We start from the raw sequence: 112,040 nt of genomic DNA on the forward strand, positions 1-112,040 counted from the left end.
ACCGACGGTGAAGGCGTGGGCGCCCTCATGGGAGCCGACGACGGCGCCGGTCCGGTCGACGATCTCACCGGTCGCGGTGCCGACCTTCTCTGCGAGCCACCCGCGCGTGTCACCGTCGGGGATGAAGCAGATGTCGTGGCTGTCAGGCTTCTGCGCGACGCTCAGTCCTCTGGCTTCGGCCTCCGCCCGCACCGCCGCCTTCGACGGCGTGGTTCCCAGCGGGAAGTACGTGTGCGCGAGCTGCTCCGCCGTCAGGACGCCCAGCACGTAGGACTGGTCCTTCGCGTTGTCCGCCGCTCTGTGCAGCTCAAGCCCCGACTCCGTCGGCACGAGCGTGGCGTAGTGCCCGGTGCAGACCGCGTCGAAGCCGAGTTCGATCGCACGCTCCAGCAGCGCGGCGAATTTGATCTTCTCGTTGCAGCGCATGCACGGATTCGGTGTGCGTCCGGCCTGATACTCCGACACGAAGTCGGCGATCACGTCGTCGCGGAAGCGCTCGGAGAAGTCCCACACGTAGAAGGGGATGCCCAGCAGGTCGGCGGCCCGGCGCGCGTCGAGCGCGTCCTCGATCGTGCAGCAGCCCCGACTGCCGGTGCGCAGAGTGCCGCCCGCGCGCGAGAGCGCCAGGTGCACACCGACGACGTCGTGGCCCGCCTCCACGGCTCGGGCTGCCGCCACGGCGGAGTCGACGCCACCGCTCATGGCCGCGAGAATCCTCATGCACCCAGTCTACGAGCGCGCGGCTGAGCCGGACCCGGATGCCCTGGTGTAGGCGTCGGCGATCGACATCAGCACAGCGTCGACATCGGCATCCGTCGACGTGCGTCCCAGCGAGAAGCGCAGCACGCTCCTGGCGTCCTGTTCGCTGCGCCCCATCGCCGTCACGACGTGCGAGGGCTCGGCGACGCCCGCCTGGCACGCGGATCCGGTGGATGCGGCGACGCCGGCCATATCGAGCAGGAACAGCAGACTCTCGCCCACCGCGCCGGGGAACAGGAGGTGCGCGTTCCCCGGAAGGCGCTGGATCGGATCCCCGAGCAGTTCGGCCGTCGGCACGCGCGCGAGCACGCCGAAGACGAGCCGGTCGCGCAGAGCAGCGAGCCGCGCCGACTCGCCTTCTCGCTCCGTTTCCGCGAGTTCGAGCGCCGTCGCGAAGGCCGCGGCTCCCGCGACGTCCTGCGTCCCGGCACGCAGGTTCCGCTGCTGAGCCCCGCCGTGCATCAGCGCACTGAGACGAGCCGTCCGCGAGGTCACCAGCGCGCCGACGCCGACGGGGGCGCCGATCTTGTGACCTGCGACACTCATCGCCACGAGGCCGACCGCCTCCGGCGCATCCCCCCGCAGCTGTCGGAACGACAGCGGAACATGGCCGAGCGCCGAGACGGCGTCGAGGTGCAGCGGCACGTTCGCTGCCGCCGACGCGCGGGCGAGTGCATCGCCGTCGTTGAGGGTTCCGACCTCGTTGTTCGCGATCAGAGCGGTCGCGAGGGCGGCTCCCGGCAGCTCCCCGCGGAAGCCGTCGACGTCGATCGCCGCCAGTGCCGACACGGCGACCGGGCGGAGCACGGCGCCGTCCGCGACGAGCGCCGCCGCCGTATCCATCGTGGCGTGGTGCTCGGCATCCGGAAGGACGATCGCATCCGTGCCCGTCCGACGGGCGGCCCAGAGACCCTTCAGCGCGAGATTGATCGACTCGGTGCCGCCCGAGGTGAAGACCACCTCGATGGGGTCGCAGTCGAGCACGGCCGCCGCACGCTCGCGGGACTCCTCGAGCAGCCGCCTCGCGTCCTGCCCGGCGCCGTGGGTCGACGAGGCGTTGCCGACCACGTCGCTCGCCCGCAACCACGCCTCGCGCGCCTCGGAGCGCAGAGGGCTCGTGGCCGCGTGGTCGAGGTAATGCCGCATCTCTCCATCGTCGCGCATTTCGCACGCGTCGGCTCGCGCGGGGTCTCCGGGCACCGCAAGCGCACGAGGGATGGGACCGCATGCGCAAGATTCTGGCACTCAGGTCCAGACCTCTAGGGTGTACTCATGCCCGAGATTCGAGACAGCACCGTGCCCGGGGGATCCACCCTCGACCACCTCGGCGTCCGTCTTCACGACGGCGTCGGAACGCTTCGCATCTGGTCACAGAACGCATCCTCGGTCGAGCTGGTGATCTTCGACGCCGAGGACCTCGATTGGGCCACCGATCAGGTGGCCCTCGAGCGCCTCCCCGGCGGCGTCTGGGAGGTCACCACTCCCCTGCTGCAGCCCGGAACCCGCTATGCGATCCGCGTCGGCGGACCGCACGGCCCCGGCAACACCTTCAACTCCGAGACCCTGCTCCTCGACCCCTACGCCCGCGGGCTCGCCCAGGGCGGGGGCTACGAGGAGTGGCGGTCGGTCGTCATCGCCGACGGCTTCGATTGGGGCGATTCCGTCAAGCCGCGCATCCCGCTCGATCGCACCGTGATCTACGAAGGTCATCTGAAGGGGCTCACCAAGCGGCAGCCGGACATGCCGCCCGCGCTGCACGGCACCTACGCGGGCCTCGCGCACCCTGCGATGATCGAGTACTTCCACTCGCTGGGCATCACCTCGATCGAGCTGCTTCCGGTGCACGCGTTCGTACCCGAGCCCCGGCTTCTGGAACGTGGGCTCACGAACTACTGGGGCTACAACACCCTCAACTTCTTCACCCCGCACACCGCCTATGCGACGGAGGATGCCCGCAAGGGCGGGCCCGAAGCCGTCCTCGCCGAGTTCAAGGGCATGGTTCGCCTTCTCCACGAGGCGGGCCTCGAAGTCATCCTCGACGTGGTCTACAACCACACCTCCGAGGAGGGCATCGGCGGCCCGAGGTCGAGTCTTCGAGGCATCGACAACGCGAGCTACTACCGCCAGGACGCATCAGGGGTCTACATCGATACCACCGGCTGCGGCAACACGCTCAACACGGCGACGGATGCCGGCGCGCGCCTGGTTCTCGACTCGCTGCGCTACTGGGCGCAGGAGATGCAGATCGACGGCTTCCGCTTCGACCTCGCCACGGCGATCGCCCGGGATGGGAACCACGCGTACACGCCCGAGCACCCGCTGCTCACCGCGATCGCCGCCGACCCTGTGCTCCGCGACACCAAACTGATCGCGGAGCCCTGGGACGTGGGCCTCGGGGGGTGGCAGACCGGAAACTTCCCGTCGGGATGGCACGAGTGGAACGACCGCTATCGCGATCGGGTCCGCAACTTCTGGCTGAGCGACATCGACTACGCCCGACGGGCATCCGCCCCCGTCGGGATCGGCGGCTTCGCGACGCGCCTCGCCGGTTCGTCGAACACGTTCTCCGAGGAGCGCGGACCGCTCGCCAGCGTGAACTTCGTCACGGCCCACGACGGCTTCACCCTGCACGATCTCGTCTCGTATGACGTGAAGCACAACGAGGCCAACGGCGAGCAGAACCGGGACGGCGCCGACACCAACCGCGCCTTCAACCACGGGATCGAGGGGCCGACCGACGACTCGGCCATCCTCTCCGCACGCCGCAAGGCGATGCGCAACCTTCTCGGCACCCTCCTCCTGTCGGCCGGCATCCCCATGCTCACCGCGGGGGACGAGGTCGGTCGGTCGCAGCGCGGCAACAACAACGCCTACGCGCAGGACTCGCCCCTCACCTGGTTGAGCTGGGACCCGGAACCGTGGCAGGAGGACCTCCGCGCGCACGTCGCCCGTCTGATCGCGCTGCGCGAAGAGAACCCGGCGCTGCGCCCCAGCCGATACGCGCGGCTGGGCGAGCACATCCCGAACGCCTCGGTCATGGACTGGTTCGATCAGAACGGCGACACGATGGAGAGCGAGCAGTGGAGCGATCCGGGCAACCGGACCCTGCAGTACGTCGCCGCCTCGACACCCGACCGTGAAGCGGCGAACCGCATCCTTCTGATCGTGCACGGCACCGAGTCGCCGATCGACGTCCGGCTGCCCGATGTGCTCGACGACGCGACGCGATTCGTGTCGCTCTGGTCGAGCGCAGACGACCGCCCGGACGATCACGGCGAGGTGTACGCCCCGGGCGACGTGCTCCCCATCCCCGGCACGTCCATGCACCTGTTCCGCGTGGAATGATCCACGGCGCGCCGGTCGCTCGGCGCGCTACCCGCTGCCTGGCCGTCGCGGTACTGTCGGGGAGTGGCCGCACGCACGAGTACCCGCCCGAAGGCTTTCCGGAGTCCCGCTGAGATCCCCCTGCGCCCACTCGGCGCGGTGCAGGATCCGACCGACCTGCGCGCCGGCCGCATACCGCTGACGGCGGCGACACCGGCCGTGCCCGGAGGGTTCACGCCCAAGGCGTTCGCCGGCGAGGTGGTGCCGTTCGGAGTCGTCGCGTTCCGCGAGGGTCACGACCTGATCGGCGTCCAGCTGCGCCTGACCTCGCCCGTCGGCGAGGAGAGCCTGCACCGGCTTCAGCCCCTGGTGGACGGCACCGACCGGTGGGCAGCCGAGATCGCGCTCGACGTGCAGGGGACCTGGTCGTTCCGTTTCGAGGCGTTCTCGGATGACTTCGCGACGTGGGCCCATGCGGCCGAGGTGAAGGTCGCAGCGGGTGTCGATGTGCCGGTGATGGCCGCCCTGGGTGCCGACCTCCTCACTCGGGCTGCAGCTGAGAAGGACCGACCCGCAGCCCAGCGACGACTCCTCGCCGCCCTCGCTGCAGAGCTGCGCGCCGGCGACGCCGACCGCACGCTGGAGCTGTCGACCGATGCTGACCTCGCGCGCGTCTTCTCCGATAGACCGCTGACGACACTCCGCTCCGCATCCGACACCCGTCCCCTGCTCGTCGAGCGCACCGCCGCCGGCGTCGGCGCCTGGTACGAGTTCTTCCCGCGATCCGAGGGAGCGAAGCGCCTGAAGGACGGATCCATCAAGAGCGGCACCTTCCGCACCGCCGCGAAGCGCCTGCCCGCCGTCGCGGACATGGGCTTCGACATCATCTACCTCGTCCCCATCCACCCGATCGGCATCACGAATCGCAAGGGCCGCAACAACACGCTCACCGCGGAGGCCGGGGACCCCGGGTCGCCGTACGCCATCGGCGCGGCCGAGGGCGGGCACGACGCGATCCATCCCGAGCTCGGAACCCTGGCGGACTTCCGCGCCTTCGTGCGCGCAGCCAAAAAGGAGGGTCTGGAGGTAGCACTGGACCTCGCGCTGCAGGCCTCCCCCGACCACCCCTGGGTCGCCGAGCACCCTGAGTGGTTCACGACGCTCCCCGACGGCACGATCGCGTTCGCCGAGAACCCTCCGAAGAAGTATCAGGACATCTATCCGCTGAACTTCGACAATGACCCCGCGGGCATCTACGCCGAGATGCTCCGCATCGTGCAGCACTGGGTGCGTCAGGGAGTGAAGATCTTCCGTGTCGACAACCCGCACACCAAGCCGCTGCAGTTCTGGGAATGGCTGATCGCCACGGTCAACGCCGCCGACCCCGACGTCATCTTCCTCGCCGAGGCGTTCACGAGGCCCGCAGTGATGCGCGCACTCGCCGCGGTCGGGTTCCAGCAGAGCTACAGCTACTTCACCTGGCGCAACACCAAGGCCGAGCTCGAGGAGTTCCTCGGCAGCATCTCGCACGACACCAGCGACTACATGCGGCCGAACCTCTTCGTGAACACGCACGACATCCTCACCGAGTATCTCCAATTCGGCGGCAGGGCCGCGTACCGCATCCGCGCGTGCATCGGCGCCACCGCGGCTCCGGTCTACGGGGTGTACGCCGGCTACGAACTGTTCGAGAACGTCGCTCGCCCCGGCTCCGAGGAGAACATCGACAACGAGAAGTACGAGTTCAAGCTGCGGGACTGGGATGCCGCGGAGCAGTCGGGCGACTCTCTCGCCCCGCTGCTTCGCCGTCTCAACGGCATCCGTCGTGAGCATCCGGCGCTGCGTCAGCTTCGGAACCTCTCGGTGCACTGGAGTGACGACGACGCCATCCTCGTCTACAGCAAGCATCTCGACGCCGCCTTCACCGGCACGGGGGCGTCCGACACGATCATCGTCGTCGCCAACGTCGACCCGCATTCGGTGCGCGAAACGACCGTGCACCTCGACACCACGGTCTGGGGTGTCACGCCCGGCGAGCCGTTCGACGTCGAGGACCTGCTGACGGGCGCCGTCTGGACCTGGACGGATCACAACTACGTGCGCCTCGACGCCTTCGCCGAACCGGTGCACATCCTGAAGGTGAGGGGACGAGCATGAGCGACGTCGAAGACGCGACCGCATCGACGGAGTGGGGCTCCGTCGCCGCCGGCACACACCACGATCCGCATTCCGTCCTCGGCGCGCACCCCTTTGCCGACGGGGGCGACGGCACCGGCACCGTGATCCGCGTGCGACGCCCGCTCGCGTCGACCGTCGCCGCCGTGTTCCGTGACGGCACCCGCCTGGATCTGCACCACGTCGCGCACGGGATCTGGGAGGCGCAGCACGACGGCTCCCCCGTCGCATATCGCATCGCCACCTCGTACGGCGAGGACGAGGAGACGGTCGTCGGCGATCCGTACCGGCACCTGCCAACGCTCGGAGACCTCGATGTGCATCTCATCGCCGAAGGACGTCACGAACGCCTCTGGGAAGTGCTCGGATCACACGCGAGAGACGTCGACGGCGAGCCAGGAGTGTCATTCGCGGTGTGGGCGCCCAATGCCACGGCCGTGCGCGTCGTCGGCGACTTCAACGGGTGGAACGGCGAGGGCCACGCGATGCGCTCCATGGGCGTGAGCGGCCTCTGGGAGCTCTTCATCCCCGACGTCTCCGTCGGCTCGACGTACAAGTACGAGATCCGCACGCGCGACGGCTCCTGGATCTTCAAGGCCGACCCCATGGCGCAGGCCGCCCAGACACCGCCCGAGACGGCGTCGATCGTCACCGCCTCCTCGTACGACTGGTCGGATGGAGCATGGATGACGCGCAGAGCGGCCACGCATGCCGTGGCGCAGCCGCTGGCGGTGTACGAGGTGCACCTCGGATCGTGGCGGTCGGGACTCGGCTACCGCGAGATCGCCGATCCGCTGATCGAGCACGTGACCGAGGCGGGCTTCACGCACGTCGAGTTCATGCCCTTGGCCGAGCACCCGTTCGGCGGCTCGTGGGGCTACCAGGTCAGCGGCTACTACGCCGCGACGAGCCGGTTCGGCTCACCCGACGATCTGCGGTATCTCATCGACCGGCTCCACCAGGCCGGCATCGGCGTGATCATGGACTGGGTCCCCGGCCACTTCCCGAAGGACGCGTTCGCACTCGCTCGGTTCGACGGGCAGCCGCTCTACGAGCACCCCGACCCTCGTCGCGGCGAGCACCAGGACTGGGGCACGCTGATCTTCGACTACGGACGCCCCGAGGTGCGCGGGTTCCTCGTCGCGAATGCGCTGTTCTGGCTGCAGGAGTTCCACGTGGACGGCTTGCGGGTGGACGCTGTCGCATCGATGCTCTATCTCGACTACTCGCGGAACGCCGGCGAATGGGAGCCGAACATCCACGGCGGACGCGAGAACCTCGAGGCCATCCGGTTCCTGCAGGAGGTCAACGCGACCGCGTATCGCCTGCACCCCGGCATCCTCATGATCGCCGAGGAGTCGACCAGCTTCCCCGGCGTCACCGCGCCCACGGACCACGCCGGCCTGGGGTTCGGCTTCAAATGGAACATGGGGTGGATGAACGACTCGCTCCAATACATCGAGCGCGACCCGATGTACCGCGCGCATCATGAGGGCGAGATGACGTTCTCGTTCGTTTACGCGTTCGGGGAGAACTATCTTCTACCCATCAGCCACGACGAGGTCGTGCACGGCAAGGGCAGCCTGTTGTCGAAGATGCCGGGAGGTCACTGGCACAAGCTCGCGAACGCACGCGCCTATCTCGCCTACATGTGGGGGCATCCTGGCAAGAAGCTGCTGTTCATGGGGCAGGAGTTCGGCCAGCTCGCGGAGTGGTCGGAGTCGCGGGAACTCGACTGGTGGCTGCTCGACCAACCCTCCCATGCGCAGCTGCAGCAGTTCGTCAGCGAACTCAACCACGCCTACCGAGCACAGGCGCCCCTCTGGGAACGCGACAACGAGGCGTCGTCGTTCTCACGCCTCGGGGCCCCCACCTGGGACCCCACGGTCATCGCCTTCGAGCGGCGCGACGCACACGGCGGCCGAGTCGTCGTCATCAGCAACTTCGCCGGCGTGGAGCGCACGGGCTACCGACTCGAGTTCCCCCGCGCAGGCGTCTGGCAGGAGATCCTGAACTCGGATGCCGCCGTGTTCGGCGGTCGCGGATCGGGCAATCTCGGCATGGTCGTCGCGGAGAGCGTCGACGGCGAGCCGCCGGTCGCGTCACTGACACTGCCCGCGCTCTCGACGATCTGGCTGCGCTTTCAGAACGACCCGCACGTCCCGACCGTGAACAACGGCTGAAGCTGCCGGACAGTCGAAGAGGGCGGCGAGACCACGGTCTCGCCGCCCTCTTCGCGTACGTGGTGACGACGGCGTCAGAACAGCAGAGACGACAGGCGGTTGCGAGCCGAGACGACCCGCGGGTCCGCGGCGCCGACGAGCCCGAACAGCTCCACAAGACGCTCCCGGACCGGCGTGCGCTGATCCGACGGCAGCTGTGCGAAGAGCTCGAGCAGCCTCGCGAATGCGTCCTCGACGTGCCCACCGGCCAGATCGAGGTCGGCGACATCGAACTGCGCCTGTACGTCGAGGGGTGCGGCGGCGGCAGCGGCCCTGGCCTCCTGGAGGTCGAGCTTCTGGACGCGGTCGAGCAGACGCACCTGGCCGAGGCCCGCGATCGCATCCTCGTCACGCGGGTTCTCGGCGAGTGCCTTCTCGTACGCGGTGATCGCCGCGGCGTAGTCGCCCACTTCGATCGCCGCGAACGCCTCGGCATGCAGAGGCGGAAGGGGCGGCTCAGCATCGGCCTCCGCCCCTTCGGCCTCCGAACCGCCGATCGGAAGCGTGCCGGTCACACCGTTCTGAGCGGCGACCTGGAGCAGCTGCGCGAACACCTCGCGTACCTGCTGCTCCGGCACGGCGCCGGTGAACATCGGCACCGGCTGTCCTGCGATCAGCGCGACCACCATGGGGATCGACTGCGCGCGGAACCCCTGCGCGAGCTGCGGGTTCGCGTCGACGTCGACCTTCGCGAGCAGGACCCGTCCACCGAGTTCCCTGGTGACCTTCTCGATGATCGGGCTCAGCTGCTTGCATGGCCCGCACCACTCGGCCCACAGGTCGACGACGACGGGGACCGTGCGCGAGATCTCGAGGATCTGCCCGAACGACTCGTCGGTCGCGTCGACGACCACGTCGGGCAGCACGCCGGCGCCGGCTGGAGCGGTTCCCGAAGGAGGCGCGGCCGGGCGGTTGCGCAGGCTCGACAGGTCGACGGCGCCGCGCATCGCGGCAGGAGAGATATCGGTCACTTGATCACCTCGACGGAGAGTAGGTCCTGACGGACGGCGAGAAGCTTGATCTGCTCCGTCGATCCCTGCGCGGGGACGGAGAAGAACAACTGGAACTCATACTTCGTGGTCACGCCCTTGGCGGACTCGGTCACTCCCGTGAGCGCCTTCGCCTGCACGTTGTCGCCGAAGCGGATAACGGCGTCGGCCGACGTCGGAGTCACGCTCTCGGTGTCGATCAACGAGACGCTGACGATCGCGCCGCTTCCCAGGGTCGTCATCGATACCGGTGCGGAGTCGGCCGGAACGATGTCGAAGGAGGTCTGCGACGTCTCCGCAGCTCCGTTGTCGGCAAGGTTCTGCACCACCGCCTGGCGACTGTCCCTGATGGACTTCGCGAGGTTCAGAGCGTTGTCATCGAAGAGGCCGTACGACGGGCTCTGCTCGGCGGCATCCACGACATCCGAGAAGGCTGCCGCGAGTTCGCCGGGGGGCAGACCGAGGAAGGCCGAGTCCGCAGGCACGAGCGATGTTCCCAGCCACGACGCCGCGACGTCGGGGAACACGGCGTCCGCCGACATCTCCGCCATGTTGGTGACCTTGTAGTTCGACCACGGATCCTGCTGGGTCATGGTCAGGATCACTGGGGGAACGGTGTCGTCGCCCTGGCTCTTCGAGAGCATGAGCACCGTGCGCGGCCAGCGATCGGTCGCCTCGGGAAGAACGACCTCCACATCGTCGGTGGGGATCACCGCAGGGACGGGTGTCTCGGGGACTGCAGTCCGCAGGGCGTACTCGGTGGTGCGGGCCGCTAGTGCCGGTCCGTCGAGGCGAGTTCCCGCGAGATCGATGTCCATAGCAGTGTCTGCCTCGGCGAGCGTGGCGGAGGCCTCCTGGAGGATGCGCTTCGCCTGTGCCTCGGTGACCGCCGGCGGCTTCTGGTTCTCGGGAGCGATGACTGTCTCGCTCGGCGACGGCGTCGGCGAGGCCTGATCGAACTGCGGCCACGAGTCCGGCGAGCATCCCGTGGCGAGGACGGCGGTGAGCGCGACCACCGGTAGCGCCAGCATCCGGCGTCGACGCCAGGGCAGCTGCGCGCGGTTCTCCGAGCGCTTCTCGTCGGTCGGGTCGCCGCCCGAGGCGGCGGATTCGTCGGTGGCTCCGCTCTTCGCTTCGGTGGACGGCGTGTCGGCATCCGAGGCCGAGGACTCGATGGCGGCGCGGTCGGCCGGGGGCAGCTGCGCCAAATCGATCGGCTCGGTCGCAGGCAGCGGCCCGAGGCCCTTGCGGCGGGGACCGCGGCCGCGCCGCTGGTGTCGGATGGCGAGAATGTAGAGCACGAGTCCGACCGCGAGGACGATCGCCCCGGCGGTCAGGAGCGGACCGGCGAGCGGCGTGGAGTTGTCGAGCGGCCACGAGACCGCGATGTCGTCGGGCGCTTCCCGCGTGCCGTCGTAGGCGATGAGGACGCTCACGCCGTCGGGAATCTGCATATCGGCGATCAGCGAGTCGGTGTCGGTGAATGAGTCGAGCCACAGATCCGATCCGACGGGACTGCGGCCAGCTCCTTCGGCGGCCTCGCCATCTGCGGTCGTGTCGTCGGCGGCTGCTCCGTCAGCGGCGGGGGTCTCCGTCGGCGCCGGGGTGGGCGTTGCACCATCGGAGTCGTCCTCAGGCCCCCCTGCCGCGACGTGTTCGACGTCGAGGCCGCCCTCGTCTCCCACCGTGACGTGGTTGTAGTCGGCGTCCGCGAGCCACGCCTCCATGTCGGCGGTCCGGCCGTATGCCGCGAAGATGTCGCCGTCACCGCGGACGAGCAGCGTCTGCGCGCCCGGGTTCTCGCGAAGGACTTCGCCGTCCAGAAGCACGAACGGAGCCGGCTGATCCACGTCGACGCTGACCTTCTGACTCGACGGGCCCATGAACACGGTGCGCTGGGCGATGCCCGCGCCGATCAGTCCCGCGGCCAGGACGAAGGCCACGACGGCCCATACGAAACGCACGAATAGTCTCCTCACGCGCCCCGGACGCACGCCCGAGTCGCAACACTCGACATTTCAGACTAGCGAAATCACCTGTGTGTTGCCCACGAGGGCGAGGCGACGGCGGAAGCGGCACGTCGCGCCGCGGCTCCGTCGGCGCGATGGATAACCTTGAGCAACCGGATCCCCGAGGAGTACAGATGAAGATCCACAATCCCTTCCGCTCCGCCCTCGTGGCGACGCTCGGAGTGGGACTGGGGATCCTGCTCATCACCAGTGTGCAGAGCCTCTCCACGGTGCTCCTCTACGTCGGCACCGCGCTGTTCCTGAGCCTGGGGCTCGACCCCCTCGTGTCGTTCCTCGAGCGGCGGCGGCTCCCCCGCTGGTCCGCCGTGCTCGTCACCATCGTCGCCGTGCTCGGCATCTTCGCCGGGATCATCCTCATCGTCATTCCCGTGCTCGTCGATCAGATCTCACAGCTCGTGAGCCAGATCACCGTGATCGTCAGTCGCCCCAGCCTTCTGAGCGACATCGAGGAGTGGATCACCGGAGCGTTCCCGAACCTCGACGTCGAGCGCGTGCTGCAGGAGGCGCAGGCGTGGGTCATCGCGAACCTGGGCGACATCACCAACCGCGTCATCAACGCGAGCCTATCCGTCGTGACCGGTCTGTTCGGCGCGTTCATCGTGCTGATCCTGACGATCTACCTGACGGCATCGACGCCGTCGCTCAAGCGAGCCGTGTACCAGCTCGCGCCGGCGTCGAAGCGCGATCGCTTCATCGACCTCTCCGAGCAGATCACTGACTCGGTGGGCTACTACGTCATGGGCCAGGTCTCGCTCGGCGTGATCAACGGCGTGCTCAGCATGATCTTCCTGTCGATCATCCAGGCGCCTTTCCCCGCCGTGCTCGCCGTCGTCGCGTTCTTCTTCTCGCTGATCCCGCTCGTCGGTACGCTCACCGGGTCCACCCTCATCGTCCTCGTCTGCCTGATCCCCGGCCTCGGCTCCCCCGCGACCGCGATCGCCGCCGCGATCTACTACCTGATCTACATGCAGATCGAGGCCTACGTGGTCTCCCCCCGCATCATGAGCCGAGCGGTGTCGGTCCCCGGCGCGGTCGTCGTCGTCGCGGCGCTGGCCGGCGGCAGCCTGCTCGGACTCCTCGGGGCGCTCATCGCGATCCCCGTGGCCGCCAGCATCCTGATCATCTACCGTCAGGTGCTGATCCCGCGGATGAACGAGCTCTAGGCCGGTGGCCATTCCGTCGGCAGCGGCAGGGCCGCCGGGTTGACAGCCGCGACGATCTCGGTGAGCACACAACGGGTCTGGCTCTCCCCCACCCAGAGGTGCTTGCCGCCCTCGACCGCGATGAGCTCGGCGTGCGGGATCGCGGAGAAGCGCTCGCGCGCCTCGTCCGGGCGCAGGTAGTCGTCGAGCTCCGGCACGAGGACGACGACCTTGCGTCCGTCGCCCGCCCAGGCGGCCACCTCGTCGTCGGTGGCGCGGTGCAGCGGCGGTGACAGCAGGATCACTCCCTCGACATCGTGCTCGCGTCCGTACTTCAGCGCGAGTTCGGTGCCGAACGACCAGCCGAGCAGCCACGGGCGCGGAAGCGCTCGCTCGCGCACGAACTCCATCGCCGCCGCGACATCGAGCCTCTCCGATGCCCCGCCGTCGAAGGCGCCGTCGCTGGTGCCGCGGGGCGAACTCGTCCCTCGCGTGTTGAATCGCAGCACGGCGAGGCCGGCGAGGGCCGGAAGTCGCGCTGCGGCCTTCCGCAGGATGTGCGAGTCCATGAAGCCACCGGCCGTCGGCAGCGGATGCAGCGTCACGAGAGTGGCGAGCGGTTCAGCGGTCTCCGGGAGCGACAGCTCGCCCACCAGGGTGAGGTCATCCGCCGTGCGGAGTTCGATGTCCTCTCGACGGGCGGGCAGTTCCAACGGTCCACGGATTTCCATGCTCACCCGATCCTCCAACAGTGCGAATGCCAGTGTCTGCGCGCAGCCAGATCCGCCGCGTCCCCGAGCACGCCGTCGGCGCGCCACACGACGACGTGCGCCGTCCCCGGAGCGATGACGCGCCCACAGCCGGGACAGCTGTACTCCTTCTGCGCCTGGACCGATGAGACGGGCTGAACCGTCCAGTCGGCACCGCGACGCGTCTCGGTGCGCTTCCAAGAGGAGAGCAGGCGCTCGAGGGAGTCCTCGGCGTCAGGGCGCGCCGGACGCCGTTTGCGCGAACGGGGCATGGCCCGAGCTCACCACCAGTGGTTCTTGGTCCAGAACGCGTGAGCGCCGGCCCAGCTGCCGTAGCGACCCGTCGCGTATCCCGTGGCCCAGCGGAGGTTGTCGACGGGGTCATAGCCGTTACCGGGCACCTTGCTGCACGGAAGGGCCTGGACGAGGCCGCATGCGCCGGAAGACTTGTTCGTCGCGTTCGGGTTCCAGCCGCTCTCGCGCGACACGATGTAGTCGACGTATCCCCAGTCGGACTCCGCGATCCCGGCAGCCGCCATCCACTCGGCCGGTGCGCCACCACCCGTGTAGAACAGCGGTCCCCCGCCGCCTGAGCTCGACTTCTCAGTGGTGCTGGCGGCCACGGTCGGGGTCGGCGTGGGCTTCGGGGTCACGTACACCGAGAACGTGCCGCGCTGCACGGGCGCGATCTCCGCGCCCTCGACCGCCACCGTGATGTTCTGCGTGTCAGCCAGTGCCGCCGCGTACGCAGACTCGGGGCCGGCCTCCACGGGCTGTTCGGCGAGCGCCACTCCGGTCGGGGCGACCATGGCCGCGGCGAACCCGACGACCGCAAGAGCGCTGAAGAACCCTACGATCCCCCGGCGTCGCGTGCCGACGCGCGGCGAGAGGACTCGCGATGCGGGCACCGGCGAGCGATCGTTGCGATGGGTGAGCATGTCGTTTCGGGAGTTCACGATAGGGGGCAGTCTACCCAACCCGATAGGGATGGAGCACGGAAACGTTCAGCGAACGGCCAGAATCACGTCGATGGTCGCGTCGAGGAGGGCGTCGACCTGTTCTTCGCGGTAGCCGCCCCGCTGCATCCGGAACGCCGCGCCTCGCAGTTGCTCCGCGGTCAGCGGTTCGCCGTCGCGAAGGTAGCGGACGATGCGGGCGGCCACGTGGTCGACCTCGTCGACGCGATAGCCGAACGTCAGGACTCCGGTGCGCGCGAACCGTTGACGCTTGGGACGGGCCAGGTGGTCCAGAATGACCTGCGCCTCCGCCCTGGCCTCCTCGACCCAGGCCCCGGCGCCCTTCTCGCGCACCGACTGCTCGCGGGCGCGGCCGGCGAGAGCATCCTCCACCCTCCCCAGTGCCGCATCGACCTCCGCGATCACGTACCCGTTCTTCACCAGCGGGAAGGACGCCACCCGGACATCGGCTGCGGTGAGGTCTCCGCCGCCCTCGAACGCCGTGCGCGCGGCGGCGAGGAAGGTGTCGACGGCGGCGCGGTGATACCCGCGCGTACGTCCGGTCGTCAACGAGAAGGCCGGACGAGGATCGGCGATCGCCGTCGGGTCGGTTCGTTCTTCTGTAGCCATCACAGCACCGTCCAGGAGGAGAAGAGGAAGTAGAGGCAGAGAGCGGGGATCGTCGACGGAAGGATGCTGTCGAGCCGGTCGAGCAGACCCCCGTGCCCGGGCAGCCAGGAACTCATGTCCTTGATACCGAGGTCGCGCTTCAGCATGGACTCGCCGAGGTCGCCCAGGGTTGCGGACAGGAGGATCGCGGCTCCGAAGATCACTCCGATCCACCACGGGAGGTGGAGCAGGTAGATCGCGAGCAGCACACCGGCGGCGATCGAACCGACGACGGCCCCGCCGAAGCCCTCCCACGTCTTCTTCGGGCTGATGCGCGGCGCCATCGGATGCCGTCCGAACGCCAGACCGGCCGCATACGCACCGGTGTCCGCCACGACGGCGATCACGATGAAGCTCAGCACCCACCACTCGCCACCCTCCTGACCGAGGAGGATCAGCGCGACGGCGGCGAGGAACGGCACGTAGATCTGCACGAACCCGCCGATGACGGCGTCCGCCAGCACGTCCCCGTAGGTGCGTCCGTCCTTGGCGACCATCTGCGCCATGAGTCGCCACACCACGACGAAAGCGACCGCGAGGAACAGCGTCACCCAGACGAGCCAGACGTCGAGGAAGTACGCGGAGAGCACGAGGCATCCCGCAGCGATGAACTGCGGGACGAGGTCGACCCGGCGACCGGAACCGCGCAGCGCGAGCGAGAGTTCGTAGACCCCCAGCAGCGCGGCCGCCAGCGCGAACGGAACGAAGAGAACCTTGATGAACAGCAGCGAGGCGAGCAGTGCGGCGCCGAAGGCCAGGCCGATGAGGATCGCCAGGATCAGATCGCGCCCCGTCCGCTCCTTGATGCGCTCGTTGGCCAGGTCGATCTGGTCGCGTGCGTGAGAGACGTGGTTGCCGAACTCGTCGCGTGCGGCGCGCCACTGCTCGCGGATCGCGTTGTGGTCGGTGGTCGCGAGCGTCGGCGAAGGCACGATCTGCGGCTCCGCTCCCGCGGGTTCTACCGGCATCGGTGGGCGGGGCGGGATGCTGTCGGCGTCGAACCCGGGAAATGCGGCGTCACCCAGAGGGGCTCCGTCTGCAGCAGACGCCGAGCCGCGCACGTCGCGGCGCGTCTGCGGCGAATCGGGTCCTTCACCGGTGCGATCGTCGGACATCCCGCCTACACCTCGAGGAGTTCGGCCTCTTTGCGCTTGAGAGCGTCGTCGATGAGGTCGACGTGCTGGCGCGTGATGACGTCGAGCTCCTTCTCGCCGCGGGCGATCTCGTCCTCGCCGAGATCGCTCTTGAGTGCGTCCAGCTCGTCCTTCGACTTGCGGCGGATGCCGCGGACGTGGACCTTCGCGTCCTCCGCCTTCGACTTCACGAGCTTGACGTACTCCTTGCGGCGCTCGGCCGTGAGCTCGGGCATGGTGACCCGCACGAGGTTGCCGTCGTTCGTCGGGTTCGCACCCAGGTTCGGCATGTCGCGGATCGCCTGCTCGATCGCCTTGAGCGCCGACTTGTCGTACGGCGTGATGATGAGGGTTCGAGCCTCCTGGTTGGCCAGGGAGGCGAGCTGCGCGAGCGGGGTCGGCGTGCCGTAGTAGTCCACCAGGACCTTCTGGAACAACTGCGGGTTCGCCCGCCCGGTGCGCACCGTGGAGAAGTCCTCCTTGGCGGCTTCGACCGCCCGCGCCATGCGAGTGGTGGTTTCAGCGAGGACGTCCGCGATCACGGTGGCTCCTATCGTCGGGGTGTTGAAGAATTCTATCGGGCCGGGCGCGGAACGCCCGTCACGTCACGCGGTGACCAGTGTGCCGATCGGCTCGCCGAGCAGCGCCTTGGTCACGTTGCCGGCGGGCTCCATGCCGAACACGCGCATGTCCATGTTGTTGTCCATGCAGAGGCTGAAGGCGGTGGAGTCGACGACCTTGAGTCCGCGTTGCAGGGCGTCGCGGTAGGTGACGCGGTCGATGCGCTCGGCATCCGCGTGCTTGTTGGGATCCGCGGTGTAGATCGCGTCGACGCCGTTCTTGGCGACGAGCACCTCTTTCGCGCCGATCTCGAGCGCGCGCTGCGCGGCGACGGTGTCGGTGGAGAAGTACGGGAGTCCGGCGCCGGCACCGAAGATGACGACGCGGCCCTTCTCCATGTGGCGCTCCGCGCGGCGCGGGATGTACGGCTCGGCGACCTGGGTCATCGAGATGGCGGACTGCACGCGAGTCGGTGCGCCGGCCTGCTCGAGGAAGTCCTGAAGCGCGAGCGCGTTCATCACGGTGCCGAGCATTCCCATGTAGTCCGCGCGACCACGGTCCATGCCGCGCTGACTCAGCTCGGCTCCGCGGAAGAAGTTCCCGCCGCCCACGACGATGGCGATCTCGACGCGGTCGACCGCCGCGGCGATGTCGCGCGCGATCTGACTCACGACGTCGGGGTTGACGCCGAGCTGTCCGGCGCCGAACGCCTCGCCGGAGAGCTTGAGCAGGACGCGGCGGCGTCCGGTGCGTTCGGTCATGGGTGTTGTCCTCTCGTCCCGATTCAAGATAGTGCCTCGTGGGCATGAAGAAGGGGTTCGGACCACGTGGATCCGAACCCCTTCGACCGTGCTACGCGCCGACCTTGAAGCGCGCGAAGTCCGTCACGGTGATACCGGCGTCCTTCGCCACCTGGGCGACGGAGAGCTTGTTGTCCTTGGCGTAGTCCTGCTCGAGCAGTGCGACCTGCTTGATGAACGCGGAGACGCGGCCCTCGACGATCTTGGGCAGAGCCGCTTCCGGCTTGCCCTCGTTGCGGGAGATCTCGGTGACGATCTCGCGCTCCTTCTCGACAGCTTCCGCCGGCACGTCCTCGCGGGACAGGTAGGACGGGTTGGCGAACGAGATGTGCTGCGCGATGCTGCGCGCGGTCTCGGCGTCGTCACCCGAATACGCGACGACGACGCCGATCTGCGGCGGCAGGTCCTTGCTGGTGCGGTGCAGGTAGACCTCGACCTTGTCGCCGGTCACGGTGCGGACCTGACGCAGCTCGACCTTCTCGCCGATGATGGCGGCCTCTTCCGAGATGACCGTCTCGACGTTCTTGTCCCCGGCCGGAGCCGCGAGCGCGGCCTCGACGGAGTCCGCCTTGACGGCGGCGACGGCGTCGGCGACCTTGTCGGCCAGCGCGATGAAGCGCTCGTTCTTCGCGACGAAGTCGGTCTCGCAGGCGAGCTCGATCAGCGTCACTGCGCCGTCCTGCTCGCGAGCGACGACGAGGCCCTCGCTGGTGGAACGGTCGGCGCGCTTGGCGTTGCCCTTCGCACCCTTCAGGCGCAGGATCTCGGTGGCCTTCTCGACGTCGCCGTCGGCCTCCTCGAGCGCCTTCTTGGTGTCGACCATTCCCGTGCCGAGCTGCTCACGCAGCGCCTTGAGGTCGGCGATGGTGAAGTTGGCCATGTGTGGTGGCTCCTTGCTTCGTGATGTGTGTGGTGGTCGCGGAATTACTTGGCGTCTGCTGCCTCGGCGGCGGCGACCTCGGCGGTCTCCTCGCCGGAAGCGTCGGCGATCGCCTCGTCGTGAGCCTCGGCGCCTGCGGCGTCGGCGGGCGTCTCGGCGGTCTCAGCCTCGGTGACCTCCTCGGCGGGAGTCGCGAGGAGCTCCTTCTCCCACTCGGCCAGCGGCTCGGCGTCGCCCGACTCGGGGTTGTGCTTCTGCTGCAGACCCTCGGCCGCGGCGTCGGCGATGATGCGCGTCAGCAGGGACACGGAGCGGATCGCGTCGTCGTTGCCGGGGATCGGGTACTGGAAGTCGTCGGGGTCGGCGTTCGTGTCGAGGATGCCGATGACCGGGATGCCGAGCTTCTTGGCCTCGTCGATCGCGAGGTGCTCACGCTTGGCGTCGACGACCCAGAGGGCGGACGGCGTCTTGGTGAGGTTGCGGATACCGCCGAGCGACTTGTGCAGCTTGTCGAGCTCGCGCTTCTTGAGCAGCAGCTCCTTCTTGGTGAAGCCCGACGCGGCGGGGTTCTCGTAGTCGAGCTCCTCGAGCTCCTTCATGCGGGCGAGACGCTTCGCGATCGTGGAGAAGTTGGTGAGGAGGCCGCCGAGCCAGCGCTGGTTCACGAAGGGCTGGCCGACACGGGTCGCCTGCTCCGCGAGGATCTCCTGCGCCTGCTTCTTGGTGCCGACGAAGAGGATGGTGCCGCCGTGCGCGACCGTCTCCTTGACGAAGTCGTAGGCCTTGTCGATGTAGCCCAGCGACTGCTGCAGGTCGATGATGTGGATGCCGCTGCGCTCGGTGAGGATGAAGCGCTTCACCTTCGGGTTCCACCGACGGGTCTGGTGTCCGAAGTGCACGCCGCTGTCGAGCAGCTGGCGGATGGTGACCACAGCCATGGTCGTCTCCTTGTTCTGGCGCGAGCACACGCCGTTGAGGTTTGTCGAACCGATCGGACGATCGGATTCCCTGGTGCCCGGCGCACTCCCGCCCGTTCGAGAACGGGACCTGTGGGAATGGATGCCGCGACCGGAGTCGCTGTGGGCACGCGTAGTCACCCCGATATCGAGGTGCTCCTCCAGCATACAGGATCGCCCGGCCTGACTCCTCCTCCACCACCGGCGGTAGATGGGCGGTTCTCCCCGCATCCGTGGAGCGCGCGGGACGCGGCGCCGAAACCTCTGCGGCGGCCTTCAAGCTGTCGTCATGAGACACCGACTGGCACTCGCGGTACTGCTCGTGATGGCGCTGCTCCTGCTCTTCCAGCCGGGTCGAGCCGTCGGCGACGGGGCGACGCCGCCCGATCGCGGCGAGTACCCACGGTGGCAGTGGCCCGTCGAGGCGCCGCACGAGGTCGTCGAGCCCTACCGCGCGCCCGCCCATCGATACGGTGCGGGACATCGGGGCATCGATCTCCGTGCGGACGTCGGTTCTGAGGTGCGCGCTCCCGCCGACGGCCTCGTCGCCTTCCGCGGGGTCGTGGTGGACCGCCCCGTGCTGACGATCGAGCACGCCGGTGCGCTCGTGTCGTCGTACGAGCCGCTGGCATCGGACCTCGCCCCCGGGACGGCGGTCTCGGTCGGCGATGTCATCGGAACGGTGGCGGTCGGCGGTCATGCTGTCACCGGCACACTGCATGTGGGCGTCCGACTTCGAGGCGACTACGTGAATCCGATGCTGCTGTTCGGCGACGTGCCGCGAGCGGTGCTGCTCCCCTGCTGCGACGACGGATGATCCGGTCGGCCGGATCAGGCGCGCGGATGAGCCAGGCGGTAGGTCGCGGTGAGCCGCTCCGACGACACGTGCGTGTAGATCTGCGTCGTGCCGAGACTGGCGTGGCCGAGGATCTCTTGCACGGCACGGAGGTCGGCTCCACCGTCGAGCAGGTGAGTGGCCGCCGTGTGGCGCAGAGCGTGCGGTCCGACGGTCTCCGCTCCGACGAGAGGAGCGAGCACCTCGGCGACCAGTGTGTAGATCGCGCGTGGCCCGATCCGACCGCCGCGCGCGCCCAGGAACAGCGCCGGCGACGTCGCCGACGCTCGTGCCGCGAGCGTCGGACGCCCTCGAGTGAGATAGGCGCCGATGGCGTCGCGAGCGGGTGCACCGAAGGGAACGACCCGCTCCTTCTCGCCCTTGCCGAGTACGCGCGCGGTGCCGCGGTCGAGGTCCACGTCGTCGACGTCGAGGCCGCACAGCTCAGAGACCCGGATACCGGCGCCGTAAAGGAGTTCGAGCGTCGCATGATCACGGAGCGCGACCGGGTCGCCACTCGACGCGACTGCGCGCTGCGTATCGAGGAGCGCCGTCATGGAGTCCTTCGACGCGACGGTCGGCAGTGTGCGTCCGCGCTTGGGCGCTACCAAGCGGAGGCTCGGGTCGTGAGCGATGAGCTCCTGCTCCTGCGCCCAGGCGAAGAAGGACCTGACGGCTGCGGTCCGCCTGGCGAGCGTCGAGCGGGCATCGCCCCTCTGGGTCGCTGCCCACAGCCAGTCACGCAGGTCTTCCAACGTCACCTGATCGACGGACGCCTGGCCGACTGCCGCCGACAGATCGCGGAGGTCGGAGCGATACGCCCGAACAGTGGCGGGAGAGAGTCGACGCACCCGATCGAGGTGATCGACGAATGCCGACGCCGCCGCGCTGAGCTCCATATGGAGAGCTTGCCGCGGATCTTCCCGTTCCCGCGTCAGCCTCGCCGCGACCGGGATGAGCCCCCGGAGTCCGTATCACCCCTGCCGCTCGCCCGAGGTCCTTCGCTTCCACCCGTGCTCGGTTCGCTGCACCGAGCCCTCCAGCTCGAGAACGCCCAGGAGCGCTCGCACCGACGCCGGTGAGATACCGCTGCGGCGGGCGACTTCATCGGCGTCCCACGCCGTTCGCGCACTCATCGCGTCGAGGAGCCTGGTGTGCTCCGGCGAATCACGGGGCACCAGCGACGTGGCATTCGTCGACGGACGCCACAACTCGCGCACCTCCTCCGCAGTGGTCACGCAGCGAGCGTCGTACTCTCGCAGCAGTCGATGGCATCCGGCCGACGCGGGAGACGTCACCGGCCCCGGTACGGCGCCCAGCGGACGTCCGAGGGTAGCGGCATGCCCTGCCGTGTTCAGCGACCCACTGCGCCAGCCGGCCTCGACGACCACCGTCGCGTCGCCGAGCGCCGCTATCAGCCGATTGCGTGAGAGGAAGCGCCACTTCGTCGGCGCCGTCCCGCAGGGCACCTCGCTCACGACCGCCCCCGCCTCGGCGATCCGCTGCAGGAGATCACGGTGTCCCTGCGGGTAGGCCCGATCGACCCCGCCGGCGAGGACGGCGACGGTCGTGCCGCCGACGCCGAGGGCGGCACGATGAGCGGCGCCGTCGATGCCGTATGCCCCGCCGGAGATGACGGCGACCCCTGTCGCCGCGAGGTCGCCCGCGATCTCGCTCGCCACCTGCTCACCGTAGGAGGTGGCCGCTCGCGCTCCGACGATCCCCACTCGTTCGGTCGTGCGCAGAGCGGAGACCTCTCCCCTGACCCACAGGACGAAGGGTGTGTGGGCGCCCAGATCGCCGAGTGGCTCTGGCCAGGCGTCATCCCCGGGGAGCAGCAGTCGTGCTCCGAGACGCGCGGCGTCTCGCAGCGCGGATCCGACACCGGTGGCTGAGATTCGGGGACGCCAGCGCGCGACACCCTCGCGGAATGCCCGACCCCCTTGGCGAGGGGTGAGGAGCCCGCCCATGAGTCCTTGCACCAGCGTCTGCCAGGCAGCAGACGCGCCCATCTCCGCCACGAGCGCGCCAGCGACCCCGTCGCCGGGCTCGGTGACGACCGACCAGGCGACTCGCGCCAACACCTCTTCCGAACTCTCTCCCGCATTCGCGGACGGTCCTCTGAGAAGGGCGAGGTCCTCGCGGATCGATTCGTCCCTGAGGAGGTCGTCGATCATGCGGCGTACCCCCGCTTCAGGTAGAGGGCTCGTCCGACCTGCTCGAGCCCTGGCCGATCGAGTCCGGCGAGATCCGCCATCGTCCACGCGAGTCGCTGGACGCGTTACAGGCAGAGGTACGGTGTAACCATGCGAGCCGCCATCTACCTGCGCCAGTCCCTCGACAACGCCGAGGGCATCGACCGTCAGCGCGAGCGAACCCGGAGCCTCATCACCGCCCGCGGGTGGACTCTGTCCGAAGTGTTTACCGACAACGACGTCAGCGCGAGCAAGCAACGCGGTCCTGACACGGGCTGGGGCCGCATGCTTGCGTCCGACGCCGATGTGGTGGTGGCCGTCGACCTCGACCGGCTCCTCCGCGACGTGCGCGACCTGTCCGTGCTGATCGACTCGGGCAAGTTGGTCGTCACGGTGGACGGCGAGATCGATCTCTCGACGGCTGACGGAGAGTTCCGCGCCACGATGCTCGCCGGTATCGCCAGGTTCGAGGTGCGGCGGAAGTCGGAGCGTCAGCGTCGAGCGAATGACGCTCGTGCGCGTGCTGGCCGCTGGGTCGGCGGTCGACGCCCGTTCGGGTTCGAGGATAACGGCATGACTGTTCGCGAGGACGAGGCCAACGCGATCCGCGAGGGGTTCCGCGCGTACGTCGGCGGCGACACTCTCTCGGCCGTGGCACGCGCGTGGACGGCGGCAGGGTTCACAACCGGGCAGGGCGGCGTGTGGGAGCGCACGGCGGTGCGCGCTGTGCTGTCGAACCCCCGGTATGTGGGGAAGGTGCGACACCGCGGAGAGATCGTCGCCGACGCGGCCTGGCCCGCCCTCGTGGACGTCGACACATGGGAGGCCACTCAGTCACTCATCAACGGGAGCCGAGGACGACGAACCCGCGCGCAGAGCCTCCTCACTGGTGTCGGGCTGTGCGGCGTCTGCGACTCACCGCTCCACGCGGGTGGCAACGCGCGGCGCGGGGTGCGTGGGTACAGATGCAGCGCGTCCCTCGGGCACGTCGCGCGCATGGCGGAACCCGTGGAGGAGTATGTGGACGCTCTAGTGGCAGCGCGCCTCGATATGCCAGACGCGACGAGTCTCGCGCAGTCTGCCGAGGCGTCTCCCGAGGACCGAGCACGGTTGGATGCTCTCAGGGTCCGAAGGGAGGCGTTGGGAGTCGAGTTCGCTGACGGCAACCTCACGGCGGAGCAGGTGCGAGCAGCAACGGAACGCCTCAACGTTCAGATCACCGATCTCGAAGCGCGGTTGGCGGATTCTGGTCGCGCACGCGTGCTGGGCGACCTCGGGAGCGGGTCGGCGTACCTCGCTCTCTCCGACTCACGTCGCCGCCAGGTGATCGACACCCTCATGCGGGTGCGTGTTATGCCTCCGGGCCGGGGCACGCGCACATTCCGCCCGGAGAGTGTAGTCATCGAGTGGAAGTGATACACCGTCAATCCATAAAGCCCAGTTCAAAGGTTATTTCTCGCTTGCGCTCAACGGATCACCTGCGTTAGAGTCGACGTATACGCACACGGTCCCCTTGGACCAGGACCACCTCTCAGACAGAGCGGTGGAACTTCTCCAAGAGGGCCGTTTCCATGTCCACCGACATTCCGACGCCGAGAAGCGCGAGTGCGAGCCTTGCCGGGATCGCGTCCAAGCGCCGCGACGACCCTGCGGCCGTCGCCAGTGCTCGCGCCCAACTCGCCGCAGCGAACATCCAAGCCGCGATTCAGAAGAACCTCGCGGACGCTCCCCCGCTCACCGCTGACCAGACGGAACGTCTGACCGCTCTCCTCCGTGGCGGTGCCCGGTGACGTGGGTGCGCGAGGCCGTGACGTTCACTGTCCTCGCTCTCTCGCTGTTCGCCATCGTCAGCGGACTCACGGGGGTGTTCTCGTGAGCAAGCTCGCTGTGACCGTCACACGCCACCCGTCCGAGGGATACGGCCTCACGTTCGAGTACGCGCCGCGCATGGTGCAGGCGATCAAGACTCGTGTGCCGTCGAGTGAGCGTCGCTACGACCAGGCCACGCGCACATGGTGGCTGTACCGCCGTACCGACCTCGAAGCCCTCCGCTCGGCCACGAACGGTTGGGCCACGTTCACCGTCGCCCGAAAGTCCACGATGAGCGACTTCCGGGTGTCTCAGGCGACCATCCAGGCGCGCAACGCTGAGGCACGCACCGAGACGCGCAAGCTTGCCATCCTCTGCCGCCACTGCGAGCAGCCGATCACGATGAAGGGCCACCAGTGGGTGCACGCGTCCGACGGCTCCCCGTGGTGCGGCATCGAGACGCACGCCACCCCGAAGGGTTCGCGATGAGGCTCCCGCGAAACGCGATCCTCCGCTATGACCTCGCGGACATGCCGAGGGTTGGTGAGGCTGGGATGCGCCTCCTCCTCGTCCTCCTCGTGCTCGCCGCCGCGGACGGCACCGTGCGCGAGAGGCAGGGCGAGCTGGCGACGTACGCCGGGGTGTCACGCTCCACGTTGCGTGAGGCGTTGGCCCGCCTCCGGGACGCGGGAGTGATCGAGTTCGATGGCGCTCGCGGGCGCACCACCGAGTACCGAGTGATGTCGCGATGGCTCTCGGATATGGCCGGTGGACCTGCCATATCGCAGAAGGCTGAGGGTGCAGATATGGCCGGTGGACCTGCCATATCGACCCCGGATATGGCCGGTGGACCTGCCATATCGGCCCGCCCCTCTTACCGTGACCGCCCTCGCGCGCGCGTTCAAGACCAGAACCTACCCAAGACCGCAAGCAACAACCGGTCTAAGAAGGTCACCACTCCCCCTGTGCTGGGGGGTTCGGGGGTGGCAACCCCCGAGGACACACGCCGCGACAACCGTCAGCCGGACAACGTCACCTACCTGCGCCTCCCCGCCGCTCACGCGACGGACAACACCACAGCCCAGGTGATCCGATGACCGGACACCACAACGACCCCACCTACCGACGCAACGCCGCCATCATCCGACAGCGCACCCGCGCAGACCACGCAGCCGGACGACCCGTCTGGTGCATCGGATGCGGACGCGACATCGCACCCACCCAGACCTGGGACGTCGGCCACCGCATCGACGCAGCACGAGGCGGCACACACAACCTCGACAACCTCGGACCACAACACCGCGGCGAGAACCGACGCGCAGGCGGACGACTCGGAGCACAACGCACCAACAACACCAACGGCACCAGCCGTGCGAGCAGAGGGCTACCCACATGGTGAAGTGCGACCCGACCACGACTCCTTTGAGAGAGGACGCCAGAACCCCCGCTAAGGCTCTATCAGTGGCGGTTTTGTCCGACCGTGACGACTGGCTGAGCCTGCGCGCACGCGCGTTGCCGCCTCTGCATGTGTCCGAGTTGGTGACGACGGAGGATGACCGCCGCGAGTTCCTGCGTGGCGCTGAGATGTTGCGGTTCTACGGCGACGGCGCGATGCGGGGCCGCGTGCCCCAGCCTCAGCAGTTGTTGGTCGTCGATGCGCTCGCCGCTGGGGACTCTCGCAACGCCGTGCTGTTGCCTCGCCGCTCGTCGAAGTCCACGACGCTGATCGCGATTGCGCTGGGCCGCGCTGAGGCTCGCGAGGACTACCGCGTGGCGGTGCTCACGCTCACGACGGGTAAGGCGGGACGTAGCCGGTTCCAGAAGGACGTGGTGCCCGCGTTGGACAGGTCGACGGATCGCGAGCAGGTCAAGATCGTCCGCGCCGCGGGTCAGGAACGGGTCGAGTTCCGTGAGTCTGGCGGCATCGTCGCATGGCTGTCGACGATGGATGATCTCCGCGGTGAAGCGTTCGACCTCATCATCCTCGACGAAGCGGGCGAGCCAGACCCGCAGAAGGTGGAGGACACGCTGGCCGCGGCGATGCCGACGCTGGACACGCGTCCAGATGCACAGATCGTGGTCGCGGGCACGGCTGGGAAGTACCGAGCGGGGAACCTCCTCTGGGACTGGCTGGAGTTGGGTCGCAAGGGACGTGCCGGGATCGTCGAGTACGCGATGCCTGACACGGTTCAGGACGAGGACGTGGAGACGTGGGAGCAGGTCGAACCTCTCATCCTCGCCGCGCACCCCGGCATCGGCACGCTGACGACGCTGGAGCGCGTCCGGGGCAACTTCGAGACTCTGCCTCGCCTCGTGTTCATGGCCGAGTACGGCGGTCTGTTCGGCGACGAGGGCGGCACCACTACCCTGTTCGACCCCATGAAGTGGGCGCGTACGGGTGTCGATGGCGCGTTCCCCGAGCCGCCTGACCGGTTCTCGCTCGCGTTCGCGCCGCACCCGGACCAGACGTGCGTGTCCGTCGTGGCCGCATGGCGTGATGACGACGGGCGGGCAGTGGCACTCCTCCTCGACGATGTCGCGGGTATCGACAAGGCGGTGCCGGTACTCGCGCGATTGGCTCGCACGTACCGCGTCCCCGTCGTCTACGACGCCGGATCGCAGGTCGCACAGCTGATCGTCGAGAAACTGAACCGGCTCACCCCGCGTCCCAAGTTCGAGCCATACACGTACGCCGACGTGAAGCGCGCCGCCTCCCTCATCGTCGACGAGGTCGACCGCGAGAACGTGATCCACTACCGCGATCAGACCGTGTTGAACGAGGCGGTCCACCGCACGGTGAAGCGCAAGTCGGGTGACCGCGGATGGTTGTTCGGGCGCGCGCCGAAGAACCCGGAACACAACATCACGCCTGTCGAGGCGTGGGCGCTCGCTCAGCAGCACTACGACGGGTACAAGCCCAGGGTCCGCGCACGGGGACGGGTGGCGGCATGACCTACCGTCTGTCTCTCGACTGCACGTCGAACGGGTGCCTCATCCTCTGCGGAGACTGCCCGACGTGGTTCGCGTTCCGCTCCGACCGTGAAGCCGCGTGGAGGGCGGGCCGGGACCACGAACTGCGTGTGCACCCCGGCTCCACCCAGGCCACGGCGGCGCTCCACCTCATCAAGCGGAGGTGCAAGTGACGAAGCGACTTCCGCCCCGAGAGATGGCCTACCCGCGTCGCCGGATCAACGAGGCGTTGGCTCGGTTGATCGCGTGCCCAGTGTGCGTCACCTTCACCGTCAAGGTCGCGAGCACCGGCAAGCGCACTGTGCGCTTCCGGTGCGCGTGCAGCCTTGTGTTCACGGTCCCTCTCGTCGTCCTCAACACGCGTCTCGGGCTTGGCCGACCCCGTTCCACAGGCGGGTGACCCGCGGATGTCGCGACGCACCGTCTGGGTAGACCGAAGCTCGGACACGTACCTCGCCGTGTGTACCAAGTGCGACCGCACCTGGGGTCCGTGGCCGTTCCTGGCCCCCGCTCAGACGTTCGTACGAGAGCACTCCTACGAGCACCTGCAGGTCGAGAAGAACGACCGACGCCGCGGCGCGTGGGATGAGGAGCGCAAGGCTCGCCAGCGCGAGTACAACCGCGCCCACAACGACAAGGTGAGGCGAGCTGGACCACGCGATCCAGGCATCGATAACCCGCAGTGGGGAGCGCCGTTTGCGCCGGGGTGGAACCGCCGCCGACCGTAGCGCTTTGGGATGCAATAAGCGGGTTCGACGCTCTGCGCATGGCCCGCCTGTTCGACCTCCTCCGCCCCGTGCGGGTGACCGACCGCGTCCATGCATCCGCCTGGGCACCGATCGTCACGCCGAATCAGACGTCGACCCTTCCGATGGTCGTCTACTCGGAATTCTTCGCGGGTGAGATCGCCGAGGTGACCCGCTTCGGCGCGCTCCAGATTCCGGCGTTCAAGCGTGCGCGTGACCTCCTGACCGCGACCATCGCGGGAACTTCCCTGAAGCAGTACCGCGAGGGCGAGGACGTCACCCCGGACTGGCTCACGAACAGCGCATCCGGCGTATCGCCGTACCACCGCATGCTCGCCATCGTCGATGACCTCCTGTTCTACGACTGGTCCCTTCTCGCAGTGCAGCGCGACGGCTCTGGGCAGATCATCGACGCGCTTCGCGTCCCGTTCGAGCAGTGGGCGGTCGACGACCTCACCGGCAAGATCACCGTTCAAGACCGTCCGGCCAGTGCCGAGGAAGTCATCCTCATCCCCGGTAACGGCTCGGGCGGCGTCCTGCAGACCGGCGCGCAGACCATCAAGGGCTACCGAGCGATGGAGCGTGCCTGGGTCGGTCGCGTCCAGAACCCCATTCCGCTCGTCGAACTTCACCAGACCACCGACGACCCGCTCACGGACGGCACGGTCGACGACGAGGACGACGAGATCGCACGTCTCACCTCCGACTGGGCGGCGGCGCGCATGTCCCCCACCGGCGCTGTGGGCTACACGCCCCACAACGTTGAGCTCCGCGTCCACGGCGACGTGAAGCACGAGCTGTTCGTCGAGGGTCGAAACGCCTCCGTCCTCGACATCGCGCGCCTGTTCGGCATCCCCGGCTCCCTCCTCGACGGGTCGATGGCGACGGCGACTCTCACTTACTCGACGACTGAGGGTAAGCGCTCCGAGTTCGACATGTATACAACGCCGCTGTACCTCGACCCCATCGAGGCGCGGCTGTCTTTGGACGACGTCGCCCCCGCTGGCGAGGTCATTCGCTTCGACCGATCCGCACGGGCCTCGGTTGCGGCCCCCGCCCTCCGGGAGCCTCTCAATGACTGACGCCACGTTCTCTGTCGACATCGCCGCGCGCACGATCCGCGGACTACTCCTCCCCTACGGCGAACTCTCGAGTCCGTCCGTGTCAGGCACCGAGCCGATCATGTTCGGCAAGGGCACTGTCGCGCTCCCGGCTGACCCGTCCATCGTGACGCTCAACGAGGGCCACGACTCCCTTGAGGTTCGCGGGCGTGCCACCGCCCTAGAGGAGACGGACGCCGGCATCGTCGCGGAGTTCTCCGTCGCCCGTACCCCCGAGGGCGATGCCCTCCTCGCCAGTGCCAACGCGACGCCCCGCCCTCGCCTGAGCGCCGAAGTCCGCGGGCTGGTGCGCCGGGGCGTTGACGCGATTTCGGGCGCTCTCAGGGGCGCGGCGGTGGTTCCCCAGGGCGCATTCCAGTCCGCGGCCCTGTTCGCTGCACTCGACCCGATCACCGATGCGCCCGCAGATGAGCTGCGCGAGGTCATCACTGACGCCGTCACCGACGCGCTTGCCGCCACTCAGACCCCCGAGGCGGCGACCGTCGCCCCGGACACCACCGAGGCCACGGAGGCCGAGGAAGACCAGAAGGAGACGACTGTGGCTGACGCAGTTGTGCCCGCGACCCTCACGGCTCCGGGTGCCCCCAAGAAGGACGAGACGACCGCTCTGGGGCTGTTCGCCGCAGTGGCGGGAGTCAAGAGCGGCAACACCGAGGCCGTCAAGGCGTTCGCTGGCGGTGACGCGGCGTTTGCCATCGCCACGGTGCAGCACTCCGGCCCGTCGACCGTGACCATCGGTGCCGACGTCCAGGTGCCGAACTACGTCGGCGAGCTGTGGAAGCGTCGCCGCTACGAGCGCCGTTTCGTGCCTCTCATCGGCCACGCCGCGCTCACTAGCTACAAGGTGATCGGCTGGCAGTGGGACGACGGCAAGGAGCCGGTCGTGGGTGACTACGCGGGGAACACCGCCGAGATTCCGTCGAACGCGCTCGACACCAAGCAGATCAGCGTGGACGCGTCCCGCCTCGCGGGTGGTCACAAGATCGACCGCCGCTACCTGGACTTCAACGACCAGGGCGTCATCGCGTCCTACTTCGACCACATGACGGAGGACGTCGCCCGCAAGACCGACGAAAAGGCGCTGGCCGCGATCATCTCCGCCGCAACGACCACCGCTCCCGGCACCGTGCCCTCGGGCATCGCGAAGGGACTCGCCGCCATTGTGGACGGCGCGCTCGGTGTCATCGGCACGGAGAACGCCCCGTCGTTCGCTGTCGTCTCGCCCGAGCTGTGGCGTGACATCATCCTGTCGCCGAAGGACGACGTCCTCGCGTACCTCAACGCCGGGTTCGGTCTGGAGGAGGGTTCCGCCGCAGGGTTCAAGATTCTCCCCGGCAACGTCGGCACCGGCAAGGTCATGGTCGGCGCGAAGGAGGCTCTGACCTTCTACGAGCTGGGCGGGGAGGCTCCGATCCGTGTCGAGGGCATCGACCCCCACCACGGCGCCTTCGACCCCGCGGTGTTCGCCTACTACGCGGTGCTCGTCAACAACGCGGCAGCCATCCGCTCCGTCACGGTCGCGGCCTGATCGGAGGGCGGGAGCATGGCGACCTGGCACACCCCGGACACCGTGCGGGCCGAATGGCCCGACGCGGTGCAGATCGACGATGGCCTCCTCGGGGAACTCGTCATCGTCGCTCGGGACGCCGTGATCGCATACGCTCCCGCCCTCCCCCAGCCGTCCGACCCGTCGTTCGAGCCGGGGTTCGGGCACGGCCCTTTCGGCGGCATCAGCGACGAGAACATTCCGACTCGCTATCGGCTCGCTCAGTTGATCCAGGTCAAGAACGTGTGGAACGCGACCATCGCGAGCGGGTCGGGTGACCTCGGAGGCGAGACGTATACCATCCAGCCCCGCCCGCTCGACTGGCACGTGAAGGCGCTGCTTCGTCCCGCCGTAGGTCGCCCGAGGGTGGGTTGACCGATGAGCGTCCGAAAGTACCTCGCAGACCACATTCGGCCTCTCCTCCCGACCGGCTGGGTGTTTTACGACCACGACAGGTCGCTGTCGACGGTCGGGAAAACCACCGCGCTGCTCATGCACACGCGGATCGAACCCGGACCTCAGCAGGGCGTGCTCACCCACACCGTCGCGTTGACCGTGGTGGAACCCACCCAGGTGGAGGGCCACATGGACGACCGCCTCGATGACGTTCTCGAAGACCTCATCCCGCTTCTGCGACTGATCCCCAACGTCCAGTTCGTAAGCGCTGAGCGCGCCGCGTACCCGGCGAACGACCCCGCCTATCCGGCGTGGTCGATCCAACTCACCGTCCAGACCACCGCCTAGGAGGCAAATCATGGCAACGATCACTGTCGCCCCGTTCGTGCTGAAGGACGTCCTTCTCACGGTCGGCACCGACAACTACGAGGCTCACGTCTCGCAGGTGGAACTCACCCCGAGCGCGTCTACCCAGACGTGGCAGGGTCTCACCCCCACCAGCGTGCACACCGACATGTCCACCGCGACGTGGACGTGCACGCTCGCGTACGCCCAGGACTGGGAGACGGCCAACAGCCTCAGCGTCTACCTCTTCAACAACGAAGGTCAGACGAAGTCGGTCGTATTCCGTCCGCGCTCTGGGTCCGGGCCGTCGTTCGAGGTGGACGTTATCGTGACGCCGGGAGCCATCGGAGGCTCCGTCAACAGCTTCGCCACCGCGACGGTCACCCTCGGGGTGAAGGGTCGTCCCGAGCTGGTTCCGGCGACCCCCTGATGCCCCTCCAGATCAGCGCTCGCGATAGCCGGGAGGTGCAGGCAGCACTCCTGGCTATCGCGGGTGCGGGTCGGGAAATTCAGGCGCAGCTGCGTCGCCACACCAAGCGCGTGGCAGAACCAGAGTGGACGCGTGGTTTGGAGAAGCGCGCCTCCTCCAAGCTCGACCGCAAGGTTCTGGTGAAGACCGCCCGCGTCCAGGTCCGCGATACCAATGTCGTTCTCCGCTCGGGTGCGGTCGGGAAGTTGAAAGACCTCACCCGACCCGTCGAGTTCGGTGGCGACCGCAACCAGACGAAGACCTATCGAGGTCGGCGCGGCTCGGCGCGGTTCCCCGTCACCCGTCACACGGCCCGACAGCTGGGGTGGAGGCGCAAGGGAGGCCGCGTGGTGTGGCCGACCGCCGAAGACCTCATCCCTCGCATGGTCGCGCTCTGGGTACAGACCACGATCCGCACGTTTCACGAAGCCCTCGAACGGAGGTGATTCCGCATGGCCGTCAAGGACATCAATATCCCCATCACTGGGGACGCCCGCGAGTTCATACGCGAGACGAGGAACGTCGAGAACGCTCTAGACGACGTCGCAGACTCGCTGGACGACATGACCCGTGACACGAAGCAGGGCGCGGATAAGGCGGAACGTGCCGTCGAGGGGCTGGAGGACAAGTTCCGGGAGGCCGTACGGCGGGCGAAAGATGTCGGCGACGCGGGCAAGGACGCTGGCGATGACGTCCGACGCGGAATGGACCGCGCCGAGGAGGGCGTGTCCGAGTTCAAGGACGAGGCGCAGCAGACCGCCCGAGAGGCCGCCGCGAGCTTCGACGGGTCGTTCGAGTCCATCGGCGAAGTCGCCCAGGAGGTTGCCGCCAACGCCTTCTCCGGGTTCGGTCCCGCGGGAACCGCAGCGGGTATCGCGGTCGCAGCTGGCGCGGGCGTGATGATCGACGCGATCACCAAAGCCTCCGAGGCGTTCGACGAGGCCAAGGAATCCGCATTCGAGATGGCCTACTCGGTAGGCGGAGCACTCCAGACGGCGGGCGTTCAAGCGCGTATGTCCGAATGGTCGAACGACACCGAGAAGTGGAAGCAGATCACCGACCTCGCCGTGGCATCGGGGTGGGACGAGATCGACGTCCTGACCGCTTTGGCGAAGGGCGGCGATGACCTCGACCGGCTCAGCTCCGCCTTCGCCGATCACGGTATGCAGACGATGCTCACGAACGGGCGGCTGACCGAGCTGGATGGCGTGCTGCGAGGAGTGAAGGACGGCTACATGTCCGGTGCTCAAGCCGCCGAGGTGTCGGCCCGGGCGCTCTACGATTACGCCGCTCAGGCGGGCGAGGCGACAGGTAAGACCGATGCCCTCGGGAACTCGATTGTGCTACTCCCGGATAACACGGAGGTGGTCGTCAATGCACAGACCGGCAAGGCATCTACCGACGTCAACGCGTTCGACTCCAAGGTCCGCAACCTCCCCGACGGCAGCGTAGCCGTCAACGTCGACACCTCGGGCGCTGAGCGCGCCATGAGCGACTTCGTCGGACGTCGCCGCACGGCGACCGTCTACGCCCGCGTCGTGGGCGAGACCTTCGGAAAGGGCGTCTACTGACATGGCCTCTCTCATCACCGTGAACGACGGCACGACGGGCTCGATCTCTCCCGCGCTGGTGCTCGGCTACCAGACGGCGCGGGAGTCCCAGAACATTGTGCACGATCTCATTGGCGGTGGCATCGCAGTGACGCTGATCGCGCCGCGCCCGCGCTCAGGGCGGCTGGAGCTGTTCTTTCTGACCGAGGCCGACGGTTTCGGTGCGCTCACCAAGCACGGCCTGGAGACGACCTTCACCCTCTCGGACACCGACCGCCCCTCGGTCGGCATGACATACGTCACCGATGGGTCGCTCGACCTCGCACTGGACGATCAGGGCCGAAGCCGCTGGGTCCTTTCGGTGGGTTACCAGGAGGTGCAGCCATGAGCACGTCCCTGGTGAAGCCCGAGGTTCAGGCGTTCATCGGACCGGTCGATCCGCCGTTCGTCGCTACGCCCGCGCAGGACATCATCGAGTACAGCTACGGCTTCGAGGACTACGCCGCAACGACAACCGCGGCGCAGCAGGTCTATTCGCAGACGTTCGAGTCGTTCGCGACCAGCGCGAGCAACCCGGACGGCTGGACAACGTCAATCGTCACGACCGGGACCGCTCCGAATGCGACGAAGATCGCGCTTCACCAGTTCTCGGTGACCGCCCCGCTTGCGCGCACATTCACCGGCCTCACGGCTGGGCGCTCCTACACCCTGAGCTTCCGTGCTTACTCCCCGGCATCTCTCACGCTCACCGTGACCACACCCGCAGGCGCGAGCGCGGGCATGACCCTCTCAGCGAGCACCTGGACCACGTTCACGCACACGTTCACGGCGACCGCGGCAAGCCAGGCGATCAGCCTCGGCAAGAGCGTCGGTCAGAACGTGTCTTACGACGACATCACTCTCACCCGCGACGCCTACACGACGGTCACCAACAACGGACGCGACGGCTTCAGCAGCGGCACCGTGCAGAGCACCACCAAGCGCAGCGGGAACTACGCCCTGTCGGCGAACGGCCCCGCAAAGGCATTCACCGGCCTCGTGATCGGTCACCAGTACACGCTTCGAGGGTGGGCCTACTTCAGCGGCACGAACCAGTGGGTGCAGCTCGGAGTTCCGGTCACCGCCGTGTCGACCGCTCAGAGCTTCAGCCTCCCGTCGGCGAACACCATCTGGGATGACGTCGAGCTTGTGCACCACGTGCCCGCCGAGACGTTGCCCTACGCTCCCCTGCCGATCTCCGAGGGTCGGGTGACCCTCGACGAGAATCACGCGCCCTACGGCCTTGCGAGCGTCGATGTGCCGCTGAGCGACCTCGGCATCCTGGAACGTATCGACCCGCGCGAGGGCCAGCGCGTCACCCTCGCCGCGTACGACTCCGCGACTGATCCAGGCACGACGCCTCCACGAGTGTTCGACCTTGGGCTGCGCGGTCGCACCGTTGACCACAAGACCGGGCGCGTGTCCCTGGAGCTGGCGACCGACGAGGCGCTGCTGATGGACAAGCGCCGCCTGGCCGCGACAGCCGATGGCTCTCCGCGGGCGTTCGAGACGTCATTGCGCGGCATCTGCAACTGGGCGCTCGGGTTGATCGGCGCGAATCTTCTCGCGGGCACCGCCGATGCCGACGTTACGGCAGCGTGGGATGCGACGAACCTCCAGACGAACCCGACCGCGGGGACCGACCTCTCAGGCTGGACCGGCGCGGGTGGGGCACTCGCGCGGGGCACGGGCGGGATTCTCCCGACGCCGACCATTGCCTCATTCGTGCGCGTCACGATGAACGCGGGCGAGGCGCGCGGGCCATACTTCGAGGGCGGTGACGCGGCGGCGATCCTCAACGGGACGATGAACGTCGGTATCCGAGAGAAGCAGCTTTATCGGGTGTCGGCCTGGGTGCGCACCTCGGCGAGTAAGTCGATCCGACTCAGCGTGCAGCAGCGCAATGCGGCGGGCGCGCTCGCAGGAACGAACCTCAACGGCCCCGCGTTCACGACGACAGCGAACACCTGGCACCGGCTCACGTTCGTGTTCCAGGCGTATCCCGGCGCGCTGCGAGTAGGCGTCTACGCCTACCTGGCGAGCGGCACCTACGCCGCCGGTCAGACGGTCGACATCACCGGCGTCACGATCACTGAGGGCACCCTAGAGGTGCCGCATTTCGACGGCGGCACGAACGGCGGCAGCGACTCTCGCTACGTCTATACGTGGAACGGCACGCCGCAGCTCTCCACGAGCGAGCGCCGCGCTCTCGTGCCGCGTCCGCCCGAGCTGTTCGATTGGAAGCCGGGTCAGTCGCTCCATGAGTTTCTGGAGCCGCTGACGGAGTCCGTGGGTCTCCGGTTGTTCTGCGACGAGCAGCGCGTCTGGCGGCTGATCGACCCCGCCGAGTACGAGGTGCCGGGTTACATCGTTGTCCAGTCCAAGTTCAACGCGACGGAGGGCACCGACACAATCAGCCGGAATACCGAGGACTGGGCGACCGGCGTGCTCGTCACCTACCGCTGGGTCGATGCCGAGGGCACGCAGCGCGAGGCGTTCGACTTCGCCGGTACTGACGATCTCGTGATGCGCGTCGAGCGCGAGTCGGAGTATCCCGGCCCCGGAGCCGCCGCTTACATCTTGAACAGTCTCACTGGGCGCGGTCGCGTCCAGGACGTCACCGCGCTCGTGGACTTCCGAGCGACGCCGACGAACGACGTCTCGATTGACCTCCCCGGCACCGTCAAGCAGACCGGCAAGGTGCGCCGCGTCGTGTTCGGTCTGAAGACCGGGCTGATGGAAGTCGGCACGCGGGGGTTGATTGACACGCTCCCTGGCTCGTGGGCCGCGTGGAACCCGACTCAGACGTGGTCGGCAGTGAACCCGACCTTGAAGTGGAAGGACGCCTAATGGCACTCGGAGATCAGACCCTCGCCGCGGGCTGGGCGACCGTCAACCCGAACACCGATCTCGTGAAGGACGGGGCCGACGAGATCACCGAGACGCGTGACATGGCCGCTTCGGTGAAGCTGGAGACGCGACCAGTGACCCGCGGCGGCACGGGAGCGACGACGGCTTCCCAAGCGCTGAAGAACCTCGGCATCTACGTGCAGGCCACCGACCCCGGACACGCGAATGGTCGCGTGTGGATCAGGACGCCCTGATGACCGACTACCTCTCGGGCCGCGTGGGCGAGGCCGGTTACCTCGTGATTCGCGACGACGGCTACAACGTCTGGTTCGGACTTCGTCAGGACTACTCGGCGACGTTCATCAACAGCCCCGGTAAGTCGTGGTGGGGAACGGTGAACGGTGTCTCCGTGGGCGGCACGTTCACCTGGGCCTCGGGTGGCGGCACCCGGATGATCGCTGGGCCGTGGGCGGTGACGACGTCTCAGGCGGTCTACTTCAGCATCGGGGCAACCGGTACTAGCGGTTTCGGCAGTGGTGGCAACCACTCCGCGTCGCTGTTCCGCGCCACCGTACCCGGTGCTCCCGGCACGCCCGTCGCCTCCGAGGTCACCCCGAACTCGATGCGGCTGACGTGGTCGATCCCCGGCAACGGTGGTTCTGGCATCGATCAAATGCTTCTTCGTCGCTCGGCAAGCGTGGACCTCGGCGGTGGGTATGTCGATTACCCGCTGGGCGGCGGCGTCAACACCGCCCTCGTGACAGGACTCGACCCCGCCACCACGTACTACTGGCGGGTGTACGCGCACAATGCGCTTGGCTACTCCGCACAGTCCGGCGTGATCGCCCAGATGACCGCCTCCGGCGCGTACGTCTCGCTCAATGGCATCTGGGTGCCTGTGCCTATCAACGTGTCAAATGGCTCGAATTGGAACGCCCTCGCGCCGCTGGTGTCTGATGGCACGTCTTGGAAGGACGCCGTATGAACGCCCCCGGAGACAGCCCCGCTGTCATCACGCTCCGCGAGGTCTACGACATCGTGCAGGAGATGCGGCAGGAGGTCGCACTGTTGAAGACCACGGAACTCACCAAGGACGTCGACGACCATGAGACGCGCCTTCGCTCGCTGGAGAAGTGGGTCTGGCGTGCCGGTGGGATTGCCGCCGCCATCGGTGCGGCGGGCGGAGCGGTCGTGTCGCAGGTGTTCACCGCGCTCGGCGGCTAGTTCGCCCCGTCGAGGAAGATGAACGTGTCGGGCTTGACGATAGACGTCACCTTCCACGCGCCGCCGACGACGGCGTCAGCGGGCACGGCGGCGCAGATCGTCCCCCGCCCCTCTGCACCGGGATACATCGTGCCGATGTTCCAAGGCGCGTCGTTCACGACACAAGTCGCGTTCGACTGGAAGGAGTTGCCTTTCGCGCTGACGTACTCGATGAGAAGGCTGCTGATCGGGTCCGCGCCGTTTGGGTCGCCCTCGGGCTTGACTTGCAGGTAGAGCGGAGCCGTAATGAAGACGCTTCCCGCGGGGACGGTGTTGAACTGATTCTGCGCGATCACGTCAGCTGTCGCGTCCGGGTTAGTAGCTCCAACTGAGAAGCGCCACATCGAGGCGGGGTCGTACTCCGTAAGCGTGTCCACTGGGATGGGGTTCTCACGAGTGCCCGCCGCGGGTGCGGGAGCCTCCTCCGTCGCAGACGGCGTCGGGGATTCCGCTACGGCGCTGGGTGCCGGTTCCTGGTGCGGGGTCGATGTCGCCGAGCAACCAGCGAGGCCGAGCGTCACGAGCAGAGCGACGGGCATGACGGCCCGAGCGATGTGGGTCATAGGCAGGACTGTAGCGAGATTCAGATCACGGAAGGGTAACTTACGCACCCTCCTGGTCAGGCACGTTCCGGTTCGCGACGATCCGCCTTATCCGCCGCCCGTAAAGATGCGCCCAAGGAAGCACACTGTCGTCCCGAAGGTATTCGCGGATCAACGCTCCCTTTCGCAGGAGCGCCACCGGTCGCCCGTCCTCTCGGGATCCAGGCGCAAATGTGACGAACCGACGCTTTCGGAGTTCGACGAGGCCTGGCGGATTCTCCTCACCCGTCGGAACCACAAGTCGGTCGGCCGCACCCTGTGGACGAGCGACAATCTCGAGAAGCAAGTCTTGAGCTTCGGGGGTAAGCAACCGGAATTCGCTCACCGCTTCGATTGCGTCGGTCTCCGAGCTTTGCGATAACGGTTTGGGGCCGCTGTACGGAGGTCGTCGTTCGGCTACGGTTGTCTGGCTTACGAGCCGCTTGAGTTCCGCGGCCAAAGCCACGGGGTCTACTTGTGCGGCACTGTCAACGCCACCGCTACTCTCTTCGCCATCGTCATCTGTCGAGTTGTCGATGGCGGCACTGAGGACGTTCGGATCGAGCAACCGACTCAGCAACTTGTCGAACTGGTTCGATTGGAGGGAGACTAGGCCCGCGCTCTGCGCCTGTATCTCAGCTAGCACCGCCCGCGTCTCCGCGTTGATACGAAAGGTATCGCGCGTCTGATTTGATGTGGATTGATTCTGGGCGAGCGTGACGATGAGCTGCGCCGCAAAAGCGAGCACTGCAAGCGCAAGCGCCACTGTAGATAGCGCGTCAGCTTCAGAGATGGTCGCGACCACCGCGAGCGAAGCAATCGAGCTGACAGTGATGCATAAGAGCACTACGGAAAGCGTCGACAACCGGAACGAGAAATAGCCCGGTCGGTCCCGGTACTTCTTGCTTGATGGCATGATGACACCCTAGGGGATTCGATACGCATCGACCTCAGACAGCGACAAGTCCACGCGAGCCGCAACACTCGGTCGTAGCCACGCAGCGTCAGCATCCCTCTCTCGAGAGCGCGGTCCAGAGGTGTTCGTGCATCTGAAGGGATCCGCACGTCGATCTGACGCAACCGACTCCCCGGCACCTCGGCGTTCCTCGTCCAGGGCGTGCCGCGCCAACGCTCCCTTGCTCGAGCGCGGGCGCTCACGACTCGAGCAGCGGCGTCGCGGGTGTTCGTCAGCGCCGGTGCCCCGGCCACTGCACGCGCGGGCGTCACGCGCGCCACCTGCAGCTCGATGTCGACACGGTCGCGCAGGGGACCGGAGAGCCGCGTCGCGTATCGGCGAATGGCCGCCGAGGGGCAGACGCACTCGGCTCCTCGCACCCCGTAGTTGCCGCATGGACACGGATTCATGGCCATGACGAGCTGGAATCGCGCCGGGAAGCGCGCAGTGAATCCAGACCTGCTGATCTCGATGGTGCCCGACTCGAGCGGCTGTCGGAGAGCGTCGAGCGCAACGCGCGAGAACTCGGCTGCCTCGTCGAGGAAGAGCACACCGCGGTGCGCTCGCACGATCGCTCCCGGGCGCGCCGCACGCGAACCGCCCCCGACGAGAGCGGCGACCGATGCACTGTGATGCGGTGCCTCGAGCGGCGCGACCGCATCGAGGCTCCGCACGTTCTCACCGCACAGCGATCTGATCGAGGCGACGTCCAGGGCTTCCTCGTCGGTGAGCGCAGGAAGAATGCCCGGGAGCCGCCTCGCCAGCACGGTCTTGCCGGCGCCCGGGGGTCCGCTGAGGAGCATGTGGTGGCCTCCGGCTGCGGCCACCACGAGTGCTTCCACGGCGTCGTGCTGCCCGACGATGTCGTCGAGATCGAGCGATTCGCTGTCCGGGAGGGCGACCGGAGGACGCTCGACCGGATCGAGCTCCGGAACGACGACGTCCGCTCCGTGCCACAGGGCCACCTCGGCGAGAGAGACGGCCGCGCGGACCTCCACACCGGGCACGAGCACGGCTTCGCTCAGGTTCGCCGACGGAACGACCACGCGGTCGAATCCGGCGCGCGCGGCCGCGAGAACCGCGGGCAGCACTCCGGGCACAGGGCGCAGTCGCCCGTCCAGCCCGAGTTCCCCGATGTGCACCGTAGAGCGGATCGATCGGACGTCGAGGGCTCCCCCGGCGGCGAGGGCGCACACCGCCACGCTCAGGTCGAAGGAGGATCCCTGCTTCGGCAGGCTCGCCGGGGAGAGGTTGATGGTGAGCCTGCGCCGCGGAAGCTCGAGGCCCGAGTTCTTGCAGGCGTTGTGCACGCGCTGAACCGCTTCCCCGAGCGACTTGTCGGGGAGACCGATGATGCGGAAGTCGGGTGTCTGATTCGAGAGGTCCGCTTCCACCTCCACGAGATGCCCGTCCACCCCCGTCAGTGCGACCGCCCAGGTCCGTGCGATCGTCATCAGAGGTCCACCAGGTGCTCTATCTCGCCTGACGCGGGATCCGCCCCGATGATCGAGATCGCCTCGACCCGCAGAGCGAGCCCGCGCGCGCGGTCGGGGTGCGCGGCGATCCACGCGTAGGCCAGATGCCACAGCCGCCCGAGCTTGCGCGAGTCGATCGCATCGAGAGGGTGTCCGAAGGCCGCCGATGTGCGTGTCTTCACCTCGACGACGCAGAGCCATCCGGACGCGACCGCGACGATGTCGATCTCCCCCTGGGAGCACCGCCAGTTCCGGGCGAGGATCTCATATCCGCGGTTCTGAAGGTATCGCGCGGCGCGCTGCTCGCCCGCTCTGCCGAGTTCGTCTTTCGCTGCCATGCCGACAGCCTGTCGTCCGACGGGACTGTTCCATGTCGACGCCCCCCGCTAACGACGGCTACCCGGGAGAACTCTCCGATCCCACCTCTCGTGCAGAAGAGATCACGCGCGCAGAAGACTTCACGCGCGCAAGTGGGATCAGGCGTGCAGAGCCGTCACTCGCCGTCGAGTGAGAGCTCCTGGGGCAGTTCGAACTCGCGGCGCTGAAGCTCCTCCACGTTGACGTCCTTGAACGTCAGCACCCGCACGGCCTTGACGAAGCGGTCGGCACGGTAGATGTCCCACACCCAGACGTCGCTCATGGAGATCTCGAAGTAGAAGTCGTGCTCGGTGTCACGTCGGACCACGTTCACCTCGTTGGCGAGATAGAACCGCCGCTCCGTCTCGACGACGTACTGGAACTGCGAGACGACGTCGCGGTACTCGCGGAACAGAGCCAGCTCGAGTTCGCGGTCGTAGTCGTCGAATGCTTCCTCATCCATGATGAGTCCATCCTAGAGTCGGCACGGGCAGTCGTCGCACGCTCAGAAGAGGGTCGGCGCGTCGGCGATCGCCCATGACGATCGATGGTGGGGCGAGAGCCCGAGCGAACGGATCGCGTCCCGATGCTCGACGCTCGCGTACCCCTTGTTCCGGTCCCACTGGTACGGCGGGTGGTCGACGTGCAGCTCGGTCATGTAGCTGTCACGGGCGACCTTCGCGATGACCGACGCCGCGGAGACCGAGGCGCAGTCGCGGTCGGCCTTGACGACCGACCGCACCCGCAGGGGCACGGGATGCACGGCGGAGACGTAGTCGTGGTTGCCGTCCAGAAGCACGAGCGCGTTGGACACCGCGACGCCCTGCTCGACCACGCTCTGCACCGCCCGGGATGCTGCCAGACCGAGAGCCCGCATGATGCCGACCTGATCGATCTCCGCAGCCGTCGCCCATCCGACCCCTGAGGCCTGCACCCACGCTGCGGCGCGGGCCGCGACGTCGGGACGCCGTCTCTCCGTCACCAGCTTCGAGTCACGGAGCCCTTCGGGGACGCGTCGGCGTGCGCCCTTGGCGTCCATCACCGCTGCGCCGACCGCCACGGGGCCGGCGAGGGCGCCGCGGCCAACCTCGTCGAGCGAGATGATGAGCTCGCACTCCTCGGTCAGGAGTCTGCGTTCGAGCGTGAGCTTCGGTGCGACGACGGTCATTCCGCCTCCGGCACTCCGTTGAAACTGTCGTGCTGACCGTCGATCGTTCCCATGCGGTCGAGCGGCCAGGTCGTGAAGAAAGCCTTGCCGACGACGTTGTCGAGGGGCACGAAACCGCCGCTGGGGAGATCCTGATGCGCGCGGGAATCGCGCGAACGGTCGCGGTTGTCTCCGAGCACCCAGATGGAGTCATCGGGCACGACCACGTCGAACGGCTCGTTGGATGCCGCGGTGTCGCCCTCGGGCAAATCGAGGTAGTCCAGTTCGTCGATGGGAGCGCCGTTGATCGTGATCTGGCCGAGCGCGTTGCAACACACGACGTGGTCTCCCGGCAGCCCGATGACGCGTTTGACGAGGTGGTCCTGCGAGTCCGACGCTGAGATGCCGACGACGGTGAGAACCCAATCGACGGCCTGGATGAGCGGCGGCTGCGCGGGCGTCTGCGGCTGGCCCTCGAGCCACCCGCCGGGATCCTTGAAGACCACCACGTCTCCGCGCTCGTAGTCGGTCCAGCGCGGAGTCAGCTCGTCGACGAGGATCCGATCGTCGACCATGAGCGTGCGCTCCATCGACGCCGACGGGATGAAGAACGAGCGGACGATGAACGTCTTCACGACGAACGAGACCAGGGCGGCGATGACGATGATGATCAGGACGTCCCGCAGGAAGACCAGGAATCCGCGGCGCCGTCGTGTTCGAGGCGTGGATGCGGCGGCGGAGTCAGTCGTCATCAGGTTCCTTCACAGAGTCGCACCGCGCGCAGGCGGCACTACCAAGGGTCGCACACCCCGGGGAGAACAAAGCACCCCGGGACGTCGTGTCCCGGGGTGCTGAGGAGATGGCGAACGTCAGTTGTCGCGCTTCTCCTTGATCTTCGCCTTCTTGCCGCGCAGCTGGCGGAGGTAGTAGAGCTTCGCGCGACGCACGTCACCGCGCGTGACGACCTCGATGTGGTCGATCACCGGGGAGTGCACGGGGAAGGTGCGCTCGACACCGACCTGGAAGCTGATCTTGCGGACCGTGAAGGTCTCGCGAACGCCGTCGCCCTGGCGGCCGATGACGACGCCCTTGAAGACCTGGATACGGGAGCGGCTGCCCTCGGTGATGTTGACGTGCACGTTGACGGTGTCACCGGGGTGGAAGACAGGAATGTCGGAACGGAGCGAAGCCGCGTCGACGGCGTCGAGGATCTGCATGATCGTCTCTCTCTGCATTCGCCACAGGTCGGATGCATGATTTCGGAAGGAACAAGAAAGGTGTGTGCTGAACGGCGCCGAAGCGACCGCGGGCTCCCCTGAGGCAGAGCCGGTCACGGCACAAGGAACTATTCTGCCACGGATGCGTCGCGCCACCAAAACGCGGCGCTGATCCGTCAGCCGTCGGGCTGATCCGTCTCGCGGACGATGATGACCTCCCGCGGTCGGGTCGTGGACGTGGTCTCGCCGACGCGCGGAATCGTCGACCAGCCGATGGTCTCTCGGATGCGCGCACCGCTCCCCCGCGCCTCGTTCCAGAGCTGCCAGAGCTGAAGCCAGATCAACGCGATACCGGCGACGATCGCCGCCGTGAGGAGCCACCCGAACGCCCCGTCGATGAACAGCCCGACGGCGATGGTGAGTCCGTGCCAGACGGTGAATCCGGCGACGTCCCACCAGGAGACCGCCCGCTCGGCGCGCACCGACGGACGAGACCGCGTGAGAAGGGTGAGAAGCAGCTGCCCGAGGAATACCGACGGCACGGCGATGAACAGGACCCACAGGATCGCCCACCCGCCTTGGAACACGCCCCATCCGACGAGGAGCCACAGTGGCAGCAGGAACGCGGCCGGGAGCAACCACCGGAAGAAGGCCTGTCGCAACCACATGTGTCGATGGTACGACGGCCTGCCGGGTACGTCCGCGGGTGTTCGCTCTGAGCGCGTGCGATCCCCGTGGGGCTCCGATCAGAGAGAATGGAACGGACGAGAGGACACCCGATGATCGAACTGCGCACCCCCGCCGAGATCGACGAGATGCGCGCGGCAGGACGTTTCGTCGCCGAGACGCTGGCGACGCTGCGCGATGACACGAAGGTCGGCACGAACCTCCTGTCGATCGACCGTCGCGCGCACGACATGATCCGCAAGGCGGGTGCCGAGTCCTGCTACATCGACTACCACCCCTCGTTCGGTGCGAGCCCTTTCGGCAAGGTGATCTGCACGTCTGTGAACGACGCCGTCCTGCACGGACTCCCCCACGACTACACGCTTCGCGACGGTGACCTCGTCTCACTCGACTTCGCGGTGTCCGTCGACGGCTGGGTGGCCGACTCGGCAGTCTCCTTCATCGTCGGAACACCACGCGACGAAGACCTCAGGCTCATCGACACCACAGAGCGCGCTCTGGCGGCCGCGATCGACGCGGCGACCGTAGGCAACCGCATCGGCGACATCTCGGCCGCCATCGCCGCGGTGTCGCACGGCGAGGGGTACTCCATCAACACCGACTTCGGCGGCCACGGCGTCGGTCGCATCATGCACTGCGACCCGCACGTGCCGAACGACGGCCGAGCCGGACGCGGCTTCCCACTGCGCGAGGGACTCGTGTTCGCCCTCGAGCCCTGGCTGCTCGCGACCACCGACGAATTGGTCACCGATCCCGACGGCTGGACGCTGCGCAGCGTGGACGGCTCCCGTGGCGCGCACTCCGAGCACACGGTCGCGGTGACGGCCGAGGGCCCGATCGTGCTCACCGACCGCTCGTTCCTGGGCGTGGACTAAAGCCGCTCAGTCGGCGGCCGACGCCCGCTCCCAGCCTGCGACGGGCCCGTCGAGGACATGGAACAGCGGATGCGGCTCGGGCGTCGTCACGCCCGACCAGAGCTCCAGGAGGTCGGGGCTGCGCCCTGCGAGCTTCGCTGTGAGGTGACCCCACTCGAAGCCGAGCTGCCCCGTGGTGACGGAGAGCGCCTCGACCTGGCGTGCCGCAGCACGGTCGATGCGACTCCGGTCGAACCGATAACCGCGCTCATCCGCTTCGACGGCTATCGCCTCGAGGTACGAGCCGAGCGCATCGAGCGGCTCGGGCGCTGCTCGGAACCTCTCCAGCTGGGGATGTCTGTCCCACCCGCGAGTGCGTCCGGCGAGGACGGCTTGCGCGAGGAGGGTCTCCCGCCAGCACGCCACCAGTCCCTGACGATCGAGATACTGCGGATGCAGCGACCAGATCCTCATACCCGCGTGTAGAGGTACACGTCGGTCAGATGCGGCAACTCCAAGCCGTCGAGACCGCGCGTCGCGGCATCCGCGTCCAGGATCTCCTCGATCGCGGCCGTCATCGCCGCCTTCGCCGATGGTTCGGCGACGAGGTACGTGCTCACGGTCGACCACCGTGCGAGATAGTCGTCGCGGGTGATCGGCTCGCTCCAGTGGAATGATTCGAGACGGTCGAAACGGAATCCCGGGAGGTCCTCCGCCGTGCTGGTCGTCTCATCGGCCTCGCCCACAGCGGGGTGGATGACGCGTGCTGCCGCCGTGTCCCACGAGCATGCGGGATCGGACCGATTCCACAGCAGGCCGAGCGTTCCGCCGGGCCGAAGCACCCGCGCGATCTCCGCGCAGGCTCGCACCCGGTCGAACCAGTGGAAAGCCTGCGCCACCGCCACGACGTCGACGGCAGCGTCCCCGACGGGGATCTGCTCCGCGTCACCGGCGAGAGCCTGCACGGTGGGCAGCTTCTCTCGGAGGACCTCGAGCATGGCGGCCGACGGCTCGACAGCCATGACCCGGTCGGCGCGATCCACGAGATGTTCGGTGAACTTCCCAGTACCGGCTCCCAGGTCGAGAGCGACACCGACGTGGCGCGGGACGATGGCATCCGCCGCGACCGCGGGGAACCCGGGCCGGTATCGGTCGTAGTCCGCTCCGATTCCCTCGAACGATCTCGCCAGTGCCTCATCGACCATGCTCCGACGGTATCAGCCCGTGCGTCGACGCCTCGCACCGCCTGTGCCATCCTGAGGGCATGATCCCGCAGGACCGTCACGTGCCGGAGCGAGTGCTCCTGGCCCGCCACGGCGAGACGGAGTGGAATCTGGAGCACCGGCTGCACGGGCAGCTGGACTCGCCTCTGACGGCCGAAGGCGAGCGGCAGGCGGCATCCGTGGCCGAGCGACTCATCGGTCAGGGTGTCGCAATCGTCTGCTCGAGTCCGCTGGGGCGTGCACTGCGCACCGCCGTGGTGATCGCCGAGCGGCTGGGAGTCGATCTCGTCGAGATCCCAGAGCTCGCCGAAGTCCACCACGGGCAGATGGCGGGGATGACCTGGGACGAGATCGACGTGCGCTTCCCCACGGCCAGGGAGGAACGCGCCGCGAACCGCTACGGCTGGGCGTTCCCCGGTGGCGAGAGCTACGCGCAGGCACGCGCCCGCGCACGCCGAGCGCTGACGTCCTGCGGCTGGTCGGCACCGGGCACACCGCTGATCGTCAGCCACGAGATGATCGGGCGGATGCTGCGTGCCGAACTCCGCGGACTCGATGCGTCGAGCGCGTTGGCGCTCCGGCATCCGCACGGGGTGGTCTTCGAGATAGACCGGCGCGGCGAGCGGATGCTCTAGGACTCGTCGCCGGGCAGCAGATCGGGACGGCGGAGCCGGGTGCGCTCGAACTGCTGCTCGCGGCGCCACGCGGCGATGGCGGCATGGTTGCCGCTGAGCAGCACATCGGGCACGGGCCGGTCCCGCCACAGGGACGGCTTCGTGTACGACGGGTACTCGAGCAGACCGTCCTCGTGAGACTCCTCGACCAGGCTCTCGGGATTGCCGACCACGCCGGGGATCAGGCGTCCGATGGCCTCGATCATCGCCATCGTGGCGACCTCTCCCCCGTTCAGCACGTAATCGCCGAGGCTGATCAGCCGCACCTCGCCGCGCGTCGCCGCGTATTCGAAGACGCGTTCGTCGATGCCCTCGTAGCGCCCGCATCCGAAGATGAGGTGGTCGCTTCCGCTCAGCTCGCGCGCGGAGGCCTGCGTGAACACCTCGCCTGCGGGAGAGGGGAAGATGATGGTCGGCCGAACCGACGCGTCGATCGCCGCGAGATCGTCGATCGCGGCGGCCCACGGCTCCGGCTTCATGACCATGCCGGCACCGCCGCCGTACGGCGTGTCATCGACCGTGCGGTGCCGATCGTGGGTCCAGTCGCGCAGATCGTGGACGTTCAGGTCGAGGAGACCGGTGCTGCGAGCCTTGCCGAGCAGCGAAAGGGTCAAACCGTCGAAGTACGACGGGAAGATCGAGACGACGTCGATGCGCACGAGGAGAACCGGGTCAGGGCTCAGGAGGTCGCGTCGGAGCCGGACGACTCTCCGGCATCCTCGACGCTCCCCGCGTTCGCGGCGTCTTCGGAGTCGGGCAGCTCCTCGAACAGCCCCGCGGGCGGCGTCACGACGACCCGTCCGGCGGCGATGTCGACGGTCGGCACGATGGCCTCGACGAACGGGACCATGACCTCCCGCTCGTGCGACTTGACGATGAGAAGGTCTTGTGCGGGCAGGTGCTCGACGCGGATCACGCGACCGACGACCATGTCGTCGCGGACGACGTCGAGACCTGTGAGCTGGTGGTCGTACCAGGCGTTGTCTTCCGGCTCGTCCGCGTCCTGGTCGATCCAGAGGATCGCGCGCACGAGGCTCTCGGCGGCGTCGCGATCATCGACATCCTGGAAGAAGACGACAGAATTCGCGTTCATGACGCGGTACTCGCGGACCGTCACGGTCTTGCCGTGCCACGGAGATGCCTCGGGCACCTGCAGCGTGAACTCGGCACCCGGAGTGAAACGCCGCTCCGGGTTGTCGGTGTACAGCTCCAGCTTCAGTGCGCCCTTGAGGCCGTGGGCCTTGACGAGACGCCCCACACGGAGCTGGTTCTTGCCCTGGTTGCGGTCTTTCGGCACCACGTCAGTCGTCCGCGACGTCGACGCGGACGCGCCGCCCGTCCGCAAGAGCGGAGACGAGCGTGCGCAGTGCCTTCGCGGTGCGGCCGCCGCGCCCGATCACGCGTCCACGGTCGTCGGGGTGCACGCGCACCTCGAGGAGATCGCCTCGCGGCGATGTGGAGGCGTTGATGCGGACATCCTCAGGGTGATCGACGATCCCCTTGACGATGTGTTCGAGCGCGGCGGCGAGCACGGCGGATTACTCGGAGTCGGCGGCGGGAGCCTCAGCGGCCTCCGCGTCGGCCTCGGCGGCGGGAGCCTCCTCAGCGGGGGCCTCCTCCTTCTTCTCCGCCTTGGGCTTGATGACCGACTTCTTCGACGAGTCCGCCTCGAAAGCGGCCTTCTCGTCGGCGACCTTGAGGGTGGACTTCGCGTCCTTGTCACCCTTGAAGGTGCCCCAGTCGCCCGTGATCTTGAGAAGCGCGGTGACCTGCTCGGTCGGCTGGGCGCCGACGGAGAGCCAGTACTGCGCGCGCTCGGAGTCGATCTCGATGAACGAAGGCTCTTCGGTGGGGTGGTACTTGCCGATCTCCTCGATCACGCGACCGTCGCGCTTGGTGCGCGAGTCGGCGACGACGATGCGGTAGTAGGGCGCACGGATCTTGCCCAGGCGCTTGAGACGAATCTTGACAGCCACGATTCTCCTGAATTGTGTGGAAGGAAACGAACCGGTCGCCTGGAGAGTGGGGTGCACATCCGGCGGAAGCTCAGAGGGAGGACTCGTGCTGGATAGAGGGTCGAGCACGTCGTCCGACCCTCTATTCTGCCAGATCACCGGCCCGGTCGCGAAACGCGGAGACACGATGCCCGTCGTGTCGCTGGGGTCGCGTGCCAGACTGTGCGGGTGACACTCGAGTTCGCCCCCTCCGACCGTTCCACCGTCGGCCTGGAATGGGAGATCATGCTCGCCGATCCGGCGACCGGCGACCTCGTCGGGCGCGCTCCCGAACTGCTGGACGTCCTGGAGGCGAACAGTGCGGACGAGCGGTACACCGTGACGGGCGAGCTCCTGACGAACACCATCGAGGTCACGAGCGGAGTCGGCGACTCGGTCGCGCACGCGGTCGACGACATCGCGAACGCCATCACGGCAGTCCGGACTGCGACCGACCCGGCCGGCATCGAGCTGCTGTCCGCCGGCAGCCACCCGTTCGCGCAGTGGTACGACCAGGAGGTCACCGACAAGACGCGCTATCACACCCTCATCGAGCGCACCCAGTGGTGGGGACGCAACATGATGATCTGGGGCATCCACGTCCACATCGGTGTCGAGGACAGGCGCAAGGTCATCCCGATCATCAACGCCCTCTCGGCGTACCTCCCCCATCTCCAGGCCCTGTCGGCCTCCAGTCCGTTCTGGGCCGGGGAGCGCACGGGGTACGCGTCCAACCGCGCCCTCGTCTTCCAGCAGCTCCCCACCGCCGGTCTGCCCTGGCAGCTGCCCGACTGGGCCGCGTACGAGTCGTACCTCGACGACATGGTCAGAACCGGTGTCATGGCTGACGCCACCGAGGTCCGCTGGGACATCCGTCCGGCTCCTCGATGGGGAACCATCGAGATCCGGGCGTGCGACGGGCTCTCGACGCTGCCGGAGCTCGCCGCCGTCGCCGCCCTCGTGCAGGTGCTGGTCGAGCACTTCTCTCGCGAGATGGACGAGGGGCGCGAGCTGCCGACCATGCCGTCGTGGTACCACCGGGAGAACAAGTGGCGCGCGGCGCGCTACGGGCTCGACGCGCGTCTGATCGTCGACGCCGACGGCACGCAGCGACCCGTGCGCGATCACCTCGCGGAGGTCCTCGACGAGCTCACGCCTGTGGCGCTGGAGCTCGGATGCGTGCGGGAGTTCGGGAGCATCTCCACGATCCTCGGCAATGGCGCCAGCTATGAGCGGCAGCTCACGATCGCGAACGCCACCGGCGGGGACCTGCGTGCGGTCGTGCAGCACCTGATCCGGGAGTTCCGGTCGGGTCCCGAGGATTCGATCGAGGCGCCCTGACCGTCAGTCGTCCACCAGCCGGCGGGCGAGCCCTTCGTCGAGGACGACATCGGTGACGAGGTCGGCGGCGATCGCCGCGCGGAGGCTCGCCAGCTTCGGGATGCCGGACACGACGCATACGCGACGCGGAACCCGACGCAGCCTGTCGAGGCCGGGGCCGGTCGCACGAGCGTTGACGCGGATGTCCTTCCACGACCCGTCGGACCGGAAGAACACCGTCGCGACGTCGCCGATCGCGTGGTCCTCGCGGAGACTGCGGTAGTCGTCGCGACTCAGATAGCCCCCGACGTAGACCCGACTCGGCACCTCGGCTGCCGGCGACCCGAGACTGAAGACGGCGATGTCCATCTTCGCCTGCAGGTCGAGCACTCGGCGCGTGCTGCGCTCGCGCCACATGGCCTCACGGGTCGACGGATCGTCGAAGAACGCCGGCACCGGGAACTGCTGCACCTGGGCACCGAAGGCGCTGCCGAAGCGCTGCAGGATGTCACTGGAGTACTCGACGCCGCTCGTCTGCGTGTTGCCGGCGCCGTTGAGCTGTACGAACGTGGTGTTGTGGGTCTCCTTCTGCGTGAGCCCACGGCTCACCGCGCTGATCGTCGACCCCCACGCCACTCCGACGATCATGTTCGAGTCGACGAACTGCGAGAGCAAGCGGCCGGCCGTCAGCGCCACCCGTTCGAGCCGCTCCACCTCGCTCACGATCTCCGGCGTCGGCACGACATGCGCCACCACTCGATGCCGGTCGCGGATGCGTTGCTCCAGCATCCCGAGCCGTTCGAGCGGCGAGTTGATGCGGATGTCGACGAGACCGCTCTCCCGCGCGAAGCTCAGGAGGCGCGAGACCGACGACCGGGAGGTCTTCAACTCCTTCGCGATGACCTCCATGGTCTTGTCCTGCATGTAATAGAGCTGCGCCGCGGTGAGCGCCGCGACCAGCTTCGAGTCGCGGGATCCCGGCTCAGGGTGGGGCATGGCATCCTCCTCGTCACCGATCCTTGCACATATGTGCAGCGGGCTTGCGCGCTGGGGTCGTACGGGTCGATGCTGGGGGCAAGCACCACAGGGAGGTCGAAGATGATCGAGTCGACACACTCGTCACCGGAGCGCGCGGAGGTCCGCGCCGTTCGCGAAGCAGGACGCACGAGCGTCCTCATCATCGGAGCAGGCATCAACGGGATCTCCACGTTCCGTGACCTCGCTCTGCAGGGCGTCGATGTCGTCCTCGTCGAACGCGGTGATTTCGCCTCCGGGGCCTCCGCCGCGTCGAGCCACATGATCCACGGTGGCATCCGCTACCTCGAGAACGGCGAGTTCCGCCTGGTCCGCGAGTCGGTCGAGGAGCGCAACGGACTGCTGAAGATCGCGCCCCACTACGTGAAGCCGCTGCAGACGACCATCCCGATCTACTCCACGTTCTCCGGAATCCTGTCCGCACCTCTGCGGTTCCTCACGCACAAGAGCGGCAAGCCGCAGGAGCGCGGCGCGTTCCTGATCAAGATCGGCCTCACGATCTACGACACGTTCTCGCGCGACGGCGGGACGGTTCCGCGACACCGCTTCCTGGGTCGCAAGAAGTCGCTGGCGGAACTCCCGCACCTCGATCCGAACATCAAGTACACCGCCACGTACTACGACGCCTCGATGCACGACCCCGAGCGCCTCGCGCTGGACGTGCTGCAGGACGGCCGCGCCGCCCACCCCGGTGCCGTGGCGCTGAACTACGTCGAGGCCGTCGCCCGCGAGGGCGACAAGGTCGTGCTGCGCGACCGCGAGAGCGGCACCGAGTTCACCGTCGCGGCCGACGTCGTCGTCAACGCCTCCGGCCCCTGGACCGACCTCACCAACGACGCGCTGGGCGCCGACACGCGCTTCATGGGCGGCACCAAGGGCTCGCACATCGTGCTCGACCACCCGGAGCTCCTCGAGGCGACCCGCGGCCGCGAGATCTTCTTCGAGCACTCCGACGGTCGCATCGTGCTGATCTACCCGCTCAAGGGCCGCGTGCTCGTCGGCACGACCGACATCGACGCCGATCCCCGCGAGGTTCCGGTGTGCACGGAGGAGGAGATCGACTACTTCTTCGACCTCATCCACCACGTGTTCCCGCAGATCTCCGTGACGCGCGAGCAGATCGTGTTCAACTTCTCCGGCATCCGCCCGCTTCCCCGGCACGAGGACACGGCACCCGGTTTCGTCTCGCGTGACTACCGGGTCGAGGTCGACCGCAAGGGCGCGACCCCCCTCGTCAGCCTCGTGGGCGGCAAGTGGACCACGTTCCGCGCGCTGGGCGAATCGCTCTCCGACGTCGTGCTCGATCTCATCGGCCGCACCCGAACCGTGTCGACCGCCGGTCGCGCGATCGGCGGCGGACGCGACTTCCCGCGCACCGAGAAGGCCCGTCGCATCTGGATCCAGGAGAACCTCCCCGGGGCCGGCGACCGCGCAGCGAAGCTGCTGGCCCGCTACGGCACTCGCGCCGCGGAGGTCTGGGCCTTCGTGGAGCAGGGCGACGACAGCCCCCTCGCCGACGGTGACCTCTCGACGCGCGAGCTGGAGTGGATGGTGCGCAACGAGCTCGTCGCGCGACTCCAGGACGTCGTGCTCCGGCGCACCAGCATCGCCTTCACCGGCAATGCCGACGCCGAGGTGCTGGATGAGCTCGCTGACGCCCTGGCGTCGCTGCTCGATTGGGATCGGGACCGTCACGACGCCGAGGTCGAGGAGACTCGGACGCTGTTGAACGAGCGCCACGGACTTCACATCCCGTCCCGCACCCGCGGCTGACGGGAGCCTCCGACCGTCGCCCTCCTCGCGACGAACCACAACAAAAGAAGAGTGTCGGGGCAGAGGGGCCCTGACACGCGAGAAAGGTCAAAGAAGACATGACTGATGTGAATCTCGGTCTCTACTTCCTGTCGGAGTTCGTCGGCACAGCGCTGCTGATCCTCCTCGGATGCGGAGTCGTCGCCAACGTCGCCCTGGCCAAGAACAAGGGCTACGGCGGCGGCTTCCTGATGGTCAACTGGGGTTGGGGTCTCGCGGTCTTCGTGGGTGTCCTGGCCTCGGCGTACTCCGGTGCGATCCTCAACCCGGCGGTCGGCATCGGCCTGCTCGTCGGTGGCAAGATCGACTTCTCGCAGTTCGCGACCGCGACCGGTGCGGAACTCCTCGGTGCGATCGTCGGTGCCATCCTGGTGTGGCTCGCGTACAAGCAGCACTTCGACGAGGAGCCGGAGCCCGCCAACAAGCTCGGCGTGTTCTCGACCGGCCCCGCCATCCGCTCCTACGGCTGGAACCTCGTCACCGAGGTGATCGGCACGTTCGTCCTCGTGTTCTCCGTCTTCGCATTCGCCGACTACGGCGTCGCCGACATCGGCGTCCCCGGGGGCCTCGGCCCGCTGAGCGCGCTCCCCGTCGCTCTCGTCGTGGTCGGTATCGGCGCCTCGCTCGGTGGCCCCACCGGATACGCCATCAACCCTGCCCGCGATCTCGGTCCTCGCATCGCGCACGCGATCCTGCCGATCAAGGGCAAGGGCTCCAGCGATTGGTCCTACTCATGGGTCCCGGTCGTGGGCCCGCTCGTCGGTGGCGTGCTCGCCGCCCTCGCCGCACCGGCCCTCCTCGGCCTCGCCTGAACCGCCACCTGACTTCGAAGGAGAACATCCATGGCTGACTACATCATCGCGATCGACCAGGGCACGACCTCGAGCCGCGCGATCATCTTCGACAAGAAGGGCAGCATCGTCGCGACCGGTCAGAAGGAGCACGAGCAGATCCTCCCCAAGGCAGGCTGGGTCGAGCACGACGCCTCCGAGATCTGGCGCAACGTGCAGGAGGTCATCGGTCTCGCTCTGAGCCGCGCCGACCTCACTCGTCACGACATCGCCGCGGTCGGCATCACGAACCAGCGCGAGACCGCTGTCGTCTGGGACAAGAACACCGGCAAGCCCGTGTACAACGCGATCGTCTGGCAGGACACCCGCACGCAGGAGATCGTCGACCGCCTGGCCGGCGACGAGGGCGTCGACCGCTTCAAGTCGATCGTCGGCCTTCCCCTCGCCACCTACTTCTCGGGGACCAAGATCACCTGGATCCTGGAGAACGTCGACGGTGCCCGCGAAAAGGCGGAGGCCGGCGACCTGCTCTTCGGCACGACCGACAGCTGGGTGCTCTGGAACCTCACGGGTGGCATCGACGGCGGCGTGCACGCGACCGACGTCACCAATGCATCGCGCACGATGTTCATGGACCTCGAGACGCTGGAGTGGCGCGACGACATCCTCGAGGCGTTCGGCGTGCCGCGCTCGATGATGCCGGAGATCCGCTCCTCCTCCGAGGTCTACGGCGCAGCCGAGAGCTCCTCGCTGCTCCGTGAGACGCCGATCGCCGGCATCCTGGGCGACCAGCAGGCGGCCACCTTCGGCCAGGCCGCGTTCGACAAGGGCGAGAGCAAGAACACCTACGGCACCGGCTGCTTCCTGATCTTCAACACGGGCGAGGAGATCGTCCGCTCGAAGAACGGGCTGCTCACGACGGTCGGCTACAAGCTCGGCGACCAGCCGACGCACTACGCGCTCGAGGGATCGATCGCCGTCACCGGATCCCTGATCCAGTGGCTCCGCGATCAGCTCGGCATCATCTCCTCCGCCCCCGAGGTCGAGGAGCTGGCCGACAAGGTCGAGGACAACGGCGGTGTCTACATCGTCCCCGCGTTCTCGGGTCTCTTCGCTCCGTACTGGCGCCCGGACGCCCGTGGCGCGATCGTGGGGCTGACACGCTACGCGAACAAGAACCACATCGCGCGCGCGGCGCTGGAGGCGGTCGCCTTCCAGACCCGCGACGTCCTCGACGCGGTCAACGCGGATGCCGGTGTGGACCTCTCTGAGCTGAAGGTCGACGGCGGCATGGTCGCCAACGACGCTCTGATGCAGTTCCAGGCAGACGTTCTCGGCGTGCCTGTCGTGCGCCCGGTCGTCGCGGAGACCACTGCGCTGGGCGCCGCATACGCGGCCGGCCTCGCCGTGGGCTTCTGGAGCGGTCTCGACGACCTCTCCGCCAACTGGCAGGAGGACAAGCGCTGGGAGCCGTCGATGGACGAGGCCGAGCGCGACCGTCAGCTGCGTCTGTGGCGCAAGGCCGTCACGAAGTCCATGGACTGGGTCGACGAAGACGTGAAGTGATCTCAGGATGCTGAGGAAGCGGGCTCGGAGGGTTCCTCCGGGCCCGCTTCCGCGTTCTCCCGTCGTACGTCGTCGACCACCTCGCGGAAGGCGCGGGTGACCGCTCGGGTCGACCGCTTGTCCCACGCGAGGTACTCGACCCGCGACGGCCCGTCACGAAGGGGAACCATCCGCACTCCGCCCCGCGAGCCGTCGGCGACGCCCGTCGCCAGCAGCGTGACCGCCAGTCCGGCGGCGACCAGTCCCAGGATGAGTACGGCGGAGTCGGCCTCGAACGCGACATCGCGTCGAACGTCGGCGCCGGCGAACGCGGCATCGCTCTGCGCCCGCCCGGAGGTTCCGGCGGGGAAATCGGCGAAGACCTCGTCGGCGAGATCCGAGAGCCGGATGCTGCGCCGGTTCGCGAGCCGGTGCTCGCCGGGGACCACGGCGACGAGCTTCTCGCGCGCCAGCTCGCGAGCGGCGACGCCGCGCGGCTCGACCTCGGCACGCAGCCCCAGCAGCGCGGCATCCAGACGTCCGGCGCGCACATCGCTCATGAGGCTGTCACTGTTGCCGACGACGAGCTCGACTCGTGTCCTCGGGTGCAGGGAGCGGAACCGCGCGATCACAGCCGGCACGTTAACCGCGGTGACGGTCGGGATCACCCCGAGCCGAAGTGTTCCCGTGATGTTCCCGGCTGCGGCAGACGCCGCCTCGCGCGCGTCGGATGAGGCGCGAACGGCGATGCGCGCGTGCGCAAGGAACGCTTCGCCCGGCTCGGTGAGCCGCACCGCACGACTCGTGCGCGAGAACAGCTGGTGGCCGATCTCTCGCTCGAGAGCCGCGATCTGATGACTGAGAGCCGATTGCGTCACGAAGCTCTTCTCGGCGGCGCGGGTGAAGCTGGACTCCTCGGCCACGGCGACGACGTACCTCATCTGCTGCAGATCCATCGATCCATGATCCACATTCATGACTGAATGACAAGCATGCGTTGGACTCATTGTGTGATCGGGGCGAACCTCGACATATGAACCGTCTGACTCTCGTTCTGCTCACCGCCGTCGCGCCGATCTCGTGGGGAACGACCTACCTCGTGACGACGGAGCTCCTCCCGGTCGGCCACCCGATGCTCGCCGGTCTCCTCCGCGCCCTGCCGGCCGGTCTCATCGCGCTCGCCATCGGTCGTACCGTGCCGTCGGGATGGTGGTGGCTGAAGTCCCTCGCGCTCGGCGTCCTCAACATCGGAGCATTCTTCCCGCTGCTGTTCCTCGCTGCCGAGCGACTCCCGGGCGGAGTGGCCGCCGCCGTCGCCGGCGCGCAGCCTCTCATCGTGCTCGCTTTGAGTGCGCTGGTCCTCCACGACCGCATCCGCCCGGCATCCGCCATCGCCGCTCTGGCGGGGGCCGCGGGTGTGGGGCTCGTCGTCCTGGGCCCGGATGCCGCGCTCGACGGTCTCGGAATCCTCGCCGCACTCGGAGGCGTCTCTTCTACCGGGCTGGGCATCATCCTCACGAAACGATGGGGACGCCCAGCCGGCGTGGGTCCGATCGCCTATGCGGGATGGCAGCTCACCGCGGGCGGACTGTTCCTGCTGCCGCTCACGCTGGGACTCGAAGGACTGCCGTCTCGGATCGACGGCGATGCCGTTCTCGGCTACCTGTGGTTGGGGACCGTCGGCGGGCTGATCGCGTACACGCTCTGGTTCCGCGGCATCCAGCTGCTCCCGGTGATGGCGCCGGGGCTACTGGCGCTTTTCTCCCCGATCGTCGCCACCGTTCTCGGCGTTGTCCTCGCCGGGGAGGCGTTCAGCGGCGCGCAGGCGCTCGGGATCGGGATCGTGCTCGTGGCACTTGTCGGGGGTCAGATCGTGTCGAGTCCGCGGCGCTCTGGAGAGCGCGCGAGCATGGCTGCCGCGGAACGCGTCGACGTGAGAGCCTGAATCGCGTCAGTTCTTCCCGAAGAGCTTCTGGATCTCGGCGAGATCCGCTTCGGTCGGCGCCTTCGCGCCACCGCCGAGCCCGAAGCCCGAGCCGGTCGGTGTGGAGGCAGGAGCGAGCCCGGCGTTCTCGGCCGCGCGCTTCGCCGGGTTGCCCGACCGCGACCCCGAGGACTTGCCCTTGCCCTTCTTGCCGCGCTTCGACGACGCACCGGGACGCCCCATGCCGGGGACCGGACCCATGCCCGGGATGTTCGGCGTGCCACCGCGGGCGACGGTCTTCATCATCTTCGCGGCCTGGTCGAAGCGCTGCACCAACTGATTCACGTCCGTGACCGTCATGCCCGAGCCTCGGGCGATGCGCAGACGGCGCGATCCGTTGAGGATCTTGGGATTGCGTCGCTCCCCCGGGGTCATGGAGCGGATGATCGCCTCGGTGCGGTCGATCTCGCGCTCGTCGAAGTCCTTGAGCTGCTGCTTCATCTGACCCATGCCCGGGAGCATCCCGAGCATCTTCTTCATCGACCCCATCTTCTTCATCTGCTGAAGTTGGTCGAGGAAGTCCTCGAGCGTGAACTGCTCGGTCGCGAGCTTCTCCGCCATCTTGGCGGCCTCTTCCTCATCGAAGGCCTGCTGGGCCTGCTCGATGAGGGTGAGGATGTCGCCGAGGTCGAGGATGCGGCTCGCCATGCGGTCGGGGTGGAACGGCTCGAGGTCTTCGAGGCGCTCGCCCGTCGAGGCGAAGATGATCGGGCGGCCGGTCACCGACGCGACGGACAGCGCTGCGCCACCGCGCGCATCGCCGTCGAGCTTCGACAGCACGACACCGGTGAAGTCGACGCCCTCCTGGAAGGCCTTCGCCGTATTGACGGCGTCCTGACCGATCATGGCGTCGATCACGAAGAGCACCTCATCGGGGTCGACGGCTCGACGGATGTCGGCGGCCTGCTTCATGAGCTCGGCGTCGACGCCGAGGCGCCCGGCCGTGTCGATGATGACGACGTCGTGCTGCTGACGACGCGCGTGCTCGACGCCGTCGCGCGAGACCTTGACCGGGTCGCCGACGCCGTTGCCGGGCTCCGGCGCATAGATCGTGGCCCCGGCCTGCTCAGCGACGACCTGCAGCTGGTTCACGGCGTTGGGGCGCTGAAGGTCGGCCGCGACCAGCAGCGGGGTGTGGCCTTCGCCCTCGAGCTGCTTGGCGAGCTTTCCCGCGAACGTCGTCTTACCGGAACCCTGCAGTCCGGCGAGCATGATCACTGTCGGAGCGGTCTTCGCGAACTGCAGCCGACGCTGCTCTCCGCCGAGGATCTGCACGAGCTCCTCGTTGACGATCTGCACGACCTGCTGCGCCGGGTTCAGCGCCTTGTTCACCTCGTCGCCGAGAGCGCGCTCCCGCACCTTCGCCGTGAACTCCTTGACGACCGCGAGGGCGACGTCGGCGTCCAGGAGCGCGCGACGGATCTCGCGGACGGTGCCGTCGACATCGGCCGCACTGAGCTTTCCCTTCGTGCGCAGATTGCGGAAGGTATCGGTGAGCCGATCAGAGAGCGTGCCAAAGGTAGCCATGGTGCTACTGATTCTACGCGAGCGGGGCCTCGTCGAACGCGTCAGCCCCAGCGAAGGTCGGCGAGGGTCGACAGCGCGTCCGCGAGCACGGTCTCCGGTGCCGCATAGCCGGCCCCCTGCTCTGCCCACTCGCGAAGCGACGACAGCACGGCCGCGGCGTGAGCTGCGCCGACGACATCGGCGCGGATGCGGGAGGCACCGAACGCGGATGCCGCGGAGGCGACGATCGACGCCAGCCGAGCCAGTCGCAGCGCGCTGTCACGAGTGAGCTCGTCGTCGAGCCCCATGGCCGTCCGGTTGCGCAGCGCCAGCGCAAGCGGATCCGGAGCGAACCCCCGCAGTGCGTCGACGAGGACATCCCGCACCGCCAGGGCATCCGCCTCGGCACCGAGTTCGCCGAGGGCAGCGCCGACACCATCGATGCGTGCATCGAGACCCGACCACAACACGTCGCTCTTCGACGAGAAGTAGTTGAAGAAGCTGGAACGACTGACGCCGGCACGCTGCGTGATGTCGGCGACGGACGTCGCGTCGTAGCCGCGCTCGAGGAAGAGTTCGCAGGCGGCTTCGGCGAGCGTCTCGCGCGACGACGCCTTCGGGCGCCCTGCTCGGCTCGTCGTCGTCATGAGGACACGGTATCGCGCGGCGACCGCGGAGCGCCCAGACCTCACCCGGAGGAGTATTGTTAGACGCGATCCATCTATGCCACGGTCGCCTCACGAGGGAGTGCTCGCATGCTCGACGTCGTCACCGCCGGTCTCGCACCGGCCTACGTGCCCTACACGGAGGGCTGGGACATGCAGCGGCGCGTCCACGCCGATGTGGTCGCGGGCTCGCGGCCGGACACGCTGCTGCTCCTCGAGCATGAGGCGGTCTACACGGCCGGTAAGCGCACGGAGGACCACGAGCGGCCGCAGGACGGCACCCCCGTCATCGATGTCGACCGGGGCGGCAAGATCACCTGGCACGGCCCCGGACAGCTGGTCGGCTATCCGATCGTCCGCCTCGCAGAGCCGATGGACGTCGTGGCGCACGTCCGGAGGATCGAACGCGTGCTCATCGACGTACTGCGACCGCTCGGCGTCGACGGCTACCAGGTCGACGGCCGAAGCGGCGTCTGGGTGCGCCGGCCGCTCTCCGAGGACAAGATCGCCGCGATCGGCGTGCGGGTGCAGCAGGGTGTGACGATGCACGGGTTCGCGATCAACTGCGACAACACGCTGTCCGGCTTCCGCAGCATCATCCCCTGTGGGATCACCGACGCCGGGGTCACCACCGTGAGCGAGGTCTCAGGGACCGACGTCTCCCCCGCCGACATCGCGGATGCCGTGGCATCAGCCTTCGCCGCCGTCTACTCGACCGCCGACCTCGCAGGAGCATCCGCATGACCGCCGCCGCACCCGAGGGGCGCAAGCTCCTCCGACTGGAGATCCGGAACGCCGAGACCCCCATCGAGCGCAAGCCCGAGTGGATCAAGACCAAGGCCAAGATGGGTCCGGAGTACACGGCTCTCCACTCGCTCGTGAAGAGCGAAGACCTGCACACGGTGTGTCAGGAAGCCGGCTGTCCGAACATCTTCGAGTGCTGGGAGGACCGCGAGGCCACGTTCCTCATCGGCGGTTCGCAGTGCACGAGGCGGTGCGACTTCTGTCAGATCGACACCGGCAAGCCGGACGCCTACGACACGGACGAGCCCCGACGCGTGGCGGAGAGCGTGCAGCGGATGGGCCTGCGCTACGCCACCGTGACGAGCGTCGCGCGCGACGACCTGCCCGACACCGGCGCCTGGCTGAACGCCGAGACGGTGCGGCGGATCCATGCGCTCAACCCCAACACGGGGGTCGAGCTCCTCGCCAACGAGCACAACGCCGACCCCGCGTTCCTGGGCCAGATCTTCGAGGCACGCCCCGAGGTCTTCGCGCACAACGTGGAGACCGTCCCGCGGATCTTCAAGCGCATCCGCCCGGCGTTCAAGTACGAGCGCTCTCTCGACGTGATCACCCAGGGACGGGATGCCGGACTCATCACGAAGTCCAACCTGATCCTCGGAATGGGTGAGGAGCCGGAAGAGGTCGTCCAGGCGCTCAACGACCTGCACGAGGCCGGCTGCGACATCATCACGATCACTCAGTACCTCCGCCCGTCGCCGCGGCACCTCCCTGTCGCACGCTGGGTGAAGCCCGCGGAGTTCGTCGAGTTCAAGGAGGAGGCGGAGCGCATCGGCTTCCTCGGTGTGCTCGCCGGTCCGCTCGTGCGCTCGTCGTACCGGGCCGGGCGGCTGTGGGCGCAGTCGATGACGTCGAAGGGACGCGAGATCCCGGCGCACCTCGCGCACATCGCGGAGAGCGCAGACCTCGGCTTCGCCCAGGCGGTCTGAGATCGGGAGGAGCCCCGACGGTCAGTCGGCGCTCATGACCGACAGCACGGCACCGTCGGAGCCGAGGTTCACCAGCAGCACGTCGTCGGTCGTGTCGGCGTCGAGCGCGTACTCGAGCACCGCGAACGGCTCGGAACCGCCGTGCTCGTCGGCCAGGATCGTCATGCTCATGAGCCGCAGTGATCGGATGATGTCGACGGCTGCATCCCCGCTGACGTCGATCAGCACGTCTTCGATCTCGTCGCCGTAGGCCTCCTGCTGCTGCAGGATGTACTCGGTCACCTCGCTGGTGCGGTCGTCGACCTCGGAGAGCATGCTGCGACGGGCGGTGCCGTCCACCGTCTCGAGGCCGGCGATGAGAGACGCCGCGATGTCGAGGGCATCGGCTGACACGTCATCCTGATCAGGAGCCGTCAGGTCGACCGTGACACTCTGATCGCCGAGTTCCACGGTCTCCGACCAGAAGATCGAGCCGTCGGGGCCCGACGACAGGAGTCCGAAGTAATCGTGTTCGATCGCCATAACGCTATGAAACCAGCCTCGTGGTCGCGGCGGTAGTCCTGTGCGCGTCGTGTCGTCAGCCGACGAGCGACTGCACGAACACGTGAGGGGTGAAACCGGTGAGGTCGTCGATGCCCTCGCCCTGGCCCAGGAGCTTGACGGGGATGCCGGTGCGCTCCTGAACCGCGAGGACGAAACCGCCCTTCGCAGAGCCGTCCAGCTTGGTCAGGACGAGCCCGGTGACCCCTGCGTGCTGCAGGAACGCCTCGGCCTGCATGACGCCGTTCTGCCCCGTCGTCGCATCGAGCACGAGGAGAACCTCGCTGATCGGGGCCTGCTTCTCGATGACCCGGCGGATCTTCGTGAGCTCATCCATCAGCCCGCCCTTGGTGTGCAGACGACCGGCGGTGTCGATGATGGCAATCTCGATGCCCTCGCGCTTGGCGAACTCGATGGTCTGGAAGGCGACGGATGCCGGGTCCTGACCCTCCTGCTGCGGACGGACGATCGCCGCTCCCCCGCGCTGCGCCCAGGTCGCGAGCTGGTCGACTGCGGCTGCCCGGAAGGTGTCCGCCGCCCCGACCACGACGCTGCGCTGATAGCCCCGCAGGAATTTCGTGAACTTGCCGATCGTCGTGGTCTTGCCGACGCCGTTGACGCCGACGACGAGCACGACGGCCGGACGCTCGGTGAGCTTCAGCGTCGTGTCGAACTTGGCGAAGTGCTCCTCGAGCGTCTCGCGCAGCATGCGCTGCAGGTCTTTCGGGTCGGTCGTGCGGTAGCGCTCGACCTTGCCGCGCAGCTCGTCCACGACGCGCTCGCTGATGTCGGGACCGAAGTCCGCCGTGATGAGCGCGGTCTCGAGGTCCTCCCAAGTCGTCTCGTCGATCGTGGGCTTGACGAACATTCCGCGCAGCGCGCGACCGAGGGACCAGGACTTCTCCGCCATGACTCCAGCCTATCCGCGCAGGGCCGCTCAGACCGCGGCAGCGGCGGCGCGGTCGCCGACGCGCTGCCCGACGACGGCGGACACGCCGTCCTGACGCATCGAGACGCCGTAGAGGGCGTCTGCGATCTCCATGGTGCGCTTCTGGTGCGTGATGACCAGCAGTTGCGAGCTCTCACGCAACTGCTCGAACACGGTGAGCAGACGACCGAGGTTCGCGTCGTCGAGCGCGGCCTCGACCTCGTCGAGGATGTAGAACGGGCTCGGCCGGGCCTTGAAGATCGCCACAAGGAGTGCGACTGCGGCGAGGGAGCGCTCGCCGCCGGAGAGCAGCGACAGCCGCTCGATCTTCTTCCCGACGGGTCGGACCGAGACCTCGATGCCCGTCGTGAGCATGTTGTCGGGGTCGGTGAGGGAGATGCTGCCCGAGCCGCCGGGGAACAGCAGCGGGAAGACCTGCCCGAAGGCCTCTTTCGTGTCCTCGAACGCACTGGCGAAGATCGTCTGCATCCGCTCGTCGAGGTCGGCGATGATCGTCAGGAGGTCCTGCCGCGTCTGCGTGAGATCGGCGAGCTGCTCGGTCAGGAAGGCGTGCCGCTGCTCGAGGGCCGCGAACTCCTCGAGCGCGAGGGGGTTCACGCGACCCAGCTGCGCGAGCTTGCGTTCGGCGTCGGCGAGGCGGCGCTGCTGGATGCGGCGGTCGAACGGGATGGCCGTGTCGTCGATCAGTTCGCCGTCCGCGGGTTCGACCCCGGGATCCCGCGGTACCAACTGGTCCGGTCCATATTCCGCAACGAGAATATCTTCGTCGAGCGCGAGCTCCGAGGCGACGCGTTCGAGCAGACTGTTGAGGTGCAGCTTCTTCTCGTGGATCTGCAGTTCGAGGCCGTGGACGCTCTCCGTGAGGCCCGCGAGGCGCTCGCGGAGCGACGTCTCCTGCGCACGCAGGGCGGTCAACTCCTCGTTCTGGGCGGAGCGCGCAGCCTCGGCCTCCCCCAACGAGAGACGGGCTTCGGCCACGGAGCGGTCGATCGAGTCCAGGATGCGCGGGAGCTCCGACGCGACGCCCGATGCAGCCTCCCGCTGAGCGCGACGGATCACCGCGCGACGCGCTGCCTCCGCCGCGGCATCCCGTTCCTGTTCGCGCTGGCGCTCGAGACTCGCGACCCGCGCCTGGGCAGCCCGGACTCGTTCCCGAAGTGTCTCGATCTCGAGGCGCGCGCGGACCTCGCCTTCGCGCGCGGATTCGAGCGCCTCGAGCAGGCCGTCTCGAGCCGACGCGTCGAGAACCGGTCGCGGCGCGGATACGGCGTCCTCCAGCTCCGATTTCGCGCGCGCGGCCTTCGCCTCTGCTTCCTCGACCGCTGACTGTGCCTGAGCCAGCCCTGCTTCGAGCCGATCGCACTCGGCGACCGCCGACTCGTGCGTGACGGTGATGCGGTTCACCTGCTCTGCGTGGCTGGCCAGCGCCGCGTCGTGCTCCCGGAGTGCACGCAGCGCGTCCTTCGCCTGACGCCGCGTCGTCTCGACGAGGTCGTTCGCATCCTCGCGGGCCTCGCGCAGCGAGTCGACGATGACCTGCACCTCGGCGAGACGCTCGTTCGCGGCATCCCGCTCGGCGGCCAGTTCGAGTCGTGAACGCTCTCCCCCGGAACCCGCGCGCAGCGTCTGCGCGGTGACGACGTCACCCGTGGTCGTCACGACGGTCGTCGTCGTGTCGGCGAGAGCGTCGAGTGCCGTCCGCGCGCTCCTCGCCTCGTCGAGGTCACCGGCGATGAGCACGTGCGACAGGATGCCGAGCACGCCGGCCGGTGCTGTGACGGTCTCCACGGCGGGCGTGACGCCCGGAAGCTCTGGCAGCTGCACGGCAGGGCGGATCGCGTCGGCCACGACGAAGTCGACCACACCCCGCCCCTGCGATTCGGCGTCGCCGGCGAGGGCGAAGGCGTGCTGCGCCTCATCCACGAGCACGCCCTCGGCAAGGGGGCCGAGCACAGCGGCGATCGCGGCTTCGAAACCCGCCTTGACCTGCACCGCGTCGCCGACGAGACCGCGGATGCCGTCTCCCCCGGTCTTCACGATCTCCGCTGCGCCTCCAGAGAGTGCGAGAGCGCTCCCGAGTGCTGCGGCCTTCGCCGTGAGCGCATCGACCTCGCGCTCCGCGGCATGCAGTCGCTCTCGGAGCGTCTCCCGCTCCGTCTCGGCAGCGGTCGCCGCGCGCTGCGCGCTCTCGTAGGCAGCGGAATACTCGGCCGCCGTGCCCTCGGGTGCTTCTGCGGTGTCGATGGCCTCCAGCGCCTCGGCGGCCTCGCGTCGCCGGATGTGAGCGGCCTCGAGAGCGTTCTCCTGCCGCAGCACCGCGCCGCGCACCGCCGCGAGAGCCGACGCCGCGGCATCCGCTGCGCCGCGCAGCGAGGTGAGCCTCATGTCGTATTCCGAGACCAGAGCGCTCTGCTCGGCGATGTCGACGTCGAGCGTGTCGAGCTCGGCGCGGGCGCTCACGACCTCGCGGCTCGCGGCTGCGGCTGCGTCCTGCGCATCGCCGAGCCCCTCGGAGATCTCGGTGATCTCGGCCTTGGCCTCGTCGATCGTCGCCTGAGTGACGGTCACCGCCGTGACGGCCGCGTCATCCTCCTCGGAGCCGAGCAGCGCGAGTCGCTGATTGGCGAGCGTGTACAGACCGCGCATGCGCTCCTGCACCTGCTCAAGCCCGAACGCCACGCCGCGAGCCTGATCGACTGCCACCGAGTTCTGGTCCTGCTCGAGGCGCGCGATGTTCGCCCGCACAGTCTCCGCCTGATCGCTGAGCACGAGCCGTTCCGTGTGACGCTCGTGCTCCGTTCGCGTGTGGTCGGCCAACGCTGTGCGCAGGGCGACGACGTCGTCGGCGAAGATCCGCGCCTTGGCGTCCCGCACGACCGCTGCGATCGTCTGCGCCTCGCGCGCGATCTCGGCCTGACGGCCAAGCGGCTTCAGCTGTCGGCGGATCTCCCCGGCGAGGTCACTCAGGCGCGTGAGATTCGTCTCCATCGCGTCGAGCTTGCGGAGGGTCTTCTCCTTGCGCCGCCGGTGCTTGAGGATTCCCGCGGCCTCCTCGATGAAGCCGCGGCGGTCCTCGGGCGAGGCCTGCAGGACCGTGTCGAGGCGGCCCTGTCCGACGATCACGTGCATCTCCCGGCCGAGACCGGAATCGCTGAGCAGCTCCTGCACGTCGAGCAATCGGCAGGACTCTCCGTTGATGGCGTACTCGCTGGAGCCGTTACGGAACAGCGTGCGACTGATCGTGACCTCTGCGTACTCGATCGGCAGTGCACCGTCGGCGTTGTCGATCGTCAACTGCACCTCGGCTCGGCCGAGCGGACCCCGTGTCGAGGTGCCGGCGAAGATGACGTCCTCCATCTTGCCGCCGCGGAGGGTTTTCGCGCCCTGCTCACCCATGACCCACGCGAGGGCGTCGACGACGTTCGACTTGCCGGAGCCGTTCGGTCCGACGATGCACGTCACACCCGGTTCGAAGACGAAGCTCGTCGGCTGCGCGAAGGACTTGAACCCTTTGAGGGTCAGGCTCTTCAGATGCATGCGCGCACCGCGCTTCCGGGCTGGATCACGCCCTCACGCTACCGGAATCCCGCTCCAGCACCGGCATCACGCGCGGTGCGACGGCGATCGTCGCGACACCGCGACACGCCGGACACGCCCGGGATGCTTGACGTCAGCTGTGAGCTTTCGCTACCGTGAACCTCCGGATCGCCACACGAAAGGAGGTTACCGATGATGATCACTCAGCTGAACGCACAGGCCACAGGCCTCGCCGCGCCCTTTGCGCCGCGCTTTGCGCACTCGGTAACCGCCGGCGTCCGTCGCAGCAGCGCTCTGTCCTAGAGCCGCAGCAGCAGGACTCCGCCCGTTCTCGGGCGTCCTCCTCGCGCGCCATCGTGCCGCCCCGCCCTGATCCTCAGGATCACGGCCTCCCGCCGACCCCGGCACCCGCTCTCCGCGGTCCTTCCGGGCTCGTGCTCTCACCGCGCTACCCCTTACTCGAGGAGTCCGCGCCGACTGCGTCATCGCATGCACAACCATCACCACTCGAAGGAATCATCGTGAACGCCACGCTGTACCGCTCCACCACCCACCCACCGGATACCGGGGACCAGCAGGTCCTCCACATCCCCGCACCCGACGACCTGCATCGCCTCGCGCTCGCAGACCGTCTCTCCCTCCGCATCGGCCTGTGGCTGCTGCAGAGGGCGCAGCGCCCCAGACGGGAACGCCGTTCCTCCCGCGTCTCCGGCGATCCGCTCGCTCTCGACCGGCGGGAACGCTCCGTCGCCGAGACGTACGCTCTGCTCACCTTCGACCTGCAGCGCCAGCTGCGCTGATCGGACGGACGACATGAGCATCGTGCTCACCGAGGATGCGACGCTGCATCCGCTCGTGCTTCCGGCGCGGGCGGATGCGACAAACGCGGGCGAGTTCCGCGAACTCGCCCGCGTTCGCAACGACGTGTACCGCGCGATCACCGGACGCGACGAACAGGACCTCGAACCCGAGGCGCTGCTGCCACTGCTGAGGTCGCGTCCCGAGCGCACCACGATCGTCTGGGCGGTTCGCGTGGCCGGCGAGATGGTCGGACGCGCTGTCGTCGACGTCCCCCACGAGGAGGGGTCGCGTACGGCGATCGCGAGCATCGAGATCCACCCGCGGGTGTGGGGCCGGGGCATCGGCAGCGCTGTGCTCCCCCACATCGAATCAGTGGCCCGGCAGCACGGCAGGACCGTCATTCAGAACTGGACCGAGCAACCGGCGTCGTCGGGCGAACGGATCACCGCGCGCACCGGACACGGAAGCGTCCCGGACGACCATGTCTCCCGGTTCCTGCTGCGCCACGGCTTCTCGCTGGAACAGGTGTACCGGGTCAGCCGTCTCGATCTCGACGGACCCGCTGCCGGTCGCTCCACCGCCCTGCACGACGACGCGGTTCGCGCAGCCGCCGGATACCGCGTGTTGCAGTGGGAGGTGCCCACACCGCCCGAGCATCTCGACGGCTACGCGTGGCTCAAATCGCGCATGTCGACGGATGCTCCGTCGGCGGGACTCGAAGCCGATGAGGAACGGTGGGACGCCGAGCGCGTCGTCGCCGGCGAGAAGCGCATCGCCGAGATGCGCCAGCGGATGCTCGTCACCGTGGCGCAGCACGTCGACAGCGGCGAGCTCGCGGCGTTCACCGAGATCGGCATCGGACCCGACATGACGGCCACCACTCATCAGCACGACACTCTCGTGCTCCGTGAGCACCGAGGGCATCGCCTCGGCCAGCTCGTCAAGTGCGCCGCGCTCGCGACCTGGCGAGAGATCGCCCCGCAGTCTCGGACTGTGATCACGTATAACGCCGAGGAGAACCGGCCCATGCTCTCCATCAATGAAGCCCTGGGCTTCGACGCCATCGCCTACGAAGGCGCCTGGCGGAAGGACCTCTCATGACCACGTCCACGCTGACGATCACGCCGCTCGTGATCCCGCACTCCCTCGACAGCGGCGACGCTGCCGACTTCCTCGCGTACGGCGAGCTCAATCGCCTCGTCTGCGATGAAGCCACCGGCATCCCGGATCTGGCGCCGGATGCCGCTCAGATGCTCCCCGCGTGGCAGGACCAGACCGACACCCTCCACACCGGCTTCGTGGCGAGGATCGACGACGAGATCGTCGGCATGATCACGATCGACTACGCCAGGGAGGCCGATGCGCAGGCGGCCGAGATCGACGTGCTCGTGCCGCGTCGCTTCGCCGGGCACCGTGTCGAGGCTGCGCTGCTCGCGCATGCCGAGGACGAAGCGCGTGCACACGGCCGGTCGCTCATCCAGGCCTGGTCGCTGCATCGTCCGATCGAGGCGGATCGCATGATCGTGCCCCGGACCGGGTGGGGTCGCGTCCCCGCCACCGCGCTCTCCGACGCGCTCGAGGCCGACGGCTTCGTGTGCGAGCAGGTCGAACGCAACAGCGAACTCGATCTGCACGCGGATCCGTCGGTGCTCGAGCGCGCCCTCGACGAAGCCCTCGCCGTCGCAGGGCCGGACTATCGGATCGTGCAGTGGATGGCACCGACCCCCGAGGAGTACCGGGACGGGTACGCGGGCATCCTCGCGCGTCTGTCGACCGATGCGCCGAGCGGCGACATGCAGTTCGTGGCCGAGGAATGGGATGCGCAGCGCGTCGAGCGACGGGACGCGAGGTTGACGTCGGCAGGTCAGGCGTTCGCGATCACCGCGGTGCAGCACGTGCCGACCGGCGATCTCGTGGCGTACAACGAGCTGCTGATCGGGGCGGACCGCACGGCCACGACGCACCAGTTCGGCACCCTCGTCTCGAGCGCGCATCGCGGTCACCGGCTGGGCATGATCGTCAAGTGCGCGAACCTGCTGCGCTGGCGCGAGCTGATGCCCGACTCCCCCTCCGTATCGACCTTCAACGCAGAGGAGAACCGTCCGATGCTGAGCATCAACGAAGCCCTCGGCTTCCGGGCTGTGTCGTACGCGGGAGCGTGGCAGAAGCGTCTCACGTGAGGATCATCCGTGCGATGTAGGCGTGACACGGTGGATCATCCGCCGGTGCGACGACGCCGCGCGGAGTGATCGCGAGGCTGGAAGCATGAACACTCCCGTCCTCGACGCACGATCCCTCACGAAGTCCTACGGCACCACACGAGCCCTCGCCGGGGTGGACCTGACTGTCCGCTCCGGCGAGTCCGTGGCGATCATGGGCGCTTCCGGATCGGGCAAGACCACGCTCCTGCACGTCCTCGCCGGCATCGTCACCCCGGACTCCGGCACCGTCACCTTCCAGCCGACCACCGAACACCCCGTTGAGCTGTCGGCCCTGGGCGAGTCGGCCCGGTCACGGTTGCGACGCGAGCGCTTCGGCTTCGTGTTCCAGCAGGGCCTCCTCATCCCGGAGCTCACCGCCGTCGAGAACGTCGCGCTCGCTTCCATGATCAACGGCGTGAAGAGAGCGGATGCCGTGCATCACGCGGCATCCTGGCTCGCCGCCCTCGGGCTCGCCGGAATGGAGGACCGCCGCATCGGCGAGCTCTCCGGAGGCCAGGCGCAGCGTGTCGCGATCGCCCGTGCGCAGGCGACGGGCGCCGACCTCGTCTTCGCGGACGAACCGACCGGTGCGCTCGACTCGCACACCTCGCACGAAGTGATGGACGCCCTGCTATGGTCGACCACGGGTCAGGGGCGGACGCTACTCGTCGTCACCCATGACCCCGAGGTCGCGACCCGCTGCTCACGGATCGTCTCGGTGCGCGACGGCCAGGTCGTCGCCCCGGCGGTGTCCGCATGAACGCGCGCGTCCTCGCCCTGCTGCTGCGTCCGGCACCCGGCCAGACGGCGTTCCTCGCACTGCCCGCGACGGCCTTCGCGATCGTCACCGCCCTCGTGCTCACCGTGGTCGGCGGCGCGCAGTCCTTCTGGAGCTGGACCGACGACTTCGCCCCCGTCTATCAGGCACTCGCCGCCATCGCGCTGGTGCTCCTGGTCGTCCCGCTGATGAACCTGGGCGGAGCCGCGGCCCGCCTCTCGGCGCGGCGACGCGACGAGCGTCTCTCCACCCTGCGCCTTCTCGGGGTGACCCCGCTGGGTGTCGGTGTCGCGACCGTCGTCGAGTCCGTGCTCGTGGCCGCCGCCGGCGCCGCCGCCGGAGTGCTCGTCGCTCTCGCGATCAGCCCGCTCATCGGCCTGATCCCGTTCCGTGGCGAAGCGCTGGGCGTGGAGGCCGTCGTGCTCCCGCCGCTCGTCGTGCTCGCGGCGGTCGGCGGCATCCTCCTCGTCGCGGCAGCCAGCGCCGCCCTCGGCCTCCGCCGAGTGATCATCTCGCCGCTCGGCGTGCGCATGCGCACCACCGCGTCGAACGTGCACTGGTTCCGCGCGATCATCGGCGTCTCCGTCCTCGCCCTGGTCTTCGTGCTGATCAAGATCTTCCCCTCGGTCGCCGGCATCGTGACGACGATCACGGTGCTTGCCGCGCTCTTCGCGATTGCCCTCGCCGTGCTGAACGTGCTGGGCCCCTGGGTGATCAAGATGATCGCGTCGGGGCAGCTGCGTCGAGCCGAGCACCCGGAACGCCTGCTGGCTGCGCGCCTCGTGCTCGACTCCCCGAAGAGTGCCTGGCGCCAGGTGAGCGGGATCGCGATGGCGAGCTTCATGGCCGTGTTCGCGGGCACCGGAGTCTCTCTCATGAACGTCCTCGGCAGCGGCGACGCCGCCTCCGACGAAGCCGCTCTCGCCGTCGACATGCGTACCGGCCTCATCATCACGCTCGTGGCGTCGTTCCTCATGGTCGCGGCCTCGGTGGGCGTCAACCAGGCGGCGGCGATCCTCGATCAGCGCGAGCTCCACCGGAGCCTGCACCACCTGGGAATGCCGCTCGAGACGGTCGACCGCGCACGACGCCGCGCGATCATGTCGCCGCTGCTGATCACCGCGATCGGCTCGGCACTCTGCGCAGCGGTGCTGGTCTTCCCACTGCTCGGGATGGCCCTCATCACGGCGCCGGAATCGGTACTGACGATCGTCGTGGTCGTCACGATCGGGATCGGCGTCGTCTGGGCGAGCACGCTCGCCACCCGACCGCTGCTGGCGCGGTCGTTCGCGTCGGCGTGAGCGCCGGTCGAGTCAGCGGCGGCGCTGACAGCGCGGGCAGTAGTGGCTCGACCGGTTCATGAACGCGGTGCGGCGGATCGGGCCGCCGCACCGCGGACACGGTTCACCGCCGCGTCCGTACGCGTTGAGGGAATGGGCGAAGTAGCCCGCCTGACCGTTGACGTTGACGTACTGTGCGTCGAAGCTCGTACCGCCCTCGGCGAGGGCTTTGGCGAGCACGGCGCGGATCTCGGCGAGCAGCCGCAGGGCTGCTCGCGTGGAGAGAGCGGATGCGGCGGTCTCGGGATGGATGCGGGCCGCCCACAGCGACTCGTCAGCGTAGATGTTGCCGACACCGCTGATCACCTGCTGATCGAGCAGAACCCGCTTGATCCCGCTGCCGCGGCGGCGCAGAGCGGCGAGGAGCGTCGCATCGTCGAACAGCGGATCCATCGGGTCACGAGCGATGTGCAGCACCTGCGAGGGAATGCGCGACGGTCCGTCGTCGCGCAGCTCGTCGACGGCCAGCGAGCCGAAAGTCCGCTGGTCGGCGAACACGACTGCCAGTTCGCCGTGGGTCGGATGCTCGAGGCTGATCCGGATGCGCTCATGCCGCTCGGGCGGCGCGTCGGGTAAGCGGAGCAACATCTGGCCACTCATGCCCAGGTGGGCGATCAGCGCGGTCTCGCCCGAGTCGAGCGGAAGCCAGAGGAACTTGCCGCGTCGATCCGCTGCCGCGAAGCGGTGTCCCTCGAGACGGGCGACGAAGTCCTCGGCGCCGGCCGCATGCCGGGTCAGGGCACGTTCATCGAACACGCTGACAGCGGTGATGAGCGACCCGATCGCGGCAGGCGCGAGACCGGCACGCACGACCTCGACCTCGGGGAGCTCAGGCACGCTCGTTCAAGAGGCGCCATGCGCTCAGCGCGGCGGCCATCTCGGCGGTCTTCTTGCTGCTGCCGAGACCGGTCATGCTGACATCACCGACGACCACGGTCGCCGTGAAGCGGCGGTCGTGATCGGGTCCGCTGGCTTCGATGGAGTACTGCGGAGCAGTCAGGCCGAGGCGAGCTGCGAGCTCCTGAAGACTCGTCTTCGGGTCCATCGCCGCACCGTAGCGCTCGGGGTCGGCGAGAAGCGGCTCGGTCAGACGCAGCACGAGCTCGGTCGCGGCATCCGGGCCCGCCGACAGGAACGTGGCGCCGATCACCGCTTCCATCGTGTCCGCGAGGATCGAGTCCTTGTCACGTCCCCCGGTCTGCTCCTCCCCGCGGCCGAGCAGCAGGTGGCTGCCCAGCTCGATCCCGCGCGCGACCTCCGCCAGCGCGACCGTCGACACGACGCTCGCTCGGCGCTTCGCGAGAGCTCCTTCGTCGAGTTCCGGATGGCTGGTGAAGAGCATCACCGTCACGGCCTGCCCGAGCACGGAGTCGCCCAGGAACTCGAGGCGCTCGTTGTGAGGAATGCCCCCGTGCTCGTAGGCGTACGAGCGGTGGGTGAGCGCCAACTCCAGAAGCTCCGCGTCGATATCGACGCGGAGCTTCTCAGGGAGAGGTCTCGTCCCCCCAGGGACCTCTGTCACGATCTGGAGTCGCGACTCAGACGTCAGCGACCTTGCGGCCCTTGTACTCGAGGAAGAGCTCGGTGCCCTGGGAGTCGGTGACGACCTTCGCCTGGTGCGGACGGCTGTAGACGACCTTGCCGTTCTCGACGGTCTTGACGAGCGCGGGGGCCTCGGCCTTCCACTGCGCGCGACGCGAGCGGGTGTTGGAACGGGAGACCTTGCGCTTCGGGGGGTTACCAGCCATGACTAGCTCTCTTCTTTCTCGGCGGCGCTGCTCTCTGCCGCGCCGTCTTGGTCTGTGATCTGCTGGAGCGCACTCCATCGAGGATCGATGGGAGCTGCCTGCTCCGATCCGGTGCTCTCGGTCAGCCTCTCGCCCGTGACCGGGTCGAGCCCGGGGCAATCCGGCTGACACACCGGCTGAAATGGAAGCGACAATACGGCCGCATCCCTGACAAGAGTTTCAAGATCCACGTGGTCGTCTTGAACCTCGAAGTCAGTTTCTTCCTCACCAGGATACGCGAAAAGCTCCTGGAACTCGACTTCGACGGGCCGGGTGATGTCGGTGAGGCACCGACCGCACACTCCGGAGAACTCCGCGTCCGCCGCGCCCGACACGAGAATACCCTCGTGAACGGACTCGAGGCGGACATCCAGATCGAGTTGCGAGCCGTGCGCGAACGATACGATGCCCTCGCCCCACTGCTCGTCGAGAGTCACCGTGAAGGCATGCTCGCGCATCTCTCCCGGCTTGCGAACGATGTCGCGGACGGGGAGGACGAAGGGGCCGTTGAATCGGGAACGCACCCCGCAATGCTACCGGCTCGGCGGGGCGCGGGGCTGGTCGGCGCCTGAGTGCGGAGCCCCGACGGCGGGACGGTCAGATCCCGCGGGAGCCGGTGTCGAGGAACGACGCGACGGCCGGCGGCACGAACGGCGAGATGTCCCCACCGAGACCCGCGACCTGCCGCACGAGCGAGCTCGACACGAGGGCGTGCGCAGGATCCGGCAGCAGGAAGACCGTCTCGATGTCGGCGAGGTGTCGGTTGACGATCGCCATCGGGGATTCGTAGGCGACGTCCACCTGCGAGCGGATGCCCTTGACCAGCACGCCGGCATCGACGTCGCGGGCGTAGTCCACGAGCAGACCCATGCTCCATGACCCGACGATGACGTTGCCGTCCATCCCGTCCTCGGCGATCGACTGCTCCAGCAGCGCCATGCGCTGGGCGATGGGCAGCATCGCCTCCTTGCCGGGGTTGTGGACGACGAGCACGTGCAGTTCGTCGTACAGCTTCGCCGCGCGCCTGATCACGTCGAGGTGACCGAGGGTGGGCGGATCGAAGGAACCCGGGACGACGGCGATCCGGCTGCTCATGCGTCCAGCCTAGGGCACCTCGAACCGCGGTCAGTTCTTCGCGAGGGCGGCGCGGTCTTCTTCCGTCACTCGTCGTGCGATGGCGGCTCGAAGGCCCGGATTCGCAGTGAGATCGGGGTCGTCCGCGAGGATCGCCTCGGCTAGCTCCCGGGCCCGCACGATGAGCTTGGAATCCTTGACCACGCGCAGGAGCTTGAGCGACGAGCGCACTCCGGCCTGGGCCGCTCCCAGCACGTCGCCCTCTCCGCGCAGCTCGAGATCGACCTCCGCGAGGGCGAATCCGTCGAGCGTCGCGGCGACGGCATCCACGCGCTCGCGTGCGACGGAACCCGCCTCGGCCTCTGTGACGAGGAGGCAGAGACCCGGTACGCCGCCTCGACCCACGCGCCCGCGGAGTTGATGCAGCTGCGAGACGCCGAAGCGGTCGGCGTCGAGCACGATCATGGTCGAGGCGTTGGGCACGTCGACGCCGACCTCGATCACGGTCGTGGCGATCAGCAGGTCGATGTCTCCGCGGGCGAAGGACTGCATCACGGCGTCCTTCTCATCCGACGGCATGCGTCCATGGAGGACCGCCCTGCGCAGACCGCCGAGCGTCGGATGCGTGGCCAGAGCCTCGTCGAGCTGCACCACGCCCCACTTCGGACCGGTCGCGCCGTCGCCCTGCAGGAGTGCCTGCTCGCCCACCTCGGCGGTCTTCTTGGTCGTGTCGATCGCCGCGCAGACGGCGAAGACCTGGCGGCCCTGGGCGATCTCCTCGGCTGCACGCTGCCAAACGCGGTTGAACCACCCCGGGTGCTCGGCGAGGGGTGCGACGAACGACTCGATCCCGGCTCGCCCCTTCGGCATCGTGCGGATGACCGACGTGTCGAGGTCGCCGAACACGGTCATCGCGACCGTCCGAGGGATCGGCGTCGCCGTCAGCACGAGGGCGTGCGGGCTCGACCCCTTCGCGCGCAGCGCCTCGCGCTGCTCGACACCGAACCGGTGCTGCTCGTCGACGACGACGAGTCCGAGGTCGGCGAAGGTCGTCTTCTCGCCGAGCAGGGCATGCGTGCCGACGACGATGAGCGACTGGCCCGAGGCGACGCGCAGCGCGGCTTTTCTTCTCTCGGCGGCCGGCATCTGCCCGGTCAGCAGCGTCGGCATGACGAGAGGAGCGAGCTGGGGCCCGAGCATCTTCGTGATCGATCGGAGGTGCTGCCCTGCGAGCACCTCCGTCGGTGCGATGAGCGCGGCCTGACCGCCGGACTCGGCGACCTGGAGCATGGCGCGCAACGCCACGAGGGTCTTGCCCGAGCCCACCTCACCCTGAACGAGCCTGTTCATGGGCCACGCCCCGACCAGGTCGCGCGCGATCTGCTCGCCGACCGTCTGCTGGTCGGGCGTGAGCGAGTACGGGAGCGCCGCGTCGAATCTCTCGAGGAGCCCTCCCGGTCTCGCAGGCCTCGTCGTCGCAGACAGCGCGCGCACCGCGTCCCGCTGCTGCAACAGGGCCGTCTGCAATGTGAGCGCCTCGTGCATGCGCAGCGTGCGGACCGCAGGATCGATGTCATTGCGGGTCTTGGGACGGTGGATCTGCTCGAGCGCCTCACGCGCCGTCAGCAGGTCCTCCCGCGTCCGGACCTCGGGGGCGAGCGGCTCCGGCACGTCTCCGAGGTCGTCGAGCACCCGCCCGACGAACTTCGCGATCTGCCAGGTCTGCAGACTCGAGGTCGCCGGGTAGATCGGGATGAGGACGGCGGCGCGTGCGTCCGCCCTGCGCCGCGCGGCATCCTCGTCGTCGAAGAGCTCGTACTCGGGGTGCGCGAACTGCGTCACGCCGTTGAACTCCCCGACTTTGCCGGAGAACACGCCGCGGCGCCCGACCGCCAGCTCCTCGGCCCGCCACTTCGCCGCGCCGAGGTTCTTCGCGAAGAACGTCAGCGACATCTTGCCGATACCGTCGCCGATCACCACGTCGGCCATCGCGCCGCGCCGATTGCGCATGGCGCGAGCGCTCGACGACAGCACCTCCGCGACGATCGTGACGGTCTCGCCGATCGGGAGCTCTCGGATCGGGGTGAGCTCACCCGGATCCGCGTACCGTCGCGGATAGTGCGAGAGCAGGTCGCCCACCGTCGTCATCCCGAAAGCCCGGTCGAGCGCCTTCGCCGGGGTCGCCCCGAGCGCCTCCTGCAGAGACGTGTCGAGCGAGAGCGGCATGATCCGAGTCTAGAAGGCGGCGCCGACACGGCGCGCGCGAGCGCTGTCGTATCGTGAACGGGTGACGAGGATCATCGCCGGCGCTGCCAGAGGTGCCCGACTGGACGTGCCGGGAAGCGGCACCCGACCCACGAGCGACCGGGTGCGCGAGTCGCTGTTCGGCGCCCTCGAGTCCGCCGACGCGATGGTCGGCGCACGCGTCCTCGATCTGTATGCCGGTTCGGGGGCGCTCGGCCTCGAATCGCTGAGCCGGGGTGCCTCATCCGTCGACCTCGTGGAGCACGGGCGGACCGCCGTCGGGATCATCCGGCGCAACGCGGGCGTCGTCGCGAAGGCCGGCGCGCTCTCTCCTGCGCGCGTGCACCAGAGCAGCGTCCGGGCCTTCCTGCAGCGCACGACCGGACCGTTCGACCTCGTCTTCACCGACCCGCCCTACGATCTGGGCGATGAGGCCATGAACGGCGATCTGCTCGCGCTCGCGCCGCTCCTCGCCCCGGAGGCGCTCGTCGTGATCGAACGCGCGAAACGGTCCAGCCCGCCCGAGCTCGCCGCCGCCGGACTCGAGTTGCTCCGCGAGAAGACCTACGGCGATACGACCCTGTGGTGGGCGACGCCTCGTGCGGCCGACGACGCCGCGTCAGCCTGACGCCGAGTCCCAGTCTCGGTAGGGATCCCAGCCGCTGACATCGACCGGCGCCCCATCGAGGAGCAGGTCATGTTCTGACCGGTCCCCGACCGCGCCGATGCATCGGAAGCCGGGCGGCAGAACCGCGCCGGGGAACGCAGCGAGCAGCGCATGATCCTCGCCTCCGGCGAGAGCACGCAACGGATCGTCGCCGAGCGCCGCCGCCGACAGGTCGATCGTGACCCCGGACGCCGCCGCCATGCGCCGCGCGTCCAGCGCGAGTCCGTCGGAGACGTCCATCATCGCCGAGGCACCGGCGATCGCCGCCATCGGCCCGAGCCCGATCGGCGGCGAAGGACGCAGCTGCGCGTCGAGCGCCGCACGGTCGCCGTCTCCGAGCACCGCGGCGTCGACGGGCACCGGGGTCTCGCCGTCGCGGAACCGGCCGAAGAGCAGCTGGAGCCCCTGCGCGGCGTGTCCGAGTTCGCCCGCGACCGCGACCGTGTCACCGGGACGGGCGCCGCTGCGCGTGATCGGAGCGCGCCCCTCGAGGTCCCCGAGAGCCGTGACCGCGACGGTGAGCACATCCGACACGGTCAGGTCGCCGCCGACGACCGCGCAGCCGGGCGCCAGCGCTGCGCAGGCCTCGCGGAAACCGTCGGCGAGGCACTCCACGAAAGCGAGCCGGAGGTCGCGCGGCACAGCCAGTGCCACGAGGAGCGCCGTCGGACGCGCGCCCATCGCCGCCACGTCGGCGAGGTTGACCGCCGCGGCCTTCCAGCCCAGGTCGAAACCGCTCGACCAGGCGAGCCGGAAGTCAGGACCGTGCACGAGCGTGTCGGTCGTCGCGACGACGGAGCCGGATGGCGCGGCGATGACCGCGGCATCGTCGCCGGGGCCGATCAGCGTGTGCGACGCCTGTGACGTCCGCGCGAGGATGGCTCGGAGGATCTCCCCCTCCGACAGGTCGCCCAGGCGCGGGTCGTCGGCATCGGGTCGGGAGGGCATGCAGTCAAAGGTAGCCTGGATGCATGCCCTCCTCTCGCCGTCTGCTCCTCGTCGCGGGCATGCTGGTCGCCGCGGCCGGACTCGCCGGCTGCTCGACCACGATCCACCTGGAGCCGGCCGACGACGCGAACGATCCGGCGTGCGCCGAGGTCTCGGTGCTCCTGCCCGACGCAGTGGGCGATCTCGACCGGGTGTGGACCGACGCGCAGGCCACCGGCGCTTGGGGAGACCCGACGGTGGTGCTCCGCTGCGGCGTCGAACCGCCCGCGCCGTCGACCGACGTGTGCACCACGATCGGCGGGGTCGACTGGCTCGTGCTCGACCAGGAGGAGGAGCGGCAGCGTCTCGTCACCTACGGACGGGATCCGGCGATCGAGGTCATCATCCGCCGAGGCTCGGAGATCGACTTCCGGACGGTCGTCGAGCAGCTGTCGACGAGCATCCGGGCAGGCCTGGCGCCCGCCACGGCGCGGTGCACGGATCGTGTGCCGACCGACGACGGCACCGGCGACGGCTCGACCGACGGCTGACGCGCGGCGGTCGAGCCGCTGCGCTCAGCGACGCAGACCGGCCTCGATCAGCTCGGAGATGAGGTCCCCGTAGCTCAGACCCGAGACGACCCAGCACTTGGGGAACATCGAGATCGGAGTGAACCCGGGCATCGTGTTCAGCTCGTTGACGACGAGCTCGCCCGACGCGGTGAGGAACATGTCGACGCGGGCCAGGCCGCGACCGTCCACGGCCTCGAACGCGCGGATGCCCGCATCCTGGATCGCCGACACCTCTGCCTCGTCGAGGTCGGCGGGGCACACGACGTCGACGCCGTCACCGCCGAGGTACTTGCCCTCGAAGTCGTAGAAGCCGCGCGAGGTGAGCACGATCTCCCCGGGGAGGGATGCACGGACGCCCTCGGCTCCCTCGAGCACTGCCACCTCGATCTCGCGCCCGACGACACCGGTCTCGATGAGCACCTTGTCGTCCTCCGCGAACGCGACGGCGAGGGCGGCATCGAGCTCGTCGAGCGCTTCGACCTTCGACACCCCGACGCTCGACCCGGCCCGAGCCGGCTTCACGAAGAGCGGCGAGCCCAGCTTCGCAGCGGCGGCGCGGACGGCATCCGGATCCGACGCCCACTCCTTGGCACGCACCGTGCGCCACGGAGCGACGGCGATACCGGCGGCCTGCAGCGCCACCTTCATGAAGTGCTTGTCCATGCAGAGCGCCGAGTCGAGCACGCCGCCGCCGGCGTACGGCACCTCCAGCGTGTCGAAGTACCCCTGGATCGTGCCGTCCTCCCCGTGCGGACCGTGCAGGATCGGCAGCACGACGTCGATCTCGCCGAGCCCGTCGACCGTTCCGTCCGCCTGCACCACGCGCAGGGTGCGGTTGCCCCCTGGTTCGGGCCAGAGCACGCGGGTGCCGTTGTCGACCACTTCGGGCAGATGCGCCGCATCCAGCGGGAACTTCGCCGGGTCGTCGTCCTCGAGGACGAAGGCACCCTCCCGCGTGATCCCCACCGGGATCACGTCGTAGCGGTCACGATCGATCGCGCCCAGCACTCCGCCCGCCGTTGCGGAACTGATCGAATGCTCGCTGGAGCGCCCGCCGAAGAGCACCACCACCCTCTGCTTGTCCATGGTTGGTCCTCTCCCCCTGCGGGGTGTCGTCGTCCGTCGTGAGGTGGGGTGCGATGTCGCGGGGATCCATCTTCCCGTCGAGCACCATCTTCACCTGTTCGACGATGGGCATGTCCACGTCGGACTCGCGAGCGAGCTGCAGCACCGGCGCGACGGAGGCGAGGCCCTCGGCCGTCTGCTGCATCTGCTTCACCACGTCCTGAAAGCTGTACCCCTGGCCGAGCAGACGCCCGGCCGTGTTGTTGCGGCTCAGCGGAGACTGGCACGTCGCGATGAGGTCGCCGAGCCCGGCGAGTCCCTGCAGGGTCTCGGGATGCGCGCCGTTCGCGACCGCGAAGTCGGTCATCTCGACGAGCCCCCGGGTGATGATCGACGCCTTGGTGTTCTCGCCGTACCCCACCCCGTCGACGATGCCGATCGCGACCGCGATGAGGTTCTTCAGCACGCCGCCGAACTCGGTGCCGATCACGTCGGTGTTGACGAAGGTGCGGAAGTAGTCGTTGCGCGCGGCGCGAGCGACCTCCTCCGCCGTCTCCTGGCTCCGCGACGAGATCACGGCCGCGGTCGGCTGCTCGCGCGCGATCTCCAGCGCCAGGTTCGGTCCGGACGCCACCGCGACCCGGTCGGGGTCGCAGCGCAGCTCCTGCTCGATGACCTGGCTCATACGCAGACCCGTCGAGCGCTCGACGCCCTTCATGAGGCTGACGATCTTCGCATCGTTCCCGGTGAGCAGGGGCCGCAGGGCCTTCAGGTTCTCGCGCAGCGACTGGCTCGGCACCGACAGGTAGACCTGATCGACATCGCGCATCGCGACAGCGAGCTCGTGCGTGGCGCTCATCGTGCGCGGAAGGTTGATGCCGGGCAGATACTTCGAGTTGCGCTTGGCCTCGTCGATCTCGTGAGCCAGCTCGGCGCGACGCGCCCACATGGTCACCTGCGCCCCGCCGTCGGCGAGGATCTTGCCGAAGGTGGTCCCCCAGCTCCCGGCGCCGATCACCGCGACCCGGGGACCGCTTGGAATCGTCCGCTTAGGAGTCAAGGCGACCCGTCTCCTTCTGTCCGTGAGCAGAGGGGTTCCAGCGCTCGGCCGGCGCCTTCTCGTCGCGCAGCTCCTCGAGCAGAGCCGTGATGGCGTTCATGAGCCGGGTGGTTGCCTCGTTCAGCGCGGCCGGCTCGCTCGCACGACCGCGCAGGTCCGAGACGTCTACGGGGTCGCCGACCACGACCTCCACGCGCTTGCGCAGCGGCCACAGACTCAGACCCTTCTGGTACCGCCCCATGATCGCCTGGGTACCCCAGTGCGCCATCGGGATGAGCGGGATGCCGTCGGCGAGAGCCAGCCGGACCGCGCCCGATTTTCCGCGCATCGGCCACATGTCGGGGTCGCGCGTGAGCGTGCCCTCCGGGTACACGATCACTCCGCGGCCGTGCTCGACCAGCTCCTCCGACTGCTTCATCGTCTGTTTCGCGGCCGATGCCGACGACGTGCGCGCCACGGGGATCATACCCGTGTGGGTGAGGAACCATCCCAGCACCGGTACCCGAAACAGGCTCTCCTTGGCCATGAACCGCGGAGCTCGGCCGATCCTCCACACCGCGAGCGCCACGATGAGCGGGTCGAACTCCGAGTAGTGGTTGGGCGCCAAGACGAAGGCGCCCCTCTGCGGGAGCTTCTCGGCGCCCGTGATGCGGATCTTCGCCAGCAGCGAGATGACCGGGATCACGATCACCGCGAGCGGCCAGAACAGGCTCGGCCGCGTGGTCTCCGTCGACCGGGAACCCATCGGGGTCACCGGAGAACGTCGAAGTCGGCGCCGAGAGCGTCGAGCTTGGCGAGGAACTTCTCGTAGCCGCGGCTGAGTATGTCGACTCCCGACACCTTCGATTCGCCCTCGGCCGTCAGCGCCGCGATCACGTGGCTGTAGCCGCCGCGAAGGTCCGGTACGACGATGTCTGCGCCGTGCAGCGGGGTCGGGCCGGTGATGACCGCAGCCTGCTCGAGGTCGCGACGCGGGACACGACGGGGGCCGGCCTGCAGCCCGCGCGGGTGCACGACGATGTCCGCGCCCATCTTGACGAGGGCATCGGTGAAGCCGAGGCGGTTCTCGTACACGGTCTCGTGCACGATCGAGCGCCCCTTGGCCTGAGTGAGCGCGACGACGAGCGGCTGCTGCCAGTCGGTCATGAAACCGGGGTGGACGTCGGTCTCCACGACGACGGGCTTGAGCTCGCCTTCGCGACGGAAGAGGATGCCGTCTTCCTGGATGTCGAACCAGCCGCCGGCCTTGCGGAAGACGTTGAGGAAGGTCAGCATCTCCTGCTGCTTCGCGCCGCCGACGAAGATCTCGCCGTCGGTCGCGAGCGCTGCGGACGCCCAGGACGCCGCCTCATTGCGGTCGAAGATCGACCGGTGGTCGTAACCGCGCAGCTTCTCCACGCCCTCGATGAGGATCACGCGGTTCGGCTCGTACGAGATGATGGCGCCCATCTTCTGCAGCACGGCGATGAGATCCATGATCTCGGGCTCGATCGCCGCGTTGCGCAGCTCGGTCACGCCCTCGGCGCGGACCGCGGTCAGCAGCACCTGCTCCGTGGCGCCGACGCTCGGGTAGGGCAGGTGGATGTTCGCGCCGTGGAGCCGGGCTCCGCCCGTGGAGAGACGGATGCCGCTCGGCAGCTTCTCGACCGTGGCGCCGAACTTGCGGAGCGCATCGAGGTGGAAGTCGATGGGGCGGTCGCCGATGCGGCATCCGCCGAGGTCGGGGATGAACGCCTGTCCGAGCCTGTGCAGAAGAGGGCCGCAGAACAGGATCGGGATGCGCGAGGCTCCTGCGTGGGCGTCGATCTCCTCGAAGTGCGCGGATTCGACATCGCTCGGATCGAAGGTGAGCGAGCCGGGCTCATCGCCCTCGGACACCCGCACTCCATGCACCTCGAGCAGCGAGCGCACCACGGCGACGTCGCTGATCGCCGGAACGTCGCGCAGAGTGCTGGCCGTCTCGCCCAGCAGAGTCGCCACCATCGCCTTGGTCGCGAGGTTCTTCGCGCCCTTGACGTCGACACGACCGCGCAGCGGCCGCCCTCCTCGAATGGCGAGGACGTCTCCGGTCAGCGGGGGCACCCCGTCGGGGAGAGCGTCGCGCACAGGTGTCGTCATTCGGGCCTCACTTCGTTCAGGAAAATCGGGGCGGGGTCGCCCTCGGCTCCCCCGCCCCTCCGTTCACTGAACGGGGAGAGTCCGGGGCCGCCACGACTCGCGGCGGGCCTCGAACTGCGCGATCTTGTCTTCGTTGCGCAGGGTGAGCCCGATGTCATCGAGCCCTTCGAGGAGCCGCCATCTAGTGTAATCGTCGATACCGATCTCGGCCTGGATGTCGCCGATCGACGCGGTGCGCGCCTCGAGGTCGACGGTGATGGATGCGCCGGGATTCCGGTCGATCTCCGCCCAGATCCGCTCGAGATCGTCTTCCGAGATCGTCGCGGCCAGCAGCCCCTGCTTGCCCGAGTTGCCGCGGAAGATGTCGGCGAAGCGCGGGCTCAGGACGACCTTGAAGCCGAAGTCGCGCAATGCCCACACCGCGTGTTCCCTGCTCGAACCGGTTCCGAAGTCGGGCCCTGCCACCAGCACGCTCGCGCCCTGGAACGGCGCCTGGTTCAGCACGAAGTCCGGATCCTGTCGCCAGCCGTGGAACAGGGCGTCGTCGAAGCCCGTCTTGGTGACGCGCTTGAGGAAGACGGCGGGGATGATCTGGTCGGTGTCGACGTTCGACCGCTTGAGCGGTGCGGCGATCCCCGTGTGCGTCGTGAATTTCTCCATGGTCAGACCTCCGCCAACTCGCTCAGATCGCTGGGACTCGACAGCGTGCCGCGGATCGCGGTCGCCGCGGCCACGAGGGGCGACACGAGGTGCGTACGGCCGCCCTTGCCCTGGCGGCCTTCGAAGTTGCGGTTCGACGTGGAGGCGCAGCGCTCTCCCGGTGCCAGCTGATCCGGGTTCATGCCGAGACACATCGAGCAGCCGGCGAATCGCCACTCCGCCCCGAAGTCCTTGATGACCTGATCGAGTCCCTCGGCCTCGGCCTCGAGCCGCACGCGGGCCGATCCGGGGACGACCATGACTCGGACGCCATCGGCCTTCTTCTTGCCCTTGATGATCGACGCGAAGGCACGCAGATCCTCGATGCGGCTGTTGGTGCACGACCCCATGAACACGGCGTCGACCGGAACCGCCTTGAGAGGGGTGCCCGGAGTGAGGTCCATGTACTCCAGCGCACGCTCGGCAGCGGCACGCTCGTTCGGGTCGGCGATCTCCGCCGGGTTCGGCACGGAGGCCGACAAGGAGCTGCCCTGGCCGGGGTTGGTGCCCCAGGTGACGAACGGCTCCAGGTCGTCGGCGTCGATGAACACCTCGGCGTCGAACTCGGCGCCCTCGTCGGTGGGCAGGGTTCGCCAGTAGGCGACGGCATCCTCCCAGTCCTGTCCCTTCGGTGCGTGCGGACGCCCCTCGAGGTACGCGAACGTCGTCTCGTCCGGCGCGACCATGCCGGCACGGGCACCGGCCTCGATCGACATGTTGCAGATCGTCATGCGCCCCTCCATCGAGAGGGCGCGGATCGCGCTGCCGCGATACTCGAGCACGTAGCCCTGTCCGCCGCCGGTGCCGATCTTCGCGATGACCGCGAGGATGATGTCCTTCGCCGTGACCCCTGGACGCAGCGTGCCCTCGACGGTGATCGCCATGGTCTTGAAGGGCTTGAGCGGCAGGGTCTGGGTGGCCATGACGTGCTCGACCTCGCTGGTGCCGATACCGAAGGCCATGGCTCCGAACGCACCGTGCGTCGAGGTGTGCGAGTCGCCGCAGACCACGGTGATGCCGGGCATCGTCAGGCCGAGCTGCGGGCCGACCACGTGCACGATGCCCTGCTCGGCGTCACCCAGCGAGTGGAGCCGCACGCCGAACTCCGCGGCGTTGCGACGCAGGGTCTCGATCTGCGTGCGGCTCGTGAGGTCGGCGATCGGCTTGTCGATCTCCCACGTCGGGGTGTTGTGGTCCTCCGTGGCGATCGTGAGATCGAGACGACGGAGCGGACGCCCCTCTGCGCGCAGACCGTCGAAGGCCTGCGGGCTCGTCACCTCGTGCACGAGGTGCAGGTCGATGTAGATGAGGTCTGGCTCGCCGTTCTCGCCCTTGACGACCAGATGGTCGTCCCAGACCTTCTCGGCCAGTGTCCTGCGGCGTGCGGGAGCGGACTCCGATGCGGGGGTGTTCAATGCGGTTCTCCTGAAGCTGGCGGTTCGGCCCACGATGGACTCCGCGACGAGGAGGGGCTCAGAACGAGGTCTCGTCGCGGCCGCTAAGGAGGAGCACGATCCGCATGACGTCAGGTTACCACCGCTTCCGCGCGGCGAGTCACGCCGTGACACAGTACTGTGACCCGCACCATCGAGAGGCATCCGCATGACCGACGACTCCCTCGGCTTCGCCACCAAGGCCGTCCACGCCGCCCGCAATCAGCAGCCGGCGGCGTCGCGTGCGACGCCGATCTACCTCACGGCGGGCTTCGAGTTCGACGACTTCGATCACGCGGCGAACCACTTCGGCACGGGCGACGGCTTCGGATACACCCGCACCGGGAATCCGACGGTCCGGGCCGTCGAACGTCAGCTGGCCGCCCTCGAGGCCGGAGCGGACGCGGTCCTGGTGGCGAGCGGTCAGGCCGCCGTCGCCACCGCGCTGCTCACGGTGGCGGGAGCCGGAGACCACATCGTCTCGTCCACGCACATCTACGAGGGGACGCGCGGCCTCTTCCTCGACAACCTCACCCGGCTCGGGATCGAGACGAGCTTCGTCGACGACATTAACGATCCCGACGCATGGCGAGAGGCCATCCGGCCCAACACGCGGGCCCTGTTCGCGGAGTCGATCGCGAACGCGCGGAACGACCTGCTCGACATCGCCGCCGTCAGCGCGGTCGGCGACGAGTCGGCGATCCCGCTCATCGTCGACAACACGCTCGCCACCCCGTATCTCATCCGCCCGATCGAGCACGGAGCAGCGATCGTCGTGCACTCGGCGTCGAAGTTCCTCGCCGGGCACGGGTCGGTGCTGGGAGGTGTGCTCGTCGACGACGGACGCTTCGACGCGGCGAAGGCCGGTCACAACGCCCCGCACCTCGTGCTCCCCGGTCGCGGCGGTCTCGCGAGCGTGGCTGCACGACACGGCGGCAACGCGCGACTCGCGTACGCCCGCGAGTCGGTCGCTCCGCGCTTCGGCGCCTCTCCCTCCCCGCTCAACGCCTTCCTGATCGGACAGGGCGCCGAGACGCTGGGTCTCCGCGTCGAGCGGCAGTCGCGCAACGCACTGGACGTCGCCCGCTGGCTGGCGGCGCAGGAGGCGGTCGAGAGCGTCGACTACCTGGGTCTCGAGAGCCACCCGCACCACCGCCTCGCGGCGACGTACCTGACCGGCGGATACGGCTCGATCTTCACTTTCACGCTGCGCGGCGGTCTCGAGGCCGCGCGCGGCTTCGTCGAGGACGTCCGCGTGTTCACGCACATGACGCACATCGGCGACGTGCGCTCTCTCGTGCTGCACCCCGGCACCACGAGCCACGCCTCGCGCACGGACGAGGAGCGTGAGGTGCTCGGAGTACGCCCCGGCACCCTTCGTCTGTCGATCGGGATCGAAGACGTCGCCGACCTGATCGCCGACCTCACCCGCGTCCTCGCCCCCGCCCGGGAGGCCGTGGCATGAGCGGGCCCCAGCACTTCGGGTGGTTCCTCGCCCGCGGTTTCGGACCGCAGGGATGGGGCTACCCCTCGCTCGACTGGGACTACGACTGGACGCGCCCCGAGATCTACCAGGAGGCGGCGCGCACGCTGGAGCAGGCAGGCTTCGATCTCGTCATCATCGAGGACGCGCCGTCGATGGGTTCGCCGGAGACCATCGACCTCCGGGTCCGGCACGCGTTCGGCGGCCCCAAGCACGACCCGCTCCTGCTCGCGCCGTATCTCTTCCAGACGACGCGACACCTCGGCGTGGTGCCGACCGTCAACCCCGCGGCCTACCTGCCGTACACGGCCGCGCGTCAGTTCGCGACGCTGCAGCACCTGAGCGGACACCGTCTCGGCCTCAACGTCGTCACCGACACCGGCAGTGCGCGGCACTTCTCGGATGCCGCGCAGCTCGGCCACGACGAGGCGTACGACCGCGCCGAGGAGTGGCTCGACGGCATCCGCTCGCTCTGGCGCAGCTGGGAAGAAGGCGCGCTCGTCGCCGACCGGTCGACCGACGTGTACGCCGATGGAAGCCGGCTCTCCGCGACGCAGCACCGGGGCGAGTACTACTCGTTCGACGGTCCGCTGAACGCGATCCCCTTCACCGACGGCGAACCGGCGATCGTCTCTCCCGGCGGCTCCGGGCGCGGCCTCGGCTTCGCGGGAGCGAACTCCGACGTGCAGCTCGCACTCGCCCCGCTGAACGAGGCGTCCGTCAGGGCCTATCGTGCGAAGATCCACGACGCAGCCGTCGCGGCGGGGCGCAGGCCCGACGACATCAGGATCCTCTTCGCGATCCAGCCGGTGATCACCACCTCCGCCGAGGAGGCGGACCGCATCGTCGCCGCCTCGGCGCACCCCGACGACGCCGCACTCCTGCAGATCGCGCGCAAGCAGTCCAGCGACCTGGAGACCGATCTCACGACGCTCGATCTCGACCGCCCGCTGGATCTGTCGATCTTCGGGCCGCACGTGTCACGAGGCAGCATCCAGCGACTGGTGGGCGACCGCGGTGACGACGCACCGCTCCGCGCTCACCTCACGGCCCTCACCAGAGCCGGCCGCATCACCGACGGCACGGGCTTCGTGGGTACGGCGGAGGAGTTCGCCGACCTCGTGGAAGAACTCGGCGAGTGGGGGAACGACGGCGTGCTGCTGTGGGGCGACTTCCACCCTGTCACGCTGCACCGCACGCTCGACGAGCTCGTTCCGGTGCTGCGCCGACGGGGCATCCTCCGCCGGGAGTACGTCGACGGCGGGCTGCAGGCGAACCTGCGCGCCTTCTGAACGGGCCGACCGCCGGGCTACCAGCCCATCGAGCCGGGGACGCCCTTGAAGGGTCCGGTGACGGTCGACGTCACCCACCCGCCGTAGAAGCCACCCGGCTGCGGCGTGACGACCTCGTCTCCGACCGTGCAGGCGTCCATCGGCCCGGCGTACACCGCGACCCTGTCGGCGAGCACGCCGAAGCCGGGCGACGGCTGCGGGTAGTTCCAGGCGGCGCCCTGCGCGACCGTTCCGCCCCCTCGCACGTCGAGGTAACGGGCCGCGCCCTTGAACTCGCAGAACGACGACCCAGCAGCGTCGACGAGCGCGCCGTCGACGAAGTCGTCGATCGGGAGGTAGTACACGGGCGGGTGGCTGGTCTCGAGAACGCGCACGGCATCCGTCGTCTCCGCGATCACCTCGCCGCCCAGCCTGATCGTGACGCGCTCCGGCACCGGCTCGACCCGCGGGGGCCGGGGATAGTCCCAGACGGATTCCTGTCCGGGGCCGGGAGTGTCGGGGCGGGGTCTGCGCATCTGTTCACTGTACGTCGCGCGGTGTTGACTGGGGTCATGACTGCGATACCGATGTTCCCGCTCGGCTCGGTGCTGTTCCCGTACACCCCGCTCCCCCTGCGCGTGTTCGAACCGCGCTACCTCACGATGATCGGTCAGCTGCTCGACGACGACGACCCGCAGTTCGGCGTCGTGCTCATCGAACGCGGTCACGAGGTCGGAGGCGGCGATCGGCGCAGCGGCATCGGCACCCTGGCCCGTCTGGTGAGCGTGACGGCGGGTGCGGAGGTGCTGCGCACGGTCGCTGTCGGTACTCAGCGCTTCACGGTCGAGCGCTGGCTGGACGACGACCCCTACCCGCGCGCAGAGGTCTCGCTGCTCCCGCATCTCACCTGGAACGAGGCGCTCACCCCGCTGCGCACGGAGGCGGAGGCGATCGTGCGACGGGTGCTCTCTCGCGTCGACGGGCGCTGGGATCCCGACACCGAGATCTCCGACGACCCCCTCGCCGCCTCCTGGCAGCTCGCCGCGATCGCCCCGCTCGGCGAGTACGACCAGTTCACGCTGCTGCAGTCGACCAGCGTCGGGGCACTGCTCCGTCAGGTGATCGACCTCACGCTCGAGGCCGAGCAGCTCTGGTCAGCCGGGTGAGGCGTTCACTCCACGGGCGTGCTCCGGGTCACCGCGCGCTTCTCCCGTGAGGACGCAATGAGGCTTGCGATCGTCGCCACGGCCATCGACACGACGATCACGCCGAGCGACACGAGGTTGTCGATGTCGGGCACCCATTCGACGTGCTGGCCGCCGTTGATGAACGGCAGCTCGTTCTCGTGCAGGGCGTGCAGGATGAGCTTGACGCCGATGAAGCCGAGGATGACCGCGATGCCGTAGTGCAGGTACCGCAGGCGGTCGAGCAGATCGCCGAGCAGGAAGTAGAGCTGGCGCAGGCCCATGAGAGCGAAGATGTTGGCGGCGAACACGAGGAAGCCGTTGGTCGTGATCTCGAAGATCGCGGGGATCGAGTCGATCGCGAAGATCAGGTCGGTCACGCCGATCGTGATGAACACGATGACCATCGGGGTCCACATGCGCTTGCCGTCGACCGTGGTGCGGATCTTCGAGCCGTCGTACGTCTCGCTGATGTCGATGCGGCGACGCAGCAGCCGCACGATGAAGTTCTCGCGCTTCACGTCGTCGTCGTGCTCCCCCTCGGGCATCGCCTGCTTGATGGCGGTGTAGATCAGGAAGGCGCCGAAGATGTAGAAGATCGGCGAGAAGTGCTCGATGATCGTGACGCCCACGAGGATGAACGCGCCGCGGAGCACGAGGGCGATGATGATGCCCACCATCAGCACCTGCTGCTGCAGCCGTCGCGGCACTGCGAACTGGGCCATGATCAGCACGAAGACGAAGAGGTTGTCGACCGAGAGGCTGTATTCCAACGCCCAGCCGGTGATGAAGTCGCCGGCGTTGCGCCAACCGGCGACGTTGCCGAGGACCACCGCGAAGAGCAGGGCGAGCCCGACGTAGAAGACCACCCAGAGGGTCGACTCCTTGGTGGACGGGATGTGCGGGCGCAGCCGGATGAGCAGCAGATCGCCGATGAGGATGAGGCTCAGCACCACCATCGAGGTGATCTCGAACCAGAGAGGGATGTCCACAGTCGCGGGGACCTTTCGGAAGGCAGGGAAAGAACCGAAAGTCTCTCCCCCGCACAATGGTGCGTCGCGCGCCCGGAGCAGCTTCGCCGATGCTCGTGATGACGTTACGCGCGGATCCGGGATACTCCCTCTCGCAGAAGTCAATGCTAGACCCCGGGGAGGCGCGGAACGTCCGTGCGCCGATTCTGAGACGATGGGGCATCCGCCGACACTTTCCGGGTGAGAGACACCGAACGGAAGCAGGATGCCGTGCAGACGAGTGATCAGAGATGGGTGGCGCAGGCCGCCGCGGGCGACGAACGCGCCTTCCGCGAGCTGTACCGCTCGTACGTGAGACCGGTCTACTGGATCGCCCACGGCATCGTCGGCTCGGCACCCGACGCCGAGGACGTGACGCAGGAGACCTTCGTGACCGCGTGGCGCAAGCTGCCAGGACTCGATCTTCAGGGTGATTCCGCGCTGCCGTGGCTCGCGACGATCTGCCGGTTCCAGGCGGCCAACCGCCTGCGCCGGCGACGTCGCGACCAGGCTCACACGGCGGATGGCGTCGATGAGACGCTGCCCGCGACGGTGAACGTCGAGGAGCAGGTGATCACGGCGGCGCTGGCCGACCGGATCGTCGAGGAGGTCGGAACGCTCAGCGAGCTCGATCGCGCGATCTTCCGACTCTGCGCTGCCGAGGGCTACGGCTATCAGGCGGCCGCGGATCAGCTCGGCATCAGCCACGCGGTCGTTCGGAACCGTCTCTCGCGAGTGCGCACCCGATTGCGGAGTGCCGTCCAGGAAGCGAGCGACGCATGAACGACAAGACCCCCGACCTGCCTGAACTCTCCGACGAGGCCGTCGCCCGCATCGAGCACGCTGTCTTCGACGAGATCGACGCGGAACGGCCTCGCCCCGCTCCCGTCGCCGACCGGTCGGCTGTACGCCGCCACCGATGGCTGACCGGCGCCGGCATCGCCGCCGCCTTCGTCGTCGGAGTGCTCGTGACGCCGCCCATCCTGAACGCCGTCGGCGGGAGCGCGACGAGCACGGCGGAGAGCGGCGAGATGCTCACCGGAGGCACGGCGCAGGACTCGAACGGCGTTTCACCGGATCGCAGCGCTCCGCAGAGTGTCTCGGAAGCCGCGCCCGGCGCAGACGCCTCCGCGAGCGCTCCAGGCGCCGTGGACGGAGCGGACCGCGAGATCGTGGCGACCGGATACGTCACGCTCGAGGTGAACGACATCGCGAAAGCGGCGGACGAGATCAGCACGCTCGCAGCGGAACGCGGCGGCTATGTCGAGAGCACCGAGGTGGGTAGGAGTTCCACGGTCGACGACACGTCCATGCCCACGCCGCCGGCCTCCGGGTACGGCTGGATCAGCATCCGAGTGCCGTCCGCCGAGCTGACGGCGGTGATCGACGCGCTCGGCGACTCGGGTGAGATCGTCTCGTCGTCGATCTCGCAGCAGGACGTCACATCGACCGCGATCGATCTGCGTGCCCGCGTCGATGCGACGAAGGCGTCGGTGCAGCGGCTCACGGAGATCATGGCGCAGTCGGGCAGCGTCTCGGAACTCATCGAGGCGGAGGTCGCCCTCACCGACCGCCAGGCGCAGCTCGAATCGTACGAGCAGCAGCTCGCCGCCCTCGACGATCAGGTCGCGATGTCGAGCGTGCAGGTGCAGCTCACGAAGGCGAACGCACCGACCACCGCCGACCCCGCCGGTTTCGGCGACGGCGTCCTCGCGGGATGGAACGGTCTCGTGGTCTCGCTCAACGCTCTGGTGATCGCTGTCGGATTCCTCCTCCCGTGGCTCGCGGTCGCCGCCGTCGTGGTGCTGATCGTCTGGCTCGTCCGTCGCACTCGTCGCCGGCGTCGCCTCGCGCGGGCGGATGCCGCACCTGCGCCGGGTGAGGACTGACGCGCAGACGCCACCGGCCCGCAAGGAGGGCCGCCCGTGCAGGGCGACCCTCCTTCGCTGAACTCGAGGTGCCTGGACGGCGGCGAGCGGGTCGTGACGACGCCCGCCGCTAGAGTCGTCGGCATGAGCAGTGCCGCCACCGATACGACCGCCCGGGCGATACCGGTCGGGCGCGATCTCACTCTCGACCTCGCCCGCGTCGTCTGCGTCGTGCTGGTCGTGTTCGTGCACATCCTCTTCACGGGGGTCGGGCGGGGACCCGACGGCTCGCTGTTGATCGAGCGGACCGTGGAGGCGCAGCCGTGGTTCAGCGCGGCGACCTGGGTCGCGAACATCATGCCGCTCTTCTTCGTCGTCGGCGGCTATGCGGCCCGCGCCGGGTGGCGCTCCGCGCAGCGCCGCGGGGAGAGCGCAGACTCGTTCGTCCGCGTGCGCCTGGCTCGCCTCGCGCGTCCTGCCGTGCCGCTGTTCGTCTTCTTCACGGTCGCGCTGGGCGCCGTGCGTCTGCTGGGCGTCGATCCCGCGCTCGTCGACGTCGTCGCGGTCGGCGTCGGGTCGCCGCTGTGGTTCCTCGCCGCCTACCTGCTCGTGCAGGCGGCCGCACCGACGATGATGCGCCTGCACGAGAAGTACGGCGCGCGCGTGCTGGTCGTGCTCCTCGGCCTCGCTCTCCTCGTCGACGGGTTCCGCTACATCGTGGTGGGCGGTCTGCTCGGCATCCAGCCCGTGCCTCCCGAGGGTTACGGCGCAGGGCAGGAGCTCTTCGGAGTCCCGAACATCGTGTTCGTGTGGCTGTTCGCGCAGCAGGTCGGTTTCTTCCTCTTCGACGGCTGGTTCTCGCGTCGGCCGTGGTGGCAGCTCGTGCTCATCATGACCGCCGGGTACCTGGCGCTCTGGGGCCTCGTCTCGCTCGACGGGTACTCATGGAGCATGCTCGGCAACCAGTGGCCGCCCACCACGCCGATGGCTGTCCTCGCGGTGATCCAGGCGGCGGGTCTCACGCTGCTGCACAGGCCCCTCGCCGCGTTGATGGAGACCCGGGCCGCGCAGGGCGTGGTGTTCGTCGTGGGCTCGCGCCTGATGACCATCTACCTCTGGCACCTGCCGGTCATCATGGTCCTGATCGGGATCGAGCTGCTGCTGCCCGTTCCGATGCCCGCGCCGGGCAGCGCCGTCTGGTGGTGGACGCGACCGCTCTTCCTGCTGGTCGTCCTGGCCGTCGTCTGGGCGGCATCGCTGTGGCTCGTGCGGTTCGAGGCGGCGCCGCGACCCGGTATCCCCCGGCTCCCCGGGATGCGGATCTGCGTGCTCGCCGTCGTGGTGTTCATCGCCCCGATCCTCGCGATCACGACGTACGGGCTGGACTTCCCGCTCGCCGCGCTCTCGCTGGCGTGCACGGTCGTCGCGCTCTGGCTCACGGGCTTGAAGCGAGCGGCCGGACGGCCGAACACCTAGCTCCCGCTCGGAGTCGGCGTTCCTCGGGTCGCTCGGCGTCCGGAAACGACGAAAGCCCTCGGAGAACCGAGGGCTTTCGCGTGTTGTGTGACCCCAGCGGGATTCGAACCCGCGTTACCGCCGTGAGAGGGCGGCGTACTAGGCCGCTATACGATGGGGCCGTCTTGCGGAGCGTTTCCGTCCCGCGACAACCGTTCAAGTATGCCACGGCGATTCTCACTGCGCCAAATCGAGGCCGGAGGGAGCGGGATCCCGGGCGTGGCGTGCTGTCAAGCCGTTTGCGAGACCTATCGGAACGGAGTTGACTCACCTCATGCGCGTCACGAAATTCGAACATGCCGCCCTCCGCATCGACAAGGGTACCGACGTCCTGTTGATCGATCCCGGTTCCTTCACCAGCCCGCTCGACGACCTGAGCGGCCTCGTGGCGGTCGTCCTCACTCACGAACACCCCGACCACTGGACGCCCGAACACCTCGACCGCATCCTGCGCGCCGCACCCGGCACGCCGATCTTCGGCCCTGCCGGTGTCGCGAAGGCAGCCGACGGATATGACATCACCGTGGTCGCTCCGGGTGACACCGTGATGGCCGGCCCTTTCGAGCTGCGATTCTTCGGCGGGACGCACGAGGTCATCCACTCGTCGCTGCCCGTGCCCGAGAACGTGGGCGTGCTCGTGGACGGCGAGTTCTACTACCCCGGCGACTCGTACGCCGTGCCCGAGGGCGTCGAGGTGGGAACGCTCGCAGCTCCGCTCGGGGCACCGTGGCTGAAGATCGGCGAGGCCATGGACTATGTGCTCGCGGTCAAGCCGCGCCGCGCATTCGGCACGCACGACATGACGCTGTCGGTCGCCGGAAAGATGATGCACCGCGACCGCCTGAAATGGGCGACCGAGCAGAACGGCGGCGAGTTCTTCGCACTCGAGCCGAACGACTCGCTCGACCTCTGACGGTGGCGGACTCCCCCGCCGCCGAACGCCGCATCGACGAGGACGACGTCCGCGCGCTTCTGCGCGCCCAGAAGGACTCGGCACACCTCGCGGATCTTCCGTTGAGGCAGGTCGCGGAGGGCTGGGACAACGCGATCTGGCGCCTCGGCGACGAACTCGCCGTACGGGTGCCCAGGCGGGCGCTGGCCTCGTCGCTCATCCGACACGAGCAACGGGCGCTTTCGATACTGGGTCCGCGCCTGGCCGAGCTCGGGATCCGCACACCGGTGCCGCTCGTCGTCGGTGCGCCGACCGAGGCGTTCCCCTGGCCGTGGTCGGTGGTGCCCTGGATCGACGGCACTCCTGCTCTCGGGCTGGGGGTGCGCGCCAACAATCCGTGGGCGCCGGACCTGGCCCGAGCCCTCGGCACCCTGCACCGGCCGGCACCCGCCGACGCGCCGCAGAACCCGGTGCGCGGCGTAGCGCTCGCGGTGCGAGACCACGCGATGCGGACGCGGCTCGCGCGACTCGACGAGACGGAGCCGATGCGATCGGCATGGGACGCCGGAGTCGCCGCCCCTCCGGCATCCGAGACGGTCTGGATCCACGGGGATCTGCACCCCGGAAACATCCTCATCGCGAGCGGATCGCTGGCCGCACTCATCGACTTCGGCGACGTCACATCCGGCGACCCCGCCTACGACCTCGCCGCGAGCTGGCTCCTCTTCGATCCCGAGGGCCGTTCGGCGTTCGTCACCGCCGCGGCGGGGCGATACGACGACGACACGTGGGTACGCGCTCGCGCCTGGGCTGCGTACCTGACGGCGGTGTTCCTCACCGAGAGCGACGACCGCCCCGATCTGCGCGCTCTGGGCGAGCGCGCGGTGGGGGAACTCGCCTCCCCGTGAACGCCTACTGAGCCGCGCGCACGCGGAGATCGCGCGCGAGGTGATCCCGCTGCTCCACGACGATCCGCCGCAGCGCCGCAGGGGCGTCGGGGTTCTCCTCGAGCCAGGCGTCCACAGGGCCCAGCGAGTCCGCCGCCGGGAACATCCCGACGACCAGGCGCTGTGCCAGCTCGATACTCCTGGTGCGCCACACGTCGGCGATGCGTGCGAAGTACTCGCCGTCGAAGCCTGCGATGAGATCGCGTCGACCGCCGACGCGGAACCCGGCGATCTCGGCATCCAGGTGATCGTTGCTCAACGATTCGTCGTCCCACGCCGTCCGCCAGGCTTCGACACGCACCGACGCGTCAGGGCGCGCTGCCCTGGCCCGACGGGCCGCCGTGCGGCCGCTGCCGGTGTCATCGGCCTCTGCCTCGCGATCGATGTCGGCGAGGTCGGCGTGCCCGGTCGTGACGAGACCGGTGAGCAGCTGCCAGCGCAGGTCCGGGTCGATGGAGAGGCCCTCGGGCGCTCCGCCGTCGAGGATCCCTCGCACCTCGACGTGCCGGGCGTCGTCGAAGGCGGATGCCGCGGCGAGGGCGCGCGCCCAGGAGAGCTGCGCGTCGCTGCCGGGCTCGGCGTGCTGCAAGGCACTCCACGTCGTCTCCACCCACAGCCGTTGTTCGTCGCTGCGACGATCGTCGGCGACGAAATGACGGATGGCGAAGGCCGCGTTGGCGAGCACGCCGACGAGGAGTCCGATGTTCGACTCCGCGGGAGCGTGGGCGCGGACGATCGCGGTGTACCGCGAGGCGGACAGCTCGCCGTCGCGCGTGGCGTTCCACAGCGACGACCACACGAGGGCACGGGCCAGCGGGTCCTCGATCATCGACAGGGATTCCTCGACCGTGGCGAGCGAGCGCTCGTCGAGACGCACCTTCGCGTAGGTCAGGTCGTCGTCGTTCACGAGTATGAGGTCGGCCTCCGCGATTTCGACCTCGGTGCGCTCATCGGAGATGTCGAGGGAGATCTGGTCCCGTCGGACGATGTGATCGTGGACGCGGTCGTACAGACCGATCCGCAGGCGGTGCGGCCGTGGATCCTGCTGCACGAGCACCGTGGCGTCGGCCGTGCGTTCGAGCCAGAGCGTCGAGAGGCCGGTGGTCTGCAGCCAGGCGCGGGACCACTCCGTCATGTCGCGGCCGGAGACGGCGCTCAGCTGCACGAGGAAGTCGTCGAGGGTGGTGTTGCCGTAGGCGTTGGCCGCGAAATAACGGCGCGCGCCCTCGAAGAACGCCTCGTCGCCGACGAAGGCGACGAGCTGCTTGAGCACTGCGGCGCCTTTCGCGTAGGTGATGCCGTCGAAGTTGAGCTTCGCCGCCTCGAGGTCGGTGATGTCGGCGACGATCGGATGCGTGGTGGGCAGCTGGTCCTGCTGATATGCCCAGGCCTTGCGAATCGCGGCGAACTTGACCCACGCGTCATGGAACCGGGTCGCCACCGCCGAGGCGTGGGCGCCCATGTAGTCGGCGAACGATTCCTTGAGCCACAGGTCGTCCCACCACCTCATGGTCACGAGGTCGCCGAACCACATATGGGCCATCTCATGCAGGATCGTGTTGGCCCTGGCGGCTCGCTGGGCGTCGGTCGCCGCGCCGCGCGACAGGTACGACTCGGTGAAGGTCACGAGGCCGGGGTTCTCCATGGCGCCGAGGTTGTACTCGGGAACGAAGATCTGGTCGTACTTGCCCCACGGGTACGGGAAGGCGAAGGCATCCGTGAAGAAGTCCAGACCCTGTCGCGTGATCTCGAGGATCTCGTCCGATTCGAGGTACTGCGCGAGCGATTGGCGGACGAACACGCCGAGCGCGATGCTCTGGTCGTCGCGCTGCCATGCGCCGTCGACCTTCGCGTACGGCCCGGCCGCGACGGAGGTGATGTAGCTCGAGATCGGAAGCGTAGGGGCGAACTCGACACGCTGCACTCCGACGCCCACGTCGATGGATGACGGCGACTGGTTCGACAGCACCTGCCACCCGGCCGGCGCGTCCACGACGAACGTGTACGACGCCTTGAGGTCGGGCTGCTCGAAGCACGCCATCACCCGTCGGGAGTCGGCCGGTTCGTACTGGGTGTAGAGGTACGTGAGTCCGTCGGCGGGGTCGTGGAACCGGTGCAGACCCTCACCCGACCGGCTGTACGCGCCGGTGCCCTCGACGCGCACCACGTTGTCGGCGGCGAGATCGCGGAGCTGGATGCGAGCACCGTCGTAGTCGACCTCACGCTCCTCGCCGTTGACGACGACGCGATCGACGGAGAGCCCGATGAAGTCCAGCCAGATCGACTCCTTCGTCGAGGAGAACTCGAGGGTCGTCGTCGTCGCGAAACCCGCACGGGCCCGCTCGGGCGCACCCGTCAGATCGAGCTCGACGCGGATGCTGCGCGCGGTGATCGCAGCGGATCGCGCGGCGGTCTCCTCGCGGGTGAGGTTGGCTGTGTCCATGGCTCCATCCTGTCATCCGGCCTCGCCTCGGCCGACCCGGCCCGGACGGCCGACTGCGATCACTTGCCGATCAGTCGCCTGATCGCGGTCTCGGGGGACACGGAGAGGTCGAGGGTTCTACCGCGCGCGTAGAGGCGAAAGACCCTCGGGTCGATGTAGCTGTTGCGGGCGACGGCGACCGTGTTGCCCAGGGCGGATGCCGTGGCCTGTACGGCGAGCCGCTCCGCCTTGCGGCGCTCGTTCTTGCCCTCGAGCGGGCCGATCCGCGCGAGTGCGTCGGCCGCGAGGATCGTGCCGTGCAACGTTCGGAAGTCCTTCGCCGTGAACGCCGTACCCGCCACCTTCCGCAGATAGTCGTTGATCTCGCCCGACGTCAGCCGCACGCGTCGACGACCCTTGCGATAGGCGAGCAGTGTGGCCCGCGGAGATCCGACCGCGAACTCCGACAGCGCCTCGGCGAGCGGCCCGTCGGTGATCTCGATCGACGCGAGCTGCTTGCTCTTGGCGGGGAACTCGAGGGCGACAGTGCTTCCGTCGATCCGCACGTCACGACGGCGGAGGGTGCTCAGCCCTCGGCTCCCATGCTTGACGAGGTAGCGCTCCGAACCGATGCGCAGGGCTCCGTCGTCGAGCAGACGGAACGCGACCGCGAGTGCGCGCTCCTTCGACAGGCCCGGTTCGCCGATCGCACGGGTGACCCTGCGGCGAGCCGAAGGCAGCGCGGCGGCGAGGCGCAAGGCCCTGGCGAACTTGCGCTGGTCCCGCCCCGCACGCCACAGCGGGTGGTAGAGGTACTGACGCCTCCCCGCGTCGTCGGTGCCGACGGCCTGGATGTGCGCCAGCGGATCGGCCGCGATCCAGACATCTGTCCAGCGCGGCGGGATCACTAGATCCTGGATGCGCTCGCGGTCAGCCTCGACGACCGGTTGCTCGCCGGCGTCGAGGTAGCGGAACCCCGACCCTGAACGAACGCGACGGATTCCCGGCTCCTCGCCCGGGACCACTCGCCTCAGCGCCATGCGCATTCTCCCCTGATCGGTCGTCTCGGCACGGTGTCGACGATGCCCGAGTCTCTGACGCGCGGGAAGGGCGTGGCGTCGGATGCGGACGATCTGCTAGTGGACCGCGCCCGTACGCAGCCGTGGGCCGTGGTATCTCGATTGTCGACGGTGACGACCGTCTGCCATCCTCATGTGTATGACGATGTCACTCGATCAGTTCCGTGAGGCCCTCAAGCGAGCGGACCTGCGCGGCCCGCTGGGTCTGCAGCTCAGCGACGTCGACGCAGAGCTTGTCGCGCACGATCCGGCATCCTCTCAGAGCTGGTACGCCTACTGGCTCTCCCTCCAGCCCGCCGCCGCGCAGCCGACTCCCCCGCCACCCGCCGCGGCCTCCGTCTCGCCGGAGCCGGCCGCCGGCGTACCCGCGGCCGCATCGGGCTTCGACGCCACACCGCCGCCTTTCTCCCCTGCCCCGCAGCGCGCCCAGACGCCCACGACGCCGTACCCGGGCGCTCCCACCGCGCAGTACCCGGGCGCTCCGACGTCGTCATACCCCGGTGAACCTGCACAGGACGCGCACCCGACGGCGTCGTACGCTCCGACAGCGGTGCCGGCCGGCGGCGACCCCGGCTCCCCTCTCCGTGGGACCGCGCAGTATGCCGGGATGCCAGCGATGGACGGCGCGGGCGCGAAGAAGCGCAACGTCGGGCTGTGGGTGACTCTGTCGATCCTCGGTGCGCTGCTGCTGATCATCGCCATCGTCGTCGTCACGGCCTTCACGACGGCACGGCACTGGACGAAGGTCGACGTGCCGGAGCAGCCGGAGACCTTCCACAGCGAGGAGTACGAGACCGGTCGCTACGACGTCTCGATGGACACCGTCAACCCCTGCTACGTCAACCAGGATTGGACCGACTGCACCAACCTGCTGCAGGCCAGCTACGACGCGAACTGCGCCGGTGTGGAGCTGACCGAGACGGCGACGGCGATCTGCGCTGACTACAGCAACGCGATCAGCCAGATGCGGGCGCAGGACAGCGAAGGCGCGTACGTCGCGACCCTCGGCACGTATGGGAATCTGACGCGGACGCCCGAGATCGACACCCGGCAGGTGTCCAACGACGACTACCGTCCCGCCGAGACCCACGAGGCCGTCTGCTACCTCGGGTTCCTCGGGGAGTGCGAGTAGCCGCGCGACACCGCTTCCCGGAGACGACGAAACCCCCGCCTGAGCGGGGGTTTTCGTTTTGCTGGGGTACCTGGACTCGAACCAAGAACAACTGAACCAGAATCAGCCGTGTTGCCAATTACACCATACCCCAAGGGCGAAACCGGAGCCTCGCACCGAGAGTCAAGCCTACCCGAGCGGCGACCGGAATGCCAAAACGCTCGGCCCCGGTCGCCCGCCCGGGCGCGCCGTCACTGGGACAGGACGCCAGCCAGACCGCGGAGCCGGCGAAGCGACTCGTCCTTTCCGATGAGCTCCATCGACTCGAACAGCGGCGGCGACACACGCCGACCGGTGATCGCGACGCGCGGCGGGCCGTAGGCGACGCGGGGCTTCAGTTCGAGGTTCTCGACGAGGGCGGTGGCGAGAGCGTCCTGGATCTGCTCCGGGGTGAACTCCTCGACGGGCTCGAGCGCCGCGACGCAGGTCTGCAGCACCTCCGCGGCATTGGCCGGGAGCCCCTTCAGCGCGTCGGCGTCGTACGACACCTCGTCGACGAAGAGGAAGCCGAGCATCCCCGGCACATCGCCCAGCAGCTGCACGCGCTCCTGCACGAGCGGCGCCGCCCGGAAGGCGAGGACCAGCTCGTCGTGCGTCGGCTCGTCGAAGAGCCCCGCGGCGGCGAGGTACGGGATGGTGCGCTCGGCGAAGTCCTTCTCCCCCAGCATCCGGATGTGGTCGCCGTTGATCGACTCGGCCTTCTTCTGGTCGAAGCGCGCCGGGTTCGGGTTGACGTTCGTGATGTCGAACGCCTCGATGAACTCTTCGAGCGAGAACACGTCGCGGTCCGGGCCGATCGACCATCCGAGCAGAGCCAGGTAGTTCAGAAGACCCTCATGAATGAACCCGCGCTCGCGGTGCAGGAAGAGATCGGCCTGCGGGTCGCGCTTCGAGAGTTTCTTCGTGCCGGTCTCCCCCAGCACGAGCGGCATGTGGGCGAAGCGAGGCACGAACGTCGTCACGCCTGCGTCGATGAGGGCCGCGTAGAGGGCGAGCTGACGGGCCGTCGACGGCATGAGGTCCTCGCCGCGCAGCACGTGGGTGATCCCCATGAGCGCGTCGTCGACGGGGTTCACGAACGTGTACAGCGGAATGCCGTTGGGCCGCACCACGACGAAGTCGGGGAACGACCCCGCGGGGAACGTCACCTCGCCGCGGATGAGATCGACGTACGTGACGTCCTCGTCCGGCACGCGCAGGCGCAGCGCGGGCTGACGCCCCTCGGCGCGGAACGCGGCCTTCTGCTCGTCGGTCAGGTTCCGGTCGAAGTTGTCGTAGCCGAGCTGCTTGGCACGGCCCGCCGCCTCGTTACGGGCATCGATCTCCTCGGCGGTCGAGAAGCTCTCGTAGAGCGCCCCGGTCGCGAGCAGCTTGTCGATGACACCTCGGTAGATGTCGTGGCGCTCCGACTGGCGGTACGGCGCGTGCGGGCCGCCCACCTCGACACCCTCGTCCCAGTCGATCTTGAGCCAGGTGAGCGCGTCGACGAGCTGTCGGAAGCTCTCCTCGCTGTCGCGCGCGGCGTCGGTGTCCTCGATGCGGAACACCATCTTCCCGCCGTTGTGGCGCGCATACGCCCAGTTGAAGAGCGCGGTGCGAACCATGCCGACATGCGGCAGGCCCGTCGGCGAAGGGCAGAAGCGGACGCGGACGTCGGCACCGCTGGCGGTCGTGGTGAGGGGATGAGGAGTAGCCATAGCCCTTCGATTCTACGGCGCAGGCGTCGCTCTCCCCTGCCGCGTCCGCCGCACCGCGAGCGGCGACAGCGCGACGATCGCGGCGACGAGCACGGAGGCCGCGATCCCGAGCCCGGCGTACTGGAAGTTCGCGAGGAGGACGCCGGCGAGCACGGCGCCGGCCGCGGCGGAGAGACTCATCAGCGAGTCGCTGCGCCCCTGCCGCCGTGTGCGGAGTTCGGGCGCGCTCGCCTCGGTCAGCAGCGCCGCACCCGCGACCGTGGCGGCGCTCCAGCCGAGGCCGAGCAGGATCAGCGCGACCATGACACCCCACTCCTGATCGTTCACGAACACGGCGAAGGCCAGAGCGCCGCCGAGCAGCGCCTGCCCGAGCAGGACGACGCGCAGCCTGCCCCACCGGTCGGCCAGGATGCCGAACAGCGGCGACAGCGCGTACATACCGCCGACATGCAGAGCGATAGTGATGCCGACGAGGGCCGAGACGTCGGCCGGCGTCGGCGCCATGCCGTGCGCGCCGTGCGCCATGTGGGCGAGGTGCACGGGGGTCATGGCCATGACCGAGGCCATGACGACATGCGATCCGGCGATCGCGAAGACGGCGTAGCGCGCCACGACGGGGCGATCCTCGATGGCACGGCCCACGGTCGCCGCTGCCGCGACAGCGAGCCTCTGCGCCGTGAGCAGCGGATCAGGGCGAAGGGCGATGAGATACAGCGCCAGGGCCGCGCACTGTGCGACGAACGAGAAGGCGTAGGAGCCCGTCTGCGGCGGCATCCCGATGATCTCGCCGACGACCTCGCCCGGGCCGAGGAGCAGCGGTCCCGCGACCCCGCCGATGGTCGTGGCCCACACGACGATCGACAGATCCCTGCCCCGATGCTGGGGAGAGGCGAGGTCGGTCGCGGCGAACCTCGACTGCAGATTGCCGGCGTTGCCCGCTCCGATCATGACGATGCCGACGAGCAGCAGCGGGAAGAGCCGCAGGGAGGCGGCGGCGATGACAACGGCGATGCCGACCAGCGCGAAGAGGTTGCCGAGGGTCAGAGCGCGCCTGCGTCCCACCCGCGCGGCGAGCCTGGCCAGCGGGATGGCGCACAGCGCCGCGCCGAGAGTCACCGACGCGGTCGCGAGGCCCGACAGGGCGTCGTCGCCGGAGATGTCTGCAGCGAGCAGGGCGCCCAGCGACACCGTCGCCCCGAAGGCGATACCGCCCAGCACCTGCCCGATCGACAGGATCAGGACAGTTCGCCGCTGAACGCGGAGGATCTGCGCCGCCGAGAGGGCGACGTCACTCATGACGCGGCTGCAGCGTCGCGCACGGCGTTGCGCAGAATCCCGAGACCCGTGATCTCGACCTCGACCGTGTCTCCCGCGCCGAACGCGCCCACACCAGCAGGGGTGCCGGTGAGGATCACGTCGCCGGGCAGCAGCGTGAAGACCGCCGACGCGTGCTCGATGATGTCGGCGACGGAGTGGATCATGTCGCTGAGCGGCGCCTGCTGCTTCACCTCGCCGTTCACGCGGGTCTGGATCGTCGCGGTCGACGGGTCGAAGTCGGTGTTGATGGTCGGGCCGAGCGGACAGAACGTGTCGAACCCCTTCGCCCTCGTCCACTGGCCGTCTTTGCGCTGCAGGTCGCGCGCGGTCACGTCGTTCGCGATCGTGTAGCCGAGCACGTGGTCGAGGGCGTTCTCGGCGGAGACGTTCTTCGCGACACGGCCGATCACCACGGCGAGCTCGCCCTCGAACTCGGTCTGCTCGGAGATGGAGGGTCGCACGATCGCGTCGCCCGGGCCGATCACCGAGGTGTTGGGCTTGAGGAAGAGCAGGGGCTCTTCCGGTGCCTCTCCGCCCATCTCGACGGCGTGGTCGTGGTAGTTCTTCCCGACGCAGACGATCTTCGAGCGCGGGATCACGGGCGCGAGGATGACGGCATCCGCGATCGGCACCCGGTCGCCGGTCGTCTCGTACCCGGCGTAGAGGGGGTCGCCCGTCAGGACGACGAGGTCGGATTCGTCGACGATCCCGAACAGGATGGCGTCGTCATGGCTGAACCGGGCGATCTTCATGCATCCAGCCTATCCAGGCCCTCCTCCGCCGAGACCCCGCCTCGCTGACGTCAGTGGGGAGGGGTCTCGGCGAAGACGACGGCGATCAGGCGTCGAGGCGCAGCAGCCAGCCGTGCTTGTCCTCACGACGCCCGTACTGGATGTCGGTGAGCTCCTCGCGCAGCGACAGGGCGAGCTCGCCGAGCGGCTGCGGCTCCTCGAAGCCCTCGCCGACGAGGGCGCCGATCGGGGTCACCACAGCGGCCGTGCCGCACGCGAAGACCTCGACGATGTCGCCGGAGGCGACACCCTCGCGCCACTCGGTGATCGAGATCGGGCGCTTCTCGACCGTGTAGCCGCGGTCCTCGGCGAGCTGCAGCAGCGAGTCGCGCGTGATGCCCTCGAGGATGCTGTCCGACTCCGGCGTGACGACACGACCGTCCTTGAACACGAAGACCACATTCATGCCGCCGAGCTCTTCGACGTTGTCGTCCTCATTGAGGAAGACCACCTGATCGCAGCCCTTCTCGCCGGCGAGGGTCTGAGGCAGGAGGCTGGATGCGTAGTTGCCGCCCGTCTTCGCCTTGCCGGTGCCGCCACGTCCGGCGCGGGCGTGCTCCTCCGACAGCCAGATGCGCACGGGCTTGATCCCGCCGGTGAAGTAGGCGCCCGCCGGGCTGGCGATGACGTAGTACGCGACCTTCTGTGCGGCCCGGACTCCGAGGAACGCCTCCTTCGCGAACATGAACGGCCGCAGGTAGAGGCTCTGATCCGCGCCGGAGGGCACCCAGCGACCGTCGACGGCGATCAGCTCGCGCAGCGACTGGATGAAGTACTCGGTGGGAAGCTCGGGCAGCGCCAGACGGCGGGCGCTCGCCTGCATGCGCGCGGCGTTGCGATCGGGCCGGAAGGTGTGGATCGATCCGTCGGCGTGACGGTAGGCCTTGATCCCCTCGAAGATCTCCTGCGCGTAGTGCAGCACCGCGGCGGCGGGGTCGAGCGGGATCGGCCCGTAGGGCTGCACCCGCGGTCGGTGCCAGCCGCCCTTGGCCGACCAGCAGATGTCGACCATGTGATCGGTGAAGACGACGCCGAATCCGGGGTTCTCGTGCACCTCGTCGACGCGGGCAGGTGTCGCCGCAGAGAGGTTCTTGGTCACCGCGAACTCGAGGGGAGCCAGGGTCGCCTCGGCATCGATGGTCGTCATGTGTTCATCCGTTCCTTGTGGGTGGGCGCATCGTCGCGCCGCTTCAGCCTACGCCTGCGGTTCAGAGTCTGGCAGCGATCGCGGAGCCGATCTCCGCGGTGCTGCGCGCGCCCGAACGAGCGGCGATGTCGGCCTCGACGGCGGCGCTGACACGCGCCGATTCCTCGGCGAGGCCGAGGTGGTCGAGGAGCAGCGCGATCGAGAGGATCGCCGCGGTCGGGTCGGCCTTCTGCTGACCTGCGATGTCGGGCGCGGAACCGTGGACCGGCTCGAACATCGAGGGGAACGAGTCATCCGGGTTGATGTTCCCGGATGCTGCGAGACCGATGCCGCCGGTGACGGCACCTGCCAGATCTGTGAGGATATCACCGAACAGGTTGTCGGTGACGATGACGTCGAAGCGCGATGGATCAGTGACGAGGAAGATCGTGGCAGCGTCGACGTGGAGGTAGTCGACGGAGACGTCGGGGTGCTCGGCGGCGATCTCGTTCACGATCCGCTGCCAGATGGCGCCGGCGTGCACGAGCACGTTGGTCTTGTGCACCAGCGTGAGCTTCTTGCGCCGGCGCTCGGCCAGATCGAAGGCGTAGCGGACGACGCGCTCGACGCCGAAGGCCGTGTTGACGGAGGTCTCGTTCGCGACCTCGTGCGGGGTGCCCTTGCGAATCGCTCCGCCGTTGCCGACGTAGGGGCCCTCTGTGCCCTCGCGCACCACGACGAAGTCGATGTCCCCCGGCTCGGCGAGCGGTCCCGGAGCCCCCGCGAAAAGTTTCGAGGGGCGCAGGTTCACGTAGTGGTCGAGCGTGAAGCGAAGCTTCAGCAGGAGGCCGCGCTCGATGTTCGCGTCCTTCAGGCGGGGGTCACCCGGCGTCCCGCCGACCGCGCCGAGCAGAATCGCGTCATGCTGGGCGATGGCCGAGAGGTCATCGTCGGTGAGCGTGTCGCCGGTCGCGAGGAATCGGTCGGCGCCGAGCGAGAATCGGGTCCTGTCGAAGGTCACGTCGGAGTCGGCCGTGACTGCGTCGAGGACCTTCTCCGCCTCCGCGATGACCTCGGGACCGATACCGTCACCGGGGATGACGGCCAGCTTCACGACACGCGACATGACACTCCTTGCATCGGGATGGACCGGCCGCATCGTCGACGCGACGAGCGGGCCGGTCCCCCCAGCGTAGCGGTCAGTGAACGGGCGCTTTGCGCAGTGTGACGGCGGCGATGACACCCGCGACGACGACGAGTCCCGCGCCGATCAGCGACGTCACGAGCACGCCGGATCCGAACGCCGCGGATGCCGCAGCCCAGAGGGCCTCGCCCAGCTCTCCTGGCAGCGAGGCCGCAGCCGTGTACGCCCCGGCAAGGGTCTCGGATGCCGAGTGCGCGGCCTCGACGGGGATGCCGTCCGGCACCACGAGCGCTCCACGGTAGAACGCCGTGATGAGTCCGCCGAGAACAGCGGTGCCGAGCACGGCTCCGAGCTCGTACGCGGTCTCGGAGACGGCGCTCGCGGCTCCGGCCTTCGCGGCCGGAGCACTCGACAGGATCAGCTCGTTCGAGATGGTCTCGGCGGCGCCGATGCCGATGCCCAGCACGACGAAGGCGAGGATCAGCGGCAGCACTCCATGCTCCTCGGTCGACAGGGCGACGAGCAGGTAGCCGGCGACCGAGAAGGCGAGGCCAGCGGGCACGAGCACGTGCGGACGCACTCGACGCGAGATCGGCACGACGCTGAGACCGGCGACGATCATCGCCGCCATGCCGGGCACGAGTGCGAGACCCGCGACCATCGGCGTGAGCCCGAGCACGAGTTGCAGATGCTGGGAGACGAAGTACAGGAAGCCGACGAGTGCGACGACGCTCAGCAGGTTCACGAGGATCGCCCCCGAGAACGTTCCGCGGCGGAACAGCGCCATGTCGAGCATGGGGATGTCGGCGCGCAGTTGGCGCCGGACGAACAGGAACCCCATGATCACACCGAGCAACGCCCAGGCACCCGCGCTCACCGACGGACCGTCGACCGCGAACGACTTGATCGCATAGACCACGGGGATCATGGCGGCCATCGACAGCAGGATGCTGACCGGATCGATGCGTCCGGGGCGGGGGTCGCGGCTCTCGGGAACGAGGAGCGGCGCGGCGATGAGCAGCGGGATCAACACCGGGACGGCGATGAGGAAGACCGATCCCCACGCGAAGTGCTCCAGCAGGAATCCACCGACGATCGGACCGAGCGCCGCGCCCGCAGAGAACGCGGACGCCCACACCGCGATCGCGAGACGTCGCTGATCGCGGTTCTGGAAGATCGAGCGCAGCAGCGACAGCGTCGACGGCATGAGCATGGCTCCGAAGAAGCCGAGCAGGGCACGCGCGGCGATGAGCAGCCCTGCGGTCGGGGCGAACGCCGCCAGCGCCGACACGATCGCGAAGCCGGTCGCGCCGATCAGCAGCATCCTGCGGCGGCCGAAGCGATCGCCGAGCGTTCCCATGGTCACGAGAAGTCCCGCCAGCACGAGCGGATACACGTCGATGATCCAGAGCTGCTCGGTCCCCGACGGGGCGAGCGCGATGGATATCTCCGGCAGCGCGAAGCTGAGCACCGTGTTGTCGACCGAGACGAGCAGCACGGGCAGCATGAGGACGACGAGAGCCGCCCAGCCCCGGGTCCCCACGCGGGGGGCGTGCGTCTCGGTCGTCGGGATCGACGCCGTGCGGGTCATGAGGAACACCTTTCGGATTGCGACGGCCCGAAGGTAAACCGTCCGGATGGTATAGTAACAGAATCAGCGCTCCCCTGGCGTACCGTGAAGGCAGGAATCCGCCGAGCAGAGGACCCCGATGCCCAGACCTCCCCTCGCCCGCGAGCGCGTGCTCGACGCGTTCGAGAAGATCGTGATCAACGACGGCGAGCGAACGGCCACCCTCGACGCCACGGCCAAGGAAGCCGGCGTCTCGAAGGGCGGCCTGCTCTATCACTTCGGGTCGAAGGACGACCTCGTCGCCGGCCTGCTCGAGCGCCTCGACAGGCTCACGACGGCAGACCTCGAACGCATGAACGCGCACGACGAGGGACCCGTCGCCTACTACGTCCGCACCTCGGTGATGGAGGACGACGCGCTCGACCGCGCCCTCATCGCCACCTCACGCCTCGCCCAGGGCGGTTCTGTCGCGGCCGGCGACGCCCTCCGCCACGTCCGGAGGCGCTGGGAGGACACGATCCGCCCGCACGTGCGTGACCGCGCGAGCCTCGACCTCGTGATGCTCGTGAGCGACGGCCTGTACTTCAACAACTCCCTCGACGTGAACGGCGGGGAGCACCTGGTCCCCCACCGCCAGGAACTGGAGGCGCTGCTCGCCCTTGTTCTTCGCGCCACGGCGCCCTGACGGGCGGCGCAGACAGAGAAGAGGGAGGATGCCGCGGCGCGCGGCATCCTCCCTCTTGAGCGTTGCGGATCAGACCTCGGTGATCTCGATCTGACGGAACAGGTCGGCCTCGATCGCGTCCCGGACGTCGTCGAGCAGATCGTCGGACACCGGCGAGTCGAGGGTCAGCACGCTGAGCGCCTGGTCGCCCGCGGCGAGACGGCCGATCTGCATGCCGGCGATGTTGATGCCCGCCTCGCCGAACTTCTGCCCGTAGACCGCGACGATGCCAGGGCGGTCGGTGTAGAGCATCACGATGTGGTGCTTCTCGATCGGCAGCTCGAGCGCGTGGTCATTGATTCCGACGAGCTTCTCGGTCTGCTTCGGACCGGTGAGGGTCCCGGAGACCGCGAGCTGCGAGCCGTCGGACAGCGCACCCCTCAGCGTGATCACGTTGCGGTACTCGTCGCTCTCGTCGTCCTTGAGCAGGCGGACCGCGATGCCGCGCTGCTCGGCGAGCAGCGGAGCGTTCACGTACGACACGGTCTCGCTGACGATGTTGGTGAACACGCCCTTCAGGGCCGCGAGCTTGAGCACGCTCACGTCGTAGTCGTTCAGCTCGCCGTGCACCTCGACGTCGAGGCTCGTGAGCGGCGACGTCGCGAGAGCCGCGAAGATCTGGCCGAGCTTCTCGACGAGCGAGATGCCGGGACGCACGTACGGGTCGATGACACCGCCGGCGACGTTCACCGCGTCGGGCACGAGGTCACCGCCGAGCGCGAGACGCACCGACTTCGCGACCGAGACGCCCGCCTTCTCCTGCGCTTCTTCCGTGCTCGCTCCGAGGTGCGGCGTCACCACGACGTTGGGCAGATCGAGGAGCGCTCGCGCAGAGCCGCCCTCGACCGGCGGCTCGGAGGTGAACACGTCGAGGCCGGCACCCGCGATCTCACCCGCGACGAGCGCGTCCCGAAGCGCCTCCTCGTCGATGAGGCCGCCGCGGGCGACGTTCACGACGAAGGCCGTCGGCTTCATGGCCTTGAACTGCTCTGCGCCGATCATGCCCGTGGTCTCGGGTGTCTTCGGCATGTGGATCGTGAGGAAATCGGACTCCGCCACCAGCTCGTCGAGCGAGAGCAGCTGCACGCCGAGCTGCTGGGCCCGCGCGGAGGTCACGTAGGGGTCGTACGCGACGACGCGCATGTCGAACGCGGCGAGTCGAGCCGCGACCAGGGCGCCGATACGGCCGAGGCCGACGATGCCGACCGTCTTCTCGAAGAGCTCGGCGCCGGTGAACGAGCTGCGCTTCCATGCACCGGACGACAGCGAGGCATGAGCGGCGGGGATGCGGCGGGCCAGGCTCAGGATGTGGCCGACCGTGAGCTCGGCCGCCGAGACGATGTTGGAGGTGGGAGCGTTCACCACCATGACACCGGCGGTCGTCGCCGCCTTGATGTCGACGTTGTCGAGTCCGACGCCGGCACGAGCGACGACCTTGAGCTGCGGAGCGTGCGCCAGAGCCTCTTCGTCGATCTGCGTCGCCGAGCGGATCAGCACCGCGTTCGCCTCGGCGAGGGCCGCGAACAGGGCCCCGCGATCGGTCCCGTCGACGTGCCTGACGTCGAAGTCCGGGCCGAGGGCCTCGATCGTGGCGGGAGAGAGAACTTCGGCGATGAGCACGACGGGCTTCGGCACAGTGGATCCTTCGGGGCAGCGCGACAGGCGGGAGGGGCCGATGCGCCGCACACCGTGGGGGCGCGATCACGTCAACTGTACCCGAGGGCTCCCCCGCCTCCCGGACGTGTGACGGCGGACGACGGCTCAGGCGGTCGGCAACGTGAGGCTGTAGGCCAGCAGGCTCAGCCAGAACACCGCGACGATGCCCAGACCGGCCAGCAGTGCGAGGGCGAGCTCACCCGCGCGACGACGGCGGCCGATCAGATAGGCGAACACGAACACGATCGCGGGGAAGACGACACCGAACAGCAGCGTCACCCATCCGGCTCCGTCGATGCCGCTCTGCGCCATCGTGATGAGGTGCGCGATCGCGTTCCAGACCGCATACGCGTAGAAGAGGCCGGCGAGGCCGAGCACGAGACCGGTCACCCAGCGGGGCGAGGACGGAGTCGGGGATGCGGGACGCGTGGCGGTCATGATCCGATCGCCCCCACCGTCACGAAGGGCCAGGGCACGAGCAGAACCACTCCCAGCAGGAGGACGGAGAGGCGGATCCAGGTCGCCTTGCCTCGTGTGAGCACCCAGCCGGCGAGGAACCACAGGGCGGGGGCGGCGACGGCGAGGACGAACCAGGGCAGGAACATCGCGTCGGCGACGAAGAAGTTCGCGAGCGGCTTGAGCCGCAGACCACCGACGATCCAGCCGACGCTGTAGAGCAGGTAGATCCCGCCGACGACGCCGACCGCGAGCAGCATGCCCGTGCTCAGCGCGGGTCGCTCGTCGTCGAGGAGCACGGCCGCGTCATGCTCCGCGCCGACCGGAAGTGCGGCGTCCGACGAGCGCGCGGGTTCGGTCGACGACTCGGTCGGAAACTCGATGAGCGAGGGTTCAGCTGCGGCATCCTCGCCGGGCGCACGGCGACCGGCATCCTCTCGCGGCAGGCGCTTCGGGGTGCGACCCTCGTCACCGTCCCAGCTCAGGGCGTCGTCGTCGGAATCGGATGTCATGTCTCTAGCGTAGGACACCGGCTCCACTAGGCTCGGGGGCATCCGGGCCGGAGGCGCCCACGGCGGGGAAGGATCGCAGTGACCGAGAACAAGAATCGCGCAGACCGCTCCCGGTCGACCAGCGGGGTCGAAGAGCCCGCAGCGGGCTGGACGCCGACCGCTCAGGCCACATCGAAGGCGACGGCGTTCCGATGGATCGCGGTCGCTCTGTGGGTCGTCGCGATCGCCACCGAGGCCGTCGCGATCTTCTGGGTGCTGCGTCAGCGCGTCGTGGTCGGCGAGGACGGCGCGTACGTCCGCGACTCCGACACCGGCCTGCTGGAGAGCCAGAACGCCACGGCCCAGTTCCCCCAGTGGGCGTTCATCACGCTGTTGGTCATGCTCGTCGTGATCGCGGCGCTGTCGATCACCGGCTCGATCCTCTGGAAGAAGGCGAATCGCCTGGACCCAGCGCGCAGATCGGACAAGGTCCGCTTCTTCGTGCAGAACCAGCTCGGCGCGATCATCGCGACCGTCGCTTTCCTCCCGCTGATCATCCTGATCTTCCTGAACAAGGAGATGGACAAGGGGCAGAAGGCGACTGCGGGCGTCGTGGGCATCGTGCTCGCCGCTCTCGCCGTCGTCCTGGGTATCGACTTCGACCCGCCCTCGGTCGAGCAGTACACCGCCGACCAGTCCACCGTCATCCAACTGCTCGGAAAGGACGAGGTGGTGTGGGTCGCCGGAGGCGCGGTCTACCACGTGTGCGACGAGGTACCCGACATCCAGACCGGGAGCGAGAAGCTCACCGGGACGACTGCTGAGGCGGTCGAGGCCGGCAAGATCCGACTCACGCTGAAGTTCGCCTCGGAGCTGCGAACCTGCGGTCTCGCCGTGCCCGAGAACGCCGACGAGATCACCGAGGCGCTGCGCGCGATCCAGAGCGGTCAGGTCGACACTCCCCTGCCCGCGCCCGTGTGGGCCGACCCGGCGGACGCGCCGATCCAGGTGGAGGACGCCGCTCCCGCGGAGTGATCACAGACGCAGAACGGGCCCGGTGCGATACGCACCGGGCCCGTTCTCCTGTCGCGACTGGATCAGCGCGCAGCGCTGCCGTCGACGTAGTCTTCGTCCTGCTGCTTCCAGGCGAAGAGCGAGCGCAGCTCCTTGCCGGTGGCCTCGATCGGGTGCGTCTCCTCCTTGGCACGCAGCGCCAGGAACTCCTCGGCACCGTTGTCCTGGTCCTCGATGAAGCGCTTGGCGAACGCGCCCGACTGGATGTCGGACAGGACGCCCTTCATGCTCTCCTTGACGCGCTCGTCGATGACGCGCGGGCCCGAGACGTAGTCACCGAACTCGGCCGTGTCGGAGATCGACCAACGCTGCTTGGCGATGCCGCC

Annotated in this window: 115 protein-coding genes, 2 tRNA genes and 1 pseudogene (2 of these 118 running past the window's edge); 52 read left to right on the forward strand and 66 right to left on the reverse strand. The window is 68.5% G+C overall.

Features of this window, described 5'->3' with window-relative positions:
• Positions 1-720 carry the 5' portion of a tRNA 2-thiouridine(34) synthase MnmA gene (mnmA, locus tag M3195_RS04575; RefSeq protein ID WP_251585381.1) on the reverse strand. 378 nt of this gene lie to the left of the window's left edge, so the window shows 720 of its 1,098 coding nt (coding positions 1-720); it begins with the start codon at positions 718-720; the stop codon falls past the left edge of the window.
• 9 nt (positions 721-729) lie between these two features.
• The gene (locus tag M3195_RS04580) at positions 730-1,923 is read right to left on the reverse strand and encodes a cysteine desulfurase family protein (protein WP_374209305.1); all 1,194 of its coding nucleotides are present in this window, start codon (positions 1,921-1,923) and stop codon (positions 730-732) included.
• Positions 1,924-2,031: 108 nt separating this feature from the next.
• Here M3195_RS04580 and glgX point away from each other — a divergent pair, with 108 nt between their 5' ends.
• The 3 genes from glgX to glgB all read left to right on the forward strand — a co-directional run bounded on the left by glgX (position 2,032) and on the right by glgB (position 8,441).
• The gene (gene glgX / locus M3195_RS04585; protein WP_251585382.1) at positions 2,032-4,104 is read left to right on the forward strand and encodes a glycogen debranching protein GlgX; all 2,073 of its coding nucleotides are present in this window, start codon (positions 2,032-2,034) and stop codon (positions 4,102-4,104) included.
• Positions 4,105-4,167: 63 nt separating this feature from the next.
• A complete protein-coding gene (locus M3195_RS04590; protein WP_251585383.1) occupies positions 4,168-6,240 on the forward strand; it encodes an alpha-1,4-glucan--maltose-1-phosphate maltosyltransferase in 2,073 nt (690 codons plus the stop codon).
• Positions 6,237-8,441 carry a 1,4-alpha-glucan branching protein GlgB gene (gene glgB, locus M3195_RS04595; protein WP_251585384.1) on the forward strand — a complete coding sequence of 735 codons (2,205 nt, stop codon included), beginning with the start codon at positions 6,237-6,239 and terminating at the stop codon, positions 8,439-8,441. Before M3195_RS04590 ends, glgB begins: the two co-directional genes overlap by 4 nt.
• A gap of 74 nt (positions 8,442-8,515) precedes the next feature.
• Here the strand turns inward: glgB and M3195_RS04600 are convergent, their stop codons facing one another.
• Positions 8,516-9,427 (reverse strand): tetratricopeptide repeat protein, encoded by a 912-nt coding sequence (locus M3195_RS04600; RefSeq protein ID WP_285885594.1) that lies wholly within the window; start codon positions 9,425-9,427, stop codon positions 8,516-8,518.
• Positions 9,428-9,447: 20 nt separating this feature from the next.
• Positions 9,448-11,433 (reverse strand): glycosyl transferase, encoded by a 1,986-nt coding sequence (locus M3195_RS04605; protein ID WP_251585386.1) that lies wholly within the window; start codon positions 11,431-11,433, stop codon positions 9,448-9,450.
• Between the two features lie 179 nt (positions 11,434-11,612).
• Here M3195_RS04605 and M3195_RS04610 point away from each other — a divergent pair, with 179 nt between their 5' ends.
• Positions 11,613-12,662: an AI-2E family transporter gene (locus tag M3195_RS04610; RefSeq protein ID WP_251585387.1), complete on the forward strand. Its 1,050-nt coding sequence runs from the start codon at positions 11,613-11,615 to the stop codon at positions 12,660-12,662.
• Here the strand turns inward: M3195_RS04610 and M3195_RS04615 are convergent.
• From M3195_RS04615 to rpsB, 9 genes are all read right to left on the reverse strand, one after another.
• Entirely contained in the window at positions 12,659-13,372 is a 714-nt protein-coding gene (locus M3195_RS04615) for an alpha/beta hydrolase (protein WP_251585388.1), read from the reverse strand. The genes M3195_RS04610 and M3195_RS04615 overlap by 4 nt on opposite strands.
• Positions 13,373-13,374: 2 nt before the next feature.
• Positions 13,375-13,662 carry a hypothetical protein gene (locus M3195_RS04620; protein WP_251585389.1) on the reverse strand — a complete coding sequence of 96 codons (288 nt, stop codon included), beginning with the start codon at positions 13,660-13,662 and terminating at the stop codon, positions 13,375-13,377.
• A gap of 9 nt (positions 13,663-13,671) precedes the next feature.
• The gene (locus M3195_RS04625; protein WP_251585390.1) at positions 13,672-14,346 is read right to left on the reverse strand and encodes a transglycosylase SLT domain-containing protein; all 675 of its coding nucleotides are present in this window, start codon (positions 14,344-14,346) and stop codon (positions 13,672-13,674) included.
• A gap of 48 nt (positions 14,347-14,394) precedes the next feature.
• Positions 14,395-14,976 carry a DivIVA domain-containing protein gene (locus M3195_RS04630; protein ID WP_251585391.1) on the reverse strand — a complete coding sequence of 194 codons (582 nt, stop codon included), beginning with the start codon at positions 14,974-14,976 and terminating at the stop codon, positions 14,395-14,397.
• Entirely contained in the window at positions 14,976-16,130 is a 1,155-nt protein-coding gene (locus tag M3195_RS04635; RefSeq protein WP_251585392.1) for a phosphatidate cytidylyltransferase, read from the reverse strand. The genes M3195_RS04630 and M3195_RS04635 overlap by 1 nt, the downstream gene beginning before the upstream one ends.
• A gap of 5 nt (positions 16,131-16,135) precedes the next feature.
• On the reverse strand, positions 16,136-16,690 hold the full coding sequence (frr, locus tag M3195_RS04640) for a ribosome recycling factor (RefSeq protein WP_096715987.1): 555 nt from the start codon (positions 16,688-16,690) through the stop codon (positions 16,136-16,138).
• Positions 16,691-16,753: 63 nt separating this feature from the next.
• Positions 16,754-17,470 (reverse strand): UMP kinase, encoded by a 717-nt coding sequence (gene pyrH, locus M3195_RS04645; RefSeq protein ID WP_096715986.1) that lies wholly within the window; start codon positions 17,468-17,470, stop codon positions 16,754-16,756.
• Positions 17,471-17,561: 91 nt separating this feature from the next.
• Positions 17,562-18,389, reverse strand: a complete 828-nt coding sequence (tsf, locus tag M3195_RS04650) for a translation elongation factor Ts (RefSeq protein ID WP_096715985.1) — start codon at positions 18,387-18,389, stop codon at positions 17,562-17,564.
• A gap of 44 nt (positions 18,390-18,433) precedes the next feature.
• Positions 18,434-19,327, reverse strand: coding sequence for a 30S ribosomal protein S2 (rpsB, locus tag M3195_RS04655; protein WP_251585393.1), 894 nt, complete (start codon positions 19,325-19,327; stop codon positions 18,434-18,436).
• 307 nt (positions 19,328-19,634) lie between these two features.
• Between rpsB and M3195_RS04660 the strand changes: the two genes are divergently transcribed.
• On the forward strand, positions 19,635-20,162 hold the full coding sequence (locus tag M3195_RS04660) for a murein hydrolase activator EnvC family protein (protein WP_251585394.1): 528 nt from the start codon (positions 19,635-19,637) through the stop codon (positions 20,160-20,162).
• 14 nt (positions 20,163-20,176) lie between these two features.
• On the opposite strand, the gene M3195_RS04665 is transcribed toward M3195_RS04660, so the two are convergent.
• Together M3195_RS04665 and dprA are read right to left on the reverse strand one after the other, a co-directional pair.
• Positions 20,177-21,079 (reverse strand): tyrosine recombinase, encoded by a 903-nt coding sequence (locus tag M3195_RS04665; protein WP_251585395.1) that lies wholly within the window; start codon positions 21,077-21,079, stop codon positions 20,177-20,179.
• A 75-nt stretch (positions 21,080-21,154) separates the two neighbouring features.
• Positions 21,155-22,357 (reverse strand): DNA-processing protein DprA, encoded by a 1,203-nt coding sequence (gene dprA, locus M3195_RS04670; RefSeq protein ID WP_251585396.1) that lies wholly within the window; start codon positions 22,355-22,357, stop codon positions 21,155-21,157.
• A 129-nt stretch (positions 22,358-22,486) separates the two neighbouring features.
• Here dprA and M3195_RS04675 point away from each other — a divergent pair, with 129 nt between their 5' ends.
• From M3195_RS04675 to M3195_RS04765, 20 genes and pseudogenes are all read left to right on the forward strand, one after another.
• Positions 22,487-23,791, forward strand: coding sequence for a recombinase family protein (locus M3195_RS04675; RefSeq protein ID WP_251585397.1), 1,305 nt, complete (start codon positions 22,487-22,489; stop codon positions 23,789-23,791).
• A 155-nt stretch (positions 23,792-23,946) separates the two neighbouring features.
• Positions 23,947-24,165, forward strand: a complete 219-nt coding sequence (locus M3195_RS04680; RefSeq protein ID WP_251585398.1) for a hypothetical protein — start codon at positions 23,947-23,949, stop codon at positions 24,163-24,165.
• A gap of 82 nt (positions 24,166-24,247) precedes the next feature.
• Positions 24,248-24,673, forward strand: coding sequence for a hypothetical protein (locus M3195_RS04685; protein ID WP_251585399.1), 426 nt, complete (start codon positions 24,248-24,250; stop codon positions 24,671-24,673).
• Positions 24,674-24,738: 65 nt separating this feature from the next.
• Positions 24,739-24,882: pseudogene (locus M3195_RS17175) on the forward strand (helix-turn-helix domain-containing protein); the annotation flags it as partial.
• A gap of 395 nt (positions 24,883-25,277) precedes the next feature.
• Entirely contained in the window at positions 25,278-25,583 is a 306-nt protein-coding gene (locus M3195_RS04690) for a hypothetical protein (RefSeq protein WP_251585400.1), read from the forward strand.
• A gap of 62 nt (positions 25,584-25,645) precedes the next feature.
• Complete coding sequence (locus M3195_RS04695) at positions 25,646-27,136, forward strand: hypothetical protein (protein ID WP_251585401.1); 1,491 nt, start codon at positions 25,646-25,648, stop codon at positions 27,134-27,136.
• Positions 27,133-27,327, forward strand: coding sequence for a hypothetical protein (locus tag M3195_RS04700; protein ID WP_251585402.1), 195 nt, complete (start codon positions 27,133-27,135; stop codon positions 27,325-27,327). Before M3195_RS04695 ends, M3195_RS04700 begins: the two co-directional genes overlap by 4 nt.
• A gap of 285 nt (positions 27,328-27,612) precedes the next feature.
• A complete protein-coding gene (locus tag M3195_RS04705) occupies positions 27,613-27,882 on the forward strand; it encodes a hypothetical protein (protein ID WP_251585403.1) in 270 nt (89 codons plus the stop codon).
• Positions 27,883-27,920: 38 nt separating this feature from the next.
• Positions 27,921-28,982, forward strand: coding sequence for a phage portal protein (locus M3195_RS04710; RefSeq protein WP_251585404.1), 1,062 nt, complete (start codon positions 27,921-27,923; stop codon positions 28,980-28,982).
• Positions 28,975-30,549: a phage major capsid protein gene (locus M3195_RS04715; RefSeq protein WP_251585405.1), complete on the forward strand. Its 1,575-nt coding sequence runs from the start codon at positions 28,975-28,977 to the stop codon at positions 30,547-30,549. Before M3195_RS04710 ends, M3195_RS04715 begins: the two co-directional genes overlap by 8 nt.
• 15 nt (positions 30,550-30,564) lie before the next feature.
• On the forward strand, positions 30,565-30,942 hold the full coding sequence (locus M3195_RS04720) for a hypothetical protein (RefSeq protein ID WP_251585406.1): 378 nt from the start codon (positions 30,565-30,567) through the stop codon (positions 30,940-30,942).
• A gap of 3 nt (positions 30,943-30,945) precedes the next feature.
• On the forward strand, positions 30,946-31,311 hold the full coding sequence (locus M3195_RS04725) for a hypothetical protein (protein ID WP_251585407.1): 366 nt from the start codon (positions 30,946-30,948) through the stop codon (positions 31,309-31,311).
• A 10-nt stretch (positions 31,312-31,321) separates the two neighbouring features.
• Positions 31,322-31,738 carry a hypothetical protein gene (locus M3195_RS04730; protein ID WP_251585408.1) on the forward strand — a complete coding sequence of 139 codons (417 nt, stop codon included), beginning with the start codon at positions 31,322-31,324 and terminating at the stop codon, positions 31,736-31,738.
• Positions 31,739-31,848: 110 nt separating this feature from the next.
• Positions 31,849-32,223 carry a hypothetical protein gene (locus tag M3195_RS04735; RefSeq protein WP_251585409.1) on the forward strand — a complete coding sequence of 125 codons (375 nt, stop codon included), beginning with the start codon at positions 31,849-31,851 and terminating at the stop codon, positions 32,221-32,223.
• Positions 32,224-32,229: 6 nt separating this feature from the next.
• Positions 32,230-33,348 (forward strand): hypothetical protein, encoded by a 1,119-nt coding sequence (locus M3195_RS04740; protein ID WP_251585410.1) that lies wholly within the window; start codon positions 32,230-32,232, stop codon positions 33,346-33,348.
• 1 nt (position 33,349) lies between these two features.
• Positions 33,350-33,715, forward strand: coding sequence for a hypothetical protein (locus M3195_RS04745; protein WP_251585411.1), 366 nt, complete (start codon positions 33,350-33,352; stop codon positions 33,713-33,715).
• Positions 33,712-36,216, forward strand: coding sequence for a hypothetical protein (locus M3195_RS04750; RefSeq protein ID WP_251585412.1), 2,505 nt, complete (start codon positions 33,712-33,714; stop codon positions 36,214-36,216). The genes M3195_RS04745 and M3195_RS04750 overlap by 4 nt, the downstream gene beginning before the upstream one ends.
• Positions 36,216-36,470, forward strand: coding sequence for a hypothetical protein (locus M3195_RS04755; protein WP_251585413.1), 255 nt, complete (start codon positions 36,216-36,218; stop codon positions 36,468-36,470). Before M3195_RS04750 ends, M3195_RS04755 begins: the two co-directional genes overlap by 1 nt.
• Positions 36,470-37,201 carry a fibronectin type III domain-containing protein gene (locus M3195_RS04760; RefSeq protein WP_251585414.1) on the forward strand — a complete coding sequence of 244 codons (732 nt, stop codon included), beginning with the start codon at positions 36,470-36,472 and terminating at the stop codon, positions 37,199-37,201. Before M3195_RS04755 ends, M3195_RS04760 begins: the two co-directional genes overlap by 1 nt.
• A complete protein-coding gene (locus M3195_RS04765; protein WP_251585415.1) occupies positions 37,198-37,440 on the forward strand; it encodes a hypothetical protein in 243 nt (80 codons plus the stop codon). The genes M3195_RS04760 and M3195_RS04765 overlap by 4 nt, the downstream gene beginning before the upstream one ends.
• Here M3195_RS04765 and M3195_RS04770 read toward each other — a convergent pair.
• The 9 genes from M3195_RS04770 to M3195_RS04810 form a co-directional block, all read right to left on the reverse strand.
• Positions 37,437-38,042 carry a hypothetical protein gene (locus tag M3195_RS04770; RefSeq protein ID WP_251585416.1) on the reverse strand — a complete coding sequence of 202 codons (606 nt, stop codon included), beginning with the start codon at positions 38,040-38,042 and terminating at the stop codon, positions 37,437-37,439. The two genes, M3195_RS04765 and M3195_RS04770, sit on opposite strands and share 4 nt — an antisense overlap.
• 40 nt (positions 38,043-38,082) lie before the next feature.
• On the reverse strand, positions 38,083-38,976 hold the full coding sequence (locus M3195_RS04775) for a hypothetical protein (protein ID WP_251585417.1): 894 nt from the start codon (positions 38,974-38,976) through the stop codon (positions 38,083-38,085).
• Positions 38,907-40,469, reverse strand: coding sequence for a YifB family Mg chelatase-like AAA ATPase (locus tag M3195_RS04780; RefSeq protein ID WP_251585418.1), 1,563 nt, complete (start codon positions 40,467-40,469; stop codon positions 38,907-38,909). The genes M3195_RS04775 and M3195_RS04780 overlap by 70 nt, the downstream gene beginning before the upstream one ends.
• Positions 40,469-40,828, reverse strand: a complete 360-nt coding sequence (locus M3195_RS04785) for a YraN family protein (protein ID WP_251585419.1) — start codon at positions 40,826-40,828, stop codon at positions 40,469-40,471. Before M3195_RS04785 ends, M3195_RS04780 begins: the two co-directional genes overlap by 1 nt.
• Positions 40,829-40,983: 155 nt before the next feature.
• Positions 40,984-41,310, reverse strand: coding sequence for a DUF2469 family protein (locus M3195_RS04790; RefSeq protein ID WP_017204525.1), 327 nt, complete (start codon positions 41,308-41,310; stop codon positions 40,984-40,986).
• Positions 41,311-41,352: 42 nt separating this feature from the next.
• On the reverse strand, positions 41,353-42,015 hold the full coding sequence (locus M3195_RS04795; protein WP_251585420.1) for a ribonuclease HII: 663 nt from the start codon (positions 42,013-42,015) through the stop codon (positions 41,353-41,355).
• Positions 42,012-42,746, reverse strand: coding sequence for a signal peptidase I (gene lepB / locus M3195_RS04800; protein WP_251585421.1), 735 nt, complete (start codon positions 42,744-42,746; stop codon positions 42,012-42,014). The genes M3195_RS04795 and lepB overlap by 4 nt, the downstream gene beginning before the upstream one ends.
• A gap of 117 nt (positions 42,747-42,863) precedes the next feature.
• Positions 42,864-43,211, reverse strand: coding sequence for a 50S ribosomal protein L19 (rplS, locus tag M3195_RS04805; RefSeq protein ID WP_096716150.1), 348 nt, complete (start codon positions 43,209-43,211; stop codon positions 42,864-42,866).
• Positions 43,212-43,387: 176 nt separating this feature from the next.
• A complete protein-coding gene (locus tag M3195_RS04810) occupies positions 43,388-43,879 on the reverse strand; it encodes an MFS transporter permease (protein WP_251585422.1) in 492 nt (163 codons plus the stop codon).
• 111 nt (positions 43,880-43,990) lie between these two features.
• On the opposite strand from M3195_RS04810, the gene map reads away from it, so the two are divergent.
• Positions 43,991-44,773, forward strand: a complete 783-nt coding sequence (gene map / locus M3195_RS04815; RefSeq protein ID WP_251585423.1) for a type I methionyl aminopeptidase — start codon at positions 43,991-43,993, stop codon at positions 44,771-44,773.
• 6 nt (positions 44,774-44,779) lie between these two features.
• Here the strand turns inward: map and M3195_RS04820 are convergent, their stop codons facing one another.
• Positions 44,780-45,226, reverse strand: a complete 447-nt coding sequence (locus tag M3195_RS04820; RefSeq protein WP_251585424.1) for a pyrimidine dimer DNA glycosylase/endonuclease V — start codon at positions 45,224-45,226, stop codon at positions 44,780-44,782.
• The gene (locus M3195_RS04825) at positions 45,223-45,957 is read right to left on the reverse strand and encodes a class I SAM-dependent methyltransferase (protein WP_251585425.1); all 735 of its coding nucleotides are present in this window, start codon (positions 45,955-45,957) and stop codon (positions 45,223-45,225) included. Before M3195_RS04825 ends, M3195_RS04820 begins: the two co-directional genes overlap by 4 nt.
• A 59-nt stretch (positions 45,958-46,016) precedes the next feature.
• Here M3195_RS04825 and M3195_RS04830 point away from each other — a divergent pair, with 59 nt between their 5' ends.
• Complete coding sequence (locus M3195_RS04830; RefSeq protein WP_251585426.1) at positions 46,017-46,610, forward strand: histidine phosphatase family protein; 594 nt, start codon at positions 46,017-46,019, stop codon at positions 46,608-46,610.
• Here M3195_RS04830 and trmD read toward each other — a convergent pair.
• The 4 genes from trmD to rpsP are packed head-to-tail and all read right to left on the reverse strand — an operon-like array spanning position 46,607 to position 48,625.
• Entirely contained in the window at positions 46,607-47,308 is a 702-nt protein-coding gene (gene trmD / locus M3195_RS04835; RefSeq protein WP_251585427.1) for a tRNA (guanosine(37)-N1)-methyltransferase TrmD, read from the reverse strand. The two genes, M3195_RS04830 and trmD, sit on opposite strands and share 4 nt — an antisense overlap.
• 20 nt (positions 47,309-47,328) lie before the next feature.
• Positions 47,329-47,949, reverse strand: a complete 621-nt coding sequence (gene rimM / locus M3195_RS04840) for a ribosome maturation factor RimM (RefSeq protein WP_251585428.1) — start codon at positions 47,947-47,949, stop codon at positions 47,329-47,331.
• A 1-nt stretch (position 47,950) separates the two neighbouring features.
• Positions 47,951-48,181: an RNA-binding protein gene (locus M3195_RS04845; RefSeq protein ID WP_096715970.1), complete on the reverse strand. Its 231-nt coding sequence runs from the start codon at positions 48,179-48,181 to the stop codon at positions 47,951-47,953.
• A 6-nt stretch (positions 48,182-48,187) separates the two neighbouring features.
• Positions 48,188-48,625 carry a 30S ribosomal protein S16 gene (gene rpsP, locus M3195_RS04850; RefSeq protein WP_096715969.1) on the reverse strand — a complete coding sequence of 146 codons (438 nt, stop codon included), beginning with the start codon at positions 48,623-48,625 and terminating at the stop codon, positions 48,188-48,190.
• 207 nt (positions 48,626-48,832) lie between these two features.
• Here rpsP and M3195_RS04855 point away from each other — a divergent pair, with 207 nt between their 5' ends.
• Positions 48,833-49,984 carry a glutamate--cysteine ligase gene (locus tag M3195_RS04855; protein WP_251585429.1) on the forward strand — a complete coding sequence of 384 codons (1,152 nt, stop codon included), beginning with the start codon at positions 48,833-48,835 and terminating at the stop codon, positions 49,982-49,984.
• A 3-nt stretch (positions 49,985-49,987) separates the two neighbouring features.
• On the opposite strand, the gene M3195_RS04860 is transcribed toward M3195_RS04855, so the two are convergent.
• Positions 49,988-50,959 (reverse strand): sugar-binding transcriptional regulator, encoded by a 972-nt coding sequence (locus M3195_RS04860; protein WP_251585430.1) that lies wholly within the window; start codon positions 50,957-50,959, stop codon positions 49,988-49,990.
• A 102-nt stretch (positions 50,960-51,061) separates the two neighbouring features.
• Between M3195_RS04860 and M3195_RS04865 the strand changes: the two genes are divergently transcribed.
• From M3195_RS04865 to glpK, 3 genes are all read left to right on the forward strand, one after another.
• Complete coding sequence (locus M3195_RS04865; protein WP_251585431.1) at positions 51,062-52,771, forward strand: glycerol-3-phosphate dehydrogenase/oxidase; 1,710 nt, start codon at positions 51,062-51,064, stop codon at positions 52,769-52,771.
• 98 nt (positions 52,772-52,869) lie between these two features.
• Positions 52,870-53,622, forward strand: coding sequence for an MIP/aquaporin family protein (locus M3195_RS04870; protein WP_251585432.1), 753 nt, complete (start codon positions 52,870-52,872; stop codon positions 53,620-53,622).
• Between the two features lie 30 nt (positions 53,623-53,652).
• Entirely contained in the window at positions 53,653-55,167 is a 1,515-nt protein-coding gene (gene glpK, locus M3195_RS04875; RefSeq protein ID WP_251585433.1) for a glycerol kinase GlpK, read from the forward strand.
• Positions 55,168-55,169: 2 nt separating this feature from the next.
• Here glpK and M3195_RS04880 read toward each other — a convergent pair whose 3' ends face one another.
• A complete protein-coding gene (locus M3195_RS04880) occupies positions 55,170-56,102 on the reverse strand; it encodes a LysR family transcriptional regulator (protein ID WP_251585434.1) in 933 nt (310 codons plus the stop codon).
• A gap of 77 nt (positions 56,103-56,179) precedes the next feature.
• Here M3195_RS04880 and M3195_RS04885 point away from each other — a divergent pair, with 77 nt between their 5' ends.
• A complete protein-coding gene (locus M3195_RS04885) occupies positions 56,180-57,091 on the forward strand; it encodes an EamA family transporter (protein ID WP_251585435.1) in 912 nt (303 codons plus the stop codon).
• 6 nt (positions 57,092-57,097) lie between these two features.
• Here the strand turns inward: M3195_RS04885 and ffh are convergent, their stop codons facing one another.
• The gene (ffh, locus tag M3195_RS04890; RefSeq protein ID WP_251585436.1) at positions 57,098-58,657 is read right to left on the reverse strand and encodes a signal recognition particle protein; all 1,560 of its coding nucleotides are present in this window, start codon (positions 58,655-58,657) and stop codon (positions 57,098-57,100) included.
• A gap of 41 nt (positions 58,658-58,698) precedes the next feature.
• The gene (locus tag M3195_RS04895; protein WP_251585437.1) at positions 58,699-59,283 is read right to left on the reverse strand and encodes a TetR/AcrR family transcriptional regulator; all 585 of its coding nucleotides are present in this window, start codon (positions 59,281-59,283) and stop codon (positions 58,699-58,701) included.
• A gap of 72 nt (positions 59,284-59,355) precedes the next feature.
• Between M3195_RS04895 and lipB the strand changes: the two genes are divergently transcribed.
• Positions 59,356-60,045, forward strand: coding sequence for a lipoyl(octanoyl) transferase LipB (lipB, locus tag M3195_RS04900; RefSeq protein WP_308211572.1), 690 nt, complete (start codon positions 59,356-59,358; stop codon positions 60,043-60,045).
• Entirely contained in the window at positions 60,042-61,034 is a 993-nt protein-coding gene (gene lipA, locus M3195_RS04905) for a lipoyl synthase (protein ID WP_251585439.1), read from the forward strand. Before lipB ends, lipA begins: the two co-directional genes overlap by 4 nt.
• A 21-nt stretch (positions 61,035-61,055) precedes the next feature.
• Here lipA and M3195_RS04910 read toward each other — a convergent pair whose 3' ends face one another.
• Genes M3195_RS04910 through smc form a run of 3 tightly spaced genes read right to left on the reverse strand, consistent with a single transcriptional unit; the run spans position 61,056 to position 66,060 of the window.
• On the reverse strand, positions 61,056-61,556 hold the full coding sequence (locus M3195_RS04910) for a DUF2004 domain-containing protein (RefSeq protein WP_251585440.1): 501 nt from the start codon (positions 61,554-61,556) through the stop codon (positions 61,056-61,058).
• A gap of 55 nt (positions 61,557-61,611) precedes the next feature.
• On the reverse strand, positions 61,612-62,484 hold the full coding sequence (gene ftsY / locus M3195_RS04915) for a signal recognition particle-docking protein FtsY (protein ID WP_251585441.1): 873 nt from the start codon (positions 62,482-62,484) through the stop codon (positions 61,612-61,614).
• A gap of 27 nt (positions 62,485-62,511) precedes the next feature.
• Positions 62,512-66,060 (reverse strand): chromosome segregation protein SMC, encoded by a 3,549-nt coding sequence (smc, locus tag M3195_RS04920; RefSeq protein ID WP_251585442.1) that lies wholly within the window; start codon positions 66,058-66,060, stop codon positions 62,512-62,514.
• A gap of 521 nt (positions 66,061-66,581) precedes the next feature.
• Between smc and M3195_RS04925 the strand changes: the two genes are divergently transcribed.
• From M3195_RS04925 to M3195_RS04945, 5 genes are all read left to right on the forward strand, one after another.
• Complete coding sequence (locus M3195_RS04925; RefSeq protein WP_251585443.1) at positions 66,582-66,860, forward strand: hypothetical protein; 279 nt, start codon at positions 66,582-66,584, stop codon at positions 66,858-66,860.
• Positions 66,861-66,873: 13 nt separating this feature from the next.
• Complete coding sequence (locus M3195_RS04930) at positions 66,874-67,962, forward strand: GNAT family N-acetyltransferase (protein WP_251585444.1); 1,089 nt, start codon at positions 66,874-66,876, stop codon at positions 67,960-67,962.
• Positions 67,959-69,041 (forward strand): GNAT family N-acetyltransferase, encoded by a 1,083-nt coding sequence (locus tag M3195_RS04935; protein WP_251585445.1) that lies wholly within the window; start codon positions 67,959-67,961, stop codon positions 69,039-69,041. The genes M3195_RS04930 and M3195_RS04935 overlap by 4 nt, the downstream gene beginning before the upstream one ends.
• An 85-nt stretch (positions 69,042-69,126) precedes the next feature.
• Entirely contained in the window at positions 69,127-69,822 is a 696-nt protein-coding gene (locus M3195_RS04940; protein WP_251585446.1) for an ABC transporter ATP-binding protein, read from the forward strand.
• Positions 69,819-71,141: an FtsX-like permease family protein gene (locus M3195_RS04945; RefSeq protein WP_251585447.1), complete on the forward strand. Its 1,323-nt coding sequence runs from the start codon at positions 69,819-69,821 to the stop codon at positions 71,139-71,141. The genes M3195_RS04940 and M3195_RS04945 overlap by 4 nt, the downstream gene beginning before the upstream one ends.
• A 12-nt stretch (positions 71,142-71,153) precedes the next feature.
• Here M3195_RS04945 and mutM read toward each other — a convergent pair whose 3' ends face one another.
• The 6 genes from mutM to M3195_RS04975 all read right to left on the reverse strand — a co-directional run bounded on the left by mutM (position 71,154) and on the right by M3195_RS04975 (position 76,267).
• Positions 71,154-72,017 (reverse strand): bifunctional DNA-formamidopyrimidine glycosylase/DNA-(apurinic or apyrimidinic site) lyase, encoded by an 864-nt coding sequence (gene mutM, locus M3195_RS04950; RefSeq protein WP_251585448.1) that lies wholly within the window; start codon positions 72,015-72,017, stop codon positions 71,154-71,156.
• Positions 72,010-72,702: a ribonuclease III gene (rnc, locus tag M3195_RS04955; RefSeq protein WP_251585449.1), complete on the reverse strand. Its 693-nt coding sequence runs from the start codon at positions 72,700-72,702 to the stop codon at positions 72,010-72,012. Before rnc ends, mutM begins: the two co-directional genes overlap by 8 nt.
• A 16-nt stretch (positions 72,703-72,718) precedes the next feature.
• Positions 72,719-72,928, reverse strand: a complete 210-nt coding sequence (gene rpmF, locus M3195_RS04960; protein ID WP_050721097.1) for a 50S ribosomal protein L32 — start codon at positions 72,926-72,928, stop codon at positions 72,719-72,721.
• A 2-nt stretch (positions 72,929-72,930) separates the two neighbouring features.
• The gene (locus tag M3195_RS04965) at positions 72,931-73,425 is read right to left on the reverse strand and encodes a YceD family protein (RefSeq protein WP_251586413.1); all 495 of its coding nucleotides are present in this window, start codon (positions 73,423-73,425) and stop codon (positions 72,931-72,933) included.
• Positions 73,426-73,564: 139 nt separating this feature from the next.
• Positions 73,565-74,062, reverse strand: a complete 498-nt coding sequence (gene coaD, locus M3195_RS04970; RefSeq protein WP_251585450.1) for a pantetheine-phosphate adenylyltransferase — start codon at positions 74,060-74,062, stop codon at positions 73,565-73,567.
• Positions 74,063-74,092: 30 nt separating this feature from the next.
• Positions 74,093-76,267 (reverse strand): ATP-dependent DNA helicase RecG, encoded by a 2,175-nt coding sequence (locus tag M3195_RS04975; RefSeq protein ID WP_251585451.1) that lies wholly within the window; start codon positions 76,265-76,267, stop codon positions 74,093-74,095.
• A 61-nt stretch (positions 76,268-76,328) separates the two neighbouring features.
• On the opposite strand from M3195_RS04975, the gene rsmD reads away from it, so the two are divergent.
• Complete coding sequence (gene rsmD / locus M3195_RS04980) at positions 76,329-76,913, forward strand: 16S rRNA (guanine(966)-N(2))-methyltransferase RsmD (RefSeq protein WP_251585452.1); 585 nt, start codon at positions 76,329-76,331, stop codon at positions 76,911-76,913.
• On the opposite strand, the gene thiL is transcribed toward rsmD, so the two are convergent.
• Entirely contained in the window at positions 76,905-77,900 is a 996-nt protein-coding gene (thiL, locus tag M3195_RS04985; protein WP_251585453.1) for a thiamine-phosphate kinase, read from the reverse strand. The two genes, rsmD and thiL, sit on opposite strands and share 9 nt — an antisense overlap.
• A 23-nt stretch (positions 77,901-77,923) precedes the next feature.
• Between thiL and M3195_RS04990 the strand changes: the two genes are divergently transcribed.
• Positions 77,924-78,430 carry a DUF3515 domain-containing protein gene (locus M3195_RS04990; RefSeq protein WP_251585454.1) on the forward strand — a complete coding sequence of 169 codons (507 nt, stop codon included), beginning with the start codon at positions 77,924-77,926 and terminating at the stop codon, positions 78,428-78,430.
• A gap of 24 nt (positions 78,431-78,454) precedes the next feature.
• Here the strand turns inward: M3195_RS04990 and M3195_RS04995 are convergent, their stop codons facing one another.
• From M3195_RS04995 to leuC, 6 genes are all read right to left on the reverse strand, one after another.
• The gene (locus M3195_RS04995; protein ID WP_251585455.1) at positions 78,455-79,537 is read right to left on the reverse strand and encodes a D-alanine--D-alanine ligase family protein; all 1,083 of its coding nucleotides are present in this window, start codon (positions 79,535-79,537) and stop codon (positions 78,455-78,457) included.
• Complete coding sequence (locus M3195_RS05000) at positions 79,437-80,576, reverse strand: NAD(P)H-dependent glycerol-3-phosphate dehydrogenase (protein ID WP_251585456.1); 1,140 nt, start codon at positions 80,574-80,576, stop codon at positions 79,437-79,439. Before M3195_RS05000 ends, M3195_RS04995 begins: the two co-directional genes overlap by 101 nt.
• The gene (locus M3195_RS05005) at positions 80,566-81,321 is read right to left on the reverse strand and encodes a lysophospholipid acyltransferase family protein (RefSeq protein WP_251585457.1); all 756 of its coding nucleotides are present in this window, start codon (positions 81,319-81,321) and stop codon (positions 80,566-80,568) included. The genes M3195_RS05000 and M3195_RS05005 overlap by 11 nt, the downstream gene beginning before the upstream one ends.
• 5 nt (positions 81,322-81,326) lie before the next feature.
• Entirely contained in the window at positions 81,327-82,694 is a 1,368-nt protein-coding gene (gene murA, locus M3195_RS05010) for a UDP-N-acetylglucosamine 1-carboxyvinyltransferase (protein WP_251585458.1), read from the reverse strand.
• A 63-nt stretch (positions 82,695-82,757) separates the two neighbouring features.
• A complete protein-coding gene (leuD, locus tag M3195_RS05015) occupies positions 82,758-83,354 on the reverse strand; it encodes a 3-isopropylmalate dehydratase small subunit (protein WP_251585459.1) in 597 nt (198 codons plus the stop codon).
• Positions 83,355-83,356: 2 nt separating this feature from the next.
• Positions 83,357-84,808 (reverse strand): 3-isopropylmalate dehydratase large subunit, encoded by a 1,452-nt coding sequence (gene leuC, locus M3195_RS05020; RefSeq protein ID WP_251585460.1) that lies wholly within the window; start codon positions 84,806-84,808, stop codon positions 83,357-83,359.
• A gap of 187 nt (positions 84,809-84,995) precedes the next feature.
• Between leuC and M3195_RS05025 the strand changes: the two genes are divergently transcribed.
• Positions 84,996-86,291 (forward strand): O-acetylhomoserine aminocarboxypropyltransferase/cysteine synthase family protein, encoded by a 1,296-nt coding sequence (locus M3195_RS05025; protein WP_251585461.1) that lies wholly within the window; start codon positions 84,996-84,998, stop codon positions 86,289-86,291.
• Complete coding sequence (locus M3195_RS05030; RefSeq protein ID WP_251585462.1) at positions 86,288-87,601, forward strand: LLM class flavin-dependent oxidoreductase; 1,314 nt, start codon at positions 86,288-86,290, stop codon at positions 87,599-87,601. The genes M3195_RS05025 and M3195_RS05030 overlap by 4 nt, the downstream gene beginning before the upstream one ends.
• 17 nt (positions 87,602-87,618) lie before the next feature.
• Here the strand turns inward: M3195_RS05030 and M3195_RS05035 are convergent, their stop codons facing one another.
• Positions 87,619-88,116, reverse strand: coding sequence for a DUF427 domain-containing protein (locus M3195_RS05035; RefSeq protein ID WP_251585463.1), 498 nt, complete (start codon positions 88,114-88,116; stop codon positions 87,619-87,621).
• Between the two features lie 36 nt (positions 88,117-88,152).
• Here M3195_RS05035 and M3195_RS05040 point away from each other — a divergent pair, with 36 nt between their 5' ends.
• Positions 88,153-88,746 (forward strand): LON peptidase substrate-binding domain-containing protein, encoded by a 594-nt coding sequence (locus tag M3195_RS05040; RefSeq protein WP_251585464.1) that lies wholly within the window; start codon positions 88,153-88,155, stop codon positions 88,744-88,746.
• Between the two features lie 5 nt (positions 88,747-88,751).
• Here M3195_RS05040 and M3195_RS05045 read toward each other — a convergent pair whose 3' ends face one another.
• The gene (locus M3195_RS05045; RefSeq protein ID WP_251585465.1) at positions 88,752-89,756 is read right to left on the reverse strand and encodes a TerC/Alx family metal homeostasis membrane protein; all 1,005 of its coding nucleotides are present in this window, start codon (positions 89,754-89,756) and stop codon (positions 88,752-88,754) included.
• A 219-nt stretch (positions 89,757-89,975) separates the two neighbouring features.
• On the opposite strand from M3195_RS05045, the gene M3195_RS05050 reads away from it, so the two are divergent.
• The 3 genes from M3195_RS05050 to M3195_RS05060 all read left to right on the forward strand — a co-directional run bounded on the left by M3195_RS05050 (position 89,976) and on the right by M3195_RS05060 (position 93,118).
• Positions 89,976-90,557 carry an RNA polymerase sigma factor gene (locus M3195_RS05050; RefSeq protein WP_251585466.1) on the forward strand — a complete coding sequence of 194 codons (582 nt, stop codon included), beginning with the start codon at positions 89,976-89,978 and terminating at the stop codon, positions 90,555-90,557.
• Entirely contained in the window at positions 90,554-91,663 is a 1,110-nt protein-coding gene (locus M3195_RS05055; RefSeq protein WP_251585467.1) for a DUF4349 domain-containing protein, read from the forward strand. The genes M3195_RS05050 and M3195_RS05055 overlap by 4 nt, the downstream gene beginning before the upstream one ends.
• Before the next feature lie 123 nt (positions 91,664-91,786).
• On the forward strand, positions 91,787-93,118 hold the full coding sequence (locus M3195_RS05060; RefSeq protein WP_251585468.1) for an acyltransferase family protein: 1,332 nt from the start codon (positions 91,787-91,789) through the stop codon (positions 93,116-93,118).
• A gap of 88 nt (positions 93,119-93,206) precedes the next feature.
• Here the strand turns inward: M3195_RS05060 and M3195_RS05065 are convergent.
• Positions 93,207-93,279 (reverse strand) — tRNA-Glu (locus M3195_RS05065).
• A gap of 152 nt (positions 93,280-93,431) precedes the next feature.
• On the opposite strand from M3195_RS05065, the gene M3195_RS05070 reads away from it, so the two are divergent.
• Both M3195_RS05070 and M3195_RS05075 read left to right on the forward strand, forming a co-directional pair.
• The gene (locus M3195_RS05070) at positions 93,432-94,070 is read left to right on the forward strand and encodes an MBL fold metallo-hydrolase (protein WP_251585469.1); all 639 of its coding nucleotides are present in this window, start codon (positions 93,432-93,434) and stop codon (positions 94,068-94,070) included.
• A 2-nt stretch (positions 94,071-94,072) separates the two neighbouring features.
• Positions 94,073-94,957 (forward strand): aminoglycoside phosphotransferase family protein, encoded by an 885-nt coding sequence (locus M3195_RS05075; RefSeq protein WP_251585470.1) that lies wholly within the window; start codon positions 94,073-94,075, stop codon positions 94,955-94,957.
• Positions 94,958-94,961: 4 nt separating this feature from the next.
• Here M3195_RS05075 and pepN read toward each other — a convergent pair whose 3' ends face one another.
• Together pepN and M3195_RS05085 are read right to left on the reverse strand one after the other, a co-directional pair.
• Complete coding sequence (pepN, locus tag M3195_RS05080) at positions 94,962-97,439, reverse strand: aminopeptidase N (protein WP_251585471.1); 2,478 nt, start codon at positions 97,437-97,439, stop codon at positions 94,962-94,964.
• Between the two features lie 59 nt (positions 97,440-97,498).
• On the reverse strand, positions 97,499-98,458 hold the full coding sequence (locus M3195_RS05085) for a DNA topoisomerase IB (protein WP_251585472.1): 960 nt from the start codon (positions 98,456-98,458) through the stop codon (positions 97,499-97,501).
• Positions 98,459-98,636: 178 nt separating this feature from the next.
• Here M3195_RS05085 and M3195_RS05090 point away from each other — a divergent pair, with 178 nt between their 5' ends.
• Entirely contained in the window at positions 98,637-99,629 is a 993-nt protein-coding gene (locus M3195_RS05090; RefSeq protein WP_251585473.1) for a hypothetical protein, read from the forward strand.
• A 61-nt stretch (positions 99,630-99,690) separates the two neighbouring features.
• On the opposite strand, the gene M3195_RS05095 is transcribed toward M3195_RS05090, so the two are convergent.
• The 7 genes from M3195_RS05095 to M3195_RS05125 all read right to left on the reverse strand — a co-directional run bounded on the left by M3195_RS05095 (position 99,691) and on the right by M3195_RS05125 (position 107,334).
• Positions 99,691-99,762: transfer RNA gene (locus M3195_RS05095), tRNA-Gln, on the reverse strand.
• Between the two features lie 97 nt (positions 99,763-99,859).
• Positions 99,860-101,365 carry a glutamate--tRNA ligase gene (gene gltX / locus M3195_RS05100; RefSeq protein ID WP_251585474.1) on the reverse strand — a complete coding sequence of 502 codons (1,506 nt, stop codon included), beginning with the start codon at positions 101,363-101,365 and terminating at the stop codon, positions 99,860-99,862.
• A gap of 12 nt (positions 101,366-101,377) precedes the next feature.
• Complete coding sequence (locus tag M3195_RS05105) at positions 101,378-102,661, reverse strand: MFS transporter (protein ID WP_251585475.1); 1,284 nt, start codon at positions 102,659-102,661, stop codon at positions 101,378-101,380.
• Positions 102,658-103,434, reverse strand: coding sequence for a fumarylacetoacetate hydrolase family protein (locus M3195_RS05110; RefSeq protein ID WP_251585476.1), 777 nt, complete (start codon positions 103,432-103,434; stop codon positions 102,658-102,660). The genes M3195_RS05105 and M3195_RS05110 overlap by 4 nt, the downstream gene beginning before the upstream one ends.
• Before the next feature lie 85 nt (positions 103,435-103,519).
• On the reverse strand, positions 103,520-104,620 hold the full coding sequence (locus M3195_RS05115) for a branched-chain amino acid aminotransferase (RefSeq protein WP_251585477.1): 1,101 nt from the start codon (positions 104,618-104,620) through the stop codon (positions 103,520-103,522).
• 61 nt (positions 104,621-104,681) lie between these two features.
• Entirely contained in the window at positions 104,682-105,725 is a 1,044-nt protein-coding gene (locus M3195_RS05120) for a 3-isopropylmalate dehydrogenase (protein WP_251585478.1), read from the reverse strand.
• Between the two features lie 73 nt (positions 105,726-105,798).
• On the reverse strand, positions 105,799-107,334 hold the full coding sequence (locus M3195_RS05125; RefSeq protein ID WP_251585479.1) for an MFS transporter: 1,536 nt from the start codon (positions 107,332-107,334) through the stop codon (positions 105,799-105,801).
• A 118-nt stretch (positions 107,335-107,452) separates the two neighbouring features.
• On the opposite strand from M3195_RS05125, the gene M3195_RS05130 reads away from it, so the two are divergent.
• Positions 107,453-107,998 carry a TetR/AcrR family transcriptional regulator gene (locus M3195_RS05130; protein ID WP_251585480.1) on the forward strand — a complete coding sequence of 182 codons (546 nt, stop codon included), beginning with the start codon at positions 107,453-107,455 and terminating at the stop codon, positions 107,996-107,998.
• A gap of 69 nt (positions 107,999-108,067) precedes the next feature.
• Here M3195_RS05130 and serA read toward each other — a convergent pair whose 3' ends face one another.
• The 3 genes from serA to M3195_RS05145 form a co-directional block, all read right to left on the reverse strand.
• Complete coding sequence (gene serA / locus M3195_RS05135; protein ID WP_251585481.1) at positions 108,068-109,672, reverse strand: phosphoglycerate dehydrogenase; 1,605 nt, start codon at positions 109,670-109,672, stop codon at positions 108,068-108,070.
• Between the two features lie 126 nt (positions 109,673-109,798).
• Positions 109,799-110,131, reverse strand: a complete 333-nt coding sequence (locus M3195_RS05140; RefSeq protein WP_251585482.1) for a hypothetical protein — start codon at positions 110,129-110,131, stop codon at positions 109,799-109,801.
• On the reverse strand, positions 110,128-110,661 hold the full coding sequence (locus M3195_RS05145) for a hypothetical protein (protein ID WP_251585483.1): 534 nt from the start codon (positions 110,659-110,661) through the stop codon (positions 110,128-110,130). Before M3195_RS05145 ends, M3195_RS05140 begins: the two co-directional genes overlap by 4 nt.
• Before the next feature lie 78 nt (positions 110,662-110,739).
• Between M3195_RS05145 and M3195_RS05150 the strand changes: the two genes are divergently transcribed.
• The gene (locus M3195_RS05150; RefSeq protein WP_251585484.1) at positions 110,740-111,675 is read left to right on the forward strand and encodes a hypothetical protein; all 936 of its coding nucleotides are present in this window, start codon (positions 110,740-110,742) and stop codon (positions 111,673-111,675) included.
• Between the two features lie 62 nt (positions 111,676-111,737).
• Here the strand turns inward: M3195_RS05150 and ilvC are convergent, their stop codons facing one another.
• Positions 111,738-112,040, reverse strand: partial view of a ketol-acid reductoisomerase gene (gene ilvC, locus M3195_RS05155; protein ID WP_251585485.1) — the end only. It continues 726 nt past the right edge of the window; the window shows 303 of its 1,029 coding nt (coding positions 727-1,029); its start codon lies beyond the right edge, outside the window; it ends in the stop codon at positions 111,738-111,740.

The organism is Microbacterium hydrocarbonoxydans, assembly GCF_023715885.1.
Lineage (GTDB): Bacteria > Actinomycetota > Actinomycetes > Actinomycetales > Microbacteriaceae > Microbacterium > Microbacterium hydrocarbonoxydans_C.

Bases quoted from the DNA above. Each gene is read 5' to 3' on its own strand.
- gltX (WP_251585474.1), bottom strand. From the start codon at position 101,365: ATGGCTACTCCTCATCCCCTCACCACGACCGCCAGCGGTGCCGACGTC.
- dprA (WP_251585396.1), bottom strand. From the start codon at position 22,357: ATGATCGACGACCTCCTCAGGGACGAATCGATCCGCGAGGACCTCGCC.
- M3195_RS04910 (WP_251585440.1), bottom strand. From the start codon at position 61,556: ATGGCGATCGAACACGATTACTTCGGACTCCTGTCGTCGGGCCCCGAC.
- M3195_RS05140 (WP_251585482.1), bottom strand. From the start codon at position 110,131: ATGACCGCCACGCGTCCCGCATCCCCGACTCCGTCCTCGCCCCGCTGG.
- M3195_RS04775 (WP_251585417.1), bottom strand. From the start codon at position 38,976: ATGCCATCAAGCAAGAAGTACCGGGACCGACCGGGCTATTTCTCGTTC.
- M3195_RS04620 (WP_251585389.1), bottom strand. From the start codon at position 13,662: ATGCCCCGTTCGCGCAAACGGCGTCCGGCGCGCCCTGACGCCGAGGAC.
- M3195_RS05005 (WP_251585457.1), bottom strand. From the start codon at position 81,321: ATGGGTTCCCGGTCGACGGAGACCACGCGGCCGAGCCTGTTCTGGCCG.
- M3195_RS04715 (WP_251585405.1), top strand. From the start codon at position 28,975: ATGACTGACGCCACGTTCTCTGTCGACATCGCCGCGCGCACGATCCGC.
- M3195_RS04825 (WP_251585425.1), bottom strand. From the start codon at position 45,957: ATGGTCGATGAGGCACTGGCGAGATCGTTCGAGGGAATCGGAGCGGAC.
- M3195_RS04660 (WP_251585394.1), top strand. From the start codon at position 19,635: ATGAGACACCGACTGGCACTCGCGGTACTGCTCGTGATGGCGCTGCTC.
- M3195_RS04785 (WP_251585419.1), bottom strand. From the start codon at position 40,828: ATGGCAGCGAAAGACGAACTCGGCAGAGCGGGCGAGCAGCGCGCCGCG.
- M3195_RS05025 (WP_251585461.1), top strand. From the start codon at position 84,996: ATGACCGACGACTCCCTCGGCTTCGCCACCAAGGCCGTCCACGCCGCC.
- rpsB (WP_251585393.1), bottom strand. From the start codon at position 19,327: ATGGCTGTGGTCACCATCCGCCAGCTGCTCGACAGCGGCGTGCACTTC.
- M3195_RS04795 (WP_251585420.1), bottom strand. From the start codon at position 42,015: ATGACCGTCGTCGCACCGAAGCTCACGCTCGAACGCAGACTCCTGACC.
- M3195_RS04965 (WP_251586413.1), bottom strand. From the start codon at position 73,425: ATGCGCGAGCATGCCTTCACGGTGACTCTCGACGAGCAGTGGGGCGAG.
- M3195_RS04790 (WP_017204525.1), bottom strand. From the start codon at position 41,310: ATGGATGAGGAAGCATTCGACGACTACGACCGCGAACTCGAGCTGGCT.
- M3195_RS05130 (WP_251585480.1), top strand. From the start codon at position 107,453: ATGCCCAGACCTCCCCTCGCCCGCGAGCGCGTGCTCGACGCGTTCGAG.
- M3195_RS04880 (WP_251585434.1), bottom strand. From the start codon at position 56,102: ATGGATCTGCAGCAGATGAGGTACGTCGTCGCCGTGGCCGAGGAGTCC.
- M3195_RS04760 (WP_251585414.1), top strand. From the start codon at position 36,470: ATGACCGACTACCTCTCGGGCCGCGTGGGCGAGGCCGGTTACCTCGTG.
- M3195_RS05070 (WP_251585469.1), top strand. From the start codon at position 93,432: ATGCGCGTCACGAAATTCGAACATGCCGCCCTCCGCATCGACAAGGGT.
- M3195_RS04975 (WP_251585451.1), bottom strand. From the start codon at position 76,267: ATGCCGCTCTCGCTCGACACGTCTCTGCAGGAGGCGCTCGGGGCGACC.
- M3195_RS05060 (WP_251585468.1), top strand. From the start codon at position 91,787: ATGAGCAGTGCCGCCACCGATACGACCGCCCGGGCGATACCGGTCGGG.
- M3195_RS04940 (WP_251585446.1), top strand. From the start codon at position 69,127: ATGAACACTCCCGTCCTCGACGCACGATCCCTCACGAAGTCCTACGGC.
- M3195_RS04810 (WP_251585422.1), bottom strand. From the start codon at position 43,879: ATGTGGTTGCGACAGGCCTTCTTCCGGTGGTTGCTCCCGGCCGCGTTC.
- M3195_RS04995 (WP_251585455.1), bottom strand. From the start codon at position 79,537: ATGGACAAGCAGAGGGTGGTGGTGCTCTTCGGCGGGCGCTCCAGCGAG.
- M3195_RS05145 (WP_251585483.1), bottom strand. From the start codon at position 110,661: ATGACATCCGATTCCGACGACGACGCCCTGAGCTGGGACGGTGACGAG.
- glpK (WP_251585433.1), top strand. From the start codon at position 53,653: ATGGCTGACTACATCATCGCGATCGACCAGGGCACGACCTCGAGCCGC.
- M3195_RS04885 (WP_251585435.1), top strand. From the start codon at position 56,180: ATGAACCGTCTGACTCTCGTTCTGCTCACCGCCGTCGCGCCGATCTCG.
- M3195_RS04730 (WP_251585408.1), top strand. From the start codon at position 31,322: ATGGCAACGATCACTGTCGCCCCGTTCGTGCTGAAGGACGTCCTTCTC.
- M3195_RS04665 (WP_251585395.1), bottom strand. From the start codon at position 21,079: ATGGAGCTCAGCGCGGCGGCGTCGGCATTCGTCGATCACCTCGATCGG.
- M3195_RS04720 (WP_251585406.1), top strand. From the start codon at position 30,565: ATGGCGACCTGGCACACCCCGGACACCGTGCGGGCCGAATGGCCCGAC.
- murA (WP_251585458.1), bottom strand. From the start codon at position 82,694: ATGACGACACCTGTGCGCGACGCTCTCCCCGACGGGGTGCCCCCGCTG.
- M3195_RS04725 (WP_251585407.1), top strand. From the start codon at position 30,946: ATGAGCGTCCGAAAGTACCTCGCAGACCACATTCGGCCTCTCCTCCCG.
- M3195_RS04690 (WP_251585400.1), top strand. From the start codon at position 25,278: ATGACCGGACACCACAACGACCCCACCTACCGACGCAACGCCGCCATC.
- M3195_RS04610 (WP_251585387.1), top strand. From the start codon at position 11,613: ATGAAGATCCACAATCCCTTCCGCTCCGCCCTCGTGGCGACGCTCGGA.
- M3195_RS04745 (WP_251585411.1), top strand. From the start codon at position 33,350: ATGGCCTCTCTCATCACCGTGAACGACGGCACGACGGGCTCGATCTCT.
- M3195_RS05055 (WP_251585467.1), top strand. From the start codon at position 90,554: ATGAACGACAAGACCCCCGACCTGCCTGAACTCTCCGACGAGGCCGTC.
- lipA (WP_251585439.1), top strand. From the start codon at position 60,042: ATGACCGCCGCCGCACCCGAGGGGCGCAAGCTCCTCCGACTGGAGATC.
- M3195_RS04700 (WP_251585402.1), top strand. From the start codon at position 27,133: ATGACCTACCGTCTGTCTCTCGACTGCACGTCGAACGGGTGCCTCATC.
- M3195_RS04675 (WP_251585397.1), top strand. From the start codon at position 22,487: ATGCGAGCCGCCATCTACCTGCGCCAGTCCCTCGACAACGCCGAGGGC.
- M3195_RS05110 (WP_251585476.1), bottom strand. From the start codon at position 103,434: ATGAAGATCGCCCGGTTCAGCCATGACGACGCCATCCTGTTCGGGATC.
- rpmF (WP_050721097.1), bottom strand. From the start codon at position 72,928: ATGGCTGGTAACCCCCCGAAGCGCAAGGTCTCCCGTTCCAACACCCGC.
- M3195_RS04755 (WP_251585413.1), top strand. From the start codon at position 36,216: ATGGCACTCGGAGATCAGACCCTCGCCGCGGGCTGGGCGACCGTCAAC.
- M3195_RS05105 (WP_251585475.1), bottom strand. From the start codon at position 102,661: ATGAGTGACGTCGCCCTCTCGGCGGCGCAGATCCTCCGCGTTCAGCGG.
- M3195_RS04820 (WP_251585424.1), bottom strand. From the start codon at position 45,226: ATGAGGATCTGGTCGCTGCATCCGCAGTATCTCGATCGTCAGGGACTG.
- M3195_RS05040 (WP_251585464.1), top strand. From the start codon at position 88,153: ATGACTGCGATACCGATGTTCCCGCTCGGCTCGGTGCTGTTCCCGTAC.
- M3195_RS04600 (WP_285885594.1), bottom strand. From the start codon at position 9,427: ATGCGCGGCGCCGTCGACCTGTCGAGCCTGCGCAACCGCCCGGCCGCG.
- pepN (WP_251585471.1), bottom strand. From the start codon at position 97,439: ATGGACACAGCCAACCTCACCCGCGAGGAGACCGCCGCGCGATCCGCT.
- pyrH (WP_096715986.1), bottom strand. From the start codon at position 17,470: ATGACCGAACGCACCGGACGCCGCCGCGTCCTGCTCAAGCTCTCCGGC.
- M3195_RS05125 (WP_251585479.1), bottom strand. From the start codon at position 107,334: ATGACCCGCACGGCGTCGATCCCGACGACCGAGACGCACGCCCCCCGC.
- lepB (WP_251585421.1), bottom strand. From the start codon at position 42,746: ATGACGACTGACTCCGCCGCCGCATCCACGCCTCGAACACGACGGCGC.
- M3195_RS04770 (WP_251585416.1), bottom strand. From the start codon at position 38,042: ATGACCCACATCGCTCGGGCCGTCATGCCCGTCGCTCTGCTCGTGACG.
- M3195_RS05030 (WP_251585462.1), top strand. From the start codon at position 86,288: ATGAGCGGGCCCCAGCACTTCGGGTGGTTCCTCGCCCGCGGTTTCGGA.
- M3195_RS04945 (WP_251585447.1), top strand. From the start codon at position 69,819: ATGAACGCGCGCGTCCTCGCCCTGCTGCTGCGTCCGGCACCCGGCCAG.
- leuD (WP_251585459.1), bottom strand. From the start codon at position 83,354: ATGGAGAAATTCACGACGCACACGGGGATCGCCGCACCGCTCAAGCGG.
- M3195_RS04635 (WP_251585392.1), bottom strand. From the start codon at position 16,130: ATGTCCGACGATCGCACCGGTGAAGGACCCGATTCGCCGCAGACGCGC.
- map (WP_251585423.1), top strand. From the start codon at position 43,991: ATGATCGAACTGCGCACCCCCGCCGAGATCGACGAGATGCGCGCGGCA.
- M3195_RS04615 (WP_251585388.1), bottom strand. From the start codon at position 13,372: ATGGAAATCCGTGGACCGTTGGAACTGCCCGCCCGTCGAGAGGACATC.
- M3195_RS04930 (WP_251585444.1), top strand. From the start codon at position 66,874: ATGAGCATCGTGCTCACCGAGGATGCGACGCTGCATCCGCTCGTGCTT.
- M3195_RS04680 (WP_251585398.1), top strand. From the start codon at position 23,947: ATGTCCACCGACATTCCGACGCCGAGAAGCGCGAGTGCGAGCCTTGCC.
- M3195_RS04630 (WP_251585391.1), bottom strand. From the start codon at position 14,976: ATGGCTACAGAAGAACGAACCGACCCGACGGCGATCGCCGATCCTCGT.
- M3195_RS04765 (WP_251585415.1), top strand. From the start codon at position 37,198: ATGAACGCCCCCGGAGACAGCCCCGCTGTCATCACGCTCCGCGAGGTC.
- smc (WP_251585442.1), bottom strand. From the start codon at position 66,060: ATGCATCTGAAGAGCCTGACCCTCAAAGGGTTCAAGTCCTTCGCGCAG.
- M3195_RS05120 (WP_251585478.1), bottom strand. From the start codon at position 105,725: ATGTCGCGTGTCGTGAAGCTGGCCGTCATCCCCGGTGACGGTATCGGT.
- M3195_RS04935 (WP_251585445.1), top strand. From the start codon at position 67,959: ATGACCACGTCCACGCTGACGATCACGCCGCTCGTGATCCCGCACTCC.
- coaD (WP_251585450.1), bottom strand. From the start codon at position 74,062: ATGAGCAGCCGGATCGCCGTCGTCCCGGGTTCCTTCGATCCGCCCACC.
- rplS (WP_096716150.1), bottom strand. From the start codon at position 43,211: ATGCAGATCCTCGACGCCGTCGACGCGGCTTCGCTCCGTTCCGACATT.
- M3195_RS04860 (WP_251585430.1), bottom strand. From the start codon at position 50,959: ATGCCCCACCCTGAGCCGGGATCCCGCGACTCGAAGCTGGTCGCGGCG.
- ftsY (WP_251585441.1), bottom strand. From the start codon at position 62,484: ATGGCGGAGAAGTCCTGGTCCCTCGGTCGCGCGCTGCGCGGAATGTTC.
- M3195_RS04830 (WP_251585426.1), top strand. From the start codon at position 46,017: ATGATCCCGCAGGACCGTCACGTGCCGGAGCGAGTGCTCCTGGCCCGC.
- M3195_RS05035 (WP_251585463.1), bottom strand. From the start codon at position 88,116: ATGCGCAGACCCCGCCCCGACACTCCCGGCCCCGGACAGGAATCCGTC.
- M3195_RS04895 (WP_251585437.1), bottom strand. From the start codon at position 59,283: ATGACGACGACGAGCCGAGCAGGGCGCCCGAAGGCGTCGTCGCGCGAG.
- M3195_RS04990 (WP_251585454.1), top strand. From the start codon at position 77,924: ATGCCCTCCTCTCGCCGTCTGCTCCTCGTCGCGGGCATGCTGGTCGCC.
- ffh (WP_251585436.1), bottom strand. From the start codon at position 58,657: ATGGCTACCTTTGGCACGCTCTCTGATCGGCTCACCGATACCTTCCGC.
- M3195_RS04780 (WP_251585418.1), bottom strand. From the start codon at position 40,469: ATGACGATCGCACGGACCTGGGCGGTCGCACTGACGGGGGTGGACGGG.
- M3195_RS05090 (WP_251585473.1), top strand. From the start codon at position 98,637: ATGACGATGTCACTCGATCAGTTCCGTGAGGCCCTCAAGCGAGCGGAC.
- glgX (WP_251585382.1), top strand. From the start codon at position 2,032: ATGCCCGAGATTCGAGACAGCACCGTGCCCGGGGGATCCACCCTCGAC.
- M3195_RS05085 (WP_251585472.1), bottom strand. From the start codon at position 98,458: ATGGCGCTGAGGCGAGTGGTCCCGGGCGAGGAGCCGGGAATCCGTCGC.
- glgB (WP_251585384.1), top strand. From the start codon at position 6,237: ATGAGCGACGTCGAAGACGCGACCGCATCGACGGAGTGGGGCTCCGTC.
- M3195_RS05115 (WP_251585477.1), bottom strand. From the start codon at position 104,620: ATGACGACCATCGATGCCGAGGCGACCCTGGCTCCCCTCGAGTTCGCG.
- M3195_RS04870 (WP_251585432.1), top strand. From the start codon at position 52,870: ATGACTGATGTGAATCTCGGTCTCTACTTCCTGTCGGAGTTCGTCGGC.
- M3195_RS04750 (WP_251585412.1), top strand. From the start codon at position 33,712: ATGAGCACGTCCCTGGTGAAGCCCGAGGTTCAGGCGTTCATCGGACCG.
- thiL (WP_251585453.1), bottom strand. From the start codon at position 77,900: ATGCCCTCCCGACCCGATGCCGACGACCCGCGCCTGGGCGACCTGTCG.
- M3195_RS04580 (WP_374209305.1), bottom strand. From the start codon at position 1,923: ATGCGCGACGATGGAGAGATGCGGCATTACCTCGACCACGCGGCCACG.
- M3195_RS04865 (WP_251585431.1), top strand. From the start codon at position 51,062: ATGATCGAGTCGACACACTCGTCACCGGAGCGCGCGGAGGTCCGCGCC.
- M3195_RS04740 (WP_251585410.1), top strand. From the start codon at position 32,230: ATGGCCGTCAAGGACATCAATATCCCCATCACTGGGGACGCCCGCGAG.
- M3195_RS04710 (WP_251585404.1), top strand. From the start codon at position 27,921: ATGGCCCGCCTGTTCGACCTCCTCCGCCCCGTGCGGGTGACCGACCGC.
- tsf (WP_096715985.1), bottom strand. From the start codon at position 18,389: ATGGCCAACTTCACCATCGCCGACCTCAAGGCGCTGCGTGAGCAGCTC.